Below are 115,343 nucleotides of genomic sequence, written 5' to 3' on the forward strand. Positions count from 1 at the left end.
TCGGCTGCCACAGCGCACTGACGCGTGCGGCGGACTGATCCTGAGCGTTGTACTTGTCGCCCTTCTGCACGTACTGACCGGGGTCGATCGGCTTGAAGTTGGCCGCCGTGCCCCCGGAGGCGAGGTACGTCTGCTGCTGCTGTGCCACGCTGGGCAGCTGGCCCGACGGATCCTGGTAATCGACGTAGCCATCGTGCTGCTCGTGAACCACGGCGACGCGCATGGCGAAGGTGTTGCTGATGGGCAGGTTGAACGCGGCGCGAGAGCCGATCTGGTTGTAGTTGCCCGCCTCCACCTGCGCATTGCCGTAAAAGCCCGCGCCGATGTCCGGCTTGGCCGTCTGGAAGCTGATCGCGCCGGCGGTGGAGTTGCGGCCCCAAAGGGTGCCCTGCGGGCCGCGCAGCACTTCGACACCGTCCATATCCAGCAACAGACCCGACGCAGCCTCGGCACGTGGTGCGTACACGCCGTCGACGAAGGTGGCGACTTCGGGATCGGCGTATTCGGTCTTGGCGCTGTCATTGCCGATGCCGCGCAAGGTAAGCGTCACGACGCCATGATCGCCCTGCGATGTACCTTGCAGGCCGGGTACCAGTTTGGTCAGGTCCTGCACCGTCATGACGCGCTCTCGGTCGAGCGTGTCGACGGAGATCGCCGTGACCGCCACCGGCGTCTTCTGCAGCGGCGTATCGCGCTTGGTCGCGCTGACCGAAATGGCATCCAGATTCTGGACTTTCTTGTCGGCAGCCTCTGGATTCTTCGAGGGCGCGTTTTGCACTGTCGCGTCCTGATCCGCAGCAAACAGCGTGCCCGGCGCAAACGCGAGTGACATGGCGACATACAACATCTTGTGACGCAGATTCATCTGACTCTCCCCATCGATCAATCGTTCGGATCAGTGATGTCCGCCGCACGCGGCGGCCATGACAAAGATTTCCCAACTCCCCTGATGCGCCATCAACCCCGAATGACAGCGCTGTCATTGCTGGATAATAGAGCTCCATTGCGATGAATGCTTGCCGCAGGGCAGCATGTCATCAAGGCATTCAAAAACTCATGCTGCACGACCTCGCACCGCTAGCAGAGCCCTTCAGCGACTCTAAATTGGTGCAGAGCAAATAGGCGTCCTGGCGTCCGATCCACGAAGACGGTGTCCATTTGCAATTCAGAACAGCGGCTCGACCTTTATGGCTTGTCCCCGTGAGGCGGGCACGACAAGGTTCGGTCCGCGACCGTGCCCAGTGACACGTCAGTGATGGCAATCTGCGCGCCGGAGTGACTGGACCATTCAAAGGGCCGATCTATCCTGCTCATGTTCGCACCGGCATCGCGGAAACATTTCAACGGAATGCCCACACGCAGCCATTGTCCTTTAGGCAAGGTAGAAAGCTGCTCTCCGACGGGCACCTGGGCGTTGCAACCGGCACCGCAGCCGATGCCAAGGGTCGAGGTATCTCCTGCTGACAGGGCATCGACCCTCAACGTGGTCACCAGCAAGACATCACCATTGGTTTCACGCTCCACATCCAGTGGCGCGGGCGCAACCAGTTCAACGCTTGCCGCACCGACACCGGTACCGGACCAGCTCAGGCTGCGCGCGTCCTCCTGCGCTTTATAGTCGAGCGCGCTGAAATGCAGGCTGCCGTCTGGCGTGGCGGCTGGGGCGGCGGCGACATTCATGGCCACGCCGTCCGCGCCGGTCAGGCGCACCACGACATCCTGTGACGGCTTGCCACGGGTGAAGTAGACGCCGGCCTGCTCGCTGCTTAGTACGAGGCCCGGATCCTCAGGCAACTTGCCGGTCTTCGCGCTAGCGGCATAGGTCAGGCCGAAGTCATAGGGGAACTGCGGATGCTCACCCTTCGCTATGGCCGCTACCGGTACCTGCACCGCACTACGTGGCCACGCATAGGCCAGCTTGCCGTGGAAGTCGTGCGCTATACGACCGTCACCGGCACGTAGCAGGACGTCCGCGATGCCCTCGCCTTCGCTGCCCGGTAGCCATGCCACCACGAAGGCATCAGCGGCGTTGATCTCACGATTCACCCATAGCGGCCGGCCGGTCAGGAACACCGCCACCACGGGCACGCCCTGCCCGCGTAGCTTGCGAATCAGGTCGAGGTCGTGATCGTTGCCCGGATGGTATGCCAGGTTCGCGCGGTCTCCCTGGAACTCCGCGTACGGGTCCTCGCCGAACACCACGATGGCGACATCGGGCTTCTGCTTGTAGTCGCCCTCCACCGACAGTTCGGCGCTGCCGCCAGCCGCCTTTACCTGTGCCTGGAGACCCGCCCAGATGGAGGTGGCTCCCGGGAAATTCGCGTTGGTTTGACCGGTGCCCTGCCAGGTCAGCGTCCAGCCGCCGTTCTGTTTGGGGATGTTGTCGGCGCCATCACCGGCAACCAGAACATGCTTGCGCGGATCGATCGGCAGAACGCCGTGGTTGTTCTTCAGCAGCACCAGCGATTCGCGTACGGCCCGACGCGCAACCGCACGATGCGAAGGACTCCCGACCACTTCCGCCGACCTGGTTGCCAGTGCATTGGCCGATGGCAACCCCGCCTCGAACATGCCCAGACGCATCTTCACCCGCAGGATGCGAGTCACCGCGTCGTCGATCCGGCTCATCGGAATCACGCCGCGCTTCACCTCAGCCAGCGTGTTCTTGTAAATCCCTTTCCACGAGTCAGGCGCCTCCAGCATGTCCAGTCCGGCGTTGTATGCCGCGGCACAATCTTCGTTGGTGCAGCCGGGCACTTGCCCGTGCGCGTTCCAGTCGCCCAGCACGATCCCGTCGAAGCCCATGCGCTCCTTCAGCACGCCGGTAATCAGGGACTTGTTGCCGGCCATCTTTACCCCGTTCCAGCTGGAGAACGAGACCATCACCACCTGCACACCCGCCTTGATCGCGGGCGGATAGCCTGCTGCGTGTATGTCGCGCAAGGTCGCCTCGCTGATCTGGGCGTCGCCTTGATCCTTGCCGTCGTGGGTGCCGCCATCGCCGAGGAAATGCTTGGCGGTAGCGATCACATGCCCGGCGTCGAGGAATTGGGAAGTGCCCGGTTTGCCTTCCAGCCCACCGACCACCGCGGCGGCGTATTGCGCCACCAGCGCCGGATTCTGCGAGTAACCTTCGTAGGAACGGCCCCAGCGCACATCCTGTGGCACGGTGAGCGTGGGCGCGAACGTCCAGCTGATGCCGCTGGCACGCAGTTCCTGTGCGGTGACCTCACCGATGTCGTGGATCAGTTGCGGATCGCGCGTGGCGCCCAGCGCGGAGTTCTGCGGGAAAAGGGTGCTGCCGACCAGGTTGTTATGGCCATGCACGGCGTCGATACCGAACAGCACCGGGATCGCGAGCCCTCCGCGCGATGTGTCCATGGAAGCGCGGTAGAACGCGTCGGACAGCGCCTGCCACTGGGTGGCAATGGGGTACGGCTGCCCGGGCGGTTTGGAATTGCCACCGGCCAGAACCGAGCCAAGGCGATACTCGCGCACATCGTCCGGCGTCACGTACTTGATGTCGGCCTGGATCATCTGGCCGACCTTGTCCTCCACCGACATCTTCATCAGCAGAGCCCGGACCCGGGCTTCGATCGCGGGGTCAGGCGGCAGCGGCGATTCGCCTTGGGGCCACTGTTCGGGATGGACGATGGTGGCCTCGCCCGCCGTGGCTGGAACGGTCGCCAGCACGACGCCGGCAAAAGACAGCGCTACGGAAAGGGGTCGCAAAAACAGGCTCGATCGCTGCAGCAGTGGCACGTCAAAGCTCCAGGCTGGCGCACCGGCGGTACGCTTCCGAGCCGCATGGTGGCAGGAATGACAGCGCTGTCAATTTGCGTTGCAGCACGACCTTTGCCCATCCGGTGAGCGAGCGGTCTCAGGGTGCGATGGCTGTGGAGCCGCGGATCTGCAGGGAGAAAGGCATCTGTACGAGCCGACCGGTGCCGTGACCGCGTAACTCGGTCAGCAACTGCTCGGCCGCGATCTTCCCCATCTCGCGACTGGGTTGCTGAACAGTGGTGAGCGCCGGCCAGAGCTGGCGCGAAAGGGGCGTATCGTCAAAACCACAGACCGACAGGTCGTGAGGTACCTTCAGGCCATACTCGCCCGCCGCCCACATCACGCCGGTGGCCATGTCGTCATTGGCAGCGAATACCGCCGTCGGTCGCTCCGCCAGGGAAAAAAGCTGCCGCGCCGCCTCCACACCCGAGCCGAACGTGAAAGCGCCCTGCACCACCAGCGCCGGATCTTCGGGCAAACCCGCGGCGGCCATGGCCTCTCGATAGCCTGCCAACCGCCAGCGGCTGGCGCCATGATTGGCGATGCCGATTACGTGAGCGATCCGCCGATGGCCCAGCTCCAGCAGATGCTCCACGATCGCACGCGCGGCGTGCTGCTCATCCATCGTCACGCCCAGGGTCTTTCCGCGCCGCAATGGCGACACACTGGCATAGGGCACCTTATGCTCACGCAGGCGTTTCAGCAGCGGCGCATAGTCGGTAATCGGCGGCGTCAGCACGACACCGTCGGGATGATGGTCGGAAATCAGCGTATCCAGGCGACGGATAAAGTCGCCGTCGCGCATGCGTAGCGGCCGCACCATCATGCTATAGCGATGCGCGTCACAAGCCTCGAGCACGCCGTCCTGAATTTCGGCCAGATAGGTCGAGGACGGGTTATCGTTGTTGTCGTACAACATCGCTACCAGGAACGAGCGATTGCCCGCCAGGCTGCGTGCCGACGGATGGGGGCGATAATCCATCGCCTCCATGGCCGCACGCACGCGCTGGCGCGTGGCATCGGTCACGTTGGCCTCGTCATTGAGCACGCGCGACACCGTCTTGGGCGATACGCTCGCTGCGCGCGCCACATCTTCGAGGCGTACCCGCATGGATTCTCCGCTGTGATCACACTGTCGATCGACTATGCCGCCAGAACCCTCGCCTTACAAGGGCAACCAACGACGTCGATGCTGCGCCCGCAGCATGCGGGTTGCGCCGGGTCATGACATAACGGTTACTGGAGGAGGTACCGATGACCTGGATCAACCACAGTGCAGACCCGCTTCGTGCGCGCTGAGCATGTCGCCGACGGGCGTGGCCTCGCGGAACGACGTCGCCTGCCAGAAGGTCAGGCACCGATGACGCAGCGATCCGCACTCTCGTTCTGGCAGATATGGAACATGTGCTTCGGCTTCCTGGGCCTTCAGTTCGGCCTCGCACTTCAGAACGCGAATGTCAGTCGGATATTCCAGACATTGGGCGCGAACGTAAATGACATCCCCGCCCTATGGATCGCCGCGCCGCTCACGGGGCTGATCGTGCAACCGATCGTCGGTCACTACTCCGATCGCACCTGGAACCGCCTGGGCCGACGCCGGCCGTACTTTCTGGCCGGAGCCGTGTTCGCCTCGCTGGCACTGCTGTGGATGCCGAACGCGCCGGCGTTGTGGATGGCTGCCGGCTTGCTGTGGATTCTGGATGCCTCGATCAACGTGTCCATGGAGCCATTCCGCGCCCTGGTGGGCGATCAACTGCCCACGCGACAAGGTCCCGCTGGTTTCGCGATGCAGAGCTTCTTTATCGGTGCCGGTGCGGTGGTCGCCTCCATCCTGCCCTGGGTACTGGCCCGGTTCGGCGTCGCCAACGTGGCGGCGGACGGAGGCATTCCCGATACGGTGAAGTACGCCTTCTACGTCGGTGGCGCGGTACTACTGGGTGCCGTGCTCTGGACCATACTGACCACGCCCGAGTACCCGCCTGCACAGCTGCATGCGTTCACCGACAACGTGCCCGAAGGGCCGTCGGTGGATGTGTCGAAGGCCGGGCGACCCGGTTTGTTACTACTGCTGGCTGGCGCCGCGGTCTTGTTCGCGATCAGTCATTTCGCGCTCGAAAAGGAGGTTTACCTCCTGGCCGGCGGCCTGATCGTGTTTGGCCTCCTGCTCACCTGGCTCAGCCGCACCCGCAGCCGCGGGATGTTGCGCGAGATCACGGGCGACCTCTTCGGCATGCCCGAGTCGATGCGGCGACTGGCCGGTGTGCAGTTGTTCTCCTGGTTCGCGCTGTTCGCGATGTGGATCTACACCACTGCGGGTGTGACTCAGACGATTTACGGAACTGCCGATACCGGCTCATCCGCCTACAACGAAGGGGCCAACTGGGTTGGCGTGCTGTTCGCCGCATACAACGGATTCGGGGCACTGGCCGCGGTGGTGATCCCGCTGATGGTGCGTCGATGGGGCCTGCGCATCAGTCATGTGGTGAACCTGTGCCTTGGTGGCGCAGGCTTGTTGTCGTTCCTGTACATCCGCGATCCACGCTGGCTGCTCGCCTCGATGGTAGGTGTCGGCTTTGCCTGGGCCTCGATTTTATCGCTGCCTTATGCACTGCTTTCGGACAACCTGCCAACCGCGAAGATGGGTGTCTATATGGGCATCTTCAATTTCTTCATCGTGATTCCGCAGGTGCTCGCTGCCAGCGTCCTCGGGCTACTACTGCGGCTGTGCTTTCACAACCAGCCCATCTGGGCACTTGGTATGGGCGGGGTTAGCTTGCTCATCGCAGGTCTGTGCACTCTGTACGTGCCCGAGCCGGAAGGCCGAGCTTAGGGACGCATTTATCGGGGTGTCTCTGGATTCTTACGTTTAGATCGTGACAAACTCCCAAGCCATTGGGATACTCCGACATCCACGAAGCGGGATGTCGTATGAAGCGTCGCGATGTACTTAAGGGGATCTCACTCTTCTCTGGCGCTGTAGCCCTTGGTCGCCCTGCACTCTCCGCAGCGGACCAGGCGGTGGCCGGGAAAACGGTATCGAAGATCGCCCAGCCCGTCAGAGGACTCCGGCGCATTGCCGGTCGCTTACAACAGCCGATACGCCTCACTCTCGAAACCAGCTCCGCGCAGGACGCCGTTGTCACGTCGATTGGTGGAGTCGAGATCGACCGGCGATCCCTTGCCGCCGGCAAGCAGACGTTCGATATTTTCATCGATCCTGTCGCTCATCCCACGTCTGTTGACCTTGCCGTACGCCTGGGTGACGCGACCCTGCGCGACACGGTCCAGATGCATCCCGTGCGCAAGATGCAGGTGTACATCCTGCCTCATTCCCACCACGACCTCGGCTACACCGAACTGCAGTCGGATGTCGAAGAACGGCAGATGCGCAACATCAGCTTAGGGATCGACCTCGCCCGGAGAACGGCGGGGTATCCGGAGGGCTCGCGCTTCGTGTGGAACCTCGAAGTGCTGTGGGGTGCCGACCTTTACATGCGTCGCAAGTCCCCCGACGAGAAGGCCGCTTTCCTCGAAGCGGTGCGCAAGGGGTGGATTGCTCTCAATGGCTCGTATGCCAATGAGCTGACCGGGCTATGCCGCCCGGAAGAGCTGTTGCAGCTGTTTCGCTATGGCACCGAGCTATCGCGTGCGGCGGGAACGACGATCGATTCAGCGATGATGAGTGACGTGCCGGGATACACGTGGGGCACGGTCGACGCGATGGCCCAGGCGGGCATTCGCTACTTTTCTTCGGCGCCGAACTACTTCGATCGCATCGGCCGCTTCATGGACACGCTTCAGGACAAGCCGTTCTGGTGGGTTTCCAAATCTGGCAAGGCGAAGGTCCTCTTCTGGATTCCGTGGACAGGCTATGCGATGTCCCACGTGATGACGGCCGACGACGAATGGGTGGGAAAATATCAGGAACGCATGGACGAGGCTCGCTTCCCCTACGACATCTCCTACGTGCGCTGGGCCGGCCACGGCGACAATGCCGAACCCGACCCGGGCATCGCCGAGTTCACTCGTGCCTGGAATGAGACGTACGAGTGGCCGAAGTTCACTATCGCATCCACCAGCACGGCCTTCACGGCGTTCGAACGACGCTACGGATCCCAGCTGCCCCAGTTGCAAGGTGACCTCACTCCGTACTGGGAGGACGGCGCAGCCTCATCGGCGCTGGAAACAGCCATCAATCGGAATGCTGCCGACCGCCTTACCCAGGCGGCGACCTTGTTCGCACTTCGTAGACCCCACGCTTATAACGCGGATGCGTTCAACGACGCCTGGCGCGATGTGCTGCTCTTCTCCGAGCATACGTGGGGAGCGGCGGCGAGCGTGACTCAGCCCGAAGCCTCGATGACCGTGAATCAGTGGAGCGTGAAGCGCGACTTCGCCCTGGACGCCGAACGAAAGTCACGGGCGTTGTTTGCCGAAGCCAAGGAGTTATCCGACCCGGTGCAAGGCAAGGTCGATGTCGTTAACACCTCCTCCTGGCCCCGCGGTGGAATCGTACTGCTCCCGCGCGAGCTTTCATCGGCGGGAGATCGCGTTACCGACGCCCATGGTCGCGCACTGCCCTCGCAACGTTTGTCCACGGGCGAACTCGCCACGCAGATCCCGGAGATGCCTGGCCTGAGCACGGCCCGATTCACGGTGACCAAAGGGTCCCCTACTCCACCTGCTGTCCCTGTTAGTTACCGGGATGGCGAGATTCGCAATGGTCATCTCCGCGCGCGAATCGACCAGGCCTCAGGCGATATTGTCGAGCTGGCAGTCGCTGGAAGTGACGCGAACCTGGTAGACACGCGAGGCGGCTGGACATTGAACGAGTTCGTCCTGCTGCAGGGCGACGACGCTCAACACCTTGGCAAGAGCGGCACCGCGACGATCCTCGTCGAGGAGAGCGGCCCGCTGATCGTTAGCCTTCGTGTCGAATCGACCGCGCCACTGTGCGAGAGCCTCGTGCGGCGGGTCCGTCTCGCTGCAGATCATGACTTCCTCGAGTTGGATAACACCGTCGACAAACGTCGCGCTGACTATGCCTCGACGACGGATGACAAGGGTCGTCATCCCGTACTGAAAGAGAGTATCCAGTTCGCCTTTCCGTTCGCCGTCGAGAACGGACAGCTGACCGTCGATGTGCCTTTTGCGCAGGTGCGTCCGGAGCTCGACCAGCTTCCTGGATCGTGTAAGAACTGGATGCCGGTGAGTCGCTGGGTCGATGTATCGAACACGACCGGCGGGATCACCTGGGTCACCCTCGATGCCCCACTGATCGAGGTGGGCGGGATCACTGCGACCAAACTGAATTCGCAGACCGACCCTGAGGTGTGGCTACGTCACCTGGATCCGACGCAGACGTTTTTCTCCTGGGTCATGAACAACCATTGGGGAACCAACTATCGCGCGTGGCAGGCGGGCCCTGTGACGTTCCGTTACGCGCTCAGGCCACACAAGGGAGCAGACTTTGCCCGTGCCACGCAGTTCGCTACCGGACTGAGTCAGCCCCTGGTCGTCATCGCCGCCGCCGGCGCGGTCTCCATGGTTGGCGCGCTACTCCACGTTGAGCCAGCCGACGTTGTCGTGGAAGAGCTCAAGCGCAGTGCTGACGGAAAGGACTGGATCGTTCGGCTTTTCAACGCATCCGATCGGTCCGCTGATGTGAGGTTGAGATGGTCGCCGCATGCCGATGTCATCAGGACGTCGCGCAGTAACCTCGCGGAAGAGCCCGTCGAAGCGCCTCACGACACGTTTGCGTTAGCTGCGAGCGAGCTGCTGATCGTCAGGGCAACGTCGCGGGGATGATGGGTGCCGCTACGGCTCTGCCACCCGGATTAAAGAAACCGTCACACTCAAACGGCATTGATAACACTACGATCTTCCGGATAACTCGGACGCAAGGAGACATGCATATGATGAAGCTGGCAAACGGGTTCTTGATCGCGGCTCTACTGACAAGTACCGCCCACGCACAGACCAATGCAGGCGATCAGAAATCCGATCCCGACCTTCCTTTCAACATCACGAAGGTGGCCAGCTTCGATTTGCCCTGGCGCATCGCGTTCCTGCCCGATGGCCGCATGCTGGTGACCGAGAAGGTGGGGCGCCTCCAGCTGGTGACGCCGCAGGGCGCCAAGACCGAGATCAAGGGCGTGCCGGCCAGCTACTTCGAAGGTCAGAACGGCATGCTCGGCGTCTTCCTTTCGCCCCATTACGCCCGTGACCACAATGTGTACCTCACCTATGTCGCGCCCGGTGACTATGGCGGCGGCCTGGCCATGGGGCGAGGTCAACTGGTACTGGACGGCGATCAGGCGCGGCTGGATAACTTCCAGGTGCTGTGGCGCCAGATGCCCACGGGCAAGGGCGGCCAGGCCGGCGCCCAGATCGCTTTTTCGCCGGACGGCAAAACCCTCTTCCTCACCGTGGGCGATCGCCAGCGCTTCACGCCCGCGCAGGATCCCGATCAACCGGTAGGCAAGATCCTGCGGCTGACGCTGGACGGAAAGCCTGCGCCAGGCAATCCATGGGCAGGAAAGGTCGGTGCTCGCAGCATTCCGCTGATCGATCCGGCGACAGATACCGAGGCAGCTAAAACGGCGCCGGTCGTCAGCACTTATACGTTCCCCGGCCCCAACCTTACGCCGTCCGAAACCTGGAGCACCGGCCATCGCACACCTTATGGCCTCGCCTTCGCTCCTGATGGTCGACTGTGGGAGCTCGAGCACGGCCCTCGCGGCGGCGACGAACTGAACCTGATCCAGCGTGGCAAGAACTACGGCTGGCCGCTGGTTTCGTATGGCATGAACTATAACGGCGTGCCCATCCCCGGGACCGATACGCGGACCGATCTGGTCAAGCCCGTGATCTATTGGGTGCCGGTGATCGCGCCCGGCAGCCTCATGTTCTACAAGGGCAGCATGTTCCCGAAATGGAAGGGCAGCGCCCTGATCAGCGGCCTTGTCAGCCTGGGCATCATTCGCGTCACCGTTGACGCCAAGGGTGGCGCCACCGCGGTCCAGCGCTGGAGCCTCGGCAAACGCATCCGCGATATCGAAGAGGCGCCGGACGGCTCCCTTTGGGTACTGGAAGATGCCGAACCCGGTGGCCTGTACCGGCTCACACCGAAATAAGTCCACCCGACGTATTCCCTGCCCTCCCGCCTTGCCCGATGCAGTGCAGCGTGGCAAGGTGTGCGGCTTCGTGGCGGCCTGAGCCTGTCTGCGTACGCCGCACAGGAAATACGTATGTCCCGTTCCACCCTCTCCGTCCGCCAGAACCTGCTGGCGGGGCTGACCACCGCGTTCGCGCTTGTGCCTGAAGCCATGGCCTTCGCCCTGGTAGCGCACCTCAATCCGTTGATGGGCCTCTATGGCGCGGCGATCATCGCGGCACTCACGGCAGCCTTCGGTGGCCGACCGGGCATGATTTCCGGCGCGGCCGGCTCGATGGCCGTGGTGATCGTGGCCCTGGTGGTACAGCACGGCAGCGAGTACTTCCTGCTGACCGTGCTGCTCGGGGGCCTGATCCAGTGTCTGTTCGGTTTGCTGCGCCTGGGTAAGTTGGTGCGGATGATTCCACATCCGGTCATGCTCGGCTTCGTGAACGGCCTGGCGATCGTGATTGCCGGTTCGCAGCTGGAACATCTACACGCGCCTGGCGGCGGCTGGCTCAGCGGCAATGCGCTTTACCTGATGCTTGGCCTGGCGCTCGTGGCCATGCTGGTCGTGTATCTGCTGCCACGGCTGACCCGGGTCGTGCCCTCGGCGCTGGCGTCGATCGTGATCGTCAGCCTGATCGTGCATCTGTTCGGCCTGCCCACCCGCGCCGTCGGCGATATCGCTTCCATCAAGGGCGGCCTGCCTTTGCTGCATTGGCCGCAGGTGCCATGGACGCTGGATACGCTGAAGATCGTGTTTCCCTATGCGCTGGTGATGGCCATGGTCGGTCTGCTTGAGACCCTGCTCACGCTCAATCTGGTCGATGAAATCACCGCTACCGAAGGCCAGCCCAATCGCGAATGCATCGCGCTGGGCGCAGCCAATGTCGTGTCTGGCCTGTTCGGCGGCATGGGCGGCTGCGCGATGATCGGCCAGACCATGATCAACCTCACTTCAGGCGGGCGTACGCGCTTGTCTGGCATCACGGCCGGTGTGCTGGTGATGTGCTTCGTGTTGTTTCTCTCGCCGCTGATCGAACGTATTCCGCTGGCGGCGCTGTTTGGCGTCATGCTGGTGGTGGCGCAGAAAACCTTCGCCTGGGGAAGCGTGCCGTTGCTGCGCCGGCTGCCACTCTCCGATGCGCTGACCATCGTCGCCGTGACCGTCATCACCGTGCTGGCCAATCTCGCCACCGCCGTGCTCTGTGGTGTCCTGATCTCTGCGATCGCCTTTGCCTGGAAGCATGCCGATCGCCTCAGCGTGAATCGCGAGGAGCTGCCCGACGGTGGCCGTCTCTATCGTCTGCGTGGCACCTTGTACTTCGCTGCCACCTCACGGCTGATGGCCATGTTCGACGTCGAGAACGATCCGGCCTACGTCGAGCTGGACTGCTCCGGCGCGCATCTGGACGATCACTCGGCCGTCGAGGCGATCGAGACACTACGCCGTCGCTATGCCCAGCAGGGGAAGCAGTTGCACGTCACGCGGCTCAACGATGCCTGCGAGGCCTTGCTGATGCGTGTCGGCGGCACCGAGGCATCAGCTTCGCGTCACTGACGTCCGCTGTATCGCTTTAAGCGGTGCCTTGGGCGACTCCTTCGAGGGTTTCGCTCCTCAGGTGCCTGGGCTTACCGTATGTTCCCGGCGAGGGCGTCTGCACGACGTAGCTGGTTCCCCCAAGGCAGGAAATATATGAAGTCTCGAAACCGCCACGACAGTCAGCAAGAAGGCGTTACGGGACTGCGCCCTGCTATCGGCGACAGGATCAACGACAAATCGGCACCGCCCGATGAGAACACGGTTCGCGACTGGATCGGGGCGAAAGGCTTCAGGCACTGGGTGAAGCTGCGGAGCTGGATCGACACATCCTACCCTGGCATTTTCGAGCCGGAATGGCTTTACGGTGGCAAGAAGCGCGGTTGGACCCTGCGCTACAAGAAGACCAAAGCGTTCTGCACCTTGCTGCCGGGATACAGGCTGCTTTCAGTCCAGGTGGTCCTGGGGCGAGCGGAACGAGAGAAGTTTGAAGAGCGGCGTTATGTATGGCGCCCGGAACTCGTCAAACTCTACGACGAGGCCCGCGCATACCCTGATGGGAAGTGGCTGACGGTTGCGGTCTCATCTGCAGATGATCGGCGCGATGTGACAGCGCTCGTTAGCATGAAGCGCCCTCCACAATAGATCGCGTCGCTAAGGAATGAGTTGATGGTCGCGCGCGAACCGGGTGCAGAGTTCGCTCAGGCCATCAGGGTCCACCCAACAGGAGTTCTTTGGCAGCCATCAGAAGCAACGAGGATTGTGTTGCTCCCACGGCAGCTAAGCCGCCAGCACTGTCGTGGACTTGATGAACCAGACGGACCCAGAACTCGCGTTCCGTACTCTCAGTAGTGCTCATCGCGAGTTCCGTAGCTGGGGATTATCCCCGGCCGTGATGTAGCTCGCGTACGCGGTCGTAGCAGGCACCGCACAGAATCGCGATAGCCGCGAATGCCATCGATCGCTCATTCCAATCACCACTGATACCACCCTCTTGAATGCGTACAGCCTCACAAGCTGAGCACCATGCGTCGCCCCGCGGCTCCTCAGACCAGAAAAAGCCAACTTTCTCGCCGGTCTTGAGCGACTGAACCAAGTGCCGACAGACGAATGTTTCCTGCTGTTCTCCATGCACCTCGCACTGGATGACGTCACTCACGAGCCCTTTCCCGGGCGTGCCGCCGAAATGAACAGGCCGAGGAACTCCAACATCACCTGATTGAAGGCTTCTGGCCGCTGCAGCGGAGCGAAGTGGCTCACGTCGGGCAGCAGAACGAACCGCGCGCCCGGAATGCTGCGTGCGATGTACTCAGCGTGCTCACGCTCGATGAACTCGTCGTGCTCACCCAGGACACTCCACACCGGAACAGCCATTTCCCCCAGCTGGTCAGGTCCGTAGTTCGGCTGGCCAGCCTGCATCAACCCCAGATCGTCACGCATCGCCTCGAAGCCACCCACGACGGGTGAAAGCGCCGCGTACTCCTTGACGTGATGGTTGTAGATGCGGTCGATCACAGCGGAGGGATGGAAGGGTTTTGCGCCCGTGCTGTCGACATTACAGCCGAAGAAGAACACGCCTGCCGAGCGGCTGGACGTTTCTCGCGACAGCACGAGGGCGATATCTGCCCCGTCACTCCAGCCGATGAAGGCGGCCCTGGAGACGCCAAGCGCATCCATGACGGCGCGGGTATCGGATGCCATGAGTTCGTAGCTATAGGGCCTCTCATCGCGGGTCGAACGCCCCTGCCCCCGGCTGTCGATCACGATCGCCGCATAGCCTGCCTCGACCAGCGCGGGAATCTGATAGCCCCAGTTACCCGAATTCCCAAGACCGCCGTGTAACAGGATAACCGGCGGTCCGGCACCAAAACTGGCGTACCAGATGCGGGCGTCTTCGTTACTGGCGTAGCCGCTTGTGACCGGCGTGGGAAGCGATGGGACGCCGTGCACCGCGAGGTGCCCCAGTTCATCGTCGCGGATCCGCCGATCGAAAGCGGTAGAGGTGGAGGTGTGCGTCATGCCGCGATCATAACGGCTGGTTACGGTCGTTGCTCTCGAAGCAATACGCGTTGCCGGCGTGTGGATTTCACGGCCCGCTCGCAGCCCCGCTGGCCGAATCAGGTAGCCTCCCGGCTCCACCGAAAGTGTTTCATTTGTAAATTAATTCGGCGTTTTCCGCCTAGCGGATGAGAGCAACCAGACATAGGCTGCTCCATGAGTTCGGGCGGCATGCTCGCACCATGGCGGACGGATTCAGTGCCCGCCGGAAAGCAAACCGTCTTCAGTCTTGTCTCGGCGGAGTTTGGAGTGACATTGGCGATCGAGCGCCGCTGTCCGGAATGCAGATGTGCCAGAAACACGCTCATTACCCTAAGAGGAGCCTCTCATGTCTAAGACGAAACCCACGATTGTCTTTTGTCACGGTATCTGGGCCGACGGCTCATGCTTCAGTAAGGTGATCCCTCCCCTGCAGGCTGAAGGGTACGAAGTGATTTCCGTTCAATACGGCCTCGACAGTTTCGAAGAGGATGTGGCCACGGTGAAGCGCACGCTCAATCGCGTCGGCAGCCCGGTTGTCCTTGTTGGCCATTCTTACGGCGGGGCCACGATTACCGCCGCGGGTGTCGACAAACGCGTCGTGGCGCTGGTGTATATCGCAGCGGTCGCGCCGGACGTCGGGGAGACCGTCCAGAGCCAGCTCGACAAATTCCCATCCGACATTTTTTCGCGCGTCGAGGTGGCGGACGGACGTGCCTGGATGCTTCCGAATGGCGTTGAATTCTTCGCGGGCGATCTTCCCGCAGCAGAACAGAAGCTCGTCTGGGCTACCCACTACGCCCCTGTTGCCGACCTCTTCCAGCAGCAGAAGCTTCAGGAAGTTGCGTGGAAGTCCAAGCCCAGCTGGTACGTCCTCGCCAGGAACGATCACACCGTGCATCCCGACCTTCAGCGTTTCCTTTCCAAGCGCATGGGAGCCACTATCGTCGAGGTCGAGAGCAGCCATGTACCCATGCTTTCGCAGCCGGACGTTGTCGTAAATACGATCCGACAGGCAGCGACGGCCACGCAGACCGCCTAGGTCTGACAGTCATAAGACACGGTGGGCGAACTCCGCCCACCGTGCGTTTGCCGGCTCTGTTCGTTCTCGTAAGGCCCTTGCGTCCTAGTGTTTCAGAAAGTCGGTCGCATATTGCGTCACGGCCGCCGACGCAATGAGGTTGTAATGCGTCGTGCCAGGCACGACAGCCAGCTGGTTGGGTGAGCGCAACGACCCATCCAATCCAGCATCCCTCCGCCCGCCGCCGAGCAGCTTGTAGAACTCGGCGATGTGTTCGGGCCGGATGTAGTCCGCATCGGCAAACACGAGCAAGGTCCGGGCCTTGATGCCACGTATCCCCGCGGACCAGTCGAAATCCTGCTTGCCGAGTTCACCGGTCTTGCGCATCAGCGTTGGCCAGTCGACACCGGGATACATTTTTGCCAAAGGCGACTTCGCGATGTCCGCTCCGATCGCATCGGCTGAAGCGGGCATCTGCTCGAAGGCCGTCCTGACTTCCGGATACTCGCCTTTGCTCGAATAAGGGGCCGAGACGACTACCAGTTTGTCGAGCATGTCGGGATGCCTGATCGCGAACTGCAGCGCGATCGCGCCGCCGAACGAATAGCCCATCACACTCGATTTGTCGATCTTAAGTTGCTTGAGCACCGCTGCCACGTCGTCGGCAGCTTGTTCGATCGACCAGGGTGCGGCCGTATCCTTGCTGTGCCCATGCCCGCGGGCATCGATGGCAATCACCTTGAAGTTTTTTGCCATTGCCGCAAGCGGGGCCCCAAACATCTGGGACGGATCCACCCCGCCATGCAACATGACCAGCGGCGGGCCTGCTCCACGGATTTCGTAGTAGAGCTCGGTCCCGTTCACTTTGGCGTAGCCGCTCTGGCCCGGTTGGGCGAGTACGGGCGCGGCCGTGACCATGATCGCAATGAGCAGGATTGTCCGAGCTACGATCTTCATCATGTCGTTCCCCATCCGCCAGGTGCGCCCGGCTCAATCCTACCGGCTCAACGACGCACCCGCCAAATGGGGCCACCTGTCAGCCTCGAGGGCGAGCCTATTGCAGCTTGAGCGGTATGCTGCAGTTAGCGGTGACCTGTCCCTTCGCCGCCGGACACAGGATCGCGGCGAAACCGCCGTTCGCCGGTACGTCGAACGACAGGCTTCCGTCCGCCGTGACATCCTGGACACTGCGAACCACATCGCCGCGACCCACACCATCTCGGACGATGTCGGCACGCCAGGCGCCGTTCTTCAGCCAGCTCAACGGCACGGTGAGCCGACGCCCTGCCCCTGCCGCAATGGCACCGATGAACCAACGATTACCATTGCGTCGGGCGAAGATCGCTTCCTGGCCGGGAGTCCCGGCGATGAGTTTCGTCTCGTCCCATACCGTCGGGATCTGGTCGAGAAATGCCAGTGCGACCGGGCGGGATTCATAGGCTTCAGGGCGGTCGGCCAGATGTGTCCAGCCTGATTCAAACACGATCGGCAAGGCGACCTCGTGCGCAATGCTCGCTTCCTGTCGTCCTGCGTCGAAGGCGACAGGTGTGTAGTCCATCGAGCCCACCACATTCCTCGTGAACGGCTGAATCGTGTTACCAACCGCGGGTGCATTGTTCTCAGCACCGCGCACACCTTCCATCGACATCAGGTGCGGCCAGGTGCGTGCCAGACCGTGCGGGATGGTTGCCCCGTGGAAGTTCACCATCAGGTGCAGGCGGGCCGTGTCGGCCAGCGTGTCGTCGTACCAGCGGAAGCGCGCTTGCGAATCCGACTCCATGAAATCGATCTTGACTCCTTTGACGCCCCACCCCTTCACCTTGGTCAGTTCCGCCATGCGCTTCGCAGAGGTGTCGAGCTTCGACCAATGAAACCAAAGCAGGATGTCGACATGCTTCGCATTGGCGTAGCGCACCAGGTCGGGAACCCACGCGTCTTTCCAGCCCTCGTCGACAAGAACGTAAGGGATGCCGTTGCGCGCCGCAAAATCCACATAGGCACGCTGCCGCTGAGGGTCGGAAGGGCTGTCGTGTTCGCTGAGCCAGGACCATGCGACCTTGCCCGGTCGTACCCATGAGGTGTCGGTGAGTTTCGATGCATCAGCCAGATCATCCACCAGCGTGGATTCGGTCACCGTGGCGAGGTCACCGGCGATGACGGTGCGCCACGGCGTGATGCCCGTGCTGTCGACACGCCCGTCAGCGAGGGTCAGTTGCCAGTCGGTGGTTCCGACGGTGTGGTGCAGGCGGCTCCCGTCGTAACGACCATCGGCATTGGCCTCAGTGACCAACACATAGTTTTCCCCGATACGAAACAACGAGGGATAGCCGTAATCGCCCGAAACGGCGGCACCCGCGGTGGTCTCAATCCGCTCCTTTTCGTATTGCGGCCCGTAGGGTAGAAGCCATGCCCTGGCATCCGCAGGAACGATAAAGCGGGTGGCTTCGCCGAGCACGGTGGCTCGTGTCGCACCGGGTAATTCATAGCGGAAGGCCACGCCGTCATTGGCCACCCGAACCACCACGTCGAGCGCTTGCCCAGAGGCGTTACGCAGCGAGTAGCGCGTCTCGGCCAGGTTTGCGCTTCGATCGAGGCGCTTGCCTGTCGTCATGCGGTAACGCTCGCTCAGCTGCCGCGTCTGTGTCCCCACGAGCTTCATGTCGTGGGTGAGATCGGCGTCGGCTGTACGAAGCCCGAGGACCTCGTCCACCAGCGGCCCGCCCTTCGGGTCGGTGATCGAAAGGACGGGTCGACCGCCGTCGCGGAAGACCAGCGTCGCCAGGGGCGGGCTAGCGAAAGCCGGTACGGCAATCAGGGCGGCAAGGGCGGCGGAGAGACGGCGTAGTCCCCTCGAACGGGCTTCAGACGGCATTCGTGCTTCCTCTGGTTAGTCCTTGAATATAGCCGGCGTCCCGACCCAGATCATGCGCACCTCGGACTTCCCGGCGTTACGCATGCTGTAAGGATGCCTCTGGTCGAAGTGCGCACTGTCACCGACGTTCAGCACGAACTTCTTCCGGCCTACCGTCATTTCGAGCGTACCGCTGAGGATGTACCAGAAGCCCTCGCCTTCCCGATGGATCGTGGGGGCCACGAGGCCGGGCGGAACGATCAGCCGCAACGCTTCCATCTTGCGTTCGGGATGCCGACCGCTCAAACGCTCGTAGACCACCGGCGATTCCAGGTCGATCCGGTCGTGCTCGCCGGCCCGGCAGACGATCTGCCCCGGCGTGGGTACGCCGACGAAGTAATCGACGTCCACATCGAGCGCCTGGGCGATGGCCTCCAGTGAGAGCAGTGATGGATGAGCGAGGTTCCTCTCGACCTGCGAGAGGAACGGGATGGAAAGGCCTGAACTGCCGGCCAGGGCCTGCAGGGTGAGCCCCAGGCCCCGTCGTCGGTCGCGAATCGCGGAACCGATACTCAGTGCTGCGGCCATGGTTACGAGCTGTGGTCGCTGCTGATGAGCCAGCGTGTGCCGACCTTATGGAAAAGCAGTGTGGTGATCCCCGAGACCTCGGCGCCGGTGTCCGGTTTGAGGTGGTAGCGACCGACGACAAAGGCGTACTGGGAACCCAGCGGTTTGACGTCGATCAGTTCCAGGGTGAGCTTGCCCAGGCTGGCGCCGGGCTTCTGAAAGCGCGAGGCATACATCGCTTCGATCGCCTCATACCCCTCGATGGTGCCGCTCGCGCTTACATAGCGGGTGCCCGGGGCATGCTCGTAGCACTCCATGAAGGTCTTCAGGTCACCGGCCGACCAGGCGGCAGCACTGGCGTCGAGCGCCTGCTTGATGGCCTGGGAGGTCGACACGGCCGGTGTTTCAGCCGACACGGAGGCAGTCATCGCCACTGCGCCCACGGCACAGAAAAGAAAGGACATGGTTTTCATGGCACCCCTTGAGCATGAGAGAAGTAGCGAAACCTTTTAGGCGGCTATCTGCGGCTGCCACCCGATCCTATCGTAAAAAGCTTGACGTCATCAAAACTTTTTGATCTGATCGAATCACGGAAGCTGCACCGCAGCAAATGTGGTTCAGACGGCTATACATCCGGTGCCAGGGGATCGAAGGCGCAGCCGGTCAGGGACATCCGGCATCAACCGAGCAAGGGCCGTCGCCCATGGCTTTCGTCCATGGCATCGACGTCCGGGGGCAACGCACACGAACTCAAGAACACGCTCGCATCGACGAGCGTGCGTAAGAGGTATGCACGTTCAATTCGCTGGGGAGTTCCATGAACCACGATTTCAAGCGCACCCTTATCTACACGGCCCTGCTTTCCGCGGCCCTGGTTTCGGGCGTGGCCAGCGCACAGGACACGGCTGCCCCCTCCCCCGCCAACGAGAAGAAGAAGGCCCAGGCGTCCGACACGCCGCAGACCCTCGAAGGCATCACGGTGACTGCCGCCAAGCGCGAGCAGGATATCCAGAAGGTGCCGATCAGCATGACCGCGCTGACCGGAGAACAACTCGAGCGACAGGGCGTCACCAGCCTCGTCGACCTGGCGCGCATTGCACCGTCGTTGACCGTCGCGTCGTCGGGCCCCGGCGAGAACAACCTGATCATTCGCGGCATCTCATCGAGCGCAGGCTCCGCCGCTACCGTCGGCTATTACCTGGACGATGTGCCCATCGCGGCATCGAGCAATGCTGCGCTGCTGTCGACGCGAGGTGTCATCGACCCTTCGGTGTTCGACATCGAGCGCGTCGAAGTGCTGCGCGGACCGCAGGGTACGATCTACGGCTCCAGCTCCATGGGCGGTACGGTCAAGTACGTGACCAACCAGCCAGACCTGGATTTCGTCGAGGGCCGCATCAAGACGGATGTCTCGGGTACGTACCACGGCGGCCCGAACGCCAACGTCAACGGCGTGCTGAACGTCCCCCTGATCAAGGATGCGGTCGCACTGCGCGTGTCCGCCTACTATCGCGACGACGACGGTTATATCGACCGCTATCCGATCTCGCCGTCCAACTATCTCGAGGCGGATCCGGACGGCAAGAAGAAAGACAACGTCAACACGTATAAGACCTACGGCACGCGCGTGGCGTTGCTGATCAAGCCGGACGATACCCTTACCATCACGCCCAGCTTCATCTACCAGTATTCCAAGCTGGGATCGCCGTTTACCTATGACAAGATCCCGGCGACGCTCGACCATCCGTACCAGGTGCGCGACGTCAACGAAGCCAACGTGCAGAAGTCGACGATCTCCAATATTGCCATCCACAAGCAGTTCGACGCATTCGAACTGATGTCGTCGTCCTCGTACTTCACCCGCGATGTCAACCTCCGCGACGACAGCTCCAAGGTCATCAACTACTTCTTCGGCTTGCCGAGCGTCTATCCGACCACGATGTACGGCAGCTACAAGAACAAGGAATTCACCGAGGAATTGAGGGCCACCAGCAAGTTTGACGGTCCGGTACAGGCGATCCTCGGTGCGTTCTATCACGATGTCCGCGCACCACTTGAGTCGTCCATTCCGTATCCTGCCGGATTCAACGAGACGTTCAACAACCCCTTCCCGACGTATTCAACGATCTACGCGGGCACACGTAACGCTACCCTCGACGAGTACGCCGTGTTCGGCGAGTTGTCCTGGAACATCACCGATAAACTGAAGGCCAGCGCCGGCATCCGTGCGTTTGAGGTCAAACAAGGCTTCTCGCAGGGCGGCGACGGCCTGCTCAATGGCGGCCCGAGCTTCGTGCACAGCAATTCAAAAGATTACGGCAGCACGCCGAAGTTCACGCTGCAGTACCAGATCACTCCTGAGAACATGGTCTACGCCACGGCCTCCCAGGGTTATCGACCGGGTGGCCCGAACAATCCTGCGCCGGCGGCACTTTGCGGTTCGGAAGTGGCCGGGCTGGGTCTGAGCCAGTCGCAGTTGAACAAGTACAACCCGGACACCCTGTGGAACTACGAGCTGGGATTCAAGAGCGCGTGGCTGGAGCAGCGCTTGCTCATCGACGCATCCGTCTACCACATCGATTGGGACCACGTGCAGCAGCAGATCGTGCTCGGTTGCGGCTACAACATCACCGCCAACTTCGGTAAGGCCGTCAGCCAGGGCGCGGAACTGGAAATGAAGTTCCTTCCCGTCAATGCAGTGACGTTGAGCGCTGGTTTCAGCTACAACGACGCGCACCTGAAGAACGACGTGCCCGGCACCTCGGCGAAGGACGGCGACCGCCTTGTGAACGTGCCCCGCTTTACCGGCTCGCTCGCGGCCGAGTATCGCCATCGGGTCAATGTGCAGTACGACGGCTTCATGCGCGCCGACCTAAGCTATGTCGGAAACTCGAACTTCCTGTATGACCGCGATAGCCCGTTCTATCGCCGCGGCGGCTTCGCCACCACTAATGTCCGCATGGGCGTGGAGGGTCGGAACGGCTTCGATATCTCGCTCTATGCCACCAACCTGTTCGACAAGCGCGGCGAGACCGACCTGCCCGTCGCTATCTCGGCCGATCTGCCGACGACGCGCCGGGTGGCCCTTAACCAGCCGCGTACCATCGGCGTCACGCTGCAGTACCAGTACTGATGGGCGGCGCGATGGACCGCACGTCCTATACGCATCACCTGGCGATCGCTACTTCCGTCGTCGAACCTGATATCCACCTGGATGATAAACACCTTGTCACGTCGCTTCGAGGCTTCGGCATCGAGGCGACTGCTTGCGTCTGGAATGACCCCATAGTGGATTGGACGAAGTTCGACGCCGTGCTGATTCGGTCGACATGGGATTACTTCAAGCACTACGCCAGCTTTAAGCAATGGCTGGGTCAGCTACCCGTACCGACGATCAACAACAAAGAACTATTGCTCTGGAATAGCAACAAACGCTACCTGATCGAGTTGGAGAGATTCGGCGTTCAGATTATTCCGACGCAGATCGTGCCGGCACGGCAGTTGCAGAGCATCTTGGCAGCGATGCCCGCCCGCGAGGTGGTGATCAAGCCAACGGTGAGCGGTACGGCATGGCACACGGTGCGCGGAGTGGCTGGCGAAGCGGCGTTCCATGAAGTCGTTGCGCAACTCCCGTTGGAGTTTGAATATCTGGTGCAGCCCTATCTGCCGGAAGTTGCCAGCGATGGGGAGTGGTCCTTGCTATTCTTCGACGGGGAATACAGCCACGCCGTCATCAAGCGACCCAAGGCTGGCGACTATCGTGTACAGAGCGATTTCGGCGGCGTCGCCCTGGCGGCCGAACCAGGTGCAGACCTGATTGCCAGCGCGAGTCGTGTCCTGGAGGCTACGGCGGCAATCGGTCATGCCGACGTCGCCTATGCACGCATAGACGGGGTTATCTCTCAGGGACGTTTCTTGCTGATGGAACTGGAAGTGATCGAGCCCTTCCTGCATCTCGGAAATCGAGCCGACGCGTCAGAACGCTTTGCTGCGAATTTGTACATGCGATTGGCAGACTCGGCGAACGATGCGGTCCGCTAGGGCCGAACTCCCCTCGTTTTTCACCGTACCGGCACTGCCTCGAGCGAGGCGCAGCCAGCCGGCCACGCCCCTCCCCGGGTTACTCGAGATCGCCGAGCTTCGCGTTCTTCGTGGGTTCCTTCAGCCACGTACCGACGTCATTGCCAATCTCCTTGGTAATGCGTTCCAGCACCGAGCAATTGCCCTTGAACTGACCGAACGCGCCGCCCATGGAGATGCGGCGGTCCTTGAAGTTACCGATAACCTCGCCGCCCTCGTAGAGCTTGCCTTTGATCGCCATGGATTTGTGATGGCCCATGAAGGCATTGCCATCGGCGACGGCCTCGTAGATCTCCAGTTCGAGGATCCGGCCCGGGCCAGCCGTAGTTGCTTCGGACGAAATATCGACCGTCAGGCCGTTATCCTTCGCCGATGACACGATGGCATCGGGCAGCTGCTCTTCCAGCTTGCATTCGGTCAGCACCGATTTCGCGATATCGGCGTCTTCATTAAACGTAACCGGCTTCTTCAGCGTCACGCTACCACCGGCGGATGCCGCCTGCGCCACGACCAGCATCGCCATCGCGGCGATGATTTGCTTCGTCATATCGATTTCCCTGTCTGACTAAAATGCCTGCCCCCCTGTACGACGGGCGCGAAATTGTAGTACGCCGCGCACAAAAAAAGAGGTTCTTCGCGGATTACCGGGGCCCGGGCGCTCAGCTTTCAGGCCGTGCATTCTTTCGCACCTCGCACCTCGCACCTCGCGCTTGGCTCGGCTTCGCCATCGCTCTCTACACTTGGGCGTCTCGCGGGGGAGACCTTGGTGCCCACCCTCGCTGCTCAGACAGTCCTCCGCGTTCGGTGCGGAAGGCCGCTTCGCGGCCCATGTATCTATCTGGCCTACGGCCGCTCCACTTGTGCGGAACTCGCCTCGAGGGTGGACACCAAGGTCTCTCACGACGATACGGTGGAGTGGAAGGCGAGCCGTGGCGTGGTGCCGTCGTCGGCCCCGGCCGCTTCCGGAACACCGGGGCGATGCGGACGCGGTTGCTAGCACCCGGTTGCCCAACACCTTCCTCGCGCCCGTGCTGACATGCCGGCTGACGATGCTGCCGCGTGCTTTGGCTCGACCCACGCGAACCTCAGGGCTCGGGAGAGTCTTCGGTGCCCACCCTCGAGGCGAGTTCCGCACAAGTGGAGCGGCCGTAGGCCAATAAGAACACGGGCCGCGCAGCGGTCTTTCCGCTACGAAACGCGGAGGACTGTCTGAGCAGCGAGGGTGGGCACCGAAGGCTCTGCGCCGCGACGTCACGCTCTGCGCCGCTACGTCCACGCCCGCAACGACGTCCCCGGAATTCCGCGATGAACCAAAAAAGAGCCCCCGCCCGGGGAGGGCGGAGGCGATCTGGGGAGTTGCATGTTGCTGCCGTCGGGGCGGATCGACCGCCCCGCGGCTTTTATTGTTGTGCGAAGTTGCTAAAGCGCTTGCCGATCAGAAGTCGTAACGGGCGGTGAAACGCACGGCACGCGGATCGGTGTAGTTCAACTCGCGGTCGTACAGCGGGCTGACGGTGGTGCGGGACTGCGCGTAGCGGAAGTTGTACGACGTTGGCGTCTGCTTGTTCAGCACGTTGAGCACATCGATCTGGAAGGTCAGGTTCTTGTCCAGCCAGGTCGGGGTGTAGGCAACGTTGAGGTTGACCAGGTACGTCCAGGGTGCCGAACCGTGCGAACCGCGCGGCGAGAACTCATAACCCGGGGTGCCAGGCAGGCCGCAGAAGAAGTAGAACGAGCCGTTGTACAGGCCGCGGTCGGCGGTCGGGTAGAAGCTCGTGCAGCTCTTCGGGCGACCCGAAGCGATCTGCGCGTTCGCGCCGAAGCGCCAGTCGTCGTTCAACTGGAAGTAGCCGAACGCCTTGATCTGGTGCGTGCGGTCGTTGGGCAGGCGGCCGTTGGCGCCGACCATCAGCTGCGGCAGATCCCAGTCCTGCGTGACCGAGACATCGGGCTGGCCACCGTTACCGGTATCCAGATCCGACGCCAGCTGGCCTTCGGTATTGCCGTAGCTGCGCGACCACGTGTAGTCGATGCGGCCGTACCAGCGATCGGCAAACGGATGCTCCAAGTACAGGTCCATCGCATAGTACTTACGCTTGAGCCTGCCCAGGTTGAGCTGGTCGCGGGTGTAGGTCACTTCGTTGAACGAGCCATCTGCCTGCTCGACGCGGAACGTGTTGGCCACGCCCGGGTTGAACAGGAAGCACGCGCCACCCAGCACCGGGGTGCAGGTATCGTCGATGGCGCTGCGCAGCTGGCGCCAGGTCAGCTTGACGCCCCAGTTGTATTCGGCGCTGAGTGCCTGGTCGAGACCGGCGATGTACTCGTCCTGGTAATGCGACTTCAGGCCCTTGGCGGCGACGGTGCGGGGGTCGGGTGCGTTGCCGCACTCGAGGTTGGTGCTGACCGCCTGCGTGCCATTACAGGTATAGCCGACTGCCGCGTTGACCGGCACGTTGACCAGACCGGTCGGTACGCCCGTGTTCGGATCGACGCCGGTGTACGTGAAGTACTCGTTGGTGCCCAGCGAGCCCGACGCAGCACGCAGCGCGACGTTGTTGGGCATGGCCAGGTGGTAACGACCTGCGTTGGCGTAGACCTTCATCGTCGAGTCGCCGAACACGTCCCACGACACACCCAGGCGCGGAGCCAGCTGATGACGCTGGGACGCGTAGATCTCGTTGTTGCCGTTGTAGTTGTTGAACTGTTCGTTGCGCAGGCCGAGGGAGAGCATCCACCGGTCGGTCACCTGCCAGCGATCTTCGATGTACTGCGATTCCTGGACCGTGCGGATCTTGGCGGACGTAGTCGTGTAGTTGCGCACGACGTAGTAACCCTGGTTACCGAGACCACCGGCGGCCGCAGGCGAACCCACGCCGTGGCCGGCATCGATCGCGGCATTGGGGTTGTTCTGGAAGTTGTAGGCCCAGCTGTAGCCGCCCGGCAGCGACGTACCGCTGAAGGACTTGGCTTCCTGGTGATCCGCACCGAAGCGGATGTCGTGGTCGCCGATGCGGTACTCGAAGTCGAGTCGACCACCCTTGGTCTTGTCTTCCGCACCCGGCACGCGCACGGCGGCCGCGTAGGTCTGGCAGCTGCCGTAGACCAGGCCCGGCGCGCGGGACTGTGCCGTGGCCGTGGTGATCTGCGGGCAATTCGGGTCGTAGTTATAGGGCAGCTGGATATGATCCAGGTGCTGCTGTCCGTACAACGCCGACACGGTGAAGTCATCGGTCAGATAACCGGTGTACTTGCCGATATACATGTCGCCGCCGTCCTTCTGGTACACGCCGCCGTTCTGCGTCGTGCCGTGAGAGTCGTCGGCGTAGTTGAAACCGTAGGTCTTCGAGGTGTATTCGGTCTTGTCCGAGACACCGGTGAATTCGAGGTGGTGGTCGTCGGTGAGATTCCAGTCGACCTTAGCCAACCAACGGGGAATCTTGTAGGTGTACTCGTTCCAGCCATTGGACTTGGCGGTGGTGGAGGTAATCGCACCGGCGGTGGTCGTGGTGCCGATGCCCTGGCCCTCACGACGGTTCATCTCCGCATCGACGTAGACGAACAGTTTGTCCTTGATCAGCGGGCCGCTGGCGTAGACACCGACCGTCGAGCGCCAGGATGCGTCCTTCTTGTAGTACTGGTAGATCGTGCCATCGGTCGACGGATAGGCGCCGGTATCCGGGTAGTACGAATTGCGGCGATTGCTACGGGTGCCTGACGGCTCCCAGATCGTGTAGACGCCACCCTTCCATTCGTTGGTGCCGCGCTTGCTGACGATATTGATCACGCCGCCGGTGGAGCGACCGAATTCCGCGCCGTAGCCACCGGTGAGCACCTGCTGCTGGTCGATCGCATCGAACGGGAGCTGCGTGAGGCCGATGGCCGTCAGCGGATTGGTGACGGCGTAGCCGTTGATGAAGTATGCGTTCTCGGACGACGCGGAGCCGCCGAAGCTGGGCACCGGATTGCCGAGCGCATCTTTGTAGCTGGCGTTGGCAATGACGCCCGGGGCGAGCAGCGCGGCAGCCAGCACGTCACGGGCAATCGGCAGCTTATTGAGCTGCTCGGCGGTGAGCACGGTGCGCGTATCGACGGACGAGACGTCAATGGTCGGCATGGCCGATGCGTTGACCGATACGCCCTCGAGCGTGGCAGCCTCGGTGGCCGAAGCGGCCGCGCCAAACGAAACTTCGGAACCGCCCGAGATCGTCACCGTGACATTGTCGCGGGTGCTGACCACGGCGCCGTTGTTCTCCAGCGACACTTTGTAGTTGCCGGGCGGCAGTGAAGTGACGCGGTAACGACCGCTGCTGTCCACGGGAATCGAGCGCGAGAAACCGGTGTCGGCACTCGAAACGGTAACGGTGCTGCCCTGCTGGCTGACCTGGCCGAAAATCGAACCGGTAACGTTCGACTGGGCCACGACGGCGCCCGAGACGGTGCCGAGGCCGATGGCGAGCGCCAGCGCGGTTCGGCGTCCCAGCATCGAGGCGCTAGTGATACGAGAATTCATGTTGCGGATTCCCCCTGGAAAAAGCCGCTGTATCGCAAGATTCTGCGAACGACGGTTAGCCGATCCCGCCCCGGTTAAGAACCAGGTGTCTGCATCAATCGGCTGCCAAAACCCCTAAGTGAGTGCATTCCTCCCCGGAACGCCCTCCCCCCAAACATCGCAAGGACTCGCGATGCGCCGTAACATATACAAAATAACTTACGAGCAAACAACCGGTTTTTCACGATTTATATACGTGTCATCGCAAGTACTTACGCGATGGTAACGACGGCCTATGCCGCGAAATTCGCGGTCGCACAGGCACTTGCACGTCATTCATCTATGACTTTCGGCCTATGGACGAAAATTTTCTAAGAAACATTCCTAGTTCGGGCAGGCTTACCCGCCCTGTTCGCCTTACCAGTCGGTCGGCCGATAATCCTTCAGGAACTGGCCCCAAACGTGTTCGCCGGTGTTGATGCCACTGATGATCGGGTCGACGATGCGCGCCGCACCGTCGACGATGTCCAGCGGCGGGTGGAAACGCTCTTCCAACACCTTTTTCGCTGCCAGATCGGCCGGATCCTCATCCGTCACCCAGCCAGTGTCGACGCTGTTCATGTGGATGCCGTCGTTGTGGTAATCCGTGGCTGAGGTGCGCGTCATCATGTTGAGCGCGGCCTTCGCCATGTTGGTGTGTGGATGGCGCGTGGTCTTGAAGTTGCGGTAGAACTGGCCTTCCATCGCTGACACGTTGACGATGTGCTTGTCGCGATCGGCCGTGCGCAGCATCAGAGGCTTCAGGCGCGCGTTGATGATGAACGGCGCGATGGCATTGACCAGCTGCACCTCCAGCAATTCCACCGACGGCACTTCGGCCATCAGCAATCGCCACGAATTGCGTTCGCGCAGGTCGATCTGCTGCAGGTCCTGGTCGAGCCGGCCCTCGGGGAACAGGTGGCTCTGCGCAAGCAGCTCTTCGGGCAGCAGCGGCATCTGGGATAGTTCGGCCGCGCGGGTCAAGCCGGGCAAGTCCGTCGCGCGACCAGCGTCGGGCAGGATGTTCGAGCCGCGCAAGCCTTCATAGTGACCGACGAGTTTGCGCACGTGTTCGGGCATGTCGTGCAGCGCAGCCGTCTCGCCGTCCATCATGTGTGCGTAGAACTCGGGTGGTCGACGCACGGTCTGGCAGGCGTTATTGATGATGAAGTCCAGCCGTGGCCGCGTGGCGACCAGTTCCTGGCAGAACGCTTCGACGCTCGGCGTATGACGCAGGTCCAGCCCATAGACCTGCAGGCGATGGCCCCATTCTCCGAAGTCCGGTTCCTCCGCATAGCGTGCCGCCGAGTCGCGCGGGAAGCGCGTGGTGACGATCAGTTCCGCACCGGCGCGCAGCAGTTTCAGGCCAGCCTGATAACCGATTTTCACGCGACCACCGGTCAACAGTGCGACGCGACCGCGCAGGTCGACCAGCTCGGTGCGCTTGGCATAGTTGAACGGGGCGCAGTCAGGGCACAGCTGATCGTAGAAGAAATGGATCGCCGAATATTTCTTCTTGCACACATAGCAGTGCTTGGGCTCGATCGATTCGCGCGGTTGCGCGGCATCGGCGTCGGGCGCGATGTCGTTCGCCTCGAAACCCTCCGGAGCAAACACGTTCGGCGTGGTGAATACCGGCTTGCGGCGCAACGCGCGGATGCCGGTCTGGTTGAGCACCGTGTCCTCGGCCTGGATCTTCGACGCATGCCGTGCCTTCTGGGCAGCCTTCAGCCTGACCCGACGCTCGCCCGGGTCGGGGTGGTAGACCTGCGCCACCGCCTGGTACAGGCGCTGGCGGTCGTCCGCCGGCAGGCTGTCCAGCATGAGTCGATCGGCGGCGACCGATTCAAGCAGCTGCGCGGCTGCGCGCAAGCGCTCCAACAGAGCGGTATCGGCTTCGCCAGCCGGTGGCGTAATAGTGTTCAAGAGCTTGATCCGTAACGAGAAAGGCCGCACGGCGCGGAGGTGATGCAAGGACGGACCACGCGTAGCGAGCCGCCTATTTTGCCCGTTATGGACAGGCTTGGGGGCGCCTAGTGTTTCTTAGCTAGGTAGTGGGGTTGCCGGAATGGATGCGCATTGGCAAATGCCGGAAGTTCAAAGCAGCGCTTCCCGAGCGCCGCTACCCCAGGGAACGCCGCAAGGTCCAGGCCATGAAGCTCGGCCAGGACGATCTGGCCGGCGATGCAGATGTCGGCGATGGTCGGCGCGGTCCCTAGCGCAAAGGGATCGGCTGGGCGCCGCGACAGCAGGCGCTCGTACGTCGCCAATCCTTCCACCGTCCAATGCCGCACCCAGGCGTCGATGGCAGCCGCATCGGCACTCAATACCTCGCCGAGATACTTGCGAACGCGCGGTATGACGAGAGGATGCGCATCGGCGGCCGAAACCAGGGCGAGCGAGCGGGCATAGGCTCGCTCTTTTGCGTCGGCCGGTAGTAGCCGAGGCTCCGGCTGGAGGTCGTCCAGATATTCCATGATGGCAAGCGACTGGAAGATGCGATGGCCGTCGTGAACGAAGGTGGGAACCACGTGCTCCGCGTTCACTTCGGCATATTCGGCATCGAACTGGCGACCCGAAAGAATGTCGATTTCGATTTCCTCGAAACTGAGCTTCTTCAATGCAAGGGCAACACGGACGCGGAATGCCGCATTCGAACGCCAGAAACCATAGAGCTGGATAGTCATTGCCATTAATCCGATAGGGGATGGGAGCCGCCCGCCTGAAATTGCGAGCTTAAATCGAGCGCTAGTACGGTAAAGGCCTGGGCGGCGGCACTCCGGTAAGCCGCTTTGCGCCAGAGTAGCGCGGCCGTCCGTTGAAGCGTTTGCGGCTCGAGCGCAATGGCGAACAGATCCCTGCTGCCACTGGCGATGCCGGCCGGAAGAAGCGTCGATAGGGTCGTTCTCCGTACCGACTCAACCACGGCCGAGATCGAATTGGCCTCGATGGCGACAGTCGGCTGGATGTGATTCTCGCGGCAGTATCGATCGATCAGTTCTCGCGTTGCGAATTCTTCGGTCAGGAGGATCAACGACTCGCCGGCGATATCCTGCGCCCCTACCCTGCGTCGCTTCGCGAGCGGATGTCGTCGTCCTACGACCAGGGCGAGCGACTCGATCATGAGCGCGACGGTTTCGACTTCGGCGGAACGGACATCGTCGAACGCGATGCCGACATCGAGCACGTCAACGGCAAGTAATGCCTCCATGCGGTCCTGGGGCATCTCTCTCAGTGAGAGGCTCACATTCGGGTATCGCTTGTGAAACGACTCGACCAAGGGCCCGGCGAAGTAGGACGTGAACGTCGGTGTCAGGCCTATACGCAGCGATCCCCGACTGAGGTCGGTGACATCATGAATGGCCCGCTTCCCCTCCTCCAGATCCCGTAGGGCCTTGCGCGCATAGGTCGCATACGTCTCGCCGGCATCGGTCAATCGTGTCACGCGCCCCGAGCGATCGAAGAGCTGCGCACCGAGGCTTTCCTCGAGCTGCTTGATCTGCTGGGACAACGCCGGCTGAGAGACGTGCAGGGCCAGCGCGGCACGCGTAAAGCCGCCGTTCTCTGCGACGGCCAGGAAATATCGGACATGGCGGGAGAGCATGCATGATCCATAAGAAAAACCGATGGCCAGCATTATATATCGGTATTTTACGTTATGAACCGTCGGGCCTAGTCTCGCTTCCACCAGCCAGACCGAGAGCCCATCGTGAAAGACCTCATCAACGGCATCCTTAAATTCCAGCGTGACGCTTTTCCCGCCAGGGCGAAGCTTTTCAAGAACCTTGCCGAACACCAGAGCCCTCGGACCCTGTTCATCTCGTGCTCCGACAGTCGCCTCGTTCCCGAGCTGGTCACCCAGCAAGAGCCAGGCGAGCTTTTCGTGATCCGCAATGCCGGCAACATCGTGCCGTCCTACGGCCTGGAAGCCAGCGGCGAAACGGCGACGGTGGAATACGCCGTGGTCGCGTTGAAGGTGACAGACATTGTCGTCTGCGGTCATTCGAACTGCGGAGCGATGTCGGCCGTGGCCAATTGCACATGCATGACACACATGCCCGCCGTCGCCGACTGGCTCCGTTATGCGGACTCGGCTCGTGTCGTCAACGAGGCGAGGTCCCACGAAAGTGCCGCCGCCAGGATCGAAGCGATGGTTCGCGAGAACGTCATCGCGCAACTGGCTAACCTGCAGACGCACCCGTCCGTGCGACTCGCCCTGAAAGAGGGGCGCCTCGCCCTGCACGGCTGGTACTACGACATCGAGAGCGGCGCTGTCGATGCGTATGACCACGCGACCGGCAACTTCGGTGCGCTGGCCGGTCACCCCTCCGCCCGCGCAGCAGCTTGACCCCACACCCCACGCACAAAGAGACCTGACATGACCCAGATCCAGTTTCGCAACACCTCCCGCCTGGACCTCGCCGATACCATCGTTCTGGCCAAGGCGAAGAAATCGCTGACCTACGCACAGCTTGCCGAGGGCACCGGTTTGTCCGAGGCATTCGTCACCGCCGCGCTGCTCGGCCAGCATCCGTTGCCGGCGAACGTTGCCGGGATCGTCGGCACCAAGCTCGGCCTGGACGCGGACGCGATCGCCCTGCTCCAGACCATGCCCGTTCGCGGAAGCATCGAAGGCGGCGTTCCCACCGATCCGACCATCTATCGGTTCTACGAAATGATCCAGGTTTACGGAACCACGCTGAAAGCGCTCGTCCACGAAAAGTTCGGCGACGGCATCATCAGCGCGATCAACTTCAAGCTTGATGTGAAGAAGGTCGCCGATCCGGATGGCGGCGAACGTGCGGTCATAACGCTGGACGGGAAGTATCTTCCGGTAAAGCCGTTCTGAGGCATTTCGTGAAGAGCGCGAGGCTATAGGGAACGCCTATAGCGCGGATAACGTATCGATCTTGGACGCTGGAACAAGTCTGCCGCATTCTCGCGGCAGTTCAACGACAGCAGGACCTTCCATTGTCAACTAACGCAGACTTTGAACTTTACGCATTCTGGCGTACCGCGGCGACGCATCGGGTACGTATTGCGCTGAACATGAAGGGATTGCTCGCGAACGAGCGATTCGTCGATCTGGACAAAGCCGAACAGACGTCCCCGGCGTTCCTCGCGATCAGTCCCGCGGGCGTGATCCCCGCCTTGATCGAAGACAGCTACCCGCCGTTGACCCAGTCGATGGCTATCCTGGAGTTCCTCGAGGAGAAGGTGGCTGACCCACCCCTGCTCCCGAGTGATCTGCATGGACGGGCACGGGTTCGGTCCATCTCCGCCATGCTGGTGACCGACACCAATCCCTTGCTTCCGCCTCGCGTAAAGAAGTACCTGACACTGCACGGTGGCTTTGACGAGGCCGCGTGGCATGCGTGGCAGGTTCAGTGGTTGACGTCCAGTCTGGAAAGCCTTGAAAGGCGCCTGGCGAGCGAGTCACAAACGGGCGAGTTCTGTCACGGCGACCATCCCACCATGGCGGATATCTGCCTGGTGAGCCTGGTTTTCCGCGCCCAGGCCTTGCAGATCGACCTCGACAGCACGCCGACCATACGCGACATCGTGAAGAACTGCGCTGCGCTCGATGCGTTCGCTCGCGCGCACCCTCTTCTTCAGGAGGGCGCGCCGTCCCGCTGATGGGGTCGGGCCGCATTCAATGCGTAGCCGCCGATGAAAAAGATCAAATCGGTACGTAATCCGACAAGCAAGGCCACCCGATTGATTGTTTCATGGTGGGGTCGGGAAACTCCAAGCAGAGGAGTACGTAACATGGCTAGAACCATCCTCATCACTGGTGCGGGCTCGGGCCTGGGCGAAGGCGCTGCAATCGGGCTTGCCAGGGCTGGTCATAACGTTATTGCGACTGCGGAGTCATGGCCGCAGGTAACGGCGCTTCGCGACAAGGCCGCTGCGATGGGCTTGGAAAACCTCACCGCCACCCGGTTAAACATGTGGGATGAATACGATATCGCCAATGCGGCGAAGCTTGATTTCGACGTGTTGGTGAACAACGCCGGCATCGGCGAAGGCGGCCCGATAGCAGAGATCCCGATCGCCCTGGTCAAGCACAATTTCGAGGTCAACGTGTTCGCCCTGCTGGATCTGACGCAGCGGGTTGTCCGTCGCTGGGTCAAGGCCAAGGTCAAGGGCAAGGTGGTGTTTACATCGTCGGTGCTCGCGGTCATCAGCCCCGGCATGGTCGGCTCCTATTCGGCGACTAAACACGCCATACAGGCAATCGCCGAAGCGATGCAGGACGAGCTGAAGGAGTTCGGCATCCAGGTCCAGACCATCAATCCAGGGCCGTTCTTTACAGGCTTCAACGAGCGCATGGTCGAGGCCGCGTATCGCTGGCTCGATGACGACGTCAACTTTACCAGCCGTGCCTCGTTCAAGAACCAGGCCGATGCCCTGCTCGACAAGCCGGAAATGCGTCTCGATCCGAAGGACATGATCGGCAAGATGGTCGAGCTGATACCCGAGCAGACCGGTACATTCCGGAACATCTTCCCGAAGGATACGGCCGACTGGGCCGTCGCTGCCGGGCAGCAGATGTGGGAACGAACGATCTGACCCTGAAGGGGGCCACGGTCACCATGAAGGGGTTCATGGTGACGGGCGGCGCACCTTCACTGTCGCCAATGCCAAACCCAGGTAGCCAATGCCACTGCCTGCAATAACGTCGACCATTCGCACTAGTGCGACATGTTCACCGCCAGCCACGCTCAATCCCATGACGACCAGGGATGAGCGGATGCCAAAGGCGGGGCCATAGGGCTTGATCGCAACGAGTGTCAGCAGCGCCCCGAGACCTAGAAGCGCCACCGTCCATAGCTCGTGCGGTAGATATCCTGCGATAATCGCTCCCGACATGGCGCCCAGGGAGCCTCCCACGACCCGTGCCCGCATCTTGGATCGACTAAGTAAAGGATCGGCAGCAACGATGATCGCCGACCATATCAACCAGTGGCTGTGCGTTACCGGAAAACTGACCGCCAACAGGACGGCGGTCAGGACCCCTATCACGCCCGTACCAACCAACCATGTTGCGTAAGCCACTGTCGGCTCCGGGGCATCGGCGACCGGCAAGGTGGTGCAGTCGGACAATGGCTGCTTTTCCCTGATCTGGAGCCAGACCCTCCATGCAATCACGGGCACACAGGCGCAAGTCAGGATCGAAAACACATAGCCCATGTGCAAGACATGACCCGATGTCACCTCGTCCGCGAGCTGCGAACTCACGTACAGCATAGGAACGAGAGCAAAGAGAGCTGCTGGGCGCAATGCAGGATGCCTGTTGCCAAGCTGTGTGCCCAGGGCTGCGTAGACCACCACCAGAACAAGATAGATGGCGGGGCTGGATCGTGCCCACAGAAGTGACAACCAGCCGGCTGACACCAGTGCTCCGTGCACTATGGTTCCTGGTGGCGTCAGGTCGCTGCGGTCGGCGGCCACCAGGCTGCATGTAGCTACCAACGCGCACAACAGCCAAACCGGATCATTCGTATAAGCGAACGCAGCGACCACTGGCGTGAGCATGACGAGCGCACGCCACAGCGCACGCCAATGGATGACGTGGGCTAACATGGCTCAGTTGAGGGTGAAGGGATCGGGTGCTACGCCAGACAGCTCAACCCACACCGACTTGCTCTCCGTGTATTCACGCAAGCCATCAACACCATTTTCGCGACCGATACCGCTCTGTTTGAAGCCGCCGAAGGGTGCATTAGGCGCAACGATCCGATAAGCGTTGATCCAGACCGTACCGGCACGAACCTTCGCTGCGACGCGATGAGCACGCTGCACGTTGGTCGTCCAGATGCCACAGGCAAGGCCAAAGTCGGAGTCGTTGGCCAGCGCGATCGCGTCTTCCTCACTGTCGAACGGGATCACCACGAGAACAGGGCCAAATAGCTCTTCCGTCGCGATGGTCATGCGATTGGTCACGCCCGTCAGGATCGTCGGCGCGATGAACAGACCGCCCTTGACTTGGTCAGCACCGCCGCCTGCCGCCACCGTAGCACCATCCTCCGCGGCCTGACGCACAGCCGCCGTAATACGATCGAATTGCACCTGGTTCACGACCGGGCCCATCTCCGTTTCCGGATCGAGCGGATCGCCGAGCTTGATAGTCTTCGCGCGCTCACTGATGCGTCGAACGACTTCGTCGTGAACGGAGCGATGCACCAGCAGACGTGAACCAGCCATGCACGTCTGGCCAGTCGCCGCGAAGATGCCACTGATGGCACCGTTGACTGCGGCATTCAGATCGCTGTCTTCGAAGATGATGTTGGCCGATTTGCCGCCCAGTTCCAGCGATATGCGGGTGAGATTCGCCATGGCCGCCTTGCCGATGGCAATGCCTACCTGGGTCGACCCCGTAAACACGACCTTATCGACCTGCTTGCTGTTGGTCAGCGCAGCGCCGACGGCAGGGCCGCCGGTGACGACATTGAATACACCGGCCGGAAAGCCGGCCTCCTGCATCAGGTCCGCAAACGCCAGGGTCGATACCGGCGTGTACTCGGATGGCTTGACCACGAAGGTGCAGCCGGCCGCCAGGGCAGGTGCCAGCTTCCAGATCATCAGCATGATCGGTGAGTTCCAGGGGGTGATCGCAGCCACCACGCCCACCGGTTCGCGTCGCGTGTAGACCATGAAATTGGTGCGATCGTTCTGCAGCAGCTGCCCATCATTCGATACGGCCAAACCTGCAAAGTAGCGAAACCACTCGGGCATGTACCGCCATTGCACGAGCATTTCCTTGTACAGCTTGCCGTTATCCATGGTCTCGATGCGTGCATACTTTTCTGCATCACGCTCGATCAGGTCGGCAAGCCGCCGCATCAGGGCCGCTCGCTGGAATGCCGTTGTTCGTCCCCAGGGCCCGTTGTCAAAGGCTTCGCGGGCTGCTTCAACTGCAAGCTCGGCGTCATTGGCTTCGGCCTCGGGCACAACGGCCCATGGCTGCTGGTTGTACGGGTTGATACTCAAGGTGGTTTTTCCACCGATGGCGTCGACCCGCCTGCCGCCGATCAGCATGGGGAAGAACTCCAGGCCGGCTGTAAGGGCTTTGTTCGTCATGTCACGCTCCAACTGAGGGAAAGTGGGAGCATCATTCGCCGATCGGACCCTGTGATAAACTCCCCATCACCTGACATGCGATGGTAAAAAATTCCCATGCTCGACTGGGAAAACCTCCATTGTTTCGCCGCCTTTGCGCGCCAACGATCGTTATCGGCGGCGGCAAGGGAGCTCGGCGTCGAGCATGCAACCGTATCCCGCCGCATCGCGGCGCTGGAGAACGAGCTGAAGCTCAAGCTTGTCGATCGACGCGCCCGTGTTTATTACCTGACGGCGGACGGCGATCGTATCGCCGCCATGGCCCAACGCATGGAAGAGGAGGTCTTTGCCGTCGAGCGCGCTGCGCAAGCTGGCCAGGAGGTATTGAGGGGCGAGATCTCGGTCAGTGCCCCGCCGGTGATGACGGCATGGCTGATCGCTCCACGCCTGCATGAATTCCAGCGACAATACCCCGGCATTCGCCTGCGCCTCATCACGGAGACTCGAATCGCCTCGTTGCCCCGTCGTGAGGCCGATCTGGCGATCCGACTGAGTCGGCCGACCGAGCCGGACCTGGTTGCCCGAAAAATCGGCTCCCTGCCATTCTGGCTCTACGGCACCAGGGAATACCTGGCCAGCCATGCGCCAAGCGCGCGTGGCTTTCTGGCTTACGATGAGAGCATGGAGCTCTCCGAGCAACAACAATGGTTGCGAGCCGTACTCAGGGGTCGTCCCCTGGTCATGCAGAGCAACAACCTCGAGGTTCAATATCAGGCCGCACGGCATGGAGCCGGCATCATTAGCCTGCCCTTCTTCGTTGGCGACCACGACACCAGCCTGTCTCGTGTCGAGGACGAAGAATACACCCCCCTGGTTCGCGAGATCTGGCTGGCTGTCCACAGCGATCTGCGTCAGGTGCCCATCGTTCGCGTCGTCATGCCATTCATCACGGCCTGCCTTCAGGAGGGGTTGGGAATTTCTTCACCTGACGAGTGAATCCATATCGGATTTATCACCGCTCGCAAATGCCCGATGATCTGGACTCGCCATCGTAAGGCAGCCATCGAGGACAAGGTAATGAACAAGAAAACGTCGGTTGACATCGTGCACCACTTCTGGCGCGAAGTTTGGCAATTGCGCAATCCCGATGCCATCGATCATCTGGTCGCCGAGGACTTCGTCATCACGTCCGGCGGCGTCGAGATCCGCTCCCGTTCGGAATTCAAGAAATGGGTCACGGCGTTCCTTTCAAAGATCAACGATTTCGAGTTCCACATCGTCGAAACATTCCAGAACGAGAGCGGCGATCGCGTCGCGTCGCGGTGGCGCGTGACGGGCAAGAACAACGGCATCCTCGGAACCTCAGCCTGCCAATCCCCCATCGACATGAGCGGAACCGCGATCTGGCACGTGCGCGAAGACGGATTGCTTCAGCAGAACTGGGTCGAGCGCAACTCCCATGAAGTCTTTCGCAAGCTCCTGGGCGAGTAGTTCGGCATACCGTCCCGAATGAGCCAAGATACCGGCTTCAGTTCTCAGATCGGCCGGGCATGAACGAGGCAAAAGCATCAACAGGCGGAGTCATCGCGCTGGGCGCCACCGTCATCATCTGGGCCTTCAGCTGGATCGTGATGAAGCTGGTACTGCGCTATGTGGGGCCGTTCGACTTCTGTGCCCTGCGCTACGGCATGGGAGCCGTGCTTCTGTTCGTCGTCCTGCTGGTGATGCGTCGACCACTGGCCTGCCCTCCCCTCGCCGGCACCATCGTCACCGGCCTGGCCCAGACCGCAGCCTTCCAGGGCCTGGGTCAGTTCGCGCTCACGTCAGGCGGCACGGGCCACGTGGTCCTGCTGGCGTACGCCATGCCGTTCTGGGCCGTGCTGCTTGCGTGGTTATTGCTTGGCGAGCGCCCACTGCGCCGGAATTGGATCGGGCTGGCGCTGGCGGCCATTGGCCTTACTTTCGTCATCGCGCCATGGAACGGGCTGGGTAATCCGGTCAGTACGGCATTCGCCCTCCTGGGGGGCGTCTGCTGGGCGTTGGGCACGGTCACCAGCAAGCGGATGTTCCAGCGCCACGGGCCCGACCCGCTCACCTTCACCGCATGGCAGATGGCCTTCGGTGCGATCGCGCTGGGCATTGTCACGCTCTTTATCCCCCAGCGTTCGATCGACTGGAGCCCGGCCTTTATCGCTGGCCTGGCTTACTCGGTCATCCTGGCCACCAGCCTGGCCTGGACGCTGTGGCTGCTCGTGGTACGTCGACTGCCTACGGCCGTCGCTTCAGTGTCGTCGCTGGCCGTGCCGGTGATCAGCGTGCTGATGGCCTGGGTCGTGCTTCATGAGAAGCCGACGCCCAGCGAATGGCTGGGCGTGGCATTCATCGTGGCGGGGCTGCTGGCGGTCAGTGGCGTGAAGCTGCGTCGCTAAGATCAGCCACTGAACGTTGGATCACTTGAACATTCAGCCAGCTGGGCGCTGCCAGATAGCCGCACCCTGGTAGATCACCCGAACGCCCCCGTCATTGGCGACGTACAGATAGGCGCCAGTGTGGTTCTCCGTGCTGGTCGACCAGAGTCCGTCACCGCTCGCGTCGTAGCTGACGAAGTTACCGTCACCCTGCATGATCAGGTTCCCGTGGGACGTGCCCGGTTGGCCGATCGTCGCGGTGCGCGTGCCATCCCTGTATAAACCCGCCGTGCCGTCGTTCTCTTGCCGAAGGCTCGTATGGCCATCGCATGAGAACACCGGTGTGCTTGCCGTAATGAGCTGGTTCGGTCCGAGCACGCCGCATTCGGGGATACTGAGATCGAACGGACCGGGATCGGTCGGCGTGTTGCGCGTGAAACCGGCGACACCGTGATAAAGGTTGCCGATCTCGTGCGCGATGCGCAGGTTCCAATCGTGCGGCAATCGCAGGCCATCCACATCGAGGCTGACCCACTGGATCTGTGACGGCGTCTCCGACGCGTTACCGGCGAGTTTCAGCAGCGACGTGCCCTCTCCCACCTCATCGAACATGGCAATCTTGATCGTGCGAACACCTGCGGCTCGGTCGTCGTACGCCTGGTGCCAGAAGAAAGACCCGCCGAGCGAGTGCGCACCGACGGAAGGAAGGTTGCCGTTGGATTGATCGCGCCCCGACGTGGCCGGCAGCACGGTCGGCATGTACAGCTGCCCCGACGCCGTGGTCGCCGCCAGCTGCGGCTTGATGCGGTTCTGCAACTGCCAGTCGAGATCGGCATCGTTCGAGTATGCGCCGACGTTCCAGGGCTGGATGACGTCGAGCATGGCGAGGACGTCCTTCCATTCCGGCAACTCCATCCAGTAGGGACTCACGCCGCCGATCACCGTGGTATGCGCCGTGTCCTTGAACCAGGCGATGACGCGACGGGCAAGCGCCGGCTTCATGCCCCACAGTTCGTCGGCCGGGCGACCCATGCCCCATAGAGCAACGACCGGCTTGCCGTTGTGCTTCTGGTACCTGGGGTTGTCCAGGACATGCAGGTCGTTGACGAGGTGCGTCCAGTCCTTGGTGACCTGGGTAAACAGCGCGTCCTCTTCGGCCTGGCTGTGCGTGTCGTTGAAGTTGCCGCTCATGTCGTACTCGATCATGATGCTGCGTCCGTTGTCCTGCGCAGCCTGGAACGCGTTGCGCAGCACGATGTCGTTCTCGTCGTAATACGACTGCACCGAGCCGATGAAACGCTGCAGCATGGCACCGTCGATGCCGTACTCACGCATCCAGCGAAAGTGCGTCTCCGCCGTTCCCAGCGCCAGTGACGTGAAAAAGTAGGCCTGCTGTCCGTTGACCGTCAGCCCGGGCACCGGGCAACGTGAGGTCGCAGGGTATTCATCGGTGATCGGATAGCCCGGAACGCTGACCGTGCTCGCATCCGGCACGAGCTGCGACACATAGGACCAATGGAACCAGTTGCTGTTCGGGCCCGGGTTGCCCGGACAATGGAACCAGCCCTGATAGGCGGCAAACACTTTGTCATTCAAGGTGCTGTTGTCCGAGCTCTGTGCATGCGCCGCGGTGGCGACACACAGGCCGAGGGCCAGTCCAAGGAGACCGCGTCGTAACATGATGAGCATCCTGCGTTGAGAGGTTGCGCATCATCGACCGGCAAACGCGGTGCCACATGCCAACCAGCGCACGGTTCGTCGCATACGGCTGTTTGACTTACTTGCGTCAGCGGTTAATCGTGTTGCGAAGAATTTACGCCGAAGCCCCCGTTCAAGCGTAGCGGCTTTACGGTCTTATCCTGCACCATGGTGCATTCGCTCTGGCAACGATGACGAGTACCGTGTCGTGAGTATCGTAATTGTTCGTGGGCCGCACGGTAGCGGCCATTCCCTCCCTGCCGACCAGCTTTCTAACCTGAAGCAACAAGCTTCTGAGGCTGGACGCACGCTGGAGCTGCGGACATGCGGCGCCTTGCGCGATTTCATCGCGCTGGTTGGCTCTGCCAGGTCCGAGGTCACTGAATTCGTGCTGCTCGATCCAGGCAGCCTGGCGCCGGAAATGCGCGCGCATCCCGAGGCGGGTTTGAGTGAAGCCATTGACGACCTGCGTGCACCGTATATCGACGTGCACGACGAGTTTGGCGATGGGCTCAAATGCTGTGCAGGATTGCACAAGGCCCCGCTCGCCACGGTGATCATCAACGGCAATATCGGCAGTGGCTATCGGATCGGCCTTCGCCTTGCCCTGCGGCGCCTGAACGGCGCCGCAGGGTCTCGAGCTCAACGCGAGCCTCAGTAATCGACGGTCGGACCGTGCGCGTCGCTGTCGACGTTCGAGCAGGCGGCCCAGTACACGGTGACCACCTGGGAGCTGGCAGGAATGCGCGCCCACAAATCGCTTAGCTGCGTATCCACGGCCACGCCGATGACGTGAGGGACAGTCGGCGTGCCGATGTCGCGCGGGCCGATAAAGTGCAGGGTCAGGTTGGGAGCCTTGCTGCCGGGTTCGTAGGTGGACTGCGAGTGCGCGTTGTCACGCCCATTCTGACGCAGTACCAGCTTTTCGATCCTGGTACCACGCTCCAGGGCCTGGCCCAGCCGGTTGCTGAGGAATGCCCCTGGTGGTGCGAGCAACACCAGGCGGACGTGCGCCGGCACCGTTGTTTCCGCGGGCTTGGTGGACGTGGCGGTCGAACCGTGGCCGCTGATGATCCAGTCGTTCTTCGTTGTCTGCAGTGACATGATGCGTTCCTTTTCGCCGGTATGGAGATGCCGCGGCGCGTCGCCGCGGCGGTACCGCCATGCACGGCATGGCGGGCGGCATCATGTTCGCGGCGAACTGCCTCGCAGACCCATAGGGAAAAGGCTGATCACGCGCCGGCAGAAACCCTAACCTGGCATCCTGCAGATAGGTGTCTCGGGATGGTCAGCCACCGAGGGCCGGATCGGACACAGAAGCCCGCCCGGTCTCCCGGTGCCCCGCAAACCGCCGCAAGAACAACGGATCGGCATCGCTGGTGGCTGTCAGGTCGTACCAGTGGTCGCACCCGGTGATGTCGAATCGAGCCTCTGCCCGCTCGCCCGGTTGCAGCCAATAACGCTGAGGCTGTTGATGCAGGTACGCGTTCGCCTGGACGGTGATCGCGCAAGGACGCCCGCCTTCATTGCTGAGCACAAGATGCAATTCGCCCGGATGATGTCCGTCCGACATCGTGACTTCGGGCAGTGCGATACGTCGGCGATCCTCACCCGTCTCGGGCTGCTTGCCGCTGAACTGGCGAAGGAACCCGTTCGGCCCGATCACGGTAAGGTCGTAGGCATCACCGCTGTTTGAGCTCGTCCAATAGTCGGATAGTGACTTGCCGGCTTCCACGGTATACGTCCACGGGCCATCGGAGCGCAGCGACGAGGTGACGCTAAAGCAGGCGCCGATCTCGCCGGTGTTGCCGAAGCCAAGGACATATCTTCCCTGCCCCTGGTCGAGCTTGCCGGTGACTTCCAGCGCGTAACCCAGTGCACGCGCCGGGCGTTGCCCGTGCTCCTGTCGCGGGAGGTGCTGGTTGGTCGGCGGCGTCGGACTGAAATCACTGTGACTGCCACGGTCCGGCTCATAGGCGTTCGTTGGTGGCAGCTGCGGCACGCGCGCATCGTGGCCCTCGAAGTCGAAGGCACGCGTCAGGTCGCCGCAAACGGCGCGCCGCCAGTCGGATATGTTGGGCTCCTGCACGCCGAACCGCTGCTCGAGAAAACGCAGGATCGAGGTGTGGTCATAGGTTTCCGAGCACACCCAACCGCCCTTGCTCCACGGCGAGACGACCAGCATGGGAACACGCACGCCCAGACCGTAAACACCTGGATTGAAGCCGTTGCCGCCTGGATACACTTCGCCGTCGATGCTGACGGTCGACAAGCCCCGGTCGCGCGTCGCTGGCGGATACGCCGGCAGCATGTGATCGAAGAAGCCGTCGTTCTCGTCGTAGGTGATGAACAGCGCGGTCTTGCTCCATACCTCAGGATTGGCAGTCAACGCATCGAGCACGCGGTCGATATACCAGGCGCCGTAATTGGCTGGCCAGCTGGGATGCTCGGTATAGGCTTCGGGCGCCGCGATCCACGACACTTGTGGCAGGCGATCGGCCATGACGTCCTTCTGCAGGATGTCGAACAGCGACTGGCCATTGAGCGTATTCGTGCCCGTGCGGGCCTTGTCGTAGAGCGGATTGCCGGGCTCGGCGTTGCGATACTGGTTGAAGTAGAGCAACGAGTTATCGCCGTAGTTGCCGATGTACGGATTGGAACCCCAACCCCAGCCGCCCGCAGCGTCGAGACCCGTACCGATGTCCTGGTAGATCTTCCACGACACGCCGGCGGCTTCCAGACGCTCCGGATAGGTCGTCCAGCCGTAGCCCAGCTCCGCGTTGGAGAGCACCGGTCCGCCGCCCTGACCGTCGTTGCCGACGTAGCCGGTCCACATGTAGTAACGGTTGGGATCCGTGGAGGACAGGATCGAACAGTGGTACGCGTCGCACACGGTGAAGGCGTCGGCCAACGCGTAGTGGAACGGAATGTCCTGGCGCGTCAGATAGGCCATGGTCGTCGTCCCCTTCGACGGCACCCATTGGTCGTATTTGCCCGCATTGAAGGCAGCGTGGGTATCGTTCCAGCCATGGGGGAGGTCTTCGAGGAACTGCAGGCCCAGGTTATCCGCCTTGGGGTGGAACGGAAGCAGGTAGTCGTCGCTGCCGGCGGTTAACGGTTGGTGCCAGACGGAACGCCCGGTTGAAAGGGTGAGTGTCCGTGGATCACCGAAGCCACGCACGCCGCGCATGCCGCCGAAATAATGGTCGAACGAGCGGTTCTCCTGCATGAGGATGACCACGTGCTCGATGTCCTTCAGCGTGCCCGTGCGTCGTGCCGCCGGTATCGCCAGCGCCTTCTGGATAGACGGCGGCACGACCGATGCCGTGAGTGCGGCGCCCGCGGCGCCAAGGGAAAGCTTCAGGAAATGCCGTCGATCCTGGATGGTCATGCGTGTCCCCGTGCGCTGGTTGTCCCCTGCACGGGGGATTGTCACGACGGGTTGTGACAGTTTGCGGACGCTCTCACCCACTGCCGCGTCGCCCACGTCAAACCGCAATGGGCATCACACTTCCTCTACCGCCAACACACCATGACAGCACGGGATGCGCCGCGCGCGGCAGCTCGCCGCTGGACCTTCGCGCTCGCATTGACAAGAAAGGCTTCCTGCGCGCAAGCAAGCATCGGTGCGTCATCGGCGCTGTCGCTATAGGCCCACCGCCACGCCTGCCCGTAACCTGCCTCGGCGAGCATGAGGCACTTCTCGCCGCCGCGGCAATGTCGCTGCAAGATCCAGCCGCCACCTGCGCTTCGCAGATCCGAGCCAATGACCTGCAAATCGCCGGCAAACGACACGAGCAAACGCTCGGCGAGCCACTGCGGCGCGGCAGTGACAATGACGACGCGATCGCCTTGAGCGATATGCTGCCTTAGCGTGGCCATCCCGTCATCGAACCAGCGCAGCGATCGCATGCCTTGCTCAAATCGCACTGCGAAAGCATCGATGCTCTGCTCCAGCGCGACGTGATCGAGCCCGAACGCGGCAATCCACAGCAACATGGATGCGCCCATGCGCCTCGCCGACGGCATGTGCAGCATCACCAGCGCCACCGGAAGCACGGGCAGCGCGGCGATCAGCTTCAGCGGTGACGCCAGCAGCAAGCCGCGCATCCACTCCACGGTCGAATCCGCCGATAACAGCGTCTTGTCGAGATCGAAGACCGCGCAGTTTCGCGAATTAATGAGTACCCTCGATCGCCTTCACCGCGTCAAGCGACTCCTGAACATGCTTCTGCGGCTTGAGGCTCGAATAGACGTGCGTGATCTTGCCCGACGGGGCGATCACATAGGACGTGCGGTCCGACCAGCCCGGCCGGATCATCAGCGTCGAGTCGTATTGTTTTGCGATCTTCGCGCCTTCGTCGGCGGCGACTGCGAACTTGCCGCCGCAGTGTTCGTTCTCGGTCGAGAACGCGGCGAGCTCACCGGTATTGCCCGCCGTCACGCCGATAACCGTCGCATGAAGCGCCCTGAACTTGTCGATGGCCTCCGAAAACATATGGGCTTCGACGTTGCAGCCGTCCGTATGCGCGGCGGGGAAGAAGTAGACCACCACCGGGCCCTTCTTCAGGGCATCGGCCAGGCTGAAGGTAAACGGTTTGCCCGCAAGATAGGCCGGCGCGGTGAAGTCCGGCGCTTGCGTGCCCTCCTTCAGGGCAGCGGAAGCGGGGGTCGCGAGGGCAGCTGTACCGGCCAGTGCGAGCGCAACAAGGGTCATTAGTGGCTTCATGACAACGGTCTCCTGAGTCAATGGGAAGAACAACAGGATACATATACGTCAAAAGCCGCGCCCTGGATGCCCAGCGCGGCACGCGTGCCGCGCTGGATCCCGGATCAAAACACGTGAAGATCGGTAACTGGAGGCGTTTTCCACTGGAGACTGTGATTCGACCCGGGCTGCGCGATCCCAGCAAACATCGACTCGTCGAACGAATGGGTTCCGGCATGACCGGGTGCCGTACCAAACTGCGACATGGCTGCGACCAGCAGACTGACCTGTTGGCTCATCGCCGATGGCGGCAGGTAGGCTCCACCCTGGACCAGTGAAGCAGCGTCGGACGGCTTAGCTCCTGCGAGCGACTGCCCCTGGGCAACTTCGCTACCTGTCCGGTCGGCGATGTCGCTCCGACTGAAGCTCGTCCCATCAGTGAAGTCGATGCGCTCGATCGTATCCATTACCTGGCCCGCGGTATAGGGCGAGTAAAACTGCTTGATCGTGAACGTGTCGCCCGTTGCATCAATGGTTATCACCACGTCGAGGTCGTTCCGACTGAAAGAGACGTCCGCGGCGGTCACGTTTCCGCGCATGCTCAGTACGTCGATGGCATTGTTGAGCGACCGTTCCGATACAAGGGTGTCGTGTCCATCGCCACGGCCCCACAAGTACGTCGTGGATCCTTCGCCGCCGAGCAAGGAGTCATCACCCGCACCTCCGTCAAGCGTGTCATCACCGCGCATCGATATCAGCGTGTCATTCCCGTTGCCTCCGATCAGGAAGTCGTAATCGACAACGTAGGTTGCGTTATCGGTCAGTCGGTCATTGCCATCCCCACCGATGAGCGTATCGCCATACACGCCCCCGGTAATCGTGTTGTCAGCCGCCGTACCCGTGACCGTGGCGGCAGAGCCAAAGGTGCCGCCCGTCAGGACCAGGTTCTCGACATTCTGGTAGTTCGCGATCGAGTACGTCTTCGCGTTATCGGAAAGGTAGACGGTATCGCTTCCTTCGCCCGCGAGCTCAACGATAATGTCGCCCGCGCCCAGGTAGTAGCTGTCGTCGCCGGCGCCGCCGGCGAGCGTGTCCACACCGCCATTGTCGTTGCCGTACAGCTGATTGGCACCCGAGTTTCCCCGGAGTGTGAGGCCTGCGGACCCCACGGACATGATATTTTCCACGTTCGTTTCAAGCGTGAAATTAACGGACGTCCTCACCGTATCGGTTCCACCACCGTCGCCGCGCAACTCGATGGCTCGATCCCCGACATTGTCGACGTAAAAGGTGTCGTTGCTGTCGGCGCCGTACATCAGATCGGCTCCGGTCCCACCGTCGATGTTCAGCCCGAATCCCATAAACGACACGCCGCCCACGATGGTGTTGTCCAGGCTGTTTCCCTGAAGCCAGCGCTGCGCGCTTACCAGCACGCTATGCCCGGTAAAAACTGACGAGGAACCGTACATGTCGACCAGAACCTCGACATTATCCGGCAGCGCGGCGCTATACGAATAGCTCACGATCGTGTCGATGCCTTCACCGGCTTTCTCGACGACCGTATCGTCGTAGTAGCCCCTGTCGACGATGTAATACGGGTTGCTCCAGTCCACGACATATACGTCGTCGCCCTTGCCCCCGACGAACGTGTCCTTGCCTGAATAGAACACGTTGACCGAACCGGACAGGCGGTTGTCGCCGTCGTTTCCTGTGATTGTGTTGCTCAGGACGTTACCGGTTCCGGCACTGCTCAAAGGCCCTGTCAGGATGAGGTTGGTGATGCGGTCCGGCAGCACGTACCCATCGATCGCAGTCGACACGGTGTCGACACCCTGCGGAAGGGTCCCTGAGCCGGGGACATCGGCCCGATTGTCGACCACGAAGATATCGTCACCCGCAGTTCCGGGCATGACGGTCGCATCGCCGGCGAGGTTTGTCGCGCGTGAGGCGACCTGCGCTGCATCCCAATGGACCCCGTCGGCAAATCGAATGTCGGACAGACGATGTGACTGATCCGTCTGGAAGTAGTTGCGTATGGTCACCTGGCCGTGCGTCTTCGGAAGGACAATAATCAGGTCATCCCCGGCGCCCGTGGTCGATCCGACATCCGCGCCGCGATAGAGAAGCACGTCGGTTGACGATATCCCCGCCAGGAACTCAAGCACGTCGGCACCGGGTCCCGGATTGCCTGCATAGGTATCGATGATGTCGACCCCGTCGCCAGGTGCGTACTGGTAGGTGTCATTCCCTGCCTGGCCATACAGTTCATCGTTGCCCTTCCCACCAACAATAATGTCCGCGCCGTCACCACCGGATATCTTGTCGTTTCCACCCAGTCCTTCAAGCGTATCGTCGAGGGTGAGGCCAACGAGAATATCGTCCGCTTCCGTTCCCTTGTTCAACTGCATGGCCATGGAAATGGTGGACAGGTAGGTTCCATCTGCGAAACGAATCCCGTCGACGATCTGTGACGCATTGGCGGAAATGAAGAAGCCAACCAGTGTGATCGATCCCGAATTCCGGATGGTCAGGATCATATCGTTGTTATTCCGCCGCCAGGTGACATCGCTTACCGCGATGCCGCTGTCGAAGCGAATCTCGTCCATGTCGGTCGCGTAGCCGATGTCGGTGACCCTGTCGGAACCATCGCCCAGTCCGTAAAGATAGAGGTCACTCCCGTACGAGCCCGACAAGGTGTCGTCGTCGGCGCCTCCCCGCAGGCTATCGTTGCCCTGGCCGCCGTCGAGCGTATCGGACGCCGCACCCCCTTCGATCAGATCATTGCCGTCCTTTCCGTAGAGGTAGTCCATCTGATCCGACCCGATGATGTGGTCGTCGCCGGGACCACCGTTGATCTGGCCGCCGATACTCGTCGCGCGAACCACTTCCTGCTCGATCATCTCGGGGGTGTAGGCGTATGTCACCCCGTTGAATTCGACAACCAAGCCTCGCTTGGCATGACCGGTCGAACTGTCGAACAGGTTGGCGACGTTGATGTAACTCTGGTAGGCGTCGGTGAAACTGATCGATAGCGAGGTATCCGACCGTCTCAGGAACATCTTGCTCAGGTCGAAGCCCGAGAATGCAATGACATTCATGCCGAGGGCGTCGTCGATCGTGTCGATGCTGCCATTCCGGCCAATGACAAAGCGGTCGTCGCCGTTGCCGCCGGCCATGGTGTCGTTACCCGCGCCGCCGACCAGCGTGTCATTCCCTTCGCCACCGTCCATGTAGCCGAACCCGGCCCCGGCGACGAGCAGGTCGTCTCCGTTGCCGCCATACATGGAATTGACGCCGTTCTCCCCGTAAATAGTGTCGTTTCCGTCTTCGCCGTACAGACGGTCGTTACCGTCGCCACCGAATATAACGTCATCACCGGCGCCGGCGTAGACCGTATCGGAACCCAGGCCCGCATTAATTGTCTCGGCGTAGTCGAACGCGTAAATAGTGTCGTCGGCGGAACTCCCCAACGGTGTCCGCCGGGCGATCTCATCGAGCGTCATGGAAACGCCATCGTTGAAACGCACTGTGAAACCGCCCTCGCGAAGCCCGTCATAGACATAGATCGAATCGCTGTCGCTGTACTTGAGGACGACATCACCGATGCCATAGTAGTTACGAACCAGGCTCAGGGACGTGCTAGTGCTTGCAACATCGAGGACGATCGTATTCGAGCCGTCTTCATCGGTGATGCCCTCGATGATGTAGTAGCCGTTCGAGTCGTAATACCCCGGCTGGGACGCGTCACCCATCTTGTACCGGTATTCGTCGTTACCCAGGCCGCCATCGAGCGCGTCCACGCCTGTGCCGCCTATCAGAATGTCGTTGCCGCCCCGTCCGCGGATCGAGTCATTACCGGCACCACCATCGAGGGTGTCGTTCCCCTGAACCGATTCGCTGACAATCGCATCGTCCCCATCGATGTAATCGTCGCCGTTGCCGCCAACGACAATGTCATTCCCCCCTTGGCCGTAAAGAATGTCATTCCCATCGCCGCCATCAAGACGGTCGTTGCCGTGGGCAGCCTCGGCGAGGTTCTGGCGATCGCCGTAGATGGTGTCGGCCCCGGTCCCGCCTGCCAGTTGATCATCCCCACCGTCTCCGACGAGGATGTCATCACCGGCGCCACCGTCGAGTATGTCGTTGCCATGTGCGCTGGTCGCGACGATAGCGACATCCGCATCGCCCTCCAGGATGTCGTTACCGTCACCGCCGGCAAGCGTGTCAGCGCCACCGCCACCGACCAGGTGATCGTTGCCGGCGCCGCCATCAAGGATGTCCCTGCCCTGATAGGCGCTGTCCAGTCCGGACACGGACGCGTCCCCCCAAAGGGTGTCGTCGCCGTCGCTTCCGGAGAGCGAATCATCGCCGCCGCCGCCCTCGAGATAGTCGTTACCCTGGCCGCCGTCGAGAACGTCTGCCCCATGGAACGCCTGTGCGACGTGCCCCAGGACGTCGTCGCCATGAAGAATGTCGGCACCGTCGCCTCCCAGCAGGACATCGTTGCCGCCCCCGCCCGCCAGAATGTCGTCTCCGTCGCCACCATCGAGCGTGTCATTGCCGTGGTTTACCTCGGCGAGAACCGTCGGGTCGCCGTCACCCCAGAGCGTGTCGTTGCCACTTCCGCCTAGAAGGGTGTCGCTTCCGCCTCCACCCTCGAGGTAGTCGTCGTCATCACCACCGTCGATGTAGTCGTTTCCGTGGTGGATCGCTGCCAGCGACGGGTCATCTCCCCACAGCCTGTCCTTGCCGGATCCGCCATAAATAGTGTCGTCACCGCCTTGACCAAGGATCTCGTCGTCACCGGCGTCGCCTGAAAGCGTGTCATCGCCGAACTCTTTTGCCGTCGAAGCAATGGTGTAACCGGCGGCATCGTTGCGATCCCCGCGGATGATGTCATTGCCGTCGCCGCCACTGACGACATCGTCATCGGCTCCCCCGGACAGCTGATCGTTGCCGTTTTCACCGTAGACGATGTCGTTGCCCTCGCCTGAACGGACAACGTCATTTCCGTCGCCGGCGTAAATGACATCGTTTCCACCCGGGGCGACGTTCGGATCCAGGAAAGTGAAGGCATCATTCGAATTCGAGTTCGCCCATAGGCCGTCGGCGGTGACATACCATCCTGCACCCAGGGCGAGAACGTCGGGATCAGCCCGCAGCTCGGCGAGCTGGGCTTCGGAGTACCGCTTCCAGTTCATGGCGATAGCGGCATCCATGATGAAGTCGTCGCCATCGCCCCCATGGATGCGATCGTTCCCCGCGCCGCCCAGGATAACGTCCGAACCTGTTCCACCATCCAGGTCGTCATCGCCGTAGCCGCCGTCGATGCCGTCGTTTCCGTCCATGCCGGCAATCGTATCGCGGCCGCTGATCGGCGTGTTCGGATCGTGGTCGCCATCGGTCCCGACGAGATCATCGCCGTTTGTCAGCTGATATGGATTCTCCGCCGAACCCGGCATGTTGTAGTCCTGCAACCGGATGCCGAGATCGCCGGGTCGCCAGTTGTGGACTACGATGCGAGCGTTCGTAGGGCGGTAAACGAGAATAAGGTCGCGCGTCTGCGTCTGTGTCGGCTCTCCGATCAGCACATTGAACAGCGCGTCCGCGGTCTGCCAGAAGTAACCCTGGGAACCGGCTCTTGATATCACCCCGTCGAGCGCATTGCCCAACGCAATGACCTGGCCGTTGAAGGTGATTTTGCCGATCCCGTCGCCATCGATGATGGTGTCGACACTCGCGTGGCCATCCGCCAGGGCGAAGTCGGCGTCCGTAAACTGATAGGTGTCGTCGCCGAGCCCGCCATCAAGGGTGTCACTGCTTGTGCCGCCTACCAGGAAGTCATCGCCCTCGCCGCCGATCAGGCGATCTTCGCCTGCGGCGCCCTGGAGGCTGTCGTTGCCCCTTCCCCCGTTCAGCCAATCGCCCAGTTCGGCGCCAAGGAGGGTGTCATTACCGTCTGCCCCGAAGATGGATGCCCGGATGCCGGCTCCCGCCGCCAACGCGTTGTCGCCGCCATCGCCGGAGATTAGTCGCACATGCAGGTTCGGCAGTAGCGTATTTCCGGAGTCGCTCACGACGCGCTTCATGAACGCAGCGTCCGATTCGAACTTCGTTTTACCAAGAAGCTCGTTGATGTTATCGCCGACGGCATCGCCAAACTCCGATGACGCGTACGTAGCAGCCGCCACAAGGATCAGGGCCGGACCGACGGTCAACCCCAGTTCGGCGACGAGAGCGAGGGTGAACGCCGTGCTGACAACGGTCGTCATCGAGCCCGTGACTATGCCGACAAACTTGCCTACGTCATCCTCCCAGATCGCCTTCTTGAAGTCGGCAATATCGAGGACCTTGCTTACCCCGCCGAGAAGGTTCTGCAGCTTTGCGGGACCTTCGAGGCCCTCGACGCCCTCGTCCAATCCACTATTCAACGTCTTCAGGCCTTCGCTTATCTTGTCGGCCATCGGAGTGGATTCATCGCGCATCTTGCTGAGCTGGGATTCGAAGGAACCTCGCAGGCTGGCGATCCCCTTGTTCCACGCTGCATTGTCGGCCAGGCCGAACATCTGAGTGATGGAGTCCACAGCGGCGATATTCGCCTCAGCCGCTGATGCGAGTGCCTCCGCAACGAGCGAGTCTTTGAAATCCGAAAGCTCGTCGATGCCGAGCTTGGCAGCAGTCAGGAAGTGGAATGAGTTGCTCAGGCAGGCGCGCGTCAATGCCGTCAGCGCTTCCTCGATGAACTTGGGGGTTACTTCGGTCACGTGCCTCGCTCCATGCAGGTTGGGTAAGTCGACGATAAGGATGGTGAAGACATCAACGCTCGCGCAGGGACTCCTGCAGGGCGGACTGCAACGGGTCGATCAGGTAATCGATCACTCGTCGTCGTCCGGTTCTGATCTCGGTCGACAAGGTCATGCCAGCGCCCAGGTGAACCTCCGCGCCGTCGACGACAAGCGTGGATCGGTCCAGGCGCACTTGGCCTCTGTAAACCCAGCCGAGTTTTTCGTCCTGGATCGCATCGTGGGAGATGCTTTCCAGCGTGCCGTCGATGTAGCCGTAGCGGGTGTACGGAAAGCTCTCGATCTTCACTCGCGCTCGCTGTCCCGCGCGAAGAAAGCCGATGTCCTTGTTGAGTACCGTGATCTCGACAGAAAGCGGGTCATCGTCGGGAACGATGGACAGGAGCGGCTGCGCAGCGGTGACGACACCACCCTGCGTATGGGCTTCGAGTTGCTGGACCGTGCCGGCGACGGGAGCGCGAAGTTGCAACGAATCGTCGTGCTGCCGCGCCTTGCGCGCCTCGGGCGCCGCTTGCGCAGCCAGTTCCCCGGCTTGCCGACCGTCGTCGAGCCATTGCCGGCGACTTTCGGTGTCCGCCGACACCATGTCCTCGCTCGCGGTGTGGATGGCGGAGCGAAGCTCGGCGCGCCGGCTGCTCTGCTCGACAAGGTCACGTTCCGCGCTAAGGACTTCCTGCTTACGGAGCAGATACTCCTGGCGTGGTACGTACTTCTTGTCGAGCAGTTTCTCGTAATCGGCCAGCCGTGTGCGAGCTACCTCGAGAAAGGACCGAAGGGGCGGCAGGGAGGCTTCGACCGTAGCCAGCTCGGCACGCTTCTGGACGACGACGGCTTGCAATGACTGCAACCGGGACCGATAGGCAACGTATTGCCCCTGCGCCAGTGCTTGCGCACGCTCAAGCAGATCCCTGGGCAGGGATGCGTCCGCGATCAGCAGCGGCGGCTGTCCCTGCGCCGCCGCCTTTACCAAGGCGGTCGACCGGAGAACGGTCAGCGTGGCGTCCCTCCATGCGTCGTCGGCCTTGCTTGTATCGGCAAGGGCCGCGGTCCTGTCCAGTTCGAGCAACAGGTCACCACGCGCAACGTGTTGACCGTCACGGACGAGAATGCGACGGACCACGGCGGTTTCGACGGACTGGATGACCTTGGTCCGCGAGTCGGCGACGGTTTTTCCTTCTGCCACGGCAACCATTTCCAGTTCGCCAAAAAAGGACCAGATCAGTGCCAGCGTGAACAGCGCGATGATCAACCACATGGCCACACGCGGTGCGGGCGGTGCGGGCGAATCGATCAGCTCCAGGTGCGCAGGCAGAAAGGCCAGCTCATCCCTGGTGCGCGACGGAACGTCGTATTCCCCGCGCGCTTGCCACGCCGAATGGAGAGCGCCTGCATACCGGCGGAGCATGGAGAAGCGATCGTCGGGGTAGCCCATGGTTTCAGCCTCGCTGCAATCGATGGAGGCGAAAGAAGTGGCCGTCCTCACGAGCCAGAAGAACTTCCGGTGTTCCTATCTCGACGATCCTGCCCTGCTCTACCACGGCGATCCGATCGGCGCCTCGAACGGTCGACAGCCGGTGGGCGATGATGACTACCGTGCGCCCTGCGCAGATCGCACGCATGTTGGTCATCACGGCGTGCTCGGATTCGTAATCGAGGGCGCTGGTCGCTTCGTCGAAGATCAGGATCTTCGGATCCGTCACCAGGGCACGTGCGATGGCGATTCGCTGGCGCTGCCCTCCGGAGAGTCCGTTTCCTTGCTCGCCGACCATGGTGTCGTAACCTTGGGGGAGTTGGGTGATGAATTCATGGGCGCCCGAAAGCATCGCCGCAGCGATGACCTTCTCCATCGGCATGCCCGGATCGGAGAGCGCGATGTTCTCGCGAACGCTCCGGTTGAACAGGAAGTTCTCCTGGAGAACGACGCCGATCTGCCGGCGAAGCCAGGCCGGGTCGGCGAGAGCCAGGTCGATGCCGTCGACCAGAACCCGCCCTCGCTCCGGCACATACAGGCATTGTATGAGCTTGGTCAGGGTGCTTTTGCCGGAACCGGATCGGCCGACGATGCCCACGACCTCTCCCGCAGAAATATCCAGGTCGATATCGGAAATGACCGTCGCAGTGTCGGGTCGATACCGAAAGGAAACCTGTTCGAACGTAATCCTGCCCTTGATAGGAGGAAGCGACGCGCGGCTTCCGTCCACCTCGGTTCGTGCATTGAGGATGTCTCCCAATCGTTCGACAGAGATGCCGACCTGCTGGAAATCCTGCCAGAGCTGGGCCAACCGAATGATCGGACTCGCGACCTGACCCGCCAACATGTTGAATGCGATCAGCTGCCCAACCGTCAGCTGACCGTCGATGACCAGTTTCGCTCCCCAGTAGAGGATGGCGACCGACACCAGCTTCTGGATCAGCTGTACTCCCTGCTGGCCTACGTTCGCCAGGCGCGTCACCCGGAACGCTGCGGAAACGTAGGCGGCAAGCTGCTTGTCCCAGGTTCGGGTCAGTCGCGGGTCGACCGCCATCGACTTGATCGTCCCGATGCCGCTTATCGCTTCAACAAGAAATGCCTGATTGTCGGCGCCCCGCGCGAACTTCTCGTTCAGGCGACGACGTAGAGTGGGCGTAATAGCGGCAGACCAGATGCCATACAGAGGTAGCGAGACCATGACAACAAGGGAAAGCCAGCCGCTGTAGACGAACATGACGCCAAGAAAGACCACCGTGAAAAGGAGGTCCAGGACCGACGTCAGAGTCTGCCCGGTAAGGAAATTCCGGATGTTCTCCAGCTCCCGCACGCGTGCGACGGTATCGCCTACTCGTCGCGCCTCGAAATACGCCAGTGGAAGTTTAAGGATATGCCGGAACAGACGCGCACCCAGTTCGACGTCGATACGACTCGTGGTGTGCGCGAAGGTAAATGCTCGCAGGCCTGAAAGCAGCACGTTGAACACGGTGATGCCGAGCAAGGCAACGGTGATGACGTTGAGCGTCGTCAGGGCGTGGTGCACGAGCACCTTGTCCATCACTACCTGGAAGAAAAGCGGGGTAACCAGGCCAAAAAGCTGGATGAAGAGCGATACGACGAGAACTTCCGATAACAGCTTCCGGTACTTGATCACCGCGGGAATGAACCAGGTCACGTCGAAGCGACCCAGGCCAGATCCGGGTATCGCTCGCGATGTCACCAACAGGAGTCGACCCTCATAGCGGTCAGCAAACGCCTCGAGGTCGAGGAGAAGCGGCCGCCCTTCCCTGGGGTCGTGGATCAGAACGCGCGCGTCATCTATCTTGGCCACGACAAAGCTTTGCCCGTCGTTGCGCAACGCGAGAGCGGGCAGCGCCACGCTACCGAGGCGTGCCAGGTCCTTCTGCACAATACTTGCCTTGAGTCCAAGGCGCCGCGCGGCGAGGGTCAGGTCGACGTCATTGAGCCGCGCGTCGCCAATGCCGGCGGCGTGCCGCATCTGGGCGCTATCGGCCGCGACACCATGAAACTGGGCCAGCAACACCAGCGACTCAAGCCCGGGGTCGGAGACGCTATCGCGGCGCGGATCGTCCGCCTGCGTAATGCTCGCCCTGCTAACAGGTTCTCGCTCCGCAACCACATCCATGACCGGCTCCCTTGCCGTCGACGCGCAGCGCTTCAACGGGCACGTGTCCCGAAGAGCGATTCTGATGTCCCCTCTTGCAGCCCGCCCCTTCCAATGCCGGGTCTCGCAAGTTCCTGCGGGAGTATTCCATGCGAAGAAGGCATCCGGGACTGCAGTGCCGTTTCTTCACATCAGAAATGTGATGTCCCTCACATCTCGCCTCGTGAGCGCCGCAGCGAAACGCGATGGCGTCTTCACATGGTAGGGTTTGCCACTGAGCACTCTTTTACTCAGGCCCAGACGAATGACGCTAGTGCGGAAGATCCTGTTCTCGGCGGTATTTCTCCTTATCTGCATCTGCGCACCGGCCGCCCAGGCAGCTTCACCATCCGTCGTCAGCGGCTCCGCCCGCTTCACCGTCCTTACGCCACGCGTCATCCGCATGGAATACGCCAAGGAGGGCCACTTCGAGGACGCGCCATCGCTGGTCTTCGCCACGCGCAATGACGCCCCTGCCGTCGATGCGAAGGTCTCCCATGAGCAAGGCTGGCTGGTCATTCGTACCAGCGATGTCACCTTGCGCTACAAAGAAGCCGCAGGCGTCTTTACGGCCGACAACCTGAGCATCGCGTCCAGCAAGGCGAAGCCCGCTTTCACCTGGCACCCGGGCCAGAAGGACACCGCCAACCTCGGTGGCACGGCACGTACGCTGGATCAAGTGGACGGGGATCGCCACGCCGCCGATAACAAACCGCTGGACCTCGGCGACGGCCTGCTCTCGCGCGATGGCTGGCACGTGGTCGACGACACCGGCAGCTTCGTCTTCGGTAATGAAAAGCTTCCCTGGGTGCATCGCCGTGCTTGCCAGGACTGCACCGACTGGACTTTCTTCGGCTACGGCCACGATTACACCGCAGCGCTGCGCGATTTCGCGCTGCTGGCTGGTCGCGAGCCGCTACCGCCACGTTATGCGTTTGGATACTGGTGGTCGCGCTACTGGAACTACAGCGACAGCGAACTGCGGGATGTCGTTGCCGACTTCGTGCGCTACCGCATTCCCCTCGACGTTCTGGTCATCGACATGGACTGGCACCGCACGGATGGTCTTTCGTCCGTGCACCCGCAGAACGACGTGAACGGCCAGACCAAGGGCTGGACCGGCTTCACCTGGAACCGTGCCCTGTTCCCGGAACCGGAGCGTCTGTTGCAGTGGCTCCGCGACCAGGGCCTCAAGGTGACGCTGAATCTTCATCCGGCGTCCGGCATCCTGCCGCATGAAGAATCCTACGGCCGTTTCATGGGCGAGCTGAAGGCCGATCCCGCGAAGCCGCTCGCCTTCGAAGCGGCGGACCCGGCATACATGGCGGCGTTCTTTCACGCGGTGCTCGATCCGCTGCAACACATGGGCGTGAGCTTCTGGTGGCTGGACTGGCAGCAATGGCGTGAGTCTAAGGCCCTGCCCGGCCTGAGCAACACCTGGTGGCTCAACCATGTGTTCTTCACCCACATGCAGCAACAGGGTGAGAAGCGCGCGCTCATCTATCACCGCTGGGGCGGCCTGGGTAACCATCGCTACCAGATCGGCTTCTCGGGTGACTCGATCATTTCCTGGGGCTCGCTGGCGTTCCAGCCGCGCTTCACCGCGACAGCCTCCAATGTCCTGTACGGCTACTGGAGCCACGATCTCGGCGGTCATACCTTCCGTGACGAGAGCGACCCCGCGACACGCCGGATCGATCCCGAGCTTTACATTCGCTGGATGCAGTTCGGCGCGTACAGCCCGATCATGCGCACTCACACGACGAAGAATCCGGACCTGCGCAAGGAGCCGTCGCGCTTCGCACCGGCGCAGTTCGATGCGCTGCGCGAGACCGTGCTCACGCGATACACCTTGCTCCCGTACACGTACACCATGGGCCGCAAAGCCTTCGATACCGGTGTATCGCTGGTGCGGCCCATGTATTACGCGTGGCCGGACGAGGATAAGGCGTACCAGTCCAACGGACAGTACATGTTCGGTGACGACCTGCTGGTGGCACCCGTTACCGCGACGGCTGGCGATGGCGGCTTTGCGAAACAGGATGCGTGGCTGCCCAAGGGCGACTGGTTCGATGTGACTCGCGGACGCATGCTCCACGGCGGCCGGACGGTCAGTGCCCGCTACCGGCTCGACGAAGTGCCGGTGTTCGCGCGCGCCGGCGCCATCGTGCCCACCAACAGCGACCCCACGCACAGCGTCGCGAACGACGACGGCGCCCGCACCATCGTGGTTTATCCCCGCAAGAACCAGCAGGCGGAATTGTACGAAGACGCCGGCGACGACGAGGGTTACCGTGGCAAGGCGTTTGCGCGGACCGCGCTGACCACCGAGTGGTCGAAGCAGGCGGTGCGCCTGCGTATCGCACCGCGCGAAGGTCAGTACGCGGGCATGGCATCGACACGTCGCTGGAGCGTGGCCTTCGTCGCATCGGCCATGCCGTCGCGCGTGACCGTCGATGGCCAGACCCTGCAGCGCGTCGAGGGTGATGCCGGGCTCAAGCCTGGCACGTGGCGGCTCGAGGGACGCACGCTGACACTGCGGCTTGCGTTGCCGGAACACGACTTCGCCAGCGCGCAGGTGGTGGACGTTACCTGGCCCAGTGACGCGCCCGACGTCGACGGCCTCGCGGGTGAGATGCGTGACGTTCGCGAGGCGGTCGAATGGCTGAAGGGCCACTGGACCGAGTTCGGCGGTATCCCCGACGAGCTCTCGGAAGCCGCGCAGGCCGATCGCCTTATCGACTATCACCCGGAGCGCTTTGTACAGGAGGTGGCTGCGTTCCGTGCGCGGGTGCGGCGGCTGGATGCTTCGTTGGAGGAAGGTGGGGTGCCGGCGGATGTGCGGAAGCAGTTCGGGGCCAGGATGCGTTAGTCGCTAGCACCCATCGCCGATGAATCGGCTCCCACAGGGGGGGGGTTGACAGGGGCGGGGCGGGCTAGTTTGTCAGGCCGAGGCGGGCTGCGGCGGCTACTGCTTCGCCTCGGGAACAGACGTCGAGTTTCCGCAGGATGGCTGATATGTGGTGCTCGACGGTCTTTTCGGAACGCACGATGCGCTGTGCGATTTCCGCATTCGACAGACCTTTGGCCAGCAAGCTCATCACGTGGCGCTCGCGTGTGGTCAGGCCAGCGGGGTCGGCTGCGGTCGTGGCCCTGGGGCCCCGAGTCACACCACGTACGCCAGCCTGCCGCAACTGCGCGCGGCAAAGCTTCACCGTTGCGCAAGCACCGAGGGCCTCGAATATCGCCAGTGCCTCGAGCTTGCTGCCCTCGTCACCGTCCCACAGCGCCATGGCGCGCATGAATGGACAACCGAGGCGACGCCAGGCATCGGCAGCCATCGACCAGTCGCCATTCCATTGCATGGCATAGGGATCGTCGCCGTCGCCGTATGCTCCCTTCCCCTCGCCGAGCTTCCAGCACCAGAAACTCAGCTCGCTCAGTTCGCGGCGGTCGCCCAGGTGCTCGGCCATCTCGCACGTTTGCCGTACCCATGGATCCTTCAGGCACGAATCGCCGCGTAGCCATGCCGCTTCGGCACGTGCTGCCGCGATGGGCGCAAGCCTCTGCAATTCACCCGTATTGCTGGCGAGTTCGCTTGCTTCGTCGATGATTTCAGTGGCACCGGTATCGCCACGTCGCAGGCGGATACGCGCGAGCACGGCCATCGCGGGGATCCGTGTCACCGGCGCCACCGCATCGCGGACGATGAGCTGGCTGGCGAGCTTCGCGGCGTCATCCCAGCGTCCCTGCTCGAAGTCCAGCCGGGCTTTCCAGGCCAGCACGTAGTTCGCCCAGGAATCGAGATCGCGGTCGGCGAAGTACGCGCACGCCTCGCGAATCGTCCGTGCCGCCGAAATATAGTCCCGAGTGGTGACGTCGGTGCTGGTCAGGTTGGCGTATGCCCGGGCCACATGCTCGCCATAGCCGTGCTCGAGTGCGATGGACAGGCTTCGCTCGAGTAGATCCCTACCCTCGGGTTCACCGTGCGCGTGCATCGCGGTGCCGACGTTGGTCATCGCGTGGCACAGCACTTCGGTGTCGCCGACGCGTTTGGCCAGTTCCATCGCACGAACGCCCCATGCCACCGCTTCACCGGTTCGTCCCGCGAGCATGTACAACTGTGATCGATTGCTGAGCGCCCAGGCAAACTCGCTGTCTTCGGACAGCTGCTCCAGCAACGCCACCGCTTCGTCCGCGTAGACCTCGGCCTCACGGTTGCGCCCGGCAAACCAGTGCAGGCGCGACAGCCAGCGCAAGGTGTGGCCCTCCTGCGTGGCGTCACCCAGATCACTCCATATGGCCAGCGCCCTCACGGTGGCGTTCACGGCTTCATCGCCCTGGTCCGTCAGATAGCACTGGTACGAGCGCTGTCCGAGCAACTCCGCCTGCTCGCGAGGTGGCAACGCCGATGCATGCGCCAGTGCCATGCCGTAGAGTTTTGCCGCTTCGCAGTGCGAGCCATGCGAGATCGCCTCAGCCGCGGCGACCGGCGCATATTTCAGCACCGCGGTCGTGTCCCCTGCACCGGCGGCGTGATGGACCAGCCGGGCCGTAGGCACATGGCCATCGCCGGATTCAAGGCGGGCCAGCACACGTGCATGCAGGGCCGCGGCGACGGGTATGGCCAGGGCGTTCTCCATCGACATTCGGGCGAGCTCATGGCGATAGGCATAGCAGCCGTCCGCGACGGTGAGCAGTCCCGACGCCAGCGCTGCGCAGATGGTTTCCGCTGACGGCGCGAGGACGGCATCGACCGTGGCTATTTCGACCCGTGCCGGCACGATCGCTACCAGATCAAGCAAAGCCCGCACCGACGGTGGCTGTCGCGCGGCACGCGCGAGCACGGCATCACGGACGGTGGGTGGTACGCCTTCGGCCCTCAGGATTTCGGTGACGAAGAACGGATTCCCACCGGTCGTGGCGAAGATGCCGTCCGCACTACAACCCGATTGCCGCGCCATGCTGGCCACCCCGTCCGAAGACAACGGCAGCAGCGGCACGCGTATCGCCGCATCCGCCGGCAGGTCACCGAATACCGTGTGCAGCGGATGCCTGTCGCCTATCTCATCGTCGCGATAGGTAAGCAGGAGCAGTGCGCGCAGCGGTTGAATGCGCCGGGCGAGATATTTCACCAGATCCAGGGTCGCGGTGTCGGCCCAATGCAGGTCTTCGAGAATCAGGAGTGTCGTGCGACAGGACTGTTGCAGGTCGGTCAGGACGGCGGTGAAAAGCCTCGCGCGAGGGCCGTCCGTGCCAAGCATGGCTTGCACGTCCGCATCGAAGGCGTTGGCCATGTCGTAGATGGGTCCAAGGGGCCTGGGCGAGAACAGCGCCTCGCAGCTGCCCCAGAGCACGCGATCTCCGTCACCGGTGCGATCGCGCACCAGCCGCCGGATGAGCGCGGTCTTACCAATGCCGGCCTCGCCGCTGACCAGAACGATATGCCCTGAGCCCTGATCTGCCCGCTCGACCGCATCGTGCAAGCGTTGCAGGGAGTAATCGCGTTCGATGAGTTCCACCGTACAGACTCCTCGAAACCCGCCCTATTCTCGCACCGGGCGGGTTCCAAGCGAGTGAACCGACGTGCCGCAGTTGAAGCTTTTCGCCTCAGGCGGCGATGTACCTGAAAGGAAGCCAGGGCGTGCGCAGGTGGGAGCGAGCGGCCGACTCGACGCCTGAATGCCCGGTGCCTAAGTAGAAGTACGGATCGAGCACGGACACTTCGGTGACGGTGTCGACGGGCAGCTTGTTTCGATGCCCTACCTCGCGGATGGCTTCCGGATTGGGGGCGTCATAGACGCAGAACGTGCGGGTCCGATCCAGGCTCACATACGAGTGCACCCAGGTGACACCCTCTTCAGCGTTGGTGTTGACGATCTTCCGGCAGAGGCGATCACCGGCCTCGTTGGTGGGCAGATCAAGCTTGTCGGGAAAGGTTCGTTCGACGATATAGCGAGGCATGTGCGTGCTCCTTGGCGGAATACAACTCAAGGCCGAGCTGCGACACCAGACTACGAAGACGCACCTTGCTCAACATCGGGGATTTCCCCCAGATTGCGCCAAGGGGGCCCTCGGTTTGGGCTGTGGACGCCGCCATGGGGGCATAGTGGGGGAATGCGAAGGATTCGAGATAGGTCTTGTAAATCATTGATTAATAAATACACGTTAGCCGTGTTCAAGGTGGGAAATTGACGTGCCTCGGGAGTTCCGCCACCTTCTCGCCACTGGAGCAAATCACGTGACGGCCCCCATGCGACGCGAGATCGCCATCATTGTTTTCCCCGGGTTTCAGCTGCTGGATGCCGCCGGCCCGATCGCCGTGTTCGAGATGGCGGAGCGCTTCCGGCCGGACAGCTACACCATCGACGTACTGGCCCCAGGAGGCGGCATCGTGCCCAGTTCGTCGGGCGTATGCCTGGCCGCTGCACCGATCGATCAGAGGCGCTTCGACACGGTGATCGTATCGGGCGGCAATCTGGCGCAGGTCGAAGCGGGCCAGGCGGACATCAGCGCCCTGCTCGGTGGCGACGCGTGGCGCCGGGCAGCGGGGGTCTGTTCCGGAGCGTTCTTCCTCGCGGACGCCGGGCTGCTCGATGGACGGCTCGCCACCACCCACTGGGCCGCGGCCGAGCGCTTCCGGCTGCGTTACCCAGGCGTGCGGCTCGACGCTGACCGCATGTTTGTCAGGGATGGCAACCTGTGGACTTCGGCCGGCATCTCCGCAGGCATCGACCTTGCGTTAGCGCTCGTCGAAGACGACCTCGGTCCTGCCATCGCACGACGCACGGCTCAACAGCTTGTCGTGCACCAACGGCGGCATGGTGGACAGTCGCAGTACTCGGTCCTTGTGGAGCAAGGCGGTAAAACCGGGCGTTTCTGCGACCTGATCGGATGGATGCGTACGCGTCTTGCCGAACCGATGACGGTCGAACGGCTGGCTGAGCGCGCGGCCATGAGTCCGCGCAACTTTGCGCGCGCCTTCGTCGGCGAGATCGGCGCGACGCCGGCAAAGGTTGTCGAAGGCCTGCGGCTCGAAGCTGCCCGCATCGCGATCGAGACCAGTCATCTCAACCTGGACCACATTGCCGTGTCGACGGGGTTTGGCGATTCGAATCGAATGCGCCGCGCCTTCGTCCGTTCGTTCGGCATGTCGCCGCAGTCCCTGCGTCGAAGCGCGAGTGCCTGACCGGCGCTGGCTGTTTTCGCACGGAAATTGTCCTTGCGGATAGTGGCCTGCGCGCCCTAAAAAACAGCCATCAACAGCACGCCCTGGAGTACGTGATGCGCCTGACTCTCTTCGCTTCGGCATGCCTACTGTGTCTGGGTACCGTGCAGGCCTCGACACCTGCAGCGGGTCCGGCACCGACACCGGCAGCCTCCCCCACCCGGCTCGACCACGTCCTGCTCTGGGGCCGGGGAATCGACGAGGCCACCTCGGTCATGGCGGTCAAGCTCGGCTTCCAGGTCCGGCCGGGACGCAATCCCGGCGGGGTGGCAAACCGCTATATCCGCTTCTCGGATACCAGCTTCATCGAACTGCTCGGCATCACCCGCGCGGATCCCGAGTTCGACCCGGGCATGAAGGAAGATCAGATCGCCTTGAAGGGCCGGCCCGGCGCGCGCACGTTCGGCTTCCGCTCCTCGTCGGTCGATGCGATCCATAGCTCGCTGCAGGCGCTGCACTACGCCGTCACGCCGTTCTTCTCCGGCCCCGATAGCTCGAAGCCTGGCTGGCGCCTGTTCGCGTTCGACAAAGCCCCCCTGTCCAGCAACACCTTCTTCATCGACTACATGGCCGGCTACGCACCCGACCAGTTCGATCCCGTCAATACCGACGACTATCGCGTGACGCGCGAGCACCCCAACGGCGCACGCGCGCTCTCGTCGATATGGCTGGTCTCGGGCGATGCCGATGCGGATCGCCGGCAGCTCGAAAAGATGGGTTTCGGCCATGCCGTGCCGGTGGAATTACCGGCGGTGGGCGCAAAGGGATTCTGCATACCGGTCGGTCCGACGGCGCTGTTGGCACTTCAGCCGGACGGCGCGGGTCTGGCCGAGCAGACCATGGCGAGCGGCGGCCCTCGCGTTCTTGGTGTGAGTTTCGGGGTGGCTGACCTGGGGCGGGCTCAGCGGTGGGTCGAGCGCGGCTACGAGCGCAAGTTGGCGACGTATCGAGGGCCGTGGGGCGAGTCCTTCCTTGCCCCTACGCAGGACGACCTTGGGCTTTCCATCGAATTCCACGCGATGCAGCAGGGTGCCGCGACCTGTTCGGCCGCTAACTGACCTCTCTGGAGCAAGGTCTCAGCTCTTTTTCAGAAAGCAGACCTTGAGCACAAGACCCTTGATCTTGTCCGAGCTCCCTTCGATGTGCTCTGTTCGGTAACTCCAAATAGTAACCGCGAAAGTACGGTGGCAACCCTCAGAAGCAGCTCGCAAGCTACTCGTCAGATCGAGTTGATATCGCGCCGGCTGTAAACTGCCGACGCCACGCCCCCGGCGTCATCCCGATCCGCTCCGTGAACACCCGCCGGAACGCCGAGACGGATTGATACCCTACCGCTTCGGCAACCACTTCCGTGGCCCGACCGGGGTTCTTCAGGTCGTTGGCGGCAAGGCTCATCCTGATGTCCTGCAGGAACTCGCTGGCCGAGCGTCCGAGCCCCTCCTGGAACCGTCGCATGAACGTGGCCCGGGACATGTGGGTCAAAGCGGCGAGTTCGGGCAACGTCCACGCGCGTGCGGGATCACTGAACATCGCTGAGATAGCCGGCGCAAGTCGCGGATGCGCAGCCAACGACAGAAGTCCGGCAGGCGGTGCGTCTGCTTCGCTCGACGCACGCAGCGCCAAGGCAAATAGCGCCGACGACAGCGAGTTCAACAGCGCGTAACCGCCGAGCCCTTCATCGGCACTCTCCTCGCGCATGAGCGAGACGAGTCGGCTCAACCGGTTCGCGGCAGGTAGCTCATCGTGGCTCCCGGATTTCCTTGCGCGGATGACCAGGGTCGGCGGCAGATAGTGTCGAAGCCATCGATCGTGTGGCGGTGCGATAACGAAGCGCCCGCACAACATTTCCAGAGGCTCGCCCTCCCCTTCGTTCTCGCTGAGCAGCACGTTCAGCGCCTCACGCTCATGCACCGGGCCCGGTGGCAGACCACTGACGTCGCGCAAGACATGAGCTCCGCCCTGGACCATCAACAGGATATCTCCCGCCGCCAGCGTCGTCGGCTTCCCGCCGGGTGGAGGCTCGAGGACAGCGGTGCCCCGAATCACCAGGTGGTAGGGCATCTCGCCTGGTGGCGAGTCGATGTAGGTGATGTTCCAGGGTGCGCCGTACAAGCAGCGGATCTCCAGCCGTCCCGTCACGGACACCGTGGCCAGGAATCGGCTGAGCCAGTCGATATCGTGAGACATAGAAACCTCGTGATCCTTTTGAGCAGCATAAAGCACATATCGGGGCTCGTCGATGTCAGGCCGGAAGCACAGAATCCTCCCATCCCAACCACCTCCAGCAAGGAGCCACGCCATGAGCCGTATCAGTATCCCCGCCATCGACACCGCCACCGGTGCCACCGCCGACGTCTACAACCAGGTCCGCAAATTGACCGGCGGACAGGTTCCCAATCTCTTTGCGGCCGTGGGCCACCTCGCTCCGGCGACGCTTGCCGCCTATCTCAACGCCGAGGCCGCCTTGGCCGCCGCGGGGCTGGGCAAGAAGGATCTCGAAACAATCAAGCTGTTGGTGAGTGCGCAGACGGGCTGTGATTACTGTGTAGCGGCACACACCATGCTGGGGAAGATGACTGGCTTGTCGGCCGACGAAGCGCGGGCTATCAGGCACATGGAGCCGACCGGCAACGACAAGCGCGACGCGCTCATTCGTTTCGTCCTCAAGATCATGCGGGAGAGCGGCACGGTCCCGGCCGATGCCGTCGCCGATATCCGGGCTGCCGGGTATTCGGATGCACAGCTGGTGGCGATCTCACTGGCCATCGCATTGACGGTGTTCACCAACACATTCAACCGCATCAATGACACGGATGTGGACTTCCCCGCAGTCGACTGAACGGTGCGGAATCTGCGGACGGCTAAAGCGTCATGTCACGCCCTGCTTCGTATTAAATTATTCATTTGAACGATAGCGGGGCAGTGGCTACCTTTGCCCGGTGACTACCCAGGGGTTCCGCATGGCCACACCCGCTACCGCTCGGCCATCTTCTGCATCCGGCCGGCGCTTTCCAGCCGGAAGGCTCGCCACAGGCGTGGCCATGCTCAGCGCAGTCCTCGGTGCAAGCGCTCCATTCCATGCATTCGCCCAGGCCGCCGAAGCGCGTTTCCACGACGCACCACCGTCGACCGATACTGTGCGTAACCCGTTCGCGACCCAGGCAAACGGCATCGATGCGGGCAAGGCATCGTATGCCGCGCATTGCGCGGCTTGTCACGGTGCGTCGGCACAAGGCAACGGCAACGTGCCGCCACTGGCGAGTAGCAAGGTGAAGGGCGCATCTCCCGGTGCTCTTTTCTGGTTCATCAGCAAGGGGAACGTCAACGGCGGCATGCCTGCCTGGAACGCCCTGCCCGAGCAAGAGCGCTGGAACCTGGTGAGCTTTGCGCAGTCGCTCGACGCGACCGCAAACAGGCCGGTTGCCCCCGTCGCAACCGCCCCTGACGTGCCTGGCCATTGGCCGGCGCCGAAGGCACCGTTCACCGATTTCCGTTACGAATCACCTGGGACCACCCGCAAGATCAGCGTGACCGACCTGCCCGCGCCCTTTGCCACCGAATCTGCAGGCAACTCCCCGCAGCTGGTGCAACGTCCATCCGACGCATGGCCCAAGGCGCCCCCGGGGTTCAAGGTGGAATTGTTTGCCAACGGACTCGATAACCCACGATTGCTGCGCACGGCCCCCAATGGTGATGTCTTCGTTGCCGAGACGCGCGCTGGGCGTATCACGATGTTCCGCGGCATTACCGCGGACGGCCATCCAAAGGAAACGCACGTTTTCGCCAGTGGCCTCAACAAGCCGTTCGGCATCGCTTTCTACCCGGCCGGCCCGAGCCCGAAATGGGTCTATATCGGCAATACCGACGAGGTAGTGCGCTTTTCCTATAAGGACGGCGACCTGCAGGCGACAGCCAAGCCCGAGCACATCGTCGATCTGCCGGCGGGTGGACACTCTACGCGCGACGTGGGTTTCTCGCCCGACGACAAGCGCATGTACGTATCGGTCGGTTCGGCTTCCAACGTCGATGATCCGGACACCACGCCGGCAGAGAAGCTCCGCGCAGATATCCTGGTGCTTCGTCCCGACGGCTCGGACATGCACGTCTATGCGTCCGGCATACGCAATGCCGTCGGCCTTGCCATCGATCCGAAGACCGGCGATCTGTGGTGCTCCGTGAATGAGCGCGACGGACTCGGCGACAACCTCGTGCCCGACTACATCACGCATGTGCAGGAAGGCGGGTTCTACGGTTGGCCGTGGTGGTACATCGGCGCCCACCAGGACCCACGCCACGCAGGCAAGCATCCGGAGCTGGCGAGCAAGACCATCGTGCCGGACGTGCTGCTCAATCCGCACAATGCCTCGCTGCAACTGATGTTCTACACCGGCGACCAGTTTCCCGCCGAGTATCGCAATGACATCTTCGCGGCGGAGCACGGGTCCTGGAATCGATCGGCACGCGGCGGATACGAAGTGATTCGTGTGCCACGCCATGGCGGCAATCGGGCCACCGGCGAGTACCAGGACTTCCTCACCGGCTTTGTGCTGCCCAACGGGCAGGTGTGGGGTCGGCCTGTCGGGGTGACCGCCGCGGGCGACGGCTCCCTGCTCGTGAGTGACGACGGTTCGAACAGCATCTGGCGCGTGAGCTATAAGAAGCCGTGAGACAGCGTTAGCCAGCCGACACCATCTTCAGGCCGATAACACCGCCCAGAATAAGTGCGATACAAAGCAGCCGCATGGGTGCCGCCGAATCGCCGAGGAAAGCGACGCCGATGATTGCCGTACCCGCCGCACCGATGCCCGTCCACACCGCATAGCCGGTTCCCACCGGCAGCGTGCGCAGCGAGATCGAAAGAAGAACGACGCTCGACAACCCGGTCACTACCGTAAGCACGGCGGGCAACCACCGGGTAAAACCGACCGAAGACTTCAGGAAGAAAGCAAAGGCGATTTCCAGCACGCCTGCCAGTCCGAGCAAGGTCCAGGCCATATCGGCGGTCCTCAGAAGTTCTTGGCAGCGGGTGTCGACCGGAAGGCGACCCCGAACCGGTTGAAGGCATTCATAAGGCCGATCGCATAGGTCAGGTCGGCAAGCTCCGCCGCATTGAACTCGCCGGCCACGGCTTCATAGTCGGCGTCGGGCACACCGTTGGCCGACACGTTGGTCACCGTTTCAGCCCAGGCGAGCGCCTTCTTCTCGCGGACACTGAACACGTTACCGGCGTCGTGCCATACCGGCACCAGGACGAGCTTTTCCACCTCGATGCCGGACTTGAGCAGGTCACGCGTATGCATGTCGATGCAGAACGCGCAGCCGTTGATCTGCGACACGCGCAGGTAGACCAGGTCGATAAGTGCCTTGGGCAGGCTGCCCTTGAGGAGAGTGACGTATACACCACCGAACGCCTTGTAACCTTCTGGGGATGCTTTGGAATAGTCGATGCGCTGAGTCATGGCGGGTCTTCATGTCGTTGATGAGGATGCCATGCTCGCGCAACTTGGATCACCCAAGAAGATCCAAGTATCGTGTTCCGTACTAGGCCATGATATTCAGTATGCGCTTGCCCAGGCTCTCGGCTCTCGCCTGCGAATCGACATTCGTGAAGTTGAGGAGCAATGCCGAGGCGCCCTCGCGACGCACGGTCCAGTCGCTCAACGCTTCGGCGTAGAGGCCGGCTTCGAGCATACGCGCCACCAACCGGCGGTCGGAGCGCCGGGCCGACAACCGCAGGATGAGGTGCATGCCGCCGGGCTGGGAATCCACGCTCACGTATTTACCCAGCACGCCCTCCAGTCCGGCAGCCGTTGCGTCACGCCGTTCTCCATACAGCTTTCGCGTCCGTTGAATGTGCCTTGCGAAATGACCTTCCTTGATAAAGGCCGAAACGATGGCCTGCGTCAGCGACGGACTGCCGCCGGCAAAAACCTGGCTGACTTCTTCGAAGCGTTCGACCTGGGCCTCCGGTACTACCAGATACGCAAGGCGAATACTCGGGAATAGCACCTTGCTGAAGGTTCCTGCGTAGAGCACGCGCCCTTCCCTGTCCAGGCTCTTCAGCGCCGGCAACGGTCGGCTGACATAGCGGTACTCGCCGTCGTAGTCGTCCTCGATGATCCATGCCTGGTTTCGCGTTGCCCAGTCCAGCAAGGCCCATCGCCGGGCAAGCGACAAGGAAACGCAGAGCGGGCTCTGGTGTGCAGGGGTGACAATCGCCGCGCGTGCGCGCGGTGCTTCGCGCAAACCCTCGGATACGACCATGCCATCCCGGTCGACGGGAACTGGCACCGAAGCGATCCGCATATGACCGAGCAGTTCCCGTGATGGCGGGTAACCGGGGTCCTCTGTCCAGACCTTGTCTCCCGCTTTCAACAGCGCCTGCGCGATCAACGACAGCGTATGGCGGTAGCCGGAGGTGACGAATACCTGCGACGGCGTGCAGGCGATGCCACGCGATACCTGCAGATAGGCGGCTATCTGGGATCGCAACTCAGGCAGGCCATGCACCGCCGGGTGAACCATGTCGGAGGGCTGCATCTCCCGTGCGCAACGCGCGCCGAGTCGTGCCCATACCTTGCGAGGGAAAGCATCCAGGGCCGGTAAGCCCATCTGGAAGGGCCGTATCGAATCCGGGCGGAAGGTGTTCGCAACGACGCGGATTGGGGGCGGCGCCTTGTCTGCCGCCTCGACGGATGGCCTGGGCTTGAGGTCAGGCGTCACGATGGAACCGGCCTGGCCGCGGGCCTGGATGTATCCCTCGGCTACTAGCAAGGAGTAGGCGGCATCGATCGTGCCCCTTGCCAGTCCGAGTTCGTCGGCCAGTGCACGCGCCGACGGGACGCGATCGCCAGGTTTCAATACGCCGCCGACAATGGCGTCGCAGAAACGATCGTAGATCTGCCTGTAATAAGGCGACACCGCGTCGGTATCCAACGGTCCGATATAACTGGGTCTTGAGGTGGCCATGGCCCAGTTATTTACTCCATTCATGGCTCTTTGGTCTAGGCCACGTGACGCGTAGCATGACTTTCATGATGAAAATCCTCCATGTAAGTTGCAGTCCCCGCGGCGAAGTGGCCGAGAGCTACCAGCTATCCTGCAAGATCATCGGGTTGCTGCGTCAGCGCGAGCCAGCGGCCGTGGTGACGAATCGAGTGATCGGCGATGGTTCCATTCCCCATGTGGACATGGACTACGCGATCTCCCAGGCGTCGTTGCACGACGTGTCGCAAGAGGGATCCATGGCGCTCTCCGAGATACTGGTCAAAGAGCTCGAGAGCGCGGACGTCGTCGTCATCGGCACGCCCATGCACAATCTGACCGTGCCTTCCGCGCTGAAGGCGTGGCTCGACCACGTCGTTCGTGCCCGGCGGACTTTCGATATGACGGCCGCGGGAAAGGTTGGCACGCTGCGCGACCGCCCCGTCTATATCGCGGTGGCTTCCGGTGGCCGCTTTTCCGGTGAGCGTGCACGCCAACCCGACTTCCTGACGCCCTATATCACGACTATCCTGGCGATGATCGGCCTACACGACCTGACCTTCTTCTCGGTCCAGGGCACCGGAGCGCCGGAGGCAGTCGTCGCCGAGACCAGGAGCGCCACGGAAGCGGAGCTACAAGATCACTTCTCCATCCTGGGTATCGAGACGCAGGCGAGCTGATTCCGGCCATCGGGCGTGTCCCCGCCAGCGCTATTTCACGTTGCCGACCTTCCGATCGAGGAAATCCCGAATCAGCGGCACCATCTCGTCAGCACGATCTTCCAGGGCGAAATGCCCCGTCGGGATCAGATGGAACTCGAGGTCCTGAAGGTCGCGCTTGTACGGGTGCGCGCCATCGGCGGGAAAGATGAAATCGCGCTCTCCCCAAACGATTAAAGCCGGCGGCTGATGTTTACGAAACAGCTCCTGCACGGCGGGATACAGCGGCAGGTTGGTCCGGTAGTCGTACATGACATCCATCTGTACGTCTGCATTCATCGGGCGATCCAGCAGCGCCTGGTCGTGCACCCAGTTGTCGGGGGAAATCCGCGTCTTGTCGTCGACACCATCGGTGTACTGGAAAATGGTCGTTTCGAGCGAAACAAGGCCGAGCAGCGCATCCCTGCTCGCCTTGCTGCCGTCATTCCAGTAGACCTTGATGGGATCCCAGAACGTCTTCAGGCCCTCGTCGTATGCGTTTCCGTTCTGGATGATGAGCGCTGTTATCCGTTCCGGCGCCTTCAGGAAAAGCCGCCAACCGACAGGTGCGCCATAGTCCATCACGTACATCGCAAACGATGTCACGTTCAGCTGTCCCAACAGCTTCTCCACGACGTCGCCAAAGCCATCGAAGGTATAAGCGTATTTCGAAGGATCGGGCATGTCGCTCTGGCCATAACCCGGATAGTCGGGCGCGATGACGTGATAGCGATCGGCGAGCAGCGGAATGAGGTTGCGGAACATGTGCGACGAGGTCGGGAATCCGTGGAGAAGCAATACCACCGGGCCATCTGCAGGGCCAGCCTCACGGTAGAAAATCTTCAATCCGTCGATCGTGGCGAAACGGTGGTGGACCACGACCGGCGCGGCGCTCGCTGCGGGGTTGGCTTGCGCATTCATGGACACGGATCTCCGGGCTGTATAGCGTTTCACCCTACGGTCTTCCGGCGCGGACGGATTGTCCGCCCGCGTGTTTTTTGCCGAATCGCACGATAAGATTCTCGCGAATCCGCCCGACGAGGTACCGATCGTGGCCATGCTGATCTCCGTGAATGTCGGGCTCCCGAAGGATGTTCCCTGGCAGGGTCAGGTGATCCACACCGGCGTATGGAAGGCACCCATCGGAGGCCCTGTCATGGTGCGGCGGCTCAACATCGACGGCGATGGCCAGGGCGACCTCGCCGGTCACGGCGGAGAGCACCGCGCCGTGATGGTCTACCAGGTCGATTCGTACCGGTACTGGGAGGCGTTCCTGGGCAGGCCGCCGATGGAATGGGGCTCGTTCGGTGAGAATCTCACCGTCGACGGTTTGCCTGATACCGAGGTCTGCATTGGCGACCGTTTCCGCATCGGCGAAGCTCTTCTGGAAGTGACACAGCCGCGCGTCACCTGCTACCGCGTGGGGCTTCGAATGCAGGAGCCGCGCATGCCATCCCTGCTGGTGTCGCATAAGCGGCCGGGATTCTATTGCCGCGTGATCGAAGAAGGGCGTATCGAAGCCGGCGAAGCCATCACCAGGGAGCGCTCCGGCAGCGATGTCAGCGTCACCGAGATTGACGCTCTGCTCTATCTGAACGCCCATCCGCGAGACGCGCTGGAGCGCGCGGTCAAGGTGCCTGCCCTGAGCACGGCTTGGCGAGAATCGCTGGCGTCGATGCTTGCTCCGGCAGCCTCCAGCGAGGGCCCTGCCTGGAGCGGCTTTCGCGACGTGCTGGTCCGCTCGGCACGCATGGAGAACGCGACGGTCCGCTCCTTTGTCCTCGAGGCAACTGAGGGACAGCCCCTTCCTCCCGCTCGCGCTGGCCAGTTCATCGTGGTCAGGCTGACACCGCCACCTCCGCAGGCGCCGCTCGTGCGGAGTTACTCGCTGTCCGATGCCAGCACGCCCGGTCACTACCGTTTCTCAGTAAGGCGAGCCGGTGGCGAGGGAAGCGCGTACCTGCATACCCAGGTCAAGGAGGGCGATCGCCTGAGCATCAGTGCGCCGCGGGGCAGCTTCTGCCTTGAAACCGATGACCATCCCCTGGTTTTCTGGAGCGCCGGTATCGGGATCACCCCGGTTCTGGCGATGTTGCACGAACTGGCCGCCAGACCAGCATCTCCTTTGCGGAAGGTGTATTGGGTTCACGGAGCCAGAAGCGGCGATGAGAACGCGTTTGCCGCTGAAGTGGACGGCCTGCTCAAGCAGCTTGGTTCAGCGGTCCGGCTCATCGCCTTCAGCCAGCCACACGCCGCGGACAACATGGGTCGCGACTATGACGTGCAGGGCCGGATCACCATGGCGTTGCTGCAAGGCCTTGGCGTCCCGATCAATGCCCATGTCTACCTCTGCGGCCCCACGGTCTTCATGGAGGAAGCACGCACCAGCCTGCGCGCCGCCGGATTTGCGGACGCCAGCATCTCATCCGAACTGTTCGGTGGCGTGGAAGCCCTTCGCCCCGGGCTCGTGGACCCTCTGTCCCGGCCACCCCATCCGCCAGGCAACGCCGCGACCGAGGGCACACTCGTCACCTTCGTCCGCAGCGGCCTGACGGTGCATTGGGATGCCCGATACGCCAGCCTGCTGGAGCTCGCCGAGGCCTGCAATGTGCCGGTTCGATGGGCCTGCCGTTCGGGTGTCTGTCACAACTGTGAGACATCCATGGTCGATGGCGGCGTCTCCTACGTCACCGAACCGCTCCAGGCTCCCGCGGAGGGGCGTATCCTGATTTGCTGCTCATTACCGTCGAGCGACGTGGAACTGGAACTCTGAGACTATGAAACGCGTCGACCACCCTGGAGTGCGTCGTGCCTGATCCGGATCGCTCGAAGCTTGCTGCGACCTGGCACGCCGGTGAACGCGAGATGCAGCATCGCGCAGGCGTGGACGACACGCTGGCCGGCCTGGATGTCCGAATCTTTCGAAACAACCTCGGCGCGATGCAACAGGCGTTCTATGCCCGCCTGTCATATGCGGTGATCGGAAGCGTCGACACGAACGGTGCGCCCTGGGCCACCATGATCGAAGGGGATCCCGGGTTTCTGGCAGCGCACGGCGCGTTCGCGCTCGATGTCACGGTGGAACGAGACGCTTCGGACCCCGTAGACCAAGGACTCGAACAGGGCGATGCCATCGGCATGATCGGTATCGATCTGGCAACACGCCGGCGTCTTCGCTTGAACGGCCATATCGGGCGCCGGTCTTCGGGCGTATTCCGGCTGGCGATCGAGCAGAGTTATGGCAATTGCCCAAAGTACATCCAGGCAAGGGCGGCGGCGTTCGTATCGACGGCGGACGATCTTTCAGCCGTCATTGCCGAGGAATTGCCTGCGCTCGACGAGCACGCACGCGCCATGATTGCCTCGAGCGACACGTTCTTCGTCGCCTCCTACGTCGACCGCGAGGGCGACGAGCGCCAGGTCGACGTCTCCCACCGGGGCGGCCTTCCCGGCTTCATGCGCGTCGAACCCGATGGGGTCCTGACCGTGCCTGAGTTCCCGGGCAACACGTTCTACAACACGCTCGGTAACTTCCTGCTAAATCCCCGCGCGGGGCTTTGGTGCGCGGACTTCCGCACCGGAGACGTGCTTCAGATGACCGGCGATGTCCGGTTCGGATCGCATGGCGACGCGACGTTCGTCCTGGCCGAGCAGTACTGGCAATTCGTTCCGCGTCGCATCGTCCGTCGCCGTAAGGCGCTACGGCAACGGTGGATGCTGTTCGAGGACGGATGGTCGCCGGACTCGCTGGACATGGGGACCTGGGAAGCTATCTGAGCCCGTCGTAGACGATACGCGTGAAGAAGTCCGGATCGATCACGAAGTGCCCGTAGACCGCGTCGTATTGAGCGGTGGGCTTGGCCGCGACCACCTCGTCACGTGACTTCCCCTGCTTCTTCAGCGCGGACACCTTGTCACGGACACCGGCAAGCATGTCGCGAAAATCACGAAACTGTTTCTTGTTGCCCACGGGGCCGTGACCGGGCACCAGGATCACATCGTCATTCAGCGTGGCAAGGATCGCGTCATCGGACTTGATCATGCCGTCGATCCCGCCGCCGTTCTCATTGTCGATAAACGGGTAGACGCCGTTCCAGAAAAGATCACCCAGCGAGGCGACATTGGCCTCCTTGAAGACGACGTACAGGTCGGTATCGGTGTGCGACGGGTCGAGCAACCTGACCTCGACCGTCTGGCCGTCGAAGTGGTAGGTCTTGTTGGCTGTCAGCACCTCGGTCGGAACGGCCCGTGCGGGGAGCGCCGGAAACGTAAAGTCCCAATCGTCGACTCGGGTCGCTGTCGAAACGCGCTTCACGGTGCCGGCCGTGGCGATGATGATCGCACCGTCGTCACGTACCCAGGGATTTCCATCGGTGTGATCCCAGTGGTAATGGGTGTTAATGAGGTATTTGATCGGGGCACTACTGATCGCCGCCAGCGCCGCCTCGATCCGCGGCCGGGACACAGCGATACCAGCGTCGACCATGAGCTTGCCCTGCTTGCCGGTCAGCACGGTAATGTTCCCGCCGGATCCGGACAGCATGCTGAGCGAACCACGCAATGGCGTGGTGTCGATCTGCGCCGTGACCGCGGCCTTATTGATCATGATGACCGGACTGACCGGCTTGGCAGGACCATCCGCCCAGGCCACGCCGCTGGTGGCGCCGACCACGACGGCCAACATCGCGGCGGAATCGATGAGGATGCTCTGAAGCGGACTGCGTTTCATGCGCTGTCTCCGTCATGGCGACGAAGCTGTCGCCGAAGGCTTCCTATTCAGCGCCCTGCCCCGGCCGAATTCTTGTGCAATCCGGCCGGCGTGGTCTTCCTGGCCTGTGTCGCCGCCCTACTTCACCCATTCGAGCAGCGGCTGGCCCTTGGGCACGATATAGGTACCGATTTCCGCCGCATTCGTCTTGCCCACGTTCTTCGCGCTGTGAACGACGCCTTTGGGAACGAAAATCACATCGCCCGCTTTAAGCGTTGCGGGGGGCTTGCCTTCCAGGTCGTATTCGATCGTGCCTTCAACGACGTAGATGATCTCTTCACCCGGGTGGCGATGATTCGCCGCGATGTGCCCGGGATCGAGGTCGACGCGCATCTGGATTTCTTCCCAGCCGGGAATGCTCAGGTCGTTCTGCGAGAGCTGCGTGCGCTTGTCGGCCTGGGCGCTTGTACCGATCAGCACGCCGGCCATCGCCACCAGGCCGCACACCGTTGATCTGAATCGACGCATGACAATCTCCTAGATCATGTAAATGGGGTCTGCCCTTGCTCGAAGCCTACCTGCGATGGCTCGGCTGTTCTTGAAGCGTCCACCTTCCGGCGGACGAACCGCGCACGGAGGCGACGATTGAGCGGGTCGCCGAAGAACCGTGCCACGCCCCAGGCGAACGCCGCGGAGAGAACGAGGAACAGCGCAAGCATGGGTAGCTTGCGCTCCGGTGTCATCGCCGCCCTGGGTACCAGCTCGACCATGACCCCAAGGACGACGATATGGAAAAGGTAGAGCTCGTAGCTGTGCGAGCCGAGCCAGGCCAGTGGGCGACCGGCGCGACGTGCCAGCTTGCCTGGCGGCAGGCGTGATACGGCCACGAGGAAGATCGCCGCGGCAAGGCCGAGCTGGGTCGCGCCGAATGCCTCGTTGCCACCGATCCCCCGCATGTATACCCATCCCATCGCGACGAAACCGAGCACCGCGAGCACGCGGCGCACAGGCGGGGTCCACGTAACAAGGTTGGCAGCGACAGCAGCGGCACAACCGAAGACCAGCATGTCCACGCAGGCAAGATTGCCGTACATGAAGAACAACTCATCGTCGCTGTGTATCCAGCGGTATGCAGGCCCAACGACGATAGCCGCGCACGCCAGCAGCACGAGCTGCCATCGGCGGCGCGCCACTACCAGCACCAACGGATAAAGCAGGTAGAACACTTCCTCCACCGACAGCGACCAGTAGATGTTCATGGCGTAGTTGAAGTAACCCACCCGCTCCATGAGGATGTTGTGCCAGAACGTGAGCACCGAGAGATTGGCGATAACGAAGAACCCGTTACCGAAGTCCTCGTGTTTGTTCACGTTGGAGAAATTGGAAAGGCCGGCCAGGCCAAGCACGGTGATGATTACCAGGGCGAGCGCCACCGAGGGATAAAGGCGGAACAGGCGAAGCTTGTAGAAGTGCACGATGTCGGTGCCGGCCAACGATCCGTAACGACGGACGATGTTCGTGGTGATCAGGAAGCCCGAGATCACGAAGAACACCGAAACGCCGTAGTTTCCATTGAGGAAGATGGCGCGAAGGGCCGGCACGGAAATCCACTGGTTCAGCGGAGCTGAGTGCAAGCGGTACGACAGGGAGTAATGCAACAGCATCACCATCACGATGGACACGCCGCGCAGCATGTCGATGTAAAGGTTTCTGCTGTTCATCGTGTTGCCCTCCCTGTCAACGAATCGCAACTTTACTTCGCCGGCTTCTTGAAGCGAAGCATGAAACGATCGGTCTTGCCCTTAACCGCGGGGTCGAAAATCTTCAGGGTGTGATCGTCTGCCGAACTGGCGAGCAACGTGGACTCTGCGTCGAGGACGAACCCGGCCTTCTCGACCTCAGCCTTCACCGTCGCCGGATCGATCCGGTGCAGGTCTTCCGTATTCTTCAAGCCCGCCCCCGGCGCGGAGGCATGGTCGACGACCACGAAATAACCGCCGGGCTTGAGGAGCTTGAAGACGGCCTGATTGAACCCGTCCACGCTCGCCCCCTTCATGAAGCTGTCGTGGAGGTCGTGATAGTTCTCGAACGTCCAGATGACATCGAAGGTATTGAACGCCGATGGCGCCGGTTGCTGGGCGATCGGATCGGAGATGGCTTCTACGTTGGTACGTCCGGGCTCGGCGGCGAGTGCTTTCGCCACGGCGACGGGATCGGTCTTGAAGCTCGCGATCTCAGCGGGAACATAAGCGTAAACCTTGCCCTTGGCTCCCACGATCGGGGAGAAGAGCCGGGTCCAGTAACCGCCGCCCGGCCACACGTCCATGACGACGTCGCCTGGCTTGACCTTGGAGAAGGCGACCAGGTCCGCCGGCCGACGCACCGCATCCTGCTGGGTGTCCTTTTCGGGTCGATGCGAATCGGCGACGGCGGCGGCGATGGAGGCGCTGGTGGCGGGTAGCGGCGTCTTCGCGGCGGCGGCTACCGAGAACAGGGCGGCGGCGGTCGCCGCGAGATAAAAGGCTGATTTCATACCTGGTCTTCCTTTCTGGTCGGTGGAATCAGGATTGGAGCGATGCTAAAGGTATCCCTTTCGCAGGCGTGGCGCAGTCAGGAAGACCGGCCTGCATCATGAAAAATTACACCAAGGGTGTGCCTGTGCCCCGTCCGCAGGCGACTGACGCCGTGACGCAGCTTGACCTGGTAGTCGCCCCGGACACCGCTTACCGGCCGGCTGTTGACCGCGAAGAGAACAGCGTCGCCTTTCTGCAAGGGCACAACGGCCACCCGGGTCTGCATCCGCGGACGCTGCTCGGTGATGACGAACTCGCCGCCCGCGAAGTCCTTACCCGGCTCGGAAAGCAAGACGGCCAGCTGCAGCGGAAAAACGTGCTCCCCATACAAATCCTGGTGCAGGCAGTTGTAGTCGTCCGGCCCGTACTGCAACAACAACGGGGTCGGTCGCACCTGACCTGCCTCATGGCAGCGCTGGATAAAGGCGGCATGCGCGGGCGGAAAGCGGACGGTTTTCCCCATTCGCTCATGCCAACGGTTGGCCAGGGGTGCGAGGTGGGGATAGATCGAGGACCGCAGCGCCTCGACTAGCGGTGGCAAGGGGTAGCTGAAGTAGCGATATTCCCCTCGGCCGAAACCATGGCGGCCCATGACCACGTGGCTTCGGAATCCCTGCCCACCTTCGTATAGCCTCGAAACCCCGTCGCATTGCGCTTCGCTCAGAAGGTTCGGCAGGACAGCCCAACCGTGGGTGTCGAGCTCGACCGACACCGCGGTCCAATCGATATCAAATTTCATGAAGAACCTCCTCGGGATTGCCGGGAAGGTCGCATCGAAACCGCGGGGCTGACACTCCGATTCTTGCGGGCCCGAACTGAGGACGCCGGACCCGGACGGTCCAGAAGCCGAAGAGATCGGGTTTGCCCTCGGCGAGTCGTCCCTGGGTTCGGTGCTGGTCGCCACGACCCGGAAAGGCATGATCTCCGTGCTTCCAGGCTTTCGTCGAGGCACCTCGGGACGGTTTCGATCTACCGTTAGACCTCCGTGGCACACCCTTTCAGCGCATGGTCTGGGACGCACTTCGTGACATTCCTGAGCGCGCCCTTCTGGATCGTGAGGCCGCATAGGCCTGCCGTCCGTCAAATGCTGTCGATGGTCTTGCCGGTACCGACCACCAGAGCGGCGACGAGCAACGCCGCGATCAGACCACCGGCTGACACCGAAGCGGCGGCGTCACTCAGGAAGTGAAGCGGAAGATGGAAGTCCGCGAACATCGTGAAGTTGTCGGGTTTGATACCCATCACGACGGCGAACGAAAGCAGTGCCGAGCCACCGAGGATCCATCCTCGGTGGCTACGGCGAGCAGCCCGGCTCATCACCGTCCGGGTAAATGCCTCGCCCTCCAGATGGCGATCATAGGCAAGCAGCTTATCCAACGGTGGCAAGCCGGTCATATGCATTCCTCCTCGGAACCCAGTAATCGCGCGAGCTTCTTCTTCGCGCGATTGATATGCGATTTGATGGTGCCCAACGGAGCCTGCGTGACCTCGGCAATCTCCGCGTGACTCATGCCGGCGGAAACGGACAGGGTGACCATCAGGCGCTCGTTGAGGCTCAGGTGTTTCATCATCTGCTCCACAAGGATGTCCGACATGGCGGTCGGCGCCACCGACATCGTTTCCGGCATGGTCGCGTCGTCTACGAACTCAAGGCGCGAATGGCTGGCCACGTGCCTGAGAAAGCACCGGTAGGCGATGGTGTGAAGCCAGGTCGACAGACCTGCGTCACCCCGGAACGATGCGAGACTGGTGAACATCTTGAGGAACGTTTCCTGCGCCATATCGTCGGCCAGCGCGTGGTCACCGGCCGCCAACCGCCTCAGGAACTGGCGGATGGGTGACTGGTATCGCCTGACCAGATCGGCAAAGGCGCGCTGGTCCCCAGCAAGGAATCTGGAAATCAACTCGCTGTCTGTCTTCGGCATCAACATCCAGGTCATTGCCCTTAATGGCTCGTCGAGTCCCTTCGCTCGAGCTTCCACACCAGCAGGAAGCCAAGCCCTACGAAGAGCGGGAACACCGCGACCGTCGCGAACTCCTGCACGCTCCCTGTAATCGGGCCCGCGACCAGTGCCGCCACGCCGATGGACATGATGATCACACCCCGGCGCAAGTCCGTCTTGCGCGATGACTTGTTCGTGACCATCTGTGCGACCAGTTCCGATGTCAGCGGCGCTCCCTTCTCCAGAGCGGTGCGGAGCGTCCGCTGCACTTCGAACTGGGTCCAGCTGTTCAGCACGGAGAACGTGATGAACATGGCTGCGATGCTGAGGAAGCCGATGATGGGGATGTAGACACCGTCCATAAGTAATCCTGTCTCGATGGTTGGCTGAAGTAGCCATGTACCAGTTAGAGGCAGGCAGCCCGGGATTTGGATGCACTCCCCCTCCAACGCGGCTCAGTCGACCGAGAGCGTGAAGTACTCGATGGCAAAGTAGCAAACCTGGTAGGCCAGGGTGAACAGCGCAAGGGCCAGCTGGACGCCCCGCCTCTTCTGCGTCAGACCCAGGACGACGACGCCAAGCATGATGGCGGCATGGACGATATAGGCCGCGCCCAGCACCTGCCAGCGTGCGCTGCCCTTGATCGACGTATCGACAAGATCCATCAGCGTCAGCAAGCCGATCAATCCAAAGAACCAGCCTCGCCTTTGAAGAACGTAGTTCTCGTAGCTCCCGAACTCGCGTACGTCCGTCGGGAACAACATGGTCGACATCATGAAGTACAACGCGCAGTAGCACAGGACGAAAAGGTAGGAACCGAACGTCCACACGGGCACCTGGGTAAGGCGGATTTCCCACCACCAGAACGTCATGATCGAGATGAGTGCCCAGACCACCCAGCCCATGTGGATCCACGACCACCCGAAGCGTCGGGGATGCTCGATGATCGAGGCGATGCCCTTGAGCAGGGTCGTGATGCCCAGGCCCAGGATGATGCTTAGCACGACGCGGATGTGCGAGTAGATCAGGTCGGCGGTCACGGTCTGAGACTTCCCTCTGCCCTGCCTCCCGGCAGGTCTTATCTGGCATGTTCGCACGTTACCGACAGAGCATTGGCTGCCGGGATCCAGCTAAGCTGCAAGCACCGTAACCACTCGTGCAGGCTTCCGCATGATCGACCATATCGGCATCTACGTTCGCGACTTCGAGCGAAGCAAGGCTTTTTACCTGGCGACGCTCAAAGCCATCGGCTATGAGCTGCTTCTGGAAATCCCCGCGTCCGTGACCGGGCGAACCGATGTCGCCGGCTTTGGCGAAAATGGCAAGGCCGACTTCTGGATCTACAAGGGCGAACCTAACCAGCCGCCGGTGCACGTGGCCTTTCGGGTCACGACGCAGCACGACGTCCGGGCCTTCCACGAAGCCGCGCTGGACGCGGGCGGTCGCGACAACGGGCCGCCGGGGCCGCGCACGCATTACAGCGCCGGCTACTACGGCGGCTTCATCCTCGATCCGGACGGCCATAACATCGAGGCGGCCTTCCACGCACCCTAGTTTCAGATGTCGAACGGCATGCTAGACTCCTGCCCCATTGCAAATGCAACCTATTCGCATTCCAAGGGCTCAGCATGCTTTCGTCGCACTCCCGCCGGGCCTTTGCCCTGCGCCTCCGCATCAGCGCGGCCTCCATCGCCGCCGCCCTCGCGGCCAGCCCGTATGCCGCGCAGGCGCAGGACGCCAAGCCGGCAAAGGTAGATGACGCCGCCACCCTGGATTCCATCCAGGTGGCCGGCAGCTGGCTGGGCACGGGGCTCCAGGACAGCGTGAAGACCTTCGCCGGGGCCCGTACGGTGCTAGACAGCACGCAGATCAAGGCCACGGGCGCAACCAGCATCGGCGACGTCATGCGCCGTATCCCGGGTGTCCAGTCCACCGATAACTCCGGCTCGGCAGGCAGCGCCGTCTCCCTCAGCATCGGGGTGCGTGGCCTGACCGGCCGCTATAGTCCCCGCTCCACTGTGCTGCTCGACGGCATCCCCATGGCGTTCGCGCCCTACGGCCAGCCGCAGCTGTCGGTGGCACCGGTCACCTTGAACAACATCGAATCCATCGACGTCGTTCGTGGCGGTGGTGCGGTCCGCTACGGGCCGCAGAACGTCGGCGGCATCATCAACTTCAATACGCGCGCCATCCCGTCCACGCCTGACCTGTCCGGTGACGTGACCGTCCGCGAGAACGCCTACGGCAAGGGTGGCGGAAGCAACCAGCAGTACAGCACGTTCCTTGGTGCCACGATGCAGAACGGACTGGGGCTCGCCCTGCTCTACTCCGGCATGACCGGCACCGACTGGCGTCGGGGCAGCGACGAGAAGGTCAACGATGTTGCGCTGAAGTTCCGTTATCCGCTGGGGCCGACGGCCGAGGTGTACGGCAAGCTCTCCTACTACGACGTCAAATCGCGCACGCCCGGCGGCCTGACCGTCGCCCAATACGATGCCGACCCGTTCCAGAACACGCGTCCCACCGACTTCTGGAACGGCCACCGCAAGGCGGCCGATGTCGGCTACATCAACACCTTGTCCGACACCAGCGAAGTCGAGGTGCGCGTCTACGACAACGAGAGTTATCGCAGCAGTACCCTGATCAATACGACGGGTACGCAGCTGGCCGTGCAGCCTCGCAACTACAAGGTGTTTGGCATCGAGCCACGCTACACCCAGCGCTTCGAGCTGGGATCGACCACCAACGACGTGACCGTCGGTTACCGCTACCTTCGTGAGCGCGGCGATGACGGTAGCTACAACGTGAGCACGGCGAGCGGCAAGGTCACTGCGCCCACCCGTTTCGACAACGCGACCGACGCCAGCGCGGCCTATGTCGACGACCGCATCGCGATCGGCAAGTGGCGCATCACGCCGGGTGTGCGTTTCGAGCACATCGACTCCGATCGTGTCGACACCAGCCTGGGCCAGCAGTACAGCACCTTGAACAACAAGCCGCTGCCTTCGCTCAACATCTCGTACCTGCTGACGCGGGACCTGACGCTGTTCACGGACTACGGCACCTCGTTTGGTCCGGTGCAGAACATCCAGCTCAATTCGCAGACGGCGGCCAACCCGTTGAAGCCGGAGCTCGCGCGCACTGCCGAGCTCGGTGCGCGCTGGCAGGGTCCGCAGCTGCACGCGGAACTGACCGTGTTCAAGATGCGCTTCGACAACCAGATCCTGCAGGTGCCGGGCATCCAGCCGCCGACCTTCCAGAACATCGGCGCGACCGATCACAAGGGCCTGGAGTCGGCGATCGACTATCAGTTCGCGGACCAGTCGGCGCTGCGCGGCCTGGACCTGTATGCGAACTTCACCTATACGAAGGCGATCCAGGAATCCGGCGCCACGGCAGGCCTCGACGTGCCGTTCTACTCCCGCCGCACCGACACCGCCGGCGCGAAGTACCAGCTCGGCCTGTGGACCTTCAACCTGTCCAGCACCCATCAGAGCAGCCAGTTCGCCGATACGGCCAACACCGTCCAGGAGACGCCGGATGCGCGCGTCGGTCGTATCCCCGGCTTCCGCCTGTGGAATGCCCAGGTGAGCTGGCAGATCCCGGCATGGAAAGGCAGCAGCATCGACGCCGGCGTGAACAACCTGGCCGACAAGCGCTTCTACACGCGCAATGTCGACGGGAACGCCGGACGCATGGTCGGCGCGCCGCGGACGACGTACGTGCAGTTCCGCGTGGCTATTTGACGGGCACGAACTCAGGGATCTCGGTGCTTCGATCCTTCAGGCAGGCGGTACACGTGGTCGAGTCCAGTTCGACCTTGACGTAGTACGTCTTATCGGGTCCAGGCGTTACATCGCCCTGGTCCCGGAAGGCGTCGTCCGCTCTCTCGAGCTGGTGCGCATGCACCCCGGTACGGCCACCGTCGAAAATGGCGGCCAGTTGCTCGGGCGTCAGATCGGGAATGCCGATGTCGACCTCGACAGTCCTTGAGCAATCGTGCGCGGTCTGGTCCGAGCAGCGGACGGAATAGGTAACCATGCGGCATCTCCGATACGTGGCAGGACACGTCCAACTCTAAGCCGACCTTCCTCAACCCGCTATCCGCCAGGCGCCATACAAGGCTCCGTAGCGTGGGAGCCGCTTCAGCGTCGATAACCAGGCTGCCGCACCCCCATCGCCGGCATAGCCGGCTCCTACACAATGCTCAGGACCGCAGCAACGCGCGCATGCCCAGGGCGGTTACCGGGCCGACGATCGTCGAGACCGAAGCGTTATCCAGAAGCGCGATCAGCATCGCTTTGGCCTCGGCGTCGGCGCTTCGCGACACCCGTTCCACCAGCTCGGCCAGCTTGAGGGGGCTCGGCGGCGCGGCCTGGGCCGCAGGAACCGGTGCCGCCTTGCGGGGGAGTGCCGCCTTGCGGGGGACGACGTTCCCCACGGCCGCAGTCGCCCCAGGTTGCTGCGTATGCGCCTGCGAGGTGGTCGGTTCCACGGTGAGCACCAGCAGATGGCGATGGACGGTACCAATACCGAGCGAGCCGTTCGGCTGGAAATCGACCTCCAGCACCTCGAGCGAATTCTCACGGCGGCCCACGGTCTGGGTGATCACGTCGCCCACGGACACCTGGGGCTCGGAGGCACAAGGGAGGCTGACAAGGCCATCTCCGGAGTCCACACGGGCCTTGAAGGCCGTTCCGTCAATGGTCACGCGGTCGGGCCACGCCGTTTTGGCATCCATGGGGTCGGCCTTGCAAAGAAAACCATGGTGCCACGGAACATGGCGGCGCATCTGCGACAATAGCGCTGTCCTGCCGTCCAACTGGCCCTTTGCGATGAAGAAACCCAAATCCGCCGCCCCCGCGGTGACCTCCCTGCACCCCCGCAACCGCCACACCGGTCGCTACGATTTCGCCGAGCTGTCGCGGCAGATGCCCTTGCTGGCGGCGTACGTCGGCGACAACGGCCACGGCGAGGACAGCATCGATTTCTCGGATCCCCACGCCGTGCGGGCGCTGAACCGGGCACTGCTGAAGGCCCAGTACGGCATTGCCCACTGGGATATCCCTGCGGGTTTCCTCGTGCCCCCCATCCCCGGCCGCGCGGACTACGTCCATGGTGTGGCCGATCTCCTGGCCAGTTCCAATGGTGGTGAGATCCCCACCGGACCCGGCGTGCGCGCGCTCGACGTGGGCACCGGCGCTAACATCATCTATCCGCTGATCGGCAATCGCGAGTACGGCTGGCGGTTCACCGCCTCGGAAGTGGATACCTCGGCACTGCGGGCGGCCAAAGGGATTGTCGACGGCAATCCCGGCCTCGGCGAAGCCATTTTCCTGCGTCGCCAGGAGCAGCCGGAGCACATCTTCGAGCAGCTCCTGCGCCCGGAAGATCGCTTCGATGTCAGCATGTGCAATCCGCCCTTCCACGCATCGGCCAAGGAAGCCGCCGCCGGCAACCTGCGCAAGACGCGTAACCTCGATACCACCAGCAAGGCGCCTCCCCGGACCACCAACCTGAACTTCGGTGGCCAGGGCCGCGAGCTGTGGTGCCGCGGCGGCGAAGAACGCTTCATACGCACCATGATCACCGAAAGCACCAGCTACTCGCGCACGGTGCTCTGGTTCACCACGCTGGTCGCACGAGGCGAACACCTGCCTGCCATTTACCGTGAACTGACCCGCGCGAAGGCACTCGACGTGCGCACGATCAACATGGCGCAAGGCAACAAACAGAGTCGCTTCGTCGCCTGGACCTTCCAGGATGAAGCCTCGCAGCGTGCCTGGAACGACGAGCGCGAAAGGAAACGGGCCAGCGGTTACTGACGCTGGCCCATCGCGATCAGAGATTCGCGCGCAACGTGACGAAGGCGCTGCGCGGTTCCCCGACGTATGCACCGGCACCATTGGCCGCGGTGAAATAGCGGCGGTCGGTGACGTTGTGTACGTTCACGTCTAAACCCCACGTCGATGCGTCGTAGCCGACCAGCATGTTGACCACGGCGAAGGACGGAATGGAACTCGCATTGGTGATGTCGCTGTAGCTCTTGTCCTGGTAGTTCACACCGGCGCCCACACGGAAACCGGAGAGGCCGCCAATGCGAAAGCGATACGTCGTCCAGAGGTTGGCCAGCAGATCAGGTGCGCCTTGCGGCCGGTGACCCTCCGACGTAATGCCTTGTGGATTGTTGGTGATGAAGGCGTCCTGGTGCGTCGCATTAGCGAGCAGGTGCCACTGGTCGGTGATGGCCAGATCCGCCGAAACTTCTTCGCCTCGAGTCTTCTGGCTGTCGAAGACCACGGTTTCCACGCCATCGAGCGTGGTGGCCGTGGCGACATGGTTACGGCGGACATCGAATGCGGCGGTGTTGAGGAGCACCCTGTCGTCGAGCCACGCGAACTTGATGCCGGCTTCGTATCGCAGTGCGGATTCCGGTTCACCCACGCCGTTCTGCGTGTTCTCGGAATTGAAGTTAGTCAGGTGGCTGCTGGAGACGCCGACATACGGCGACATCCATGGGAGCGCCTTGTACAGCGCCCCGATATTCCAGCTGACCGGCGCATCGTTTCGTGAATCGCCGACGCCGGCGAGCAAGGGCTTCGCGTCCGTGCCGAAATGACCCGGCACGCTGATGCGCGGGGTCAAGGTCGTGTCCCACCAGTCCTGTCGCACACCCGCACGAACCTTGAAGGCGTCGGTCACATCGATCTGATCGGTGGCATAGGCGCTGTAGTAGCGAGCACCGAGGCGGTCGTCATCGCAGGAGTGCTTGGCATCGCAGAGGAATCTCACCGCGGTAAGCGATGTCTCGGGTGGCACCGGCGAGAAGGCGTCGGGAATATTCGGCAGATCGGCTGTCGCGCGATCCGTCGATAGCTTCTGCTGCTGGTACTCGAAACCGGTGAGCAAGGTGTGTTGTACCGAGCCTGTCGCGAACCGCCACACCGGTTCGAACTGGTAATCGATGCTCCGTTCGCTATCGTTCTGCTCGCGCAACTGGCGGCTGACTACCTGGCCATTGTTCACCTTCGTACTCGCGCTATCGCCATTGACGACGACGTCCAGCGAGCGATGCAGGTACGAGAACCGGTTGTTGATGGTGAGGTTGTCGTTCACCGTCCATTGGTCGGAAAGGGTCGTCCGGGCAAAGTCGGAGCGTGACTCACTGAATGGGGACGAGTACTTCGCGTTACGCGAGACATCGTGAATCGGTGTGCCGTTGAAGTAGATCAGGCCATACGAGTCTGGCGTCTCGTGGATATTGCGCAGGTCGAACGCCAGGTCCGAGACATGGTTGCCCCACTGCCAGCGGAAGGCCGGACGGATTTCGCGATCGCGCCCACCCAGGTCGCGGAACCCATCCGTATGGGAGGCGGTGGCGTCGATACGGTAATCCAGTCCGTTTACGCCGGTCGGTCCGGTGACATACGCGCTACCGGTCATCGTTCCGAAGGATCCCGCCTGCAAACTGCCGCCATAGTGCAGCGTTGGGGACGGTGCGTAGTGCACGATGTTGATCGTGCCGCCCGGTGGACCGCTACCGAACAAGGCGGACCCCGGTCCCTCGAGGATCTCGATGCGTTCCACGCCATTGAGTGAATGCGACAGACCGCTCAACTGGTCGCCGTCGGAGAAACCATCGCTGTAGATCTGCGCGTTCAACCCACGGATGAGGAAATGATCGAAGTAACCCTTGGAGTCCTGACCACCGGCGTTGACCCCGCTGGCGTTGGATACGGCGTCGCGAAGCATGGTCGCCCCCTGCTCGCTCAACAGCGCACGCGGAATGACCTGCACGCTGGCGGGAAGGTCTTCGAGCTTCGTGTCGGTCTTGCTCACGGCGCTTTTCTGCGCAGGCCCATCAACACGATCGTTTGCGACGCCTTGCACGGCGATCGGAGCGAGATTGACGGCATCCTGCGCATGGACAGTAGGTGTCAGAGAAGGACTACCCAGCAGCAAGAGTACGGCGACAGACAACACGCGCGGCTTCAGACGAATATCTGACATTGGAGATCCCCATAGGCGGACAAGATGAAGCAAATAAATACGAATGCGAACGCGTCGTATTTGTGATTGCGCATGTGTGCCGTCTTCAGGGCATTTGGTTTAACCCGTTTGCAAATCCGTGTCTTACACGCGTTTTCGATAGGCCCAGCCTCTTATCCCGATAACTTCAATCAATTTCTGCAATGCCCGACCTCGCCGTATAGTCGAGTGCATGCGTTCATAGGCAATGCCGGTCGGCGATCTATCGTCCCGGCCCACCCCAGGAGAAGCGCGAATGACGAACGAAGCGAAGTGCCCGTTCAATCACACCGCCGGCGGCGGTACGACGAACAAGGATTGGTGGCCCAAACAGCTACGCGTGGATCTGCTCAACCAGCACTCTTCCCGATCCAATCCGATGGACCCGGACTTCAACTACGCCGAGGCATTCAGGAAGCTCGACCTCGCGGCGGTGAAGAAAGATCTCGTCGCCGTCATGACCGACTCGCAGGATTGGTGGCCTGCCGACTTCGGGCACTACGGTGGACTCTTCATTCGCATGGCCTGGCATAGTGCCGGCACCTATCGCATCGGCGATGGACGCGGCGGCGGTGGTCGCGGTCAGCAACGTTTCGCGCCATTGAACAGCTGGCCCGATAACGTCAGCCTGGATAAGGCGCGTCGCCTGATCTGGCCGGTCAAGCAAAAATATGGTCGCAGCATCTCCTGGGCCGATCTCATCATCCTCACCGGCAACGTCGCCCTGGAAAGCATGGGCTTCAAGACGTTCGGCTTTGCGGGCGGCCGTGAAGACACCTGGGAACCGGACCAGGATGTCTACTGGGGTACGGAAACCGAGTGGCTCGGTGGTGACCATCGCTATGGCAAAGGCAAGACTCAAGGCAACGAACACGACGCAGGCGCTCACGAAGAAGGCGTGATCACGGCCGAAGCCGAATTGCACGGTATCGAAGAGGACCGCACGGAAGACGGACGTCTGCTCGAGAATCCGTTGGCCGCGGTGCAGATGGGTTTGATCTACGTCAATCCCGAAGGCCCCGAAGGCAACCCCGATCCTATCGCATCGGCCATCGACATCCGCGAGACGTTCGGCCGCATGGCCATGAACGACGAAGAGACCGTGGCGCTCATCGCAGGCGGCCATACCTTCGGCAAGACACACGGTGCCGGGGATGCCAAGCACGTATTGAACGAACCCGAGACCGGCGGCCTGGAAGACCAGGGCTTCGGCTGGAAGAACACGTACGGCAGCGGCAAGGGCGCGGACACGATTACCAGTGGTCTCGAAGTCACCTGGACGCAGACGCCGACGAAGTGGAGCAACCAGTTCTTCGAGAATCTCTTCGGCCACGAGTGGGAATTGACCAAGAGCCCCGCCGGGGCGAACCAGTGGGTCGCCAAGGACGCCAAGGACACCATTCCCGACGCCTACGATGCATCGAAGCGTCATCGTCCGACCATGCTCACGACGGATCTGGCGCTCCGTCTCGACCCTGCTTACGAGAAGATTTCACGGCGCTTCCTCGAGCATCCGGAGCAGTTCGCCGATGCCTTCGCCCGCGCCTGGTACAAGCTCACCCATCGCGACATGGGGCCGCGTGCCCGCTATCTTGGCCCGGAAGTACCCAAGGAAGAGCTCCTTTGGCAGGATCCCATTCCGGCCGTGGACCATGCACTGGCCACCGATGCCGACGTTGCCTCGCTGAAGGCGAAAGTGCTTGCTTCGGGCCTCACCATTGCGGAGCTTGTCTCCACCGCATGGGCTTCCGCTTCAACGTTCCGCGGTTCGGACAAGCGTGGTGGCGCCAACGGTGCGCGCATTCGCCTGGCGCCGCAAAAGGACTGGAAGGTCAACCAGCCGGCGCAGCTGGCGAAGGTGCTGGCGAAGCTGGAAAGCATACGTTCGGAGTTCAGTACGGGTGGAAAGAAGATCTCCCTCGCCGACCTGATCGTGTTGGCGGGCAGTGCAGCCGTCGAACAAGCGGCCAAGGATGGCGGCGCGTCCGTCACGGTGCCTTTCGCTCCCGGTCGTGCCGACGCTTCGCAGGAGCAGACCGACGTGGAGACCTTCGCGTCGCTGGAGCCGATCGCCGATGGTTTCCGCAACTTCCTCAAGGGCAACTACAGCGTCCCCGCGACAGCACTGCTGATCGACAAGGCACAGCTGCTGACGCTCACGGCGCCTGAAATGACCGTGCTCATCGGCGGCTTGCGTGTGCTCGGTGCCAACGTGGACGGAGCGACGCATGGCGTGTTCACCGATCGCCCCGGCAAGCTGACCAATGACTTCTTCCGCAACCTGCTCGACATGCGCACCGAGTGGAAGCAGACCGGTAAGGACTCCTTTGAAGGCAGCGAGCGCGGCAAGGGCACGCGGAAGTGGACAGCGACAAGCGTCGACCTGGTCTTCGGTTCACACGCGGTACTGCGCGCCAATGCCGAGGTATACGGTAGTTCGGATGCGAACGAGAAGTTCGTCAAGGACTTCGTCGCAGCCTGGACGAAGGTGATGAACCTCGATCGTTACGACCTGAAGAAGTAAGGCAACAAGTAAGAACGTGCGATCCCGAAAGACCCGTCCCGACACCATGCCGGGGCGGGTCTTTCGCTATCCGGCGACCAGGCAACTTTCCCGCTATCGGGAGGCACACATGCTGGACACTTTTTTTATTTGTGGGAACCGGCTCCCACACACTGACTGAGGAACGAAGTAATGCACGAGAGCATCACCATCAAGACGGAAGCGGGCGACTTTGCTGCTTACGTGTCCTACCCCGAAGCCGAGAAAGCACCGGCAGTCGTCGTGCTGCATGAAGTGTTCGGTGTGAATGAAGATGTCCGGCAGACCTGCGACGCCCTCGCTGCCCAGGGTTTCATCGCCGTCGCGCCCGACCTCTTCTGGCGTCAGCAGCCGGGAGTCGATCTTAGTGTCACCTCCGAGGCCGACTGGAAAGCCGGTCTCGCGCTTTACATGGCTTACCAGCGGGACGAAGGCGTTACCGACATCGTCGCCACCATCGCAGCCGCCGGCAAACTCAAGGGAGCGACGGGTAAGGTCGCCGTCATGGGCTACTGCCTTGGCGGCCTGATGACCTTCCTCACCGCCGCACGCGGCAAGGTCGACGCTGCGGTCGCCTTCCATGGCGGCGACACCGAGAGCTATCTCGCCGAGGCGGGCTCGATTGCCGCCCCCTTCCTGATGCATCTCGCCGAGGAAGATGAGTACATTCCGAAGACGGCGCAGGCGGATATCAAGAAGGCACTGGCCGATAAACCCAACGTCACCATCTACAGCTACCCGGGCTGCAACCACGCATTCTCGCGGCACGGCGGCGCACATTACGACGCAGCGGCCGCCAAACTAGCCAACGACCGCACCTGGGCCTTCCTGAAAGAAAAGCTCGCCTGACCCTTGTGGGAGCCGCTTCGGCGGCGATTGCCAGATCGCCGCCGAAGCGGCTCCCACAGTACCTAGGCGTTCCGCGCAGCTTCCTCGATCAGCGCAGCGACTTCCTTCGGGTGCGACTCGTACACCGAGTGGCTGGCGCCCTGCACTTCTATGGTGTGGCTGTGCGCGCGCTTGGCGTACATCCGCTCGAGATCGGGATTGATAATGCGATCGGCGGTAGCCACCGCGTACCAGCTGGGCTTGGTCTTCCACGCCGGCTTCCCCGCGGGAACAGTGAACACCTCGGCGGCCGTGAGCTCCTGGGCCTGCGCCTCGAATTCCGCTTGCGGCTTCGGAAGGTCGGCCGCGAAGTCGGCCGGATAGAACGCCGGATCGAGATAGGTAAAGCCATCGGCGGTTTTCTTCACGGCCTTGGTCTTGTTCGGATAGAGCTTGCCGTTACCGACTTCGGTCTCGCCCTCGTCGAGCGCGTGCGCGGCGATATAGACGAGCCCCACGACCTTGGGATCATTGCCGACATCGGTCACGATCGCGCCACCGTAGCTGTGGCCGACGAGGATGGTCGGTCCATCCTGCAAGTCGACGATGCGCTTCACGGCGGTGACATCGTCGTTGAACGAAGTGAGCGGATGCTCAGCGACAGATACGTGGTAACCGTCCTTCGTCAGGATGTCGTACACCGGTTTCCATCCGCTGCCGTTCACCCACGCACCGTGCACCAGAACGATGTTCTTCGCCGGCGTGGCCGCGGCGGCCGGATTGTTCATGGCAGCCACACCGAGCATGAGGCCGGTGGAAAAAAGAAGAGCCTTTGTCGTGGTACGCATTATCGTGTTTGTCCTCGGATCGGCGTTGATTTCGAACGAGGACACATCGTGCGCCCCTACGCCTTACCGAAAACTTTCTCGAAAATGACGACCCCGTAAACGCAGCGGCAGCGCTGCCAAGCCACGACGATTTGCTTCAAATCCGTCCGATTGAAACTGAAGCTCAGGCCAACGTCGTCAGTTCGACCGGGAGCACCGTGTCGCCACTGATGATCTGCGCCTGGCCGTCCTGGACCATGAATTGAATCTGCATGGTGCGCTGGGTGAGCGCAGCGAGTGCTTCGACCGTGGCCGGCGCGATGTCGATCACCGAAACGTTTTTCGTGCGCGCCACGGCGGCCGAGGTCTTCTTCCACCAGACTTCGGCACTGCGTCCGCTGTAGGTGTAGACGATGACGCGATTGGCGCGGCCGGCTGCACGACGGATGCGCTGTTCGTCGGGCTGGCCGACTTCGATCCACAGATCTACCTCGCCGGTCAGCTCCTTGCGCCACAGGTCGGGCTCGTCCTCGGAGCTGATGCCCTTGCCGAAGGCCAGTGAATCATCGGCGTTCAGCGCGAACGCGAGCACGCGGACCATCATGCGCTCGTCGGTTTCCGACGGGTGCTGGGCGATGGTCAGGGGGTGCGCCTGGTAGTAGTGCCGGTCCATGTCGCTGACCTGCAGATCGGCCTTGAAGACCGTGGATTTGAGTGCCATGGGCTGATTCTACAGGAGTCCGTCCCCTTCCCCTCAGCGCCGGCTCGCGGGATGATCAGGTCCGGGGTCAAGACGGGGGTATTTGCATGCCGCATCAGGATCAGCAGGTCGAACGGCTCACGTTCTTCTCGGACGCCGTCTTCGCCATCGCCATGACCTTGCTGGTCATCGATATCAAGGTGCCTGAGCCGGCCGTCAGTACAGACGAGGCCTGGGTGCAGGCCCTGGCCAACCTCATTCCGCACTTTGTCGGTTTCGTGCTTACTTTCTATGTCGTGGGAGCGCTCTGGGCCGCCCACCACCGCACGTTCGGGCGGCTGGGCCACTATGACCCGGCCATCGTCTGGCCCAACCTGACGCTGCTCATGATGGTTGCCTTCATCCCGTTTCCAACGGCCCTGATGAGCACTCATTTCAACGACCGCGTGCCACAGATGTTCTACGCTTTCACCCTGGTGGTGACCGGCCTTTGCCAGTACCGGCTGGTGAAACGCGCGCTCCGGCAGCCTTATCTGTACCGGGATGTCAGTGCGGACGACGTCTCCATCGCGATCCGCCGCAGCCTCGGCATGCCTGCGATGGCGCTCGCAGCGATCATCGTTGCCATCTGGTGGCCAGGCCTGAGCAACCTGCCGCTCATGGCGACCCCGTTCTACGTCATGTTGGTGGCACGGATGAAGAAGGCCCCGCCGGCCGCGGCTTCGACCGACCAGCCCTGATACATCACGCCGTTCCGCGTATGGCCGCAAGCAAGGCGTCGCGACCGAACGGCTTCTGCAACTGCACGGCGATTCCTGCCGCAGCGACCGGCAACTCCGCGTAGCCGCTCGCAAGCACCACGCGCAGGCCGGGCCGCATCGTGGCGAGCCTGGCGGCAAGCTCGGACCCGGTCATGCCGGGCATCGCATGATCGGTCACGACGGCGACGAGTTCACTGATCGTTTCCAGACTTCGGAGTGCTTCGTTCGCCGAGGCCGCGCCACGCGCGTCGTAACCGGCATAGTTGAGCATCTCGACCGCCGTGGAGAGGACGAGCGGATCGTCGTCCACCACGAGGATGACAGGCAGTGGCCCCAGGGTCTCCGAGATAGCCCTGATAACGCGGGTGGGCCCGGCAGGAGCGGTAGCCGGCAGTGTCGCGGCTCCCAAGGGTGCAACGGGCAGAAAGATCGAGACGGTCGTGCCACCGGTCTCGCTGCTCTCCAGTTGCAGGGCCCCACCTGATTGCTGGGCGATGCCGTGCACCATCGACAGACCGAGGCCGGTGCCTTTGCCGACGCCCTTCGTCGTGAAGAAAGGCTCAGTCGCGCGGGCGAGCGTCGCAGCGTCCATGCCCAAGCCGTTGTCGGTAATCGACAGGCGTACGTACCTGCCGGGAACGACATGCAGGATATGCGGGCCGTGAACCTCTTCGGTCACTGCCCGGATGGTGATGACACCGCCGTCCGCCATGGCGTCGCGGGCGTTGACGCAAAGATTGAGGACGCAGAGCTCGAGCTGGTTGATGTCACCGATCACATCGGGAAGTGCGAGAGGAAAACGGACTTCGATCGCGATGGACGGGCCTAGCGATGTGCGTAGGAGGTCCGACATGCCCGAAACCAGCGTGATGATATTGACCGACTCCAGGTGCAGCTGCTGGCGACGCGCAAAGGCGAGCATGCGCTGGGTCAGGCTGACCCCGCGCCGCACGCCGCTCAAGGCGTTGCCGACCAGGCGATTCATGCGCTCCGGCAATTCGACGTGGTCGCGCATGAGTTCCAGGTTGCCTTGCACCGCCATCAACAGGTTGTTGAAATCGTGCGCCACACCACCGGTCAGCTGGCCGACCGCTTCGAGCTTCTGCGACTGGAAAAGCGCCTCGCGTGCCTCTTCCAATGCTAGTGCGGAGGCACGTCGCTCGGTGACGTCACGGGTGACCTTGGCAAAGCCGATGACCTTGCCTGCATCGTCCGTAATGCGGTCGATCACCACGTGCGCCCAGAAACGGCTACCGTCCTTGCGCAGACGCCAGCCTTCGGTTTCGATCCGTCCTTCGCGCACCACGGCCTCGAGGTTGGTCGTCGGTTCGCCGCGCGCGACATCTTCCGGGGTGAAGAACGCCGAATAGTGGCGTCCGATCACTTCGTGAGGCGCGTATCCCTTGATCCGTTCGGCGCCCGAGTTCCAGCTGGTGATGTGGCCGCCGGGATCGAGCATGTAGATGGCGTAGTCGGCCACGCCCTGGACCAGCACGCGAAACTGCTCCTGGCTGTTCCTCAGTTCCTCGTCGACGCGCTTGCGTTCGGTGCGGTCACGCATGACCACGCCAAAGCCGAGCGGCGTGTCGCCATCGCGCACGGGATCGACGAGGATCTGCGCCCAGAATCGCGAGCCGTCCTTACGCACCAGCCAGGTGTCCAGCTCACTGCGCCCTTCGCGAAGCGCCAGGTCGAGCAAGGCCGCGGGTGCGTCAGCGTCGTTATCGTCGCCTGAGAACAGCAAGGAAAAAGGAGCGCCGACCATGTCCTGGGCGGCGTAACCGGTGGCATGAAACGCGCCAGCGTTCCATGTCGCCACGGAACCCTCCGGTTGCAGCCAGAAAATCGCGTAGTCCGAAATGCCTTCGACAAGCCGGCGGTAAGCGGAATCGTCCATGGTCGTGGGGTCGGTCGGAGTGCGCATGGCGTCAAGGTACTGCCTCCGGCCCACTACCTCGTGAAGGCTTCTTCACATGGCGCATGGAGACGGGGAGCGGAGGTGGCTCAGTCTTCCTCGGGATTGACCGGAGCAACGTCCATGCCGTCATACGCGCCCAGGCCATGCTCGGCGGCAAACCGGTAGAACTCCCCGTTGCGCGCGTCAAGGCTATCGGGCGTGTGGACCTCGATCTTCTCGATGTGGAGCATCCACAGATCGGGATCGGCAGGTTCGTCCTTGTCGGCCAGGAACACGTCGACGAAGCGATAGCCCTGCTGTTCGAGGACGGGCGCCACGGCGCGCAGCTTCTCCGCGGAGGCGTCGGTGAAGAAGAAGCCCCAGATCAGCGGTTCGGACAGGTCCCAGTCCGTGTTGTCGGCGATCTGTTCGAACATCATCACAAGCTGGTCTTTCTCGATCACGGCGGTATTTCCTGGAATAAGCCCCGCAGGATACTGCGAAGACGGCTTTTTTGTATCTGAACGTATCAGCGGAAGCACGCGATACAGAGCGTTTCAAAACCGTGGAGACCGGTGCAATCAGCACGCCACCGGCGGCGTTACTGTACGTCCCACAGACCACGGGAGAGATTGCGATGTCGGACGTACTGGATCAGAAGAGGCGGAAGTTCATGGGCGCCGCGGCGCTGGGCATGGCGCTTGCACCGTTCGGCCTGGGTGCCATCGCCAGCGCCAGTCCCGTGAGCGGGACCACCGGCGCTGCTACCAGCGGTGCCGCCGATGCCCCGGCCGGCGGGGCCACGTCGTTCCATGCGCTCAAGCAGGTCAAGGCCGGCGTCCTCGATATCGGTTACGCCGAAGACGGTCCCCGCAAGGGTCCCGTCGTCATTCTCCTGCACGGCTGGCCCTACGACATCTACAGCTTCGTGGACGTCGCGCCGATCCTGGCGGCGGCGGGATACCGCGTGATCATTCCCTACCTGCGCGGCTACGGCAGCACGCAGTTTCTCTCGGCGGACACGCCGCGCAATGGCCAGCAGGCCGCCATCGCCTCCGACATCATCGCCCTGATGGATGCCCTCAAGATTAAGAAGGCCACCGTGGCCGGCTTCGACTGGGGCGCCCGCACGGTCAACATCATGGCAGCGCTCTGGCCCGAGCGCATCAAGGCGATGGTATCCGTCAGCGGCTACCTCATCGGCAGCCAGGAAGCGAACAAGAAGCCACTGCCGCCGAAGGCCGAGTTGCAATGGTGGTACCAGTTCTACTTCGCCACCGACCGCGGTCGCGACGGCTACGCGCAGCACACGCATGATTTTGCCCGCCTGATCTGGGAACAGGCATCCCCACAGTGGCACTTCGACGACGACACGTTCGAGCGCTCCGCCCCCGCCTTCAACAATGTCGACCATGTAGCGGTGACGATCCACAACTATCGCTGGCGCCTCGGGCTTGCCGAAGGCGAACCGCAGTACGACGCACTTGAAACAAAGCTGGCCACCTTCCCCACCATCGGCGTGCCTACGATTACGATGGAAGGCGATGCCAATGGCGCTCCCCATCCGGATCCGGCTAATTACGCCAAAAAGTTCACCGGCAGGTACGAGCACCGGCTGATCAGCGGAGGCATCGGCCATAACCTGCCGCAGGAGGCACCGCAGGCATTCGCCAAGGCGATCATCGACGTCCAGAAGGTCTAACGAAGATCGACTTCGTCGCCGAGCCTCTCGACCACGACGGCAAGCTTGTTTTCACGTAACGCGAAGGCCGAATGTCCCGGCTCCAGATCGCCGACCGCCACGCGATCGCGTGCGGCGGCGGCGTTCGCGTCGGCCTTGCGTACGGAGAGATCGAATACCACCGGTGAGAGGCCGGTGACGTCGACGTCCAGGCGGTCGCCGCTTTCGGTGTCCTGTGCGCTGGAACTGCCTTGCTGGGAAGTCGAATAGACGAGGCCTTGGGAGTCCACCACGACGACCTCGATCCGGTACGGCTTGCCCTCGTACGTTGCCGTGACGACGAACGTCTTGACGAAGGCGACCGTCTGCGCGGTGTACGGAACCGGCGGAATGAGTTCATCGGCGACCGGCGCCGTGCCCGTGGCCGGGCGTGGCAAGGACAGGATCTGGATCACCGGCACGCCCGCGTGGACCGAAGCGACTGCATGCGTCGCACCGGGTGGGCCTGCAGCCAGAACCGCGGCCGGCAAGGCCAAAGCCATGATCGTGAGCATCGCGGCACGCATGCCCGACCGTCCTTGAGTCAACGTCGAAGGCCATTTAGCGCCCGGTATTACCCATTTTCCATCCGTACTTGTACGCACAACCGGCCAGAACCCTAGAATAGCGACCCCATTATCGCTTTCCGCCGTTCGCCCGGCACCAGGAGTTTCCTTGTCGCACTATGCCGGTCCCCTGCTGACGCTCCCGCTCGCCCGGACGCTGCTGGTCGCGCGCGACGCGGGAGCCTCGGTATGGGCGGGGTCGATGGATCTGGGGCGCTCCGACGAAAGCGTCGTGTTGCTGCCTGACGCATGGCAGCGATCCGGCCAGATCTTCCCGTACCCGGGCAAACTCAAAGACCGCACCATCTATTTCTGGGACGGCGATGACTTCTCGCCGGTATCTCGCTTCTCGGGCTCGCTGATCAAGCTGGTGCCCACCGACTGGGGTGCGCCGACCTTCGAGATCGACGGCATCAAGATGCTGCCCACCTCGAAGGAATCGCCCTTTGAGGACGCTCGCCGCAAGATTGCGCTTGTCGAACCTCGTGGCAAGGTGGTGCTCGATACCTGTGGCGGCCTCGGTTACTTCGCGGCATGCTGCCTGGAGGCGGGTGTCGGGAGGATCATCTCGTTCGAAAAAAACGAGGACGTGCTGTGGCTGCGCACCCTGAACCCGTGGTCGCCCGACCCGGATGCCTCATCGAGCGCGGGGCGCCTGCAACTCACCCATGGCGACGTGTCGCTGGCGATCGGTCAGCTCGCCGATGCATCGATCGACGCCCTGTTGCACGATCCACCGAGGTTTGGCATTGCCGGTGAGCTTTACTCGCAGGTGTTCTACAACGAGCTCGCGCGGGTGCTCCGCCGCGGCGGGCGCCTGTTTCATTACACAGGCAGCCCGAACAAACTCACCAGTGGTCGCGATGTGCCACGCGAGGTCGCCAAACGTCTGGAGAAAGCCGGCTTCAAGGCCGATCTGGCGTTGGACGGCGTGCTCGCGATCCGTCGGTAGGTCCACGCAACGAGCAGCCTGGTCATACTCCCGGTCAGGCGGATCGGGTCAGCCGCCTCGCCTCTACCAGCCTGGCAACGCGCTCCTTGTCGACAGCGGCCGCCGGCGTATAGATGATCAGGCCAAGCTCGGGCCGGCCGTCGACGGCGAATGACGAATATTCCAAAGTGACTTCGCCCACCAGTGGGTGCGCGAACTGCTTCGTGCCTTCACCGTAGCTTTGCAGGTCGTAGTCGTTCCAGATGGCCTCGAAGGCGGGGCTCAGCGCGATCAGTTCGTCCACGAAGCCCCTCACGCGGTCCGTCGCGCCGAGTCGTGCGATGTCCGCACGAAATGCCGCCACGGCGAAACGTGCGTGATCTTCCCAATGGCGCGTCTTGTTGCGCACGCGATCGGTGGCAAAGAGCAGCTTCAACACGTTGCGCTGTTCCGGCGGAAGGACACCGTATTCGGTGAGCACGGCTGCCGCGGCGGCGTTCCAGCCGATGATGTCCCACTGCGCGGTTTTCACGATTGCCGGACTCGTCTCCAGCGAATCGAGCACGCGCTGCAACTGCGGTGAGATCGCAGCGGACGGCTGGTAGGTGACTTCAGGCGGCCGGTTCTGTGCCAGCAGGAACAAGTGCTCGCGTTCGACGGCCGTGAGGGCCAGGGCGGCGGCAAGACGATTCAGTACTTCGGTAGAGGGCGCACCGCCACGGCCCTGTTCGAGCCAGGTGTACCAGGTGGCGCTCACGTTCGCGCGCAGGGCAACTTCTTCGCGTCGCAGGCCAGGCGTACGCCTGCGCGTGGTCGGCATGCCGAAGGCCGCTGGATCGAGCTTCGCCCGGCGGTCCTTCAGGTAACTGCCAAGCAGGTTTTCTTGCGGGGTGCTCATCCGTTGAGCCTACTACGATGCCCATTCCGTCCGTAGAGGAGGAAGTGTCTGGACGTTGTCAGGCCTGTAGTCCGCAAGACCGGGCGGCATATAGGTGCGATGAATAATCAATCCCTACCGAGCACCTCAAGCCCCGCCAGGGATGGCTGGCTGGCCGTGGCTGCCGTGACGCTGGCTGCCTTCGCCTTCGTCACCACGGAATTCCTGCCGATCGGCCTGCTCCCGCAAATCACCGGCGAACTCCACCTCAAGACCGGTATCGGCGGCCTGATGGTCACTACGACCGGCCTCGTGGCGGCCATCGCGGCACCACTGACCACGATGCTTGCCGGCCGCCTCGACCGCCGCAACGTGCTCATGCTCCTATCGGTGTTGCTGATGGCGGCCAATATCGTCGCCGCATGCGCCACGGGATTCGCCACCATGCTCTTCGCCCGCGCACTCCTGGGCATTGCGCTGGGTGGCTTCTGGGCGGTCGCGCTTGCCGCGGGTGGCCGCTTGGTACGCCCCGAGAAGGCCGCCCTCGCGACAGCCACGATGTTCGCCGGCATCACGTTCGCCACGATCATCGGCGTGCCGCTGGGCACCCTCATCGGTAGTGTCGCTTCCTGGCGCTACGCCTTTCTTGCCACCGGTGCGCTGGTCCTTATCGCCCTGATCGCACAGTTCTTCCTCTTGCCCCGGCTACCATCGGACACCGTGGTGAAGACGGCTGACTTTCGCAGCCTGCTGCGCCGGTCGACCTCGCGCCTGAGCCTGATCATGATGGCGGTCGTTATCGCCGCGCACTTCACCGCTTACACGTATATCGCGCCGTTCCTGATCGAGCGTGCCGGCTTCGATGAGCGCGGCATCACGGCGGTGCTGCTCGGCTTCGGTGTGGTCGGCTTCATCGGCAATTTCATCGCCCCCAGGGCGATCGCGAAGAACCTGCGCTGGTCGCTCGCCGGCACGATGCTCCTTCTTGGCGCCACCATCTTCGCGCTGCCGCTTCTGGGCATGTCCCACGCAGGCGCCAGTGCCGACATCCTGCTCTGGGGCATGGCTTATGGCGCACTGCCTGTCGCGCTGAGCGTCTGGGTTTCACGCTACGCCGGTGACCACCCGGAAGCCGGTTCGGCCCTCTTCGTCATGACCTACCAGCTTGCCATCGCAGCCGGCTCGTTCATGGGTGGTCGGGTGGTCGACAGTGTCGGCGTGGTGTCTGCCCTGGTGGTCGGTGGTGTCGCTGTCGTCGTCGCGCTGGGCTTGCTCGCAACATTAAACCAGCATGCCGCCGGAGACCTCGATGCGCTGACCGCTGATCCAGCGGTTATCGTCCGACAGCAGGGATGAAATCATCGCGCCGAGGTCGTCCGGCAACCCCACGCGACCCAGCGCCGTCATGTCCGAGATGCGCTTGGCCAGCGCCGGGGTGTCACGCACCATGCCACCACTGAAGTCGGTAGCGACCGCGCCGGGAGCCACCGTGTTTACCGCGATGCCGCGGGGGCCGAGCTCTGCGGCCATGTAGCGCGTCAGCACTTCCACGGCGCCCTTCATCGCACCGTACGCGGAGCTACCGGGCATGGAGACACGCGCGAGGCCGGACGAGATATTGATGATGCGTCCGCCGTCGACGATCAACGGCAGGAGCTTCTGCGTGAGCAGGTACACACCCTTGAAGTGGACGTTGTAGATGGCGTCCAACTCCTCTTCGGTGGTCTGGTCGAACGCCTTGTGCAACGACTGGCCCGCGTTGTTCACCAGGAAGTCGAAGCGCTCGGCGCCGAGTTCACCGATGGCCGTCCTCGCACGCCCGACGAACGCATCGAAAGAAGCGGCGACGCCGGTGTCCAGCTTCAGCGCGATGGCCCGCCTGCCCTGCTGTTCGACGGCGGCGACGACGTTGGCTGCCTCTGCCTGATTCTCGCGATAGGTAAAGATGCTGTCGACGCCGCGTGCCGCCAGGTGGAGCACGGTGCTACGGCCGATGCCGCGGCTGCCGCCAGTGACGAGGGCGATCTTCGTCACGTTACTTGCTGGGTTTGTGCTGGTCATGGGTTGTCCTTCGGTTTGGGGCCTGTGCAAACGATAGGCCCGTCCATGCCACGACGGAATGCGCGAACCCGGCCCATTCTTGCCTGATCCTGCTTCCAGGCATACGATGCCGACATGATTCCCGAACTGACCCAGAGCCTGCTCCGTCATACCGATGGCCGGGACCCTTACGGCCCGTACCTGACCGACGTGCCCGGCCTGGTGCTGTTGCGGTCCGACCACGAAAAGCCGCCCGCCCACCTCATATTCAAGCCCGCCCTTTGCATCGTCGTGCAGGGCGCGAAATGGGCCGTGTTCGGTGACCGCCACCTGGACTACCGTGCGGGCCAGGCGCTTATCGTGAGCGTGGAAACACCGGCGCTGGGGCGTGTGGTGGAAGCCAGTCCGACGGAGCCCTTCCTCGGCATCATCATCGAATTCGATCTCGCGATCATGCGCGAGGTGGCCGACGCGCTCGGCACGCCTGCGCCGGGCGGCGAAGGTCCCGGCTTTGGCGTCTTCGTCACGGATTTCGACGGGCCGCTGGCCGATTGCACCGTGCGCCTCGTGCGCCTGCTGGACACGCCCCAGGCCATTGCATTGCTCCAGCCGGCGATCATGCGCGAGATCGCGTACTGGCTGCTCAGCGGCCCCCACCGCGCGGAGGTGGCCCGCATGGTGCTGGCCAACACACATGCCCATCGCGTGATCACCGCCATTCACCGTTTGCGCGACCGTTTCGCCGAGCCTGTGCGCATCGACGATCTGGCCGCGGGCGCGCAGATGAGCACGTCCGCCTTTCATCGCCAGTTCCGCCGCCTCACCGCCATGACCCCGCTGCAGTATCAGAAACAGCTGCGTTTACTCGAAGCACGACGGCTGATGGTGGGCGAAGCCGCCAGTGCCGAGACGGCCGCCTTCGCCGTCGGCTACGAGAGTGCCTCACAGTTCAGTCGTGAGTATTCGCGGATGTTCGGCCTTCCGCCGCGGCGTGATGCGAAACTGCTGCAGCAGGCATGAGCCTCCGCTTCTTGTAGGAGCCGGCTATGCCGGCGATGGGGCTTGAGGCGACCTGGTTATCGCCGCTGAAGCGGCTCCTACAGGAGGCCATGAAAAGCTGGGGTCATGATGTTGGTCTGGCCGGGGCGTAGAATGTCGGGTTTATGTGTGGAGTGTCTCCCTTGGCCTTCCCCTTTTCCCTGGTCATTTTCGACCTTGACGGCACGCTGGTGGATAGCGCGGCCGACATCGCCGAATCGGTCAATCGCACGCTGCGCGACTGGAAGCTACCGACCTACGACGTCGGGCAGATCACCGAGTGGATCGGCGAGGGCTCGCGCAAGCTCATCACTTACGCCTTTCGTCATGCCGGCAGTGACGCGGATATTGACAAGGTGATGCCCGGTTTCCTCGAACACTATGCCGAGACGGCGCTGGATGGCATCGCCTACGACGGCGTGGTCGATACACTGGCTGCCCTGCACGCCCAGGGCGTGAAGCTTGCGGTGTGCACGAACAAGAACGAGGAGTTCGTGCACCCCCTGCTCGAGGCGCGCGGCATGCTGCGGTACATCGACGGCATCGTCGGCGGCAACACTTTGCCCGAACGCAAGCCCAGCGGCGTGCCGCTACTGCACCTGGCCAGCGAAGCCGGGGTCGCAACGAGCGACACGCTCATGGTCGGTGATTCCGAGAGCGACGTGCTCGCCGCGCGCGATGCCGGCCTGCCCTTCGTGATGGTGAGCTACGGCTATCGCAAGTCGCTCGACCTGCATGCGATCGGCGCGCTGGCGGTGATCGACCGCATGCCGGACCTGCTCGCTATCGGTAACTCTCGATAACCGCCTTGATCAGCGCGACATCGTCCTCGATGCCGTAGTCGGGCGGCGCCGAGTAGCCGAACCGCGTGATCACCAGCTTCTCGGACGGCACGATGTAGATGCGCTGGCCCATCGTGCCGCTGGCGAAGAAGCCATCCTTGGGAAAGCCCCCTTCCACACGCCATTTCGCCGGACGGCTCGGCCCGTCATTGGTCCAGAAGCCAGCGCCGTACGGCGCGCCCAGCGTCGACGTGCGCGACCAGGCGACCCACTCGCGCGGTAGCAGCCGCTCGCCGGTCGGAGCGACGCCGTCGTTGAGGTACAGCAGGCCGAACTTCGCGTAATCGCGGGCGCTGGCGTAGAGGTAAGTCGACCCTATGAACGTGCCCTTGCCGTCGAACTCCATCGTGACATCGTGCATGCCCAGGCTCCGGAAGAGCCTGCTTTGTGCGTACGCCCGCAGACCCGCCGGACCGCCGCCGATCAACTCGCCGATCTTCCTGTCGAGCAGCACGGTGTCGGCCGAGGTGTATTCGAATGTTTTTCCGGGTGGCTCTTTCGCCGGCTGCGCGGCCGCAAAGCCGGCCATGTCGCCATGCAGGAATTCCATCTGCGCCACGGGACTGAAGGCCGACTCCGCTTCCTCTGCCGCAAGGCCACTACGCATGCGCATGAGGTCTTCCACCGTGATGGAGGCACGCGCGTCGCCGGGCTGCCGCCATTCCGGCGGATCCAGGGGTTGGTCGACGCGCAGCTTGCCTTCACTGACAAGCATGCCGAGCAGCGCATTGGTCAAGGACTTGGCGACCGAGAAGCTGATCAGCGGGGTGTGCACGTCGAAGCCATCGGCGTAGCGCTCAGCCACGACGACACCGTCCTTAACGACCACCACGGCCTTCACCTGCTTCACCGGTTCGCCCTCGCGCTCGATGAAGAGTCGATCCAGCGCCGCGGCCACCGCCGGTTTGCGCGTGGCGACGGCCTCGTCCGGCGCGAAGTCGTCGTCGAGTCGCCCGGAGGTCGTGGCCTCCGGCGGATCCGCCACCAGGGGCACATTGCCCGGCAGGTCGAGACGGCAGCCGTAGCCCCGGGTGAAGCTCGCACGGGCCAGCGATCGCAAGGGGCTCGACACTTCCACGCTCTGCGTCTCCGGCGACACATGCACGCTGAGCAGGTGTCCCGCGACGCTGCCGATCATCGGCACCACGAGCTCGTCGTAGGTACGTTTGGGATCCTGGCCGCCGATGAAAGTCATCGAGCAGACGTGGTGAGCAGCCACGCCCGCGGCGACGCGCAGCGCCTGGTCGGGACGGAACACCATCCATGCCGAAGCGGCGGCGACCATCACGATGCCTCCGACGATCAGTGCTTTCTTACCCACGGTCATCCCCTCTGCTTTTGCCCAGTCTGGGGCAAGCGAGAGTTGTCGGCGTGGTCTGCCGGGACGAATGCCGGCTGGCCAGGGACGAACGGCCGGCTTTGTCCGGGCGACGCGCGCTAGAGCTCCAGTGCGAGCCCCGGCGGCAGCTGGCCGAGGTAGCGGCGGGTCCAGGTCACCCGGGCGCCGTCGCGCAGGAGCAGCCGCTGCTCACCCTCCGGCCAGGGCTTCAGTTCGCGGATCGCATCCAGCCTGACCACCGTCGAGCGGTTGATCCGGACGAAGTGCAATGGCGACAGGCGCGTCTGCATGGCATCGAGCGTGCCACGCAATCGGTGCGGTGTGCCTTCCACATAGACGTCGATGTAGTTGCGGTCCGACTCGATGCGGTCGATGCGGTCGACATGAACCAGCTCCGCGCTGTCGCCCTTCGGAAGGAGCAGGCGCTCGACATAGTGCGCGGGCGGCGGCAAGGCATCGAGCAACCCGTCCACGCGCACGGCGAGCCCCGCTGAGGGAACGAGCAACCGGCACAGCCGTGCGGCGAGGCGATCGAACCGTTGCGGGCCCACCGGCTTCAACAGGTAATCGAACGCGTGCACCTCGAACGCTCGCACGGCATGGGTGTCATGCGCCGTGACGAAGACGATCTCCGCCGGCAACGGCTCGCCCAGCGCCTGCAACACGCCGAAGCCGTCCATGCCCGGCATGCTGATGTCGAGGAAGACCACGTCCGGGCGCAAACGCTGGATGAGGGCGACTGCTTCCACCCCGCTACCGGCCTCGCCAATCCATTCCAGGCCGTCGGCCGTGGCGAGATAGCGGCGCAGCTTGGCGCGCGCAGGCGCTTCGTCATCGACCACGACGACACGCAGGCTCATGCCGCTGCCCAACGTCGCGCCGGCAACCAGACGGTCACCACCGAGCCGCCGCCCACGGCCGCATCGCGGCTCACACCGGCGGCGTCGCCATACAGGTGACGCAGTCGCGCATCCACATTGCTGTATCCGATGCCGTGGCCAGGACGTGCCGTGCCGCCACCGAAGTCGCGAACGCGCAGGGTCAGCCTGCCCGCCTCACGCTTCGCATCGACACAGACGCGTCTGCCTTCGCCGCTGCCACCGTGCTCGATCGCGTTCTCCACCAGCGGCTGCAGGATCAGGAACGGTACGTGCAGATCATCGAGGGCCGCATCGCCCTCCACGTGCGCATCGAGCCCGTTGCCGAAACGCGCCCGCTGGATATCCAGGTAGAGCGACAGCAGTTGCCACTCGTCGGCAAGCCGATGCTCCTGCGTCGTCGCCGACAGCGTGGCGCGCAACAGCTCGCCGATGCGCGAGAGCATCTCGTCGGCGACCTGCGGCCGCTCGTACATGAGCTCCGAGACGGCATTGAGGGTGTTGAACAGGAAGTGCGGGTTCAACTGCAGGCGCAACGCGTCCAGACGCGCGTCAGACAGCGCCGATTCCAGCTGCGCAGCGCGTAGCTCCCTCGCCTGCCCTTCGCGGTAACGATCGAACAGCCACAGTCCCAGGGCGATCACCGCATAGAAGAACAGCTGTGTCGGCATTTCCATGAGGTAGCGCCACCCCGTGGGCGGCGCCGCGTAGCGTGCGTAGCCCGCCAGCGGAAACACCATTAGCCGCAGGCCCAGCATCAGGCTGGTCTGCGCCACGGACAGCGAGAGGAACAATCCCAGGTGGCCGAGAAGGCGCGCCGGGACCGAGGCGATGCCTGCGATTCGACGCAGGAGCGAGAACAGCACCGGCAGAAAAACGCCGAAGCTCAACGAGCCGGTGAGTTCGTCGATCAGCTTCAGCGCAAACAGCGACGGCACGTGGTTGGCGATATCGATGAGATACCGGTTGGACGCCCTGAGCAAACCAATGGCCACCAACAACGCGACCCAGAGGATCGCGACGTAGCCTTTCTTCCCTGTCTTCATGTCGAGGCCCCCGCCCCTGTCTTGCGTGCCGGCCCTTATACCAGAGCCGGCACACAAGGCGGGATCAGGCGGCGCGCCTGGGCAGCACCCAATCCGGGCGGATGAAATGACAGGTGTAACCGTTCGGGTACTTCTCCAGGTAGTCCTGGTGCTCGGGTTCGGCCTCCCAGAAAGGGCCTGCCGGTGACAGTTCAGTCACCGCCTTGCCCGGCCACAGGCCTGAGGCATTGACGTCCGCGATGGTGTCTTCGGCGACGGCCTTCTGCTCGTCATCGAGGTAGAAGATGGCCGAACGATAGCTCTCGCCCCGATCGTTTCCTTGCCGATTCAGCGTAGTCGGATCGTGGATCTGGAAGAAGAACTCGAGAATCTTGCGGTAACTCACCCTGGCCGGATCGAACTCGATCTCGATCGCCTCGGCATGACTGCCGTGGTTACGGTAGGTGGCGTTGGGCACGTCGCCGCCGGAATAGCCCACCCGCGTGGCGATGATGCCCGGCTGCCTGCGAATCAGGTCCTGCATGCCCCAGAAACAACCGCCGGCGAGAATGGCGCGCGCAGTCATAGGACACCTCCTGTTTCGCTGTCGAACATGTGGACGTACTGGCCGTAGCCTTCCTTTTCGAGGTCGGCGACGGGGATGAAGCGCAGCGACGCCGAATTGATGCAATAGCGCAGGCCGCCCTGGTCACGCGGGCCGTCGGGAAAGACATGGCCGAGATGACTATCCGCATTCGCCGAGCGCACTTCGGTGCGAATCATGCCGTGGGTGATGTCGCGCTTCTCGTCGACATGGTCGGCTTCGAGCGGGCGCGTGAAGCTGGGCCAGCCGCAACCGCTGTCGAACTTGTCGAAGGACGAGAACAACGGCTCGCCTGAGACGATATCGACGTAGATGCCCGGCTCTTTGTTGTCATTGAATTCGTTGTGGAACGGTCGCTCGGTGCCGCTCTGCTGGGTCACCCGGAACTGTTCGGGCGTCAGCTTGGCGAGGGCTTCGGGGGTCTTGCGATAGTCGGACATGGGGACCTCCAGAGGGATGAAGATCGGGGCTGCAGGCCAGTTGCGGGCCCGCTCCACCGCTCGTTCCATAATGCGGTCGAACCCCGTGGAAACAATAGTAAGGACTTGCCCTCAGGCATCCTGTGGGAGCCGATTCATCGGCGAAAACCAGGTCGCGACACCGTCCAGGCCCTCGCTCCGCAGGAATCGCCGATAAATCGGCTCCTACGAAGAGCCAGAAAAACGAACCTATGAAGACCCAGGTAGCCGGACCGAGAACCGGGCGCCACCACCCGGCGCATCGAGCACACCGATGCTCCCCCCATGCCGCGCCACGATCTCCTGCACCAGATGCAGCCCCAGCCCCGTCCCCACGCTGCTCGGTCGCAACCGATAGAACGGGGTAAACACCTTCGCCCGCTCGGCCTCGGGAATACCGGGACCCTCGTCGCTGATCTCGAACGTGGCACCCTCCGTCACCGCGACATGGATCAGGCCCTTGCCACCCGCGTGCGCGATCGCATTCTGGATCAGGTTGGTCACGGCGCGGGACAGGGAGAGGCGGTCGCCCATGACCACGACGGCATGCTCCGGCGCATCCATGGCCAGCTCGTAGCCCGCGTCCAGGACCAGGGGCGCCACGTCGGCACTGACCTCGCGCACGAGGGTCACCAGGTCGAGCGGCTCGAACTCGGTGACCTGCTTGCCCAGCCGCTGCAGGTCGAGCAACTGTTCGGCGATATTGGCCAGTCGGGCCAGGTCGGTCAGCAGGCGGGTTCGCGCCTCGCCGGGGGGCAAGGTATGCAGCCTGGCTTCGAGGATCGCGATGGGCGCGCGCAGTTCGTGGGCCGCGTCCGCGAGGAAACGGTCGCGCGCATCGTAGCCCTCGCCCAGGCGCTCCAGTGCAAGGTTGAACGCGCGCACCAGCGGCTGCAGCTCGCGGGGCACCGCGCCGTCCTCCAGCTGGGCGCCGCGCTCGTCGATATTGATGCGCTGCGCCTGGTCGGCCACCTTGCCGACACCGGCCATCGATCGATGGATGAGCCAGGGAACCGCCACCAGGGTGACCAGCACCAGCGGTAATCCGATACGCGTACCGATATAGACCGAGAACTTGACGAAGACGCGTGCGAGACCGAGCAAGGGCGCACCGCCGACGATCACATGAAGACGACCGTATGCCGTGTTCTCGACAATGACGCGCATGGCCAGTTCATAGGGTGCGCTCGTCGTATGCACCTCGGACGATTGCAGCGAAGCGAGCGAATCGACCAGCGACCGATAGCCCTGCGGAACCGTGCCGTGACTCAGGCGATGTCCCTGCTCGTCGGCGATCACGAACCACATCCGCGGTGCGGCGTCGAGGACGGCGCGCAGGTCGTCATCGGTATGTAGCTGCATCGCGCCATGGTCAACCGTCACGGCATGGGCGATGTCACGCGCGAGGCCTTCATCGATGTATGCCGCCCGCGTATCGAGGAGGCTCCAGGTCAGCGCAGCGATAGTAACGAGCAGGATGACGATCTGCAGCACGCTGAGGCGAACGCCGAGCTGGACGGTGAGTGACTTAGCGTGCCTGCCCATCGCGCACCTCCCGCAGCAGATAGCCAATGCCGCGGATCACGTGGATTTCCACGCTCGCGTTCGCCTCCACGAGCGCCCGGCGCAGCTTGGACACGTGCGCATCCAGGGCGTTCGACTGAATGGCATCGTCGAAACCGTAGACCGCCTCCTGCAAGACCTCCCGCTGCACCGTGCGCCCATGGCGATAAGCCAGCGCTTCGAGCAGCAACAGCTGGCGACGCTGCAGGCGCAACGGCTGGCCGTCCACGTGGGCATCGCGAGCGGTGAAGTCGAAGGAGAGATTGCCCACGGTGGCAACCGGCAACGCGATTTGCGCGGGGCGACGCGAAATCGCCCGGATCCTCGCCAGCAGCTCTTCGATCGCGAAGGGCTTGACCAGGTAATCGTCCGCGCCGAGATCCAGGCCATCGATACGATCGGCAAGCGAGCCGCGAGCGGTCAGCATGATGACCGGAAGGTCGGCATGCGTGGCTCGTGCCTTGAGCAAAAGAGTCGCTCCGTCACCGTCGGGCAGTTGCCTGTCGAGCAGGAGCAGGTCGTGCACCTTGCATTGCAGGGCCTCGGTGGCGTGCGCGATATCCGTCGCGATGTCCACGAGCATGCCGTGCCGATGCAGGCCAGCCTGGAGCGCGGCGGCCATCTCCGGCTCGTCTTCCACCAGCAGTATGCGCATGCAGAACCTCCCGAAGGGGCGCGATCCTAACACGAGCTAAATGCCCGTCAGGCCGGGCAATGTTCGGGCAATGTCCGTTTCCCACCATCCGGAGCCTATCGTCCCCATGAGTCTTCCCGTATGTCGGTATCCCGTTCGCGTTCCGCCTCGCTGCTCACCCTGATCGCCGGATTCGGCCTGTCTGGCGCCGTATCGGCCCAATCCGCGGATGACCGCGCACCAGGCTGGAGCCTCGGTATCGGCGCCGCATGGGCCCCCAGCCCGTATCGCAGCTATGACAACAAGGCCTTGCCCCTGCCCCTGGTGAACTACGAGGGTAAGTCGTTCTACTTCCGTGGCGCCTCGGCCGGCTACAAGCTGTTTTCGACGCCCTCCGACGAGATCTCCCTGCTCGTCTCCCCGTTCGCCAACCGCTTCCGTCACCAGGACACCGACAACGCACAGCTGAAACAGCTGTCCAACCGCAACATCTCCGGCATGGCCGGCGTGGCGTGGAGGCACAAGGCGGAATGGGGCGTCGTGTCCGCCAGCGCACAGAAGGAATTCACCGGCCACGGCGGCGGCACCCTGCTCGACGCCGGCTACAGCTACCCGTTGAAGAAGGGCGCTCTCACGCTCATCCCGACCGTCGGCATCTCGCGCAGCAACGGCGCGCTCAACGACTACTATTACGGCGTGAGTGGCCGCGAGGCCCTGCGCAGCGGCCTGCCTGCGTACCACGCCGATGGTGGCACCGCTCCCTACGTGAACCTCATGGCGAACTACCGCTTGTCGCCTTCCTGGGTCACCTCGGCCGGCATGCGCTACACCATCCTCCCGGATGCGGTGAAGGACAGCCCCATGGTCAACGCCGATCACACACGTAGCTTCTTCGTCTCACTCAGCCACGTATTCTGAGCGATGGCCGACCGGATCATGCGTCGGATAGCGGACCTGGCCTACGGCATCGACCCCGATCACCAGGCGGTCTGGGACTGGCTCCTGCTTACGCCCATCCAGGAGCTGGGCGGCCGGACCGCCGTGGAAATCGCACTCGCCGGTGAAGGCGAGTGCGTGGTTTCCCTGCTGGAATCGGTGGCGGCCGGCAAGCGAAACCTCTAGTCCGCGAACCTGTCGGCTACTCGTGCATCATCGCCTGATGCACCGACAGGGGCATCGGCATCATGTTGACGTTGGCGTTGTGCATCACCCACAGCGAGCCGGCAACGACCACCGCGATCAGGAACGTCGTGCAGGCGAAGATCGCCGTATTCGCGCGCTGGCTTCGTGCCGAGCCAAGGTGCAGGAAGTACACCAGCTGGACGAACAACTGCGCGACGCACAAAGCGACGATGAGCGCCAGGCGCCCATTTGCCGGAACGACATTCGACATGACCGCGCCGAACGAAGCCAGGGTCAACGCCACGGAAAGGATGAAGCCGGACACGTAGCTCCGCATGCTGCCGTGGGCCTGGGAATCGTGACTCATGGGGTGAACTCGCGCAGATAGACGAAGGTGAAGACGCAGATCCAGATCAGGTCGAGGAAGTGCCAGAACAGGCTCAGGCAGGCGAGCCGACGACGGACGATGCCGTCCAGGCCGAAGCGCAGTACCTGGTGCATCATCACGCCGAGCCAGACCAGACCCGAAAGCACGTGCAGGCCGTGCGTACCGACCAGCCCGAAGTACGCCGAAAGGAAGGCACTACGCGAGGGGCCCGCACCGTCGTGGATCAGCTCGACGAACTCGTGCACCTCCATGGCGATGAAGCCGAGGCCGAGCAGGAAGGTGATCGCTAGCCAACCGACCAGCACGCGCCGGCGCCCCGCCGCGGCGCCGAGCATGCCGGCGCCGAAGGTGAAGCTGCTCAGCAACAGCAACATGGTTTCGGTCAGCACGAACGGCAGGCCGAAAAGCTCCCTGCCCCCCGGTCCTCCCGCCGTGGCACCGGCAAGCACCCCGAACGTCGCGAACAGTGTCGCGAAGATCAGGCAGTCGCTCATCAGGTAGATCCAGAAGCCCACCGTGGTCATCGACCCATCGTCGTGCTCCGCGTGGCCATGTCCGGCCGTGGCAAGGGTAGTGCTCATGCTCAGGCGGCCTCGTCGTAGCGTGTGGCGGCGGTAGGATGGGTCTTCGGTAGCCGCGCATAGCGTGCCCGCTCGATCGCGGCGACTTCGGCGGCGGGTACGTAGTAGTCGACGTCGCGGTCGTAGGTCCGCACGATGAAAGCGATGATCATGCCGAGCAGCGACACGATCGCCAGCGGCCAGATGTGCCAGACAAGCGCGAAGCACAACGCGAGCGAGATGGCGGCGATGATGAAGCCTGCGCCCGTGTTCCGCGGCATGTGGATGTCCTCATACGCCGCCGGCTCGACATACGCGGTGCCCGCCTTCTTCGCATCCCAGTGCGGTTCGAGCGACGTGATCACCGGTACATGGGCGAAGTTGTAGAACGGCGCCGGCGAGGCGGTGGACCATTCCAGGCTGCGGCCGTCCCAGGGATCACCCGTCATGTCGAGGTTGGCGTTGCGGTTGCGGATGCTGACGACCAGCTGGATACCAAGGGCGGCGATGCCACAGGCGATGACCAACGCGCCGATCAGCGCGACGACCAGCCACGGCTGCCAGGCAGGATCGTCATAGTGGTTCATGCGCCGCGTCATGCCGTCCAGGCCAAGCACATACAGCGGCATGAAAGCGAGGTAGAAGCCGACCAGCCAGCACCAGAACGACACCTTCCCCCAGAACTCATTGAGCGTGAACCCGAACACCTTCGGGAACCAGAAGCCGATCGCGGCCAGGCAGCCGAACAGCACGCCACCGATGATCACGTTATGGAAGTGCGCCACGAGGAACAGGCTGTTGTGCAAGACGAAGTCCGCACCGGGCACGGCGAGCAACACGCCGGTCATGCCGCCGATGGCGAAGGTGACCATGAAGCCGATCGTCCACCACACCGAGGAGTGGTAGCGGATCCGCCCGCGGAACATGGTGAACAGCCAGTTGAACAGCTTCACGCCGGTAGGAATGGAGATGATCGAAGTCATGATGCCGAAGAAGGCGTTGACGTTCGCGCCCGAGCCCATGGTGAAGAAGTGGTGCAGCCAGACGAAGAACGACAGCACGCCGATGGACGAGGTGGCGTACACCATCGACTTGTAGCCGAACAGAGGCTTGCCCGAGAACGTGGAAATGATCTCCGAGAACGCGCCGAAGCAAGGCAGGATAAGGATGTAGACCTCGGGATGACCCCATACCCAGATCAGGTTGATGTACATCATCGCGTTCCCACCAAGCTCGTTGGTGAAGAAGTGCATGTCCAGGTAGCGGTCGGCGCTGAGCAGCGCGAGCGTGGCGGTCAGCACCGGGAACACGCCGATGATGAGAATGTTGGTGATGAGCGCCGTCCAGGTAAACACCGGCATGCGCATGAGCGTCATTCCCGGTGCACGCATGCGAAGGATGGTCACCACCAGGTTGATACCGGTCAGCAAGGTGCCCAGGCCGGAGACCTGTAGCGACCATATGTAATAGTCCACGCCCACCGTGGGGCTGTATCCCAGTTCGGATAGTGGCGGATACGCCACCCAACCGGTCGCGGCGAAGTCGCCGACGAACATGGACATCATCACCAACACCGCGCCCACTGCCGACAACCAGAAGCTCAGCGAGTTGACGAAAGGAAAGGCCACGTCACGTGCGCCGATCTGCAGCGGCACCACCACGTTCATCAGGCCGAGGATGAGCGGCGTGGCGACGAAGAAGATCATGATCACGCCGTGGGCGGTGAAAATCTGGTCGTAGTGGTGCGGCGGCAGGTAGCCGGTCGAGCCGTTGGCGGCGATGGCCTGCTGCGCGCGCATCATCAGCGCATCGGCGAAGCCGCGCAGCAGCATGACCAGCGCGAGGATGATGTACATCACGCCGATGCGTTTGTGGTCAACCGAGGTCAGCCACTCGCGCCAGAGGTAAGTCCACTTGCGATAGTACGTAATGGCGGCGATAAGGGCCGCGCCACCGAGCATCACGATAACCAGGGTCCCCATGATGATGGGCTCGTGGAACGGGATGGCGGACAGATCGAGTTTGCCGAACATGCGGTTCAGTCCTTCGCCGGCGACGTCAGGGGAAGCGTGTCCGCACGCTGCGGAGCGAGTGCGGAGGGAATGCGGGCTACGGTGCCGGAAGGGCCGCAGATTTCGCCACCGGCGGCCTTCGGCATGAATTGATCGACCACGTGCTCGAACAACCCGGTTTCGACGTTGCCGAACTTGCGCGCCGGCTCATGCTCGCTGGGTGCCGTCAGCGCGTGGTAGCCATCGGCGGTGAGTGCCGGCGACGAGGTACGGGTGCGCTTTATCCAGTCCGCGAAGTCGGCATCGCTCACCGCGATCGTGTCGAAACGCATGCCCGAAAAGCCCGCACCGCTATATGCCGACGAACGCCCCGCATACGTACCCACCTCATCGGCAATCAGATGAAGGCGGGTTTCCATGCCCGCCATCGCATAGACCTGGCTACCCAGGCGCGGAATGAAGAACGAGTTCATTAACGAGTCTGCGGTCAGGTGGAACTCGATCGGCGTGCGCGCCGGCACGACCAGTTCATTCACCGTGGCCACGCCGTAGTCGGGATAGATGAAGAGCCACTTCCAGTTGAGAGCGACCACCTCGACCTTCAACGGCGGACGTTCGGAAGCCAGCGCCTTGTACGGATCCAGGGCGTGGGTACTCCGCCAGATCAGCACGGCAAGGACGGCGACGATCACGCAGGGAATCGTCCACACGACGACTTCGATCGCGGTGGAGTGCGACCACTCGGGCGCATAGGTGGCCTCGGTGTTCGTGGCGCGGTAGCGCCAGAAAAAGTACAGGGTGAGCGCGATGACCGGAATGACCACGAGCAACATCAGCCCCGTCGAGAGCAGGATGAGGTGACGCTCCTGGTTGCCGATATCGCCCTTCGGATCGAACAGCGCAAGACGGCAGCCCTGAAGGAGTAACGCGCCGCCCACGGCGGCAAGACGCAGCGCGGGCCGATAGATTCGGTGGAACAGCGACGCAAACATGTATGCATCCATATAGGGATGCGGCGCATACTATGCGTCGACAATATCCATACATCGGTGGCATTGTGACGCGGACAAGCTCCATACAAGGGCTCGACTGGGCGGCGGCACTCAACGAGGAGGGACCGCGCTACCTGCAGGTGGTCCGTTTCATGG

Annotated in this window: 98 protein-coding genes and 1 pseudogene (2 of these 99 cut by a window edge); 38 read left to right on the forward strand and 61 right to left on the reverse strand. The window is 62.6% G+C overall.

Going from position 1 to position 115,343, the window contains the following annotated elements:
• The 3 genes from C8J98_RS05380 to C8J98_RS05390 form a co-directional block, all read right to left on the reverse strand.
• Positions 1 to 865, reverse strand: partial view of a TonB-dependent receptor gene (locus C8J98_RS05380; RefSeq protein WP_107911666.1) — the start only. The gene continues 1,565 nt to the left of window position 1, outside the view; only the first 865 of its 2,430 coding nucleotides appear in the window; the start codon lies at positions 863 to 865; the stop codon falls past the left edge of the window.
• A 320-nt stretch (positions 866 to 1,185) separates the two neighbouring features.
• Entirely contained in the window at positions 1,186 to 3,711 is a 2,526-nt protein-coding gene (locus C8J98_RS05385; protein WP_233260156.1) for a glycoside hydrolase family 3 protein, read from the reverse strand.
• Positions 3,712 to 3,880: 169 nt separating this feature from the next.
• On the reverse strand, positions 3,881 to 4,894 hold the full coding sequence (locus C8J98_RS05390; RefSeq protein ID WP_107911668.1) for a LacI family DNA-binding transcriptional regulator: 1,014 nt from the start codon (positions 4,892 to 4,894) through the stop codon (positions 3,881 to 3,883).
• Positions 4,895 to 5,143: 249 nt separating this feature from the next.
• Here C8J98_RS05390 and C8J98_RS05395 point away from each other — a divergent pair, with 249 nt between their 5' ends.
• From C8J98_RS05395 to C8J98_RS05415, 5 genes are all read left to right on the forward strand, one after another.
• Positions 5,144 to 6,613 carry an MFS transporter gene (locus C8J98_RS05395; protein WP_107912596.1) on the forward strand — a complete coding sequence of 490 codons (1,470 nt, stop codon included), beginning with the start codon at positions 5,144 to 5,146 and terminating at the stop codon, positions 6,611 to 6,613.
• A 98-nt stretch (positions 6,614 to 6,711) separates the two neighbouring features.
• Entirely contained in the window at positions 6,712 to 9,591 is a 2,880-nt protein-coding gene (locus C8J98_RS05400) for a glycosyl hydrolase-related protein (protein WP_107911670.1), read from the forward strand.
• A gap of 107 nt (positions 9,592 to 9,698) precedes the next feature.
• Positions 9,699 to 10,919 carry a PQQ-dependent sugar dehydrogenase gene (locus C8J98_RS05405; RefSeq protein ID WP_107911671.1) on the forward strand — a complete coding sequence of 407 codons (1,221 nt, stop codon included), beginning with the start codon at positions 9,699 to 9,701 and terminating at the stop codon, positions 10,917 to 10,919.
• Between the two features lie 114 nt (positions 10,920 to 11,033).
• A complete protein-coding gene (locus C8J98_RS05410) occupies positions 11,034 to 12,503 on the forward strand; it encodes a SulP family inorganic anion transporter (RefSeq protein ID WP_107911673.1) in 1,470 nt (489 codons plus the stop codon).
• A 135-nt stretch (positions 12,504 to 12,638) separates the two neighbouring features.
• Positions 12,639 to 13,127: a DUF3788 domain-containing protein gene (locus C8J98_RS05415; RefSeq protein ID WP_107911675.1), complete on the forward strand. Its 489-nt coding sequence runs from the start codon at positions 12,639 to 12,641 to the stop codon at positions 13,125 to 13,127.
• A 510-nt stretch (positions 13,128 to 13,637) separates the two neighbouring features.
• Here C8J98_RS05415 and C8J98_RS05425 read toward each other — a convergent pair.
• On the reverse strand, positions 13,638 to 14,501 hold the full coding sequence (locus tag C8J98_RS05425) for an alpha/beta hydrolase (RefSeq protein WP_107911679.1): 864 nt from the start codon (positions 14,499 to 14,501) through the stop codon (positions 13,638 to 13,640).
• A gap of 367 nt (positions 14,502 to 14,868) precedes the next feature.
• Here C8J98_RS05425 and C8J98_RS05430 point away from each other — a divergent pair, with 367 nt between their 5' ends.
• The gene (locus C8J98_RS05430; RefSeq protein ID WP_107911681.1) at positions 14,869 to 15,561 is read left to right on the forward strand and encodes an alpha/beta hydrolase; all 693 of its coding nucleotides are present in this window, start codon (positions 14,869 to 14,871) and stop codon (positions 15,559 to 15,561) included.
• A gap of 84 nt (positions 15,562 to 15,645) precedes the next feature.
• Here the strand turns inward: C8J98_RS05430 and C8J98_RS05435 are convergent, their stop codons facing one another.
• The 4 genes from C8J98_RS05435 to C8J98_RS05450 form a co-directional block, all read right to left on the reverse strand.
• Positions 15,646 to 16,500: an alpha/beta hydrolase gene (locus tag C8J98_RS05435; RefSeq protein WP_199229820.1), complete on the reverse strand. Its 855-nt coding sequence runs from the start codon at positions 16,498 to 16,500 to the stop codon at positions 15,646 to 15,648.
• Between the two features lie 94 nt (positions 16,501 to 16,594).
• The gene (locus C8J98_RS05440) at positions 16,595 to 18,412 is read right to left on the reverse strand and encodes a glycoside hydrolase family 97 protein (RefSeq protein ID WP_107911683.1); all 1,818 of its coding nucleotides are present in this window, start codon (positions 18,410 to 18,412) and stop codon (positions 16,595 to 16,597) included.
• Positions 18,413 to 18,427: 15 nt separating this feature from the next.
• Entirely contained in the window at positions 18,428 to 18,979 is a 552-nt protein-coding gene (locus C8J98_RS05445; protein WP_107911685.1) for an XRE family transcriptional regulator, read from the reverse strand.
• A gap of 2 nt (positions 18,980 to 18,981) precedes the next feature.
• On the reverse strand, positions 18,982 to 19,431 hold the full coding sequence (locus C8J98_RS05450; protein ID WP_107911686.1) for a nuclear transport factor 2 family protein: 450 nt from the start codon (positions 19,429 to 19,431) through the stop codon (positions 18,982 to 18,984).
• 344 nt (positions 19,432 to 19,775) lie between these two features.
• Here C8J98_RS05450 and C8J98_RS05455 point away from each other — a divergent pair, with 344 nt between their 5' ends.
• Positions 19,776 to 22,091 carry a TonB-dependent receptor gene (locus C8J98_RS05455; protein ID WP_107911688.1) on the forward strand — a complete coding sequence of 772 codons (2,316 nt, stop codon included), beginning with the start codon at positions 19,776 to 19,778 and terminating at the stop codon, positions 22,089 to 22,091.
• Positions 22,092 to 22,102: 11 nt separating this feature from the next.
• Complete coding sequence (locus C8J98_RS05460) at positions 22,103 to 22,999, forward strand: hypothetical protein (protein ID WP_107912599.1); 897 nt, start codon at positions 22,103 to 22,105, stop codon at positions 22,997 to 22,999.
• Positions 23,000 to 23,078: 79 nt separating this feature from the next.
• Here C8J98_RS05460 and C8J98_RS05465 read toward each other — a convergent pair whose 3' ends face one another.
• The 5 genes from C8J98_RS05465 to cynR all read right to left on the reverse strand — a co-directional run bounded on the left by C8J98_RS05465 (position 23,079) and on the right by cynR (position 31,365).
• Entirely contained in the window at positions 23,079 to 23,585 is a 507-nt protein-coding gene (locus C8J98_RS05465) for a hypothetical protein (RefSeq protein WP_107911690.1), read from the reverse strand.
• A gap of 888 nt (positions 23,586 to 24,473) precedes the next feature.
• On the reverse strand, positions 24,474 to 27,551 hold the full coding sequence (locus tag C8J98_RS05470) for a TonB-dependent receptor (protein ID WP_107911692.1): 3,078 nt from the start codon (positions 27,549 to 27,551) through the stop codon (positions 24,474 to 24,476).
• 396 nt (positions 27,552 to 27,947) lie between these two features.
• Positions 27,948 to 29,495, reverse strand: coding sequence for an SDR family oxidoreductase (locus C8J98_RS05475; protein WP_107911694.1), 1,548 nt, complete (start codon positions 29,493 to 29,495; stop codon positions 27,948 to 27,950).
• Positions 29,496 to 29,602: 107 nt separating this feature from the next.
• On the reverse strand, positions 29,603 to 30,262 hold the full coding sequence (gene maiA, locus C8J98_RS05480; RefSeq protein WP_107911696.1) for a maleylacetoacetate isomerase: 660 nt from the start codon (positions 30,260 to 30,262) through the stop codon (positions 29,603 to 29,605).
• A complete protein-coding gene (gene cynR, locus C8J98_RS05485) occupies positions 30,262 to 31,365 on the reverse strand; it encodes a transcriptional regulator CynR (protein WP_233260120.1) in 1,104 nt (367 codons plus the stop codon). Before cynR ends, maiA (C8J98_RS05480) begins: the two co-directional genes overlap by 1 nt.
• Between cynR and C8J98_RS05490 the strand changes: the two genes are divergently transcribed.
• The 4 genes from C8J98_RS05490 (at position 31,279) to C8J98_RS05505 (ending at position 34,142) form a co-directional block, all read left to right on the forward strand.
• Entirely contained in the window at positions 31,279 to 31,917 is a 639-nt protein-coding gene (locus C8J98_RS05490; protein WP_107911700.1) for a carbonic anhydrase, read from the forward strand. The genes cynR and C8J98_RS05490 overlap by 87 nt on opposite strands.
• Before the next feature lie 30 nt (positions 31,918 to 31,947).
• Complete coding sequence (cynS, locus tag C8J98_RS05495; protein WP_107911702.1) at positions 31,948 to 32,418, forward strand: cyanase; 471 nt, start codon at positions 31,948 to 31,950, stop codon at positions 32,416 to 32,418.
• A gap of 122 nt (positions 32,419 to 32,540) precedes the next feature.
• Entirely contained in the window at positions 32,541 to 33,206 is a 666-nt protein-coding gene (maiA, locus tag C8J98_RS05500) for a maleylacetoacetate isomerase (protein ID WP_107911704.1), read from the forward strand.
• A gap of 33 nt (positions 33,207 to 33,239) precedes the next feature.
• Positions 33,240 to 34,142: an SDR family oxidoreductase gene (locus tag C8J98_RS05505; protein ID WP_199229821.1), complete on the forward strand. Its 903-nt coding sequence runs from the start codon at positions 33,240 to 33,242 to the stop codon at positions 34,140 to 34,142.
• 33 nt (positions 34,143 to 34,175) lie between these two features.
• On the opposite strand, the gene C8J98_RS05510 is transcribed toward C8J98_RS05505, so the two are convergent.
• Positions 34,176 to 35,156 (reverse strand): FUSC family protein, encoded by a 981-nt coding sequence (locus C8J98_RS05510; RefSeq protein ID WP_107911708.1) that lies wholly within the window; start codon positions 35,154 to 35,156, stop codon positions 34,176 to 34,178.
• Positions 35,157 to 35,159: 3 nt separating this feature from the next.
• Positions 35,160 to 36,653 carry an aldehyde dehydrogenase gene (locus C8J98_RS05515; RefSeq protein WP_107911709.1) on the reverse strand — a complete coding sequence of 498 codons (1,494 nt, stop codon included), beginning with the start codon at positions 36,651 to 36,653 and terminating at the stop codon, positions 35,160 to 35,162.
• Between the two features lie 96 nt (positions 36,654 to 36,749).
• Here C8J98_RS05515 and C8J98_RS05520 point away from each other — a divergent pair, with 96 nt between their 5' ends.
• The 3 genes from C8J98_RS05520 to C8J98_RS05530 all read left to right on the forward strand — a co-directional run bounded on the left by C8J98_RS05520 (position 36,750) and on the right by C8J98_RS05530 (position 39,061).
• The gene (locus C8J98_RS05520) at positions 36,750 to 37,628 is read left to right on the forward strand and encodes a LysR family transcriptional regulator (RefSeq protein WP_107911711.1); all 879 of its coding nucleotides are present in this window, start codon (positions 36,750 to 36,752) and stop codon (positions 37,626 to 37,628) included.
• A gap of 81 nt (positions 37,629 to 37,709) precedes the next feature.
• A complete protein-coding gene (locus C8J98_RS05525) occupies positions 37,710 to 38,123 on the forward strand; it encodes a nuclear transport factor 2 family protein (protein ID WP_107912601.1) in 414 nt (137 codons plus the stop codon).
• 59 nt (positions 38,124 to 38,182) lie between these two features.
• Positions 38,183 to 39,061: an EamA family transporter gene (locus C8J98_RS05530; RefSeq protein ID WP_107911713.1), complete on the forward strand. Its 879-nt coding sequence runs from the start codon at positions 38,183 to 38,185 to the stop codon at positions 39,059 to 39,061.
• Between the two features lie 33 nt (positions 39,062 to 39,094).
• Here C8J98_RS05530 and C8J98_RS05535 read toward each other — a convergent pair whose 3' ends face one another.
• Positions 39,095 to 40,720: a hypothetical protein gene (locus C8J98_RS05535; RefSeq protein WP_107911715.1), complete on the reverse strand. Its 1,626-nt coding sequence runs from the start codon at positions 40,718 to 40,720 to the stop codon at positions 39,095 to 39,097.
• Between the two features lie 226 nt (positions 40,721 to 40,946).
• On the opposite strand from C8J98_RS05535, the gene C8J98_RS05540 reads away from it, so the two are divergent.
• Positions 40,947 to 41,399, forward strand: coding sequence for a hypothetical protein (locus C8J98_RS05540; RefSeq protein ID WP_158272607.1), 453 nt, complete (start codon positions 40,947 to 40,949; stop codon positions 41,397 to 41,399).
• Here C8J98_RS05540 and C8J98_RS05545 read toward each other — a convergent pair.
• The 7 genes from C8J98_RS05545 to C8J98_RS05575 all read right to left on the reverse strand — a co-directional run bounded on the left by C8J98_RS05545 (position 41,393) and on the right by C8J98_RS05575 (position 55,863).
• On the reverse strand, positions 41,393 to 41,842 hold the full coding sequence (locus C8J98_RS05545; protein WP_107911718.1) for a putative adhesin: 450 nt from the start codon (positions 41,840 to 41,842) through the stop codon (positions 41,393 to 41,395). The two genes, C8J98_RS05540 and C8J98_RS05545, sit on opposite strands and share 7 nt — an antisense overlap.
• Before the next feature lie 184 nt (positions 41,843 to 42,026).
• Positions 42,027 to 44,129 carry a phospholipase C, phosphocholine-specific gene (locus C8J98_RS05550; RefSeq protein ID WP_107911720.1) on the reverse strand — a complete coding sequence of 701 codons (2,103 nt, stop codon included), beginning with the start codon at positions 44,127 to 44,129 and terminating at the stop codon, positions 42,027 to 42,029.
• Between the two features lie 125 nt (positions 44,130 to 44,254).
• Entirely contained in the window at positions 44,255 to 44,920 is a 666-nt protein-coding gene (locus tag C8J98_RS05555; protein ID WP_107911722.1) for a haloacid dehalogenase-like hydrolase, read from the reverse strand.
• Complete coding sequence (locus tag C8J98_RS05560; protein ID WP_107911724.1) at positions 44,916 to 45,467, reverse strand: peroxiredoxin; 552 nt, start codon at positions 45,465 to 45,467, stop codon at positions 44,916 to 44,918. The genes C8J98_RS05555 and C8J98_RS05560 overlap by 5 nt, the downstream gene beginning before the upstream one ends.
• A 104-nt stretch (positions 45,468 to 45,571) precedes the next feature.
• On the reverse strand, positions 45,572 to 52,210 hold the full coding sequence (locus C8J98_RS05565; protein ID WP_107911726.1) for a calcium-binding protein: 6,639 nt from the start codon (positions 52,208 to 52,210) through the stop codon (positions 45,572 to 45,574).
• Positions 52,211 to 52,262: 52 nt separating this feature from the next.
• Positions 52,263 to 53,681, reverse strand: coding sequence for an HlyD family type I secretion periplasmic adaptor subunit (locus C8J98_RS05570; RefSeq protein ID WP_107911728.1), 1,419 nt, complete (start codon positions 53,679 to 53,681; stop codon positions 52,263 to 52,265).
• A gap of 4 nt (positions 53,682 to 53,685) precedes the next feature.
• A complete protein-coding gene (locus C8J98_RS05575; protein ID WP_107911730.1) occupies positions 53,686 to 55,863 on the reverse strand; it encodes a type I secretion system permease/ATPase in 2,178 nt (725 codons plus the stop codon).
• 283 nt (positions 55,864 to 56,146) lie between these two features.
• On the opposite strand from C8J98_RS05575, the gene C8J98_RS05580 reads away from it, so the two are divergent.
• Entirely contained in the window at positions 56,147 to 58,753 is a 2,607-nt protein-coding gene (locus tag C8J98_RS05580) for a glycoside hydrolase family 31 protein (protein WP_107911732.1), read from the forward strand.
• Between the two features lie 64 nt (positions 58,754 to 58,817).
• On the opposite strand, the gene C8J98_RS05585 is transcribed toward C8J98_RS05580, so the two are convergent.
• Both C8J98_RS05585 and C8J98_RS05590 read right to left on the reverse strand, forming a co-directional pair.
• Complete coding sequence (locus C8J98_RS05585; RefSeq protein ID WP_107911734.1) at positions 58,818 to 61,403, reverse strand: LuxR family transcriptional regulator; 2,586 nt, start codon at positions 61,401 to 61,403, stop codon at positions 58,818 to 58,820.
• An 88-nt stretch (positions 61,404 to 61,491) separates the two neighbouring features.
• Positions 61,492 to 61,845 (reverse strand): DUF4242 domain-containing protein, encoded by a 354-nt coding sequence (locus C8J98_RS05590; RefSeq protein ID WP_107911736.1) that lies wholly within the window; start codon positions 61,843 to 61,845, stop codon positions 61,492 to 61,494.
• Positions 61,846 to 62,122: 277 nt separating this feature from the next.
• Here C8J98_RS05590 and C8J98_RS05595 point away from each other — a divergent pair, with 277 nt between their 5' ends.
• Both C8J98_RS05595 and C8J98_RS05600 read left to right on the forward strand, forming a co-directional pair.
• Positions 62,123 to 63,070: a GlxA family transcriptional regulator gene (locus C8J98_RS05595; protein ID WP_199229822.1), complete on the forward strand. Its 948-nt coding sequence runs from the start codon at positions 62,123 to 62,125 to the stop codon at positions 63,068 to 63,070.
• 95 nt (positions 63,071 to 63,165) lie between these two features.
• On the forward strand, positions 63,166 to 64,167 hold the full coding sequence (locus C8J98_RS05600) for a VOC family protein (RefSeq protein WP_107911740.1): 1,002 nt from the start codon (positions 63,166 to 63,168) through the stop codon (positions 64,165 to 64,167).
• An 18-nt stretch (positions 64,168 to 64,185) separates the two neighbouring features.
• Here the strand turns inward: C8J98_RS05600 and C8J98_RS22260 are convergent.
• A pseudogene (locus C8J98_RS22260) lies at positions 64,186 to 64,257 on the reverse strand (alkylphosphonate utilization protein); the annotation flags it as partial.
• Between the two features lie 64 nt (positions 64,258 to 64,321).
• Entirely contained in the window at positions 64,322 to 65,410 is a 1,089-nt protein-coding gene (locus tag C8J98_RS05610; RefSeq protein WP_233260121.1) for an AraC family transcriptional regulator, read from the reverse strand.
• Between C8J98_RS05610 and C8J98_RS05615 the strand changes: the two genes are divergently transcribed.
• On the forward strand, positions 65,409 to 65,948 hold the full coding sequence (locus tag C8J98_RS05615; protein ID WP_107911742.1) for a carboxymuconolactone decarboxylase family protein: 540 nt from the start codon (positions 65,409 to 65,411) through the stop codon (positions 65,946 to 65,948). The two genes, C8J98_RS05610 and C8J98_RS05615, sit on opposite strands and share 2 nt — an antisense overlap.
• Positions 65,949 to 66,150: 202 nt before the next feature.
• Entirely contained in the window at positions 66,151 to 67,776 is a 1,626-nt protein-coding gene (locus C8J98_RS05620; RefSeq protein ID WP_158272608.1) for a sorbosone dehydrogenase family protein, read from the forward strand.
• A gap of 7 nt (positions 67,777 to 67,783) precedes the next feature.
• On the opposite strand, the gene C8J98_RS05625 is transcribed toward C8J98_RS05620, so the two are convergent.
• The 3 genes from C8J98_RS05625 to C8J98_RS05635 form a co-directional block, all read right to left on the reverse strand.
• Complete coding sequence (locus C8J98_RS05625) at positions 67,784 to 68,104, reverse strand: multidrug efflux SMR transporter (protein ID WP_107911746.1); 321 nt, start codon at positions 68,102 to 68,104, stop codon at positions 67,784 to 67,786.
• Positions 68,105 to 68,115: 11 nt separating this feature from the next.
• Positions 68,116 to 68,568 (reverse strand): carboxymuconolactone decarboxylase family protein, encoded by a 453-nt coding sequence (locus C8J98_RS05630; RefSeq protein WP_107911747.1) that lies wholly within the window; start codon positions 68,566 to 68,568, stop codon positions 68,116 to 68,118.
• Between the two features lie 82 nt (positions 68,569 to 68,650).
• Positions 68,651 to 70,078, reverse strand: a complete 1,428-nt coding sequence (locus tag C8J98_RS05635) for a PLP-dependent aminotransferase family protein (RefSeq protein WP_107911749.1) — start codon at positions 70,076 to 70,078, stop codon at positions 68,651 to 68,653.
• 56 nt (positions 70,079 to 70,134) lie between these two features.
• On the opposite strand from C8J98_RS05635, the gene C8J98_RS05640 reads away from it, so the two are divergent.
• Complete coding sequence (locus tag C8J98_RS05640) at positions 70,135 to 70,773, forward strand: NAD(P)H-dependent oxidoreductase (RefSeq protein WP_199229823.1); 639 nt, start codon at positions 70,135 to 70,137, stop codon at positions 70,771 to 70,773.
• Positions 70,774 to 70,803: 30 nt separating this feature from the next.
• On the opposite strand, the gene C8J98_RS05645 is transcribed toward C8J98_RS05640, so the two are convergent.
• A complete protein-coding gene (locus C8J98_RS05645; RefSeq protein ID WP_107911751.1) occupies positions 70,804 to 71,712 on the reverse strand; it encodes an alpha/beta hydrolase in 909 nt (302 codons plus the stop codon).
• Between the two features lie 70 nt (positions 71,713 to 71,782).
• Here C8J98_RS05645 and C8J98_RS05650 point away from each other — a divergent pair, with 70 nt between their 5' ends.
• Both C8J98_RS05650 and C8J98_RS05655 read left to right on the forward strand, forming a co-directional pair.
• Positions 71,783 to 73,564 (forward strand): MOSC and FAD-binding oxidoreductase domain-containing protein, encoded by a 1,782-nt coding sequence (locus tag C8J98_RS05650; RefSeq protein ID WP_199229824.1) that lies wholly within the window; start codon positions 71,783 to 71,785, stop codon positions 73,562 to 73,564.
• Between the two features lie 35 nt (positions 73,565 to 73,599).
• Positions 73,600 to 74,568 carry a pyridoxamine 5'-phosphate oxidase family protein gene (locus tag C8J98_RS05655; protein ID WP_107911753.1) on the forward strand — a complete coding sequence of 323 codons (969 nt, stop codon included), beginning with the start codon at positions 73,600 to 73,602 and terminating at the stop codon, positions 74,566 to 74,568.
• Here the strand turns inward: C8J98_RS05655 and C8J98_RS05660 are convergent.
• The 9 genes from C8J98_RS05660 to C8J98_RS05695 all read right to left on the reverse strand — a co-directional run bounded on the left by C8J98_RS05660 (position 74,561) and on the right by C8J98_RS05695 (position 81,055).
• Positions 74,561 to 75,520 carry an MBL fold metallo-hydrolase gene (locus C8J98_RS05660; protein WP_107911755.1) on the reverse strand — a complete coding sequence of 320 codons (960 nt, stop codon included), beginning with the start codon at positions 75,518 to 75,520 and terminating at the stop codon, positions 74,561 to 74,563. The genes C8J98_RS05655 and C8J98_RS05660 overlap by 8 nt on opposite strands.
• Before the next feature lie 117 nt (positions 75,521 to 75,637).
• The gene (locus C8J98_RS05665; protein ID WP_107911757.1) at positions 75,638 to 76,027 is read right to left on the reverse strand and encodes a cupin domain-containing protein; all 390 of its coding nucleotides are present in this window, start codon (positions 76,025 to 76,027) and stop codon (positions 75,638 to 75,640) included.
• A 14-nt stretch (positions 76,028 to 76,041) separates the two neighbouring features.
• Positions 76,042 to 77,220, reverse strand: coding sequence for an acyltransferase (locus tag C8J98_RS05670; RefSeq protein WP_107911759.1), 1,179 nt, complete (start codon positions 77,218 to 77,220; stop codon positions 76,042 to 76,044).
• A gap of 32 nt (positions 77,221 to 77,252) precedes the next feature.
• Positions 77,253 to 78,032, reverse strand: a complete 780-nt coding sequence (locus C8J98_RS05675) for a methyltransferase (protein WP_233260122.1) — start codon at positions 78,030 to 78,032, stop codon at positions 77,253 to 77,255.
• A gap of 77 nt (positions 78,033 to 78,109) precedes the next feature.
• The gene (locus C8J98_RS05680) at positions 78,110 to 78,811 is read right to left on the reverse strand and encodes a 2OG-Fe(II) oxygenase (protein ID WP_107911761.1); all 702 of its coding nucleotides are present in this window, start codon (positions 78,809 to 78,811) and stop codon (positions 78,110 to 78,112) included.
• Positions 78,812 to 79,152: 341 nt separating this feature from the next.
• Positions 79,153 to 79,467, reverse strand: coding sequence for a hypothetical protein (locus C8J98_RS05685; RefSeq protein ID WP_107911762.1), 315 nt, complete (start codon positions 79,465 to 79,467; stop codon positions 79,153 to 79,155).
• The gene (locus C8J98_RS22000) at positions 79,464 to 79,997 is read right to left on the reverse strand and encodes a sigma-70 family RNA polymerase sigma factor (RefSeq protein WP_158272609.1); all 534 of its coding nucleotides are present in this window, start codon (positions 79,995 to 79,997) and stop codon (positions 79,464 to 79,466) included. The genes C8J98_RS05685 and C8J98_RS22000 overlap by 4 nt, the downstream gene beginning before the upstream one ends.
• Before the next feature lie 20 nt (positions 79,998 to 80,017).
• Positions 80,018 to 80,377: a DUF6249 domain-containing protein gene (locus C8J98_RS22005; RefSeq protein WP_158272610.1), complete on the reverse strand. Its 360-nt coding sequence runs from the start codon at positions 80,375 to 80,377 to the stop codon at positions 80,018 to 80,020.
• Positions 80,378 to 80,470: 93 nt separating this feature from the next.
• The gene (locus C8J98_RS05695) at positions 80,471 to 81,055 is read right to left on the reverse strand and encodes a hypothetical protein (protein ID WP_107911766.1); all 585 of its coding nucleotides are present in this window, start codon (positions 81,053 to 81,055) and stop codon (positions 80,471 to 80,473) included.
• A gap of 130 nt (positions 81,056 to 81,185) precedes the next feature.
• Between C8J98_RS05695 and C8J98_RS05700 the strand changes: the two genes are divergently transcribed.
• Both C8J98_RS05700 and C8J98_RS05705 read left to right on the forward strand, forming a co-directional pair.
• Positions 81,186 to 81,569 (forward strand): VOC family protein, encoded by a 384-nt coding sequence (locus tag C8J98_RS05700; protein WP_107911768.1) that lies wholly within the window; start codon positions 81,186 to 81,188, stop codon positions 81,567 to 81,569.
• A 74-nt stretch (positions 81,570 to 81,643) separates the two neighbouring features.
• The gene (locus C8J98_RS05705; protein WP_107911770.1) at positions 81,644 to 83,761 is read left to right on the forward strand and encodes a TonB-dependent siderophore receptor; all 2,118 of its coding nucleotides are present in this window, start codon (positions 81,644 to 81,646) and stop codon (positions 83,759 to 83,761) included.
• On the opposite strand, the gene C8J98_RS05710 is transcribed toward C8J98_RS05705, so the two are convergent.
• Entirely contained in the window at positions 83,754 to 84,056 is a 303-nt protein-coding gene (locus tag C8J98_RS05710; RefSeq protein ID WP_107911772.1) for a hypothetical protein, read from the reverse strand. The two genes, C8J98_RS05705 and C8J98_RS05710, sit on opposite strands and share 8 nt — an antisense overlap.
• A gap of 166 nt (positions 84,057 to 84,222) precedes the next feature.
• Positions 84,223 to 84,756: a hypothetical protein gene (locus tag C8J98_RS05715; protein WP_158272611.1), complete on the reverse strand. Its 534-nt coding sequence runs from the start codon at positions 84,754 to 84,756 to the stop codon at positions 84,223 to 84,225.
• A gap of 94 nt (positions 84,757 to 84,850) precedes the next feature.
• Here C8J98_RS05715 and rlmF point away from each other — a divergent pair, with 94 nt between their 5' ends.
• Entirely contained in the window at positions 84,851 to 85,840 is a 990-nt protein-coding gene (gene rlmF, locus C8J98_RS05720; protein ID WP_107911775.1) for a 23S rRNA (adenine(1618)-N(6))-methyltransferase RlmF, read from the forward strand.
• Between the two features lie 16 nt (positions 85,841 to 85,856).
• Here the strand turns inward: rlmF and C8J98_RS05725 are convergent, their stop codons facing one another.
• The gene (locus C8J98_RS05725; protein WP_199229825.1) at positions 85,857 to 87,854 is read right to left on the reverse strand and encodes a TonB-dependent siderophore receptor; all 1,998 of its coding nucleotides are present in this window, start codon (positions 87,852 to 87,854) and stop codon (positions 85,857 to 85,859) included.
• 445 nt (positions 87,855 to 88,299) lie between these two features.
• Here C8J98_RS05725 and katG point away from each other — a divergent pair, with 445 nt between their 5' ends.
• Entirely contained in the window at positions 88,300 to 90,567 is a 2,268-nt protein-coding gene (katG, locus tag C8J98_RS05730) for a catalase/peroxidase HPI (RefSeq protein WP_107911778.1), read from the forward strand.
• 171 nt (positions 90,568 to 90,738) lie between these two features.
• Positions 90,739 to 91,434 (forward strand): dienelactone hydrolase family protein, encoded by a 696-nt coding sequence (locus tag C8J98_RS05735; protein WP_107911780.1) that lies wholly within the window; start codon positions 90,739 to 90,741, stop codon positions 91,432 to 91,434.
• A gap of 62 nt (positions 91,435 to 91,496) precedes the next feature.
• Here C8J98_RS05735 and C8J98_RS05740 read toward each other — a convergent pair whose 3' ends face one another.
• Both C8J98_RS05740 and C8J98_RS05745 read right to left on the reverse strand, forming a co-directional pair.
• Entirely contained in the window at positions 91,497 to 92,261 is a 765-nt protein-coding gene (locus C8J98_RS05740) for an alpha/beta hydrolase (protein ID WP_107911782.1), read from the reverse strand.
• Between the two features lie 163 nt (positions 92,262 to 92,424).
• Positions 92,425 to 92,961: a YaeQ family protein gene (locus C8J98_RS05745; protein WP_046967632.1), complete on the reverse strand. Its 537-nt coding sequence runs from the start codon at positions 92,959 to 92,961 to the stop codon at positions 92,425 to 92,427.
• A gap of 86 nt (positions 92,962 to 93,047) precedes the next feature.
• On the opposite strand from C8J98_RS05745, the gene C8J98_RS05750 reads away from it, so the two are divergent.
• Positions 93,048 to 93,680, forward strand: a complete 633-nt coding sequence (locus C8J98_RS05750; protein ID WP_107911784.1) for a TMEM175 family protein — start codon at positions 93,048 to 93,050, stop codon at positions 93,678 to 93,680.
• A gap of 4 nt (positions 93,681 to 93,684) precedes the next feature.
• Here C8J98_RS05750 and C8J98_RS05755 read toward each other — a convergent pair whose 3' ends face one another.
• Entirely contained in the window at positions 93,685 to 95,625 is a 1,941-nt protein-coding gene (locus C8J98_RS05755) for a PAS domain-containing sensor histidine kinase (RefSeq protein WP_107911786.1), read from the reverse strand.
• Between the two features lie 80 nt (positions 95,626 to 95,705).
• Positions 95,706 to 96,062: a ribonuclease E inhibitor RraB gene (locus C8J98_RS05760; protein WP_233260123.1), complete on the reverse strand. Its 357-nt coding sequence runs from the start codon at positions 96,060 to 96,062 to the stop codon at positions 95,706 to 95,708.
• A 173-nt stretch (positions 96,063 to 96,235) separates the two neighbouring features.
• Here C8J98_RS05760 and C8J98_RS05765 point away from each other — a divergent pair, with 173 nt between their 5' ends.
• Positions 96,236 to 97,300 (forward strand): alpha/beta hydrolase, encoded by a 1,065-nt coding sequence (locus tag C8J98_RS05765; protein WP_107911788.1) that lies wholly within the window; start codon positions 96,236 to 96,238, stop codon positions 97,298 to 97,300.
• Here C8J98_RS05765 and C8J98_RS05770 read toward each other — a convergent pair.
• A complete protein-coding gene (locus C8J98_RS05770) occupies positions 97,297 to 97,845 on the reverse strand; it encodes a hypothetical protein (RefSeq protein ID WP_107911790.1) in 549 nt (182 codons plus the stop codon). The genes C8J98_RS05765 and C8J98_RS05770 overlap by 4 nt on opposite strands.
• A gap of 148 nt (positions 97,846 to 97,993) precedes the next feature.
• Between C8J98_RS05770 and C8J98_RS05775 the strand changes: the two genes are divergently transcribed.
• The gene (locus tag C8J98_RS05775; RefSeq protein WP_107911792.1) at positions 97,994 to 98,836 is read left to right on the forward strand and encodes an MnmC family methyltransferase; all 843 of its coding nucleotides are present in this window, start codon (positions 97,994 to 97,996) and stop codon (positions 98,834 to 98,836) included.
• Positions 98,837 to 98,870: 34 nt separating this feature from the next.
• Here C8J98_RS05775 and C8J98_RS05780 read toward each other — a convergent pair whose 3' ends face one another.
• Positions 98,871 to 99,713, reverse strand: a complete 843-nt coding sequence (locus tag C8J98_RS05780; RefSeq protein WP_107911794.1) for a helix-turn-helix transcriptional regulator — start codon at positions 99,711 to 99,713, stop codon at positions 98,871 to 98,873.
• A 99-nt stretch (positions 99,714 to 99,812) separates the two neighbouring features.
• On the opposite strand from C8J98_RS05780, the gene C8J98_RS05785 reads away from it, so the two are divergent.
• The gene (locus C8J98_RS05785; RefSeq protein ID WP_107911795.1) at positions 99,813 to 101,048 is read left to right on the forward strand and encodes an MFS transporter; all 1,236 of its coding nucleotides are present in this window, start codon (positions 99,813 to 99,815) and stop codon (positions 101,046 to 101,048) included.
• Here the strand turns inward: C8J98_RS05785 and C8J98_RS05790 are convergent.
• Positions 100,974 to 101,753: an SDR family oxidoreductase gene (locus tag C8J98_RS05790; protein WP_107911797.1), complete on the reverse strand. Its 780-nt coding sequence runs from the start codon at positions 101,751 to 101,753 to the stop codon at positions 100,974 to 100,976. The two genes, C8J98_RS05785 and C8J98_RS05790, sit on opposite strands and share 75 nt — an antisense overlap.
• Before the next feature lie 114 nt (positions 101,754 to 101,867).
• Between C8J98_RS05790 and C8J98_RS05795 the strand changes: the two genes are divergently transcribed.
• Positions 101,868 to 102,752, forward strand: a complete 885-nt coding sequence (locus C8J98_RS05795; RefSeq protein ID WP_107911799.1) for an AraC family transcriptional regulator — start codon at positions 101,868 to 101,870, stop codon at positions 102,750 to 102,752.
• A 161-nt stretch (positions 102,753 to 102,913) separates the two neighbouring features.
• A complete protein-coding gene (gph, locus tag C8J98_RS05800; RefSeq protein WP_107911801.1) occupies positions 102,914 to 103,573 on the forward strand; it encodes a phosphoglycolate phosphatase in 660 nt (219 codons plus the stop codon).
• On the opposite strand, the gene C8J98_RS05805 is transcribed toward gph, so the two are convergent.
• From C8J98_RS05805 to C8J98_RS05835, 7 genes are all read right to left on the reverse strand, one after another.
• Entirely contained in the window at positions 103,554 to 104,933 is a 1,380-nt protein-coding gene (locus tag C8J98_RS05805) for a serine hydrolase (RefSeq protein WP_158272612.1), read from the reverse strand. The two genes, gph and C8J98_RS05805, sit on opposite strands and share 20 nt — an antisense overlap.
• A 116-nt stretch (positions 104,934 to 105,049) precedes the next feature.
• Positions 105,050 to 105,811: a LytTR family DNA-binding domain-containing protein gene (locus C8J98_RS05810; RefSeq protein WP_107911805.1), complete on the reverse strand. Its 762-nt coding sequence runs from the start codon at positions 105,809 to 105,811 to the stop codon at positions 105,050 to 105,052.
• On the reverse strand, positions 105,808 to 106,875 hold the full coding sequence (locus tag C8J98_RS05815) for a histidine kinase (protein ID WP_107911807.1): 1,068 nt from the start codon (positions 106,873 to 106,875) through the stop codon (positions 105,808 to 105,810). The genes C8J98_RS05810 and C8J98_RS05815 overlap by 4 nt, the downstream gene beginning before the upstream one ends.
• A gap of 64 nt (positions 106,876 to 106,939) precedes the next feature.
• The gene (msrA, locus tag C8J98_RS05820; protein WP_107911809.1) at positions 106,940 to 107,440 is read right to left on the reverse strand and encodes a peptide-methionine (S)-S-oxide reductase MsrA; all 501 of its coding nucleotides are present in this window, start codon (positions 107,438 to 107,440) and stop codon (positions 106,940 to 106,942) included.
• A complete protein-coding gene (msrB, locus tag C8J98_RS05825) occupies positions 107,437 to 107,898 on the reverse strand; it encodes a peptide-methionine (R)-S-oxide reductase MsrB (protein ID WP_107911811.1) in 462 nt (153 codons plus the stop codon). Before msrB ends, msrA begins: the two co-directional genes overlap by 4 nt.
• Before the next feature lie 228 nt (positions 107,899 to 108,126).
• Complete coding sequence (locus tag C8J98_RS05830) at positions 108,127 to 109,461, reverse strand: HAMP domain-containing sensor histidine kinase (protein ID WP_107911813.1); 1,335 nt, start codon at positions 109,459 to 109,461, stop codon at positions 108,127 to 108,129.
• Positions 109,445 to 110,134: a response regulator transcription factor gene (locus tag C8J98_RS05835; RefSeq protein ID WP_107911815.1), complete on the reverse strand. Its 690-nt coding sequence runs from the start codon at positions 110,132 to 110,134 to the stop codon at positions 109,445 to 109,447. The genes C8J98_RS05830 and C8J98_RS05835 overlap by 17 nt, the downstream gene beginning before the upstream one ends.
• Positions 110,135 to 110,254: 120 nt before the next feature.
• Here C8J98_RS05835 and C8J98_RS05840 point away from each other — a divergent pair, with 120 nt between their 5' ends.
• On the forward strand, positions 110,255 to 111,031 hold the full coding sequence (locus C8J98_RS05840) for a MipA/OmpV family protein (protein ID WP_107911817.1): 777 nt from the start codon (positions 110,255 to 110,257) through the stop codon (positions 111,029 to 111,031).
• Positions 111,032 to 111,034: 3 nt separating this feature from the next.
• Positions 111,035 to 111,235, forward strand: coding sequence for a hypothetical protein (locus C8J98_RS05845; RefSeq protein ID WP_107911819.1), 201 nt, complete (start codon positions 111,035 to 111,037; stop codon positions 111,233 to 111,235).
• Positions 111,236 to 111,251: 16 nt separating this feature from the next.
• Here C8J98_RS05845 and cyoD read toward each other — a convergent pair whose 3' ends face one another.
• Genes cyoD through cyoA form a run of 4 tightly spaced genes read right to left on the reverse strand, consistent with a single transcriptional unit; the run spans position 111,252 to position 115,187 of the window.
• Positions 111,252 to 111,602: a cytochrome o ubiquinol oxidase subunit IV gene (gene cyoD / locus C8J98_RS05850; RefSeq protein WP_107911820.1), complete on the reverse strand. Its 351-nt coding sequence runs from the start codon at positions 111,600 to 111,602 to the stop codon at positions 111,252 to 111,254.
• The gene (cyoC, locus tag C8J98_RS05855; protein WP_233260159.1) at positions 111,599 to 112,147 is read right to left on the reverse strand and encodes a cytochrome o ubiquinol oxidase subunit III; all 549 of its coding nucleotides are present in this window, start codon (positions 112,145 to 112,147) and stop codon (positions 111,599 to 111,601) included. Before cyoC ends, cyoD begins: the two co-directional genes overlap by 4 nt.
• 59 nt (positions 112,148 to 112,206) lie before the next feature.
• Entirely contained in the window at positions 112,207 to 114,216 is a 2,010-nt protein-coding gene (gene cyoB / locus C8J98_RS05860) for a cytochrome o ubiquinol oxidase subunit I (RefSeq protein ID WP_107911824.1), read from the reverse strand.
• A 5-nt stretch (positions 114,217 to 114,221) separates the two neighbouring features.
• Positions 114,222 to 115,187, reverse strand: a complete 966-nt coding sequence (cyoA, locus tag C8J98_RS05865; RefSeq protein WP_107912612.1) for a ubiquinol oxidase subunit II — start codon at positions 115,185 to 115,187, stop codon at positions 114,222 to 114,224.
• Between the two features lie 65 nt (positions 115,188 to 115,252).
• Here cyoA and C8J98_RS05870 point away from each other — a divergent pair, with 65 nt between their 5' ends.
• A protein-coding gene (locus C8J98_RS05870) for a PLP-dependent aminotransferase family protein (protein ID WP_233260124.1) crosses the window boundary here: on the forward strand, positions 115,253 to 115,343 show its start. 1,316 nt of this gene lie beyond the right edge of the window; only the first 91 of its 1,407 coding nucleotides appear in the window; it begins with the start codon at positions 115,253 to 115,255; its stop codon lies off the right edge, out of view.

Origin of the sequence: Luteibacter sp. OK325 (assembly GCF_003050935.1) — a bacterium.
Taxonomy (GTDB): Bacteria; Pseudomonadota; Gammaproteobacteria; order Xanthomonadales; family Rhodanobacteraceae; genus Luteibacter.

Coding starts and splice junctions, on each gene's coding strand:
- C8J98_RS05390 (WP_107911668.1), bottom strand. CDS start 4,894: ATGCGGGTACGCCTCGAAGATGTGGCGCGCGCAGCGAGCGTATCGCCC.
- C8J98_RS05395 (WP_107912596.1), top strand. CDS start 5,144: ATGACGCAGCGATCCGCACTCTCGTTCTGGCAGATATGGAACATGTGC.
- C8J98_RS05400 (WP_107911670.1), top strand. CDS start 6,712: ATGAAGCGTCGCGATGTACTTAAGGGGATCTCACTCTTCTCTGGCGCT.
- C8J98_RS05405 (WP_107911671.1), top strand. CDS start 9,699: ATGATGAAGCTGGCAAACGGGTTCTTGATCGCGGCTCTACTGACAAGT.
- C8J98_RS05410 (WP_107911673.1), top strand. CDS start 11,034: ATGTCCCGTTCCACCCTCTCCGTCCGCCAGAACCTGCTGGCGGGGCTG.
- C8J98_RS05415 (WP_107911675.1), top strand. CDS start 12,639: ATGAAGTCTCGAAACCGCCACGACAGTCAGCAAGAAGGCGTTACGGGA.
- C8J98_RS05425 (WP_107911679.1), bottom strand. CDS start 14,501: ATGACGCACACCTCCACCTCTACCGCTTTCGATCGGCGGATCCGCGAC.
- C8J98_RS05430 (WP_107911681.1), top strand. CDS start 14,869: ATGTCTAAGACGAAACCCACGATTGTCTTTTGTCACGGTATCTGGGCC.
- C8J98_RS05435 (WP_199229820.1), bottom strand. CDS start 16,500: ATGATGAAGATCGTAGCTCGGACAATCCTGCTCATTGCGATCATGGTC.
- C8J98_RS05440 (WP_107911683.1), bottom strand. CDS start 18,412: ATGCCGTCTGAAGCCCGTTCGAGGGGACTACGCCGTCTCTCCGCCGCC.
- C8J98_RS05445 (WP_107911685.1), bottom strand. CDS start 18,979: ATGGCCGCAGCACTGAGTATCGGTTCCGCGATTCGCGACCGACGACGG.
- C8J98_RS05450 (WP_107911686.1), bottom strand. CDS start 19,431: ATGAAAACCATGTCCTTTCTTTTCTGTGCCGTGGGCGCAGTGGCGATG.
- C8J98_RS05455 (WP_107911688.1), top strand. CDS start 19,776: ATGAACCACGATTTCAAGCGCACCCTTATCTACACGGCCCTGCTTTCC.
- C8J98_RS05460 (WP_107912599.1), top strand. CDS start 22,103: ATGGACCGCACGTCCTATACGCATCACCTGGCGATCGCTACTTCCGTC.
- C8J98_RS05465 (WP_107911690.1), bottom strand. CDS start 23,585: ATGACGAAGCAAATCATCGCCGCGATGGCGATGCTGGTCGTGGCGCAG.
- C8J98_RS05470 (WP_107911692.1), bottom strand. CDS start 27,551: ATGAATTCTCGTATCACTAGCGCCTCGATGCTGGGACGCCGAACCGCG.
- maiA (WP_107911696.1), bottom strand. CDS start 30,262: ATGGCAATGACTATCCAGCTCTATGGTTTCTGGCGTTCGAATGCGGCA.
- cynS (WP_107911702.1), top strand. CDS start 31,948: ATGACCCAGATCCAGTTTCGCAACACCTCCCGCCTGGACCTCGCCGAT.
- C8J98_RS05505 (WP_199229821.1), top strand. CDS start 33,240: ATGAAAAAGATCAAATCGGTACGTAATCCGACAAGCAAGGCCACCCGA.
- C8J98_RS05510 (WP_107911708.1), bottom strand. CDS start 35,156: ATGTTAGCCCACGTCATCCATTGGCGTGCGCTGTGGCGTGCGCTCGTC.
- C8J98_RS05515 (WP_107911709.1), bottom strand. CDS start 36,653: ATGACGAACAAAGCCCTTACAGCCGGCCTGGAGTTCTTCCCCATGCTG.
- C8J98_RS05520 (WP_107911711.1), top strand. CDS start 36,750: ATGCTCGACTGGGAAAACCTCCATTGTTTCGCCGCCTTTGCGCGCCAA.
- C8J98_RS05525 (WP_107912601.1), top strand. CDS start 37,710: ATGAACAAGAAAACGTCGGTTGACATCGTGCACCACTTCTGGCGCGAA.
- C8J98_RS05530 (WP_107911713.1), top strand. CDS start 38,183: ATGAACGAGGCAAAAGCATCAACAGGCGGAGTCATCGCGCTGGGCGCC.
- C8J98_RS05535 (WP_107911715.1), bottom strand. CDS start 40,720: ATGTTACGACGCGGTCTCCTTGGACTGGCCCTCGGCCTGTGTGTCGCC.
- C8J98_RS05545 (WP_107911718.1), bottom strand. CDS start 41,842: ATGTCACTGCAGACAACGAAGAACGACTGGATCATCAGCGGCCACGGT.
- C8J98_RS05550 (WP_107911720.1), bottom strand. CDS start 44,129: ATGACCATCCAGGATCGACGGCATTTCCTGAAGCTTTCCCTTGGCGCC.
- C8J98_RS05560 (WP_107911724.1), bottom strand. CDS start 45,467: ATGAAGCCACTAATGACCCTTGTTGCGCTCGCACTGGCCGGTACAGCT.
- C8J98_RS05570 (WP_107911728.1), bottom strand. CDS start 53,681: ATGGGCTACCCCGACGATCGCTTCTCCATGCTCCGCCGGTATGCAGGC.
- C8J98_RS05575 (WP_107911730.1), bottom strand. CDS start 55,863: ATGGATGTGGTTGCGGAGCGAGAACCTGTTAGCAGGGCGAGCATTACG.
- C8J98_RS05580 (WP_107911732.1), top strand. CDS start 56,147: ATGACGCTAGTGCGGAAGATCCTGTTCTCGGCGGTATTTCTCCTTATC.
- C8J98_RS05590 (WP_107911736.1), bottom strand. CDS start 61,845: ATGCCTCGCTATATCGTCGAACGAACCTTTCCCGACAAGCTTGATCTG.
- C8J98_RS05600 (WP_107911740.1), top strand. CDS start 63,166: ATGCGCCTGACTCTCTTCGCTTCGGCATGCCTACTGTGTCTGGGTACC.
- C8J98_RS05615 (WP_107911742.1), top strand. CDS start 65,409: ATGAGCCGTATCAGTATCCCCGCCATCGACACCGCCACCGGTGCCACC.
- C8J98_RS05610 (WP_233260121.1), bottom strand. CDS start 65,410: ATGGCGTGGCTCCTTGCTGGAGGTGGTTGGGATGGGAGGATTCTGTGC.
- C8J98_RS05620 (WP_158272608.1), top strand. CDS start 66,151: ATGCTCAGCGCAGTCCTCGGTGCAAGCGCTCCATTCCATGCATTCGCC.
- C8J98_RS05625 (WP_107911746.1), bottom strand. CDS start 68,104: ATGGCCTGGACCTTGCTCGGACTGGCAGGCGTGCTGGAAATCGCCTTT.
- C8J98_RS05630 (WP_107911747.1), bottom strand. CDS start 68,568: ATGACTCAGCGCATCGACTATTCCAAAGCATCCCCAGAAGGTTACAAG.
- C8J98_RS05635 (WP_107911749.1), bottom strand. CDS start 70,078: ATGGCCACCTCAAGACCCAGTTATATCGGACCGTTGGATACCGACGCG.
- C8J98_RS05640 (WP_199229823.1), top strand. CDS start 70,135: ATGACTTTCATGATGAAAATCCTCCATGTAAGTTGCAGTCCCCGCGGC.
- C8J98_RS05645 (WP_107911751.1), bottom strand. CDS start 71,712: ATGAATGCGCAAGCCAACCCCGCAGCGAGCGCCGCGCCGGTCGTGGTC.
- C8J98_RS05660 (WP_107911755.1), bottom strand. CDS start 75,520: ATGAAACGCAGTCCGCTTCAGAGCATCCTCATCGATTCCGCCGCGATG.
- C8J98_RS05665 (WP_107911757.1), bottom strand. CDS start 76,027: ATGCGTCGATTCAGATCAACGGTGTGCGGCCTGGTGGCGATGGCCGGC.
- C8J98_RS05670 (WP_107911759.1), bottom strand. CDS start 77,220: ATGAACAGCAGAAACCTTTACATCGACATGCTGCGCGGCGTGTCCATC.
- C8J98_RS05675 (WP_233260122.1), bottom strand. CDS start 78,032: ATGAAATCAGCCTTTTATCTCGCGGCGACCGCCGCCGCCCTGTTCTCG.
- C8J98_RS05680 (WP_107911761.1), bottom strand. CDS start 78,811: ATGAAATTTGATATCGATTGGACCGCGGTGTCGGTCGAGCTCGACACC.
- C8J98_RS05685 (WP_107911762.1), bottom strand. CDS start 79,467: ATGACCGGCTTGCCACCGTTGGATAAGCTGCTTGCCTATGATCGCCAT.
- C8J98_RS22000 (WP_158272609.1), bottom strand. CDS start 79,997: ATGCCGAAGACAGACAGCGAGTTGATTTCCAGATTCCTTGCTGGGGAC.
- C8J98_RS22005 (WP_158272610.1), bottom strand. CDS start 80,377: ATGGACGGTGTCTACATCCCCATCATCGGCTTCCTCAGCATCGCAGCC.
- C8J98_RS05700 (WP_107911768.1), top strand. CDS start 81,186: ATGATCGACCATATCGGCATCTACGTTCGCGACTTCGAGCGAAGCAAG.
- C8J98_RS05705 (WP_107911770.1), top strand. CDS start 81,644: ATGCTTTCGTCGCACTCCCGCCGGGCCTTTGCCCTGCGCCTCCGCATC.
- C8J98_RS05710 (WP_107911772.1), bottom strand. CDS start 84,056: ATGGTTACCTATTCCGTCCGCTGCTCGGACCAGACCGCGCACGATTGC.
- C8J98_RS05715 (WP_158272611.1), bottom strand. CDS start 84,756: ATGGATGCCAAAACGGCGTGGCCCGACCGCGTGACCATTGACGGAACG.
- rlmF (WP_107911775.1), top strand. CDS start 84,851: ATGAAGAAACCCAAATCCGCCGCCCCCGCGGTGACCTCCCTGCACCCC.
- katG (WP_107911778.1), top strand. CDS start 88,300: ATGACGAACGAAGCGAAGTGCCCGTTCAATCACACCGCCGGCGGCGGT.
- C8J98_RS05735 (WP_107911780.1), top strand. CDS start 90,739: ATGCACGAGAGCATCACCATCAAGACGGAAGCGGGCGACTTTGCTGCT.
- C8J98_RS05740 (WP_107911782.1), bottom strand. CDS start 92,261: ATGCGTACCACGACAAAGGCTCTTCTTTTTTCCACCGGCCTCATGCTC.
- C8J98_RS05745 (WP_046967632.1), bottom strand. CDS start 92,961: ATGGCACTCAAATCCACGGTCTTCAAGGCCGATCTGCAGGTCAGCGAC.
- C8J98_RS05750 (WP_107911784.1), top strand. CDS start 93,048: ATGCCGCATCAGGATCAGCAGGTCGAACGGCTCACGTTCTTCTCGGAC.
- C8J98_RS05755 (WP_107911786.1), bottom strand. CDS start 95,625: ATGCGCACTCCGACCGACCCCACGACCATGGACGATTCCGCTTACCGC.
- C8J98_RS05765 (WP_107911788.1), top strand. CDS start 96,236: ATGTCGGACGTACTGGATCAGAAGAGGCGGAAGTTCATGGGCGCCGCG.
- C8J98_RS05770 (WP_107911790.1), bottom strand. CDS start 97,845: ATGCGTGCCGCGATGCTCACGATCATGGCTTTGGCCTTGCCGGCCGCG.
- C8J98_RS05780 (WP_107911794.1), bottom strand. CDS start 99,713: ATGAGCACCCCGCAAGAAAACCTGCTTGGCAGTTACCTGAAGGACCGC.
- C8J98_RS05785 (WP_107911795.1), top strand. CDS start 99,813: ATGAATAATCAATCCCTACCGAGCACCTCAAGCCCCGCCAGGGATGGC.
- C8J98_RS05790 (WP_107911797.1), bottom strand. CDS start 101,753: ATGACCAGCACAAACCCAGCAAGTAACGTGACGAAGATCGCCCTCGTC.
- C8J98_RS05795 (WP_107911799.1), top strand. CDS start 101,868: ATGATTCCCGAACTGACCCAGAGCCTGCTCCGTCATACCGATGGCCGG.
- C8J98_RS05810 (WP_107911805.1), bottom strand. CDS start 105,811: ATGAGCCTGCGTGTCGTCGTGGTCGATGACGAAGCGCCTGCGCGCGCC.
- C8J98_RS05815 (WP_107911807.1), bottom strand. CDS start 106,875: ATGAAGACAGGGAAGAAAGGCTACGTCGCGATCCTCTGGGTCGCGTTG.
- msrA (WP_107911809.1), bottom strand. CDS start 107,440: ATGACTGCGCGCGCCATTCTCGCCGGCGGTTGTTTCTGGGGCATGCAG.
- msrB (WP_107911811.1), bottom strand. CDS start 107,898: ATGTCCGACTATCGCAAGACCCCCGAAGCCCTCGCCAAGCTGACGCCC.
- C8J98_RS05830 (WP_107911813.1), bottom strand. CDS start 109,461: ATGGGCAGGCACGCTAAGTCACTCACCGTCCAGCTCGGCGTTCGCCTC.
- C8J98_RS05835 (WP_107911815.1), bottom strand. CDS start 110,134: ATGCGCATACTGCTGGTGGAAGACGAGCCGGAGATGGCCGCCGCGCTC.
- C8J98_RS05840 (WP_107911817.1), top strand. CDS start 110,255: ATGTCGGTATCCCGTTCGCGTTCCGCCTCGCTGCTCACCCTGATCGCC.
- C8J98_RS05845 (WP_107911819.1), top strand. CDS start 111,035: ATGGCCGACCGGATCATGCGTCGGATAGCGGACCTGGCCTACGGCATC.
- cyoD (WP_107911820.1), bottom strand. CDS start 111,602: ATGAGTCACGATTCCCAGGCCCACGGCAGCATGCGGAGCTACGTGTCC.
- cyoC (WP_233260159.1), bottom strand. CDS start 112,147: ATGACCACGGTGGGCTTCTGGATCTACCTGATGAGCGACTGCCTGATC.
- cyoB (WP_107911824.1), bottom strand. CDS start 114,216: ATGTTCGGCAAACTCGATCTGTCCGCCATCCCGTTCCACGAGCCCATC.
- cyoA (WP_107912612.1), bottom strand. CDS start 115,187: ATGTTTGCGTCGCTGTTCCACCGAATCTATCGGCCCGCGCTGCGTCTT.